74 protein-coding genes and 7 pseudogenes are annotated in these 86,626 nt (G+C 68.6%); 33 read left to right on the top strand and 48 right to left on the bottom strand.

Annotated features, from left to right (window positions below):
* From AB0N81_RS37300 to egtA, 3 genes and pseudogenes are all read right to left on the bottom strand, one after another.
* Positions 1-284 (bottom strand): annotated as a pseudogene (locus AB0N81_RS37300) (class II glutamine amidotransferase); the annotation flags it as partial.
* A complete protein-coding gene (gene egtB / locus AB0N81_RS37295) occupies positions 284-1,627 on the bottom strand; it encodes an ergothioneine biosynthesis protein EgtB (RefSeq protein ID WP_365366495.1) in 1,344 nt (447 codons plus the stop codon). The pseudogene AB0N81_RS37300 and the gene egtB, both read right to left, overlap by 1 nt.
* A complete protein-coding gene (gene egtA / locus AB0N81_RS37290) occupies positions 1,624-2,964 on the bottom strand; it encodes an ergothioneine biosynthesis glutamate--cysteine ligase EgtA (RefSeq protein WP_365366493.1) in 1,341 nt (446 codons plus the stop codon). The genes egtB and egtA overlap by 4 nt, the downstream gene beginning before the upstream one ends.
* 159 nt (positions 2,965-3,123) lie before the next feature.
* On the opposite strand from egtA, the gene AB0N81_RS37285 reads away from it, so the two are divergent.
* Positions 3,124-3,960: a TIGR02452 family protein gene (locus tag AB0N81_RS37285; protein ID WP_365366491.1), complete on the top strand. Its 837-nt coding sequence runs from the start codon at positions 3,124-3,126 to the stop codon at positions 3,958-3,960.
* On the opposite strand, the gene AB0N81_RS37280 is transcribed toward AB0N81_RS37285, so the two are convergent.
* Positions 3,945-4,403, bottom strand: coding sequence for a type II toxin-antitoxin system PemK/MazF family toxin (locus AB0N81_RS37280; RefSeq protein ID WP_365366489.1), 459 nt, complete (start codon positions 4,401-4,403; stop codon positions 3,945-3,947). The two genes, AB0N81_RS37285 and AB0N81_RS37280, sit on opposite strands and share 16 nt — an antisense overlap.
* Positions 4,404-4,460: 57 nt before the next feature.
* Entirely contained in the window at positions 4,461-5,900 is a 1,440-nt protein-coding gene (locus AB0N81_RS37275) for an amidase (protein ID WP_365366487.1), read from the bottom strand.
* Positions 5,901-6,031: 131 nt separating this feature from the next.
* Between AB0N81_RS37275 and AB0N81_RS37270 the strand changes: the two genes are divergently transcribed.
* Complete coding sequence (locus AB0N81_RS37270; RefSeq protein WP_365366485.1) at positions 6,032-7,066, top strand: LacI family DNA-binding transcriptional regulator; 1,035 nt, start codon at positions 6,032-6,034, stop codon at positions 7,064-7,066.
* 33 nt (positions 7,067-7,099) lie between these two features.
* Here AB0N81_RS37270 and trxA read toward each other — a convergent pair whose 3' ends face one another.
* The gene (gene trxA / locus AB0N81_RS37265) at positions 7,100-7,483 is read right to left on the bottom strand and encodes a thioredoxin (RefSeq protein WP_365366484.1); all 384 of its coding nucleotides are present in this window, start codon (positions 7,481-7,483) and stop codon (positions 7,100-7,102) included.
* A gap of 165 nt (positions 7,484-7,648) precedes the next feature.
* On the opposite strand from trxA, the gene AB0N81_RS37260 reads away from it, so the two are divergent.
* Positions 7,649-9,073 carry an NAD(P)/FAD-dependent oxidoreductase gene (locus AB0N81_RS37260; RefSeq protein WP_365366482.1) on the top strand — a complete coding sequence of 475 codons (1,425 nt, stop codon included), beginning with the start codon at positions 7,649-7,651 and terminating at the stop codon, positions 9,071-9,073.
* Positions 9,074-9,114: 41 nt separating this feature from the next.
* Positions 9,115-9,420, top strand: coding sequence for a hypothetical protein (locus AB0N81_RS37255; RefSeq protein WP_365366480.1), 306 nt, complete (start codon positions 9,115-9,117; stop codon positions 9,418-9,420).
* A gap of 42 nt (positions 9,421-9,462) precedes the next feature.
* Here AB0N81_RS37255 and AB0N81_RS37250 read toward each other — a convergent pair whose 3' ends face one another.
* Positions 9,463-12,756: a cytochrome P450 gene (locus AB0N81_RS37250; RefSeq protein ID WP_365366477.1), complete on the bottom strand. Its 3,294-nt coding sequence runs from the start codon at positions 12,754-12,756 to the stop codon at positions 9,463-9,465.
* 206 nt (positions 12,757-12,962) lie between these two features.
* Here AB0N81_RS37250 and AB0N81_RS37245 point away from each other — a divergent pair, with 206 nt between their 5' ends.
* The 4 genes from AB0N81_RS37245 (at position 12,963) to crcB (ending at position 15,897) form a co-directional block, all read left to right on the top strand.
* The gene (locus AB0N81_RS37245; RefSeq protein WP_365366475.1) at positions 12,963-13,694 is read left to right on the top strand and encodes a PAS domain-containing protein; all 732 of its coding nucleotides are present in this window, start codon (positions 12,963-12,965) and stop codon (positions 13,692-13,694) included.
* 45 nt (positions 13,695-13,739) lie between these two features.
* Positions 13,740-14,852, top strand: coding sequence for a M20 family metallopeptidase (locus AB0N81_RS37240; protein WP_365366473.1), 1,113 nt, complete (start codon positions 13,740-13,742; stop codon positions 14,850-14,852).
* Between the two features lie 236 nt (positions 14,853-15,088).
* Entirely contained in the window at positions 15,089-15,526 is a 438-nt protein-coding gene (locus AB0N81_RS37235; RefSeq protein ID WP_365366471.1) for a CrcB family protein, read from the top strand.
* Positions 15,523-15,897 carry a fluoride efflux transporter CrcB gene (gene crcB, locus AB0N81_RS37230; RefSeq protein ID WP_365366469.1) on the top strand — a complete coding sequence of 125 codons (375 nt, stop codon included), beginning with the start codon at positions 15,523-15,525 and terminating at the stop codon, positions 15,895-15,897. Before AB0N81_RS37235 ends, crcB begins: the two co-directional genes overlap by 4 nt.
* A gap of 136 nt (positions 15,898-16,033) precedes the next feature.
* Here crcB and AB0N81_RS37225 read toward each other — a convergent pair whose 3' ends face one another.
* Together AB0N81_RS37225 and AB0N81_RS37220 are read right to left on the bottom strand one after the other, a co-directional pair.
* Entirely contained in the window at positions 16,034-16,597 is a 564-nt protein-coding gene (locus AB0N81_RS37225; RefSeq protein ID WP_365366467.1) for a dihydrofolate reductase family protein, read from the bottom strand.
* Positions 16,598-16,733: 136 nt separating this feature from the next.
* Positions 16,734-17,081 carry a tetratricopeptide repeat protein gene (locus tag AB0N81_RS37220; protein ID WP_365366465.1) on the bottom strand — a complete coding sequence of 116 codons (348 nt, stop codon included), beginning with the start codon at positions 17,079-17,081 and terminating at the stop codon, positions 16,734-16,736.
* A 125-nt stretch (positions 17,082-17,206) separates the two neighbouring features.
* On the opposite strand from AB0N81_RS37220, the gene AB0N81_RS37215 reads away from it, so the two are divergent.
* The 4 genes from AB0N81_RS37215 to AB0N81_RS37200 all read left to right on the top strand — a co-directional run bounded on the left by AB0N81_RS37215 (position 17,207) and on the right by AB0N81_RS37200 (position 23,058).
* The gene (locus tag AB0N81_RS37215) at positions 17,207-18,172 is read left to right on the top strand and encodes a pirin family protein (protein ID WP_365366463.1); all 966 of its coding nucleotides are present in this window, start codon (positions 17,207-17,209) and stop codon (positions 18,170-18,172) included.
* A 1,412-nt stretch (positions 18,173-19,584) separates the two neighbouring features.
* Positions 19,585-20,667 carry a serine hydrolase domain-containing protein gene (locus tag AB0N81_RS37210; protein ID WP_365366461.1) on the top strand — a complete coding sequence of 361 codons (1,083 nt, stop codon included), beginning with the start codon at positions 19,585-19,587 and terminating at the stop codon, positions 20,665-20,667.
* 2 nt (positions 20,668-20,669) lie between these two features.
* The gene (locus tag AB0N81_RS37205) at positions 20,670-22,283 is read left to right on the top strand and encodes an alpha/beta fold hydrolase (RefSeq protein WP_365366507.1); all 1,614 of its coding nucleotides are present in this window, start codon (positions 20,670-20,672) and stop codon (positions 22,281-22,283) included.
* A gap of 298 nt (positions 22,284-22,581) precedes the next feature.
* A complete protein-coding gene (locus tag AB0N81_RS37200; protein WP_365366459.1) occupies positions 22,582-23,058 on the top strand; it encodes a winged helix-turn-helix domain-containing protein in 477 nt (158 codons plus the stop codon).
* Between the two features lie 20 nt (positions 23,059-23,078).
* On the opposite strand, the pseudogene AB0N81_RS37195 reads toward AB0N81_RS37200, so the two are convergent.
* Positions 23,079-23,722: pseudogene (locus AB0N81_RS37195) on the bottom strand (integrase); the annotation flags it as partial.
* Between the two features lie 278 nt (positions 23,723-24,000).
* Positions 24,001-24,145 (bottom strand): annotated as a pseudogene (locus tag AB0N81_RS37190) (IS5/IS1182 family transposase); the annotation flags it as partial.
* 107 nt (positions 24,146-24,252) lie between these two features.
* Here AB0N81_RS37190 and AB0N81_RS37185 point away from each other — a divergent pair.
* Both AB0N81_RS37185 and AB0N81_RS37180 read left to right on the top strand, forming a co-directional pair.
* Positions 24,253-24,870 (top strand): hypothetical protein, encoded by a 618-nt coding sequence (locus AB0N81_RS37185; RefSeq protein WP_365366457.1) that lies wholly within the window; start codon positions 24,253-24,255, stop codon positions 24,868-24,870.
* A gap of 16 nt (positions 24,871-24,886) precedes the next feature.
* Complete coding sequence (locus AB0N81_RS37180) at positions 24,887-26,758, top strand: zinc dependent phospholipase C family protein (protein WP_365366456.1); 1,872 nt, start codon at positions 24,887-24,889, stop codon at positions 26,756-26,758.
* Positions 26,759-27,083: 325 nt separating this feature from the next.
* Here the strand turns inward: AB0N81_RS37180 and AB0N81_RS37175 are convergent, their stop codons facing one another.
* The 3 genes and pseudogenes from AB0N81_RS37175 to AB0N81_RS37165 form a co-directional block, all read right to left on the bottom strand.
* Positions 27,084-27,425: a hypothetical protein gene (locus AB0N81_RS37175; protein ID WP_365366454.1), complete on the bottom strand. Its 342-nt coding sequence runs from the start codon at positions 27,423-27,425 to the stop codon at positions 27,084-27,086.
* A 418-nt stretch (positions 27,426-27,843) separates the two neighbouring features.
* A pseudogene (locus AB0N81_RS37170) lies at positions 27,844-28,941 on the bottom strand (integrase core domain-containing protein).
* A gap of 210 nt (positions 28,942-29,151) precedes the next feature.
* Positions 29,152-29,550, bottom strand: a complete 399-nt coding sequence (locus tag AB0N81_RS37165) for an integrase core domain-containing protein (protein WP_365366452.1) — start codon at positions 29,548-29,550, stop codon at positions 29,152-29,154.
* A 1,000-nt stretch (positions 29,551-30,550) separates the two neighbouring features.
* Between AB0N81_RS37165 and AB0N81_RS37160 the strand changes: the two genes are divergently transcribed.
* From AB0N81_RS37160 to AB0N81_RS37150, 3 genes are all read left to right on the top strand, one after another.
* Positions 30,551-30,799 carry an integrase core domain-containing protein gene (locus AB0N81_RS37160; RefSeq protein WP_365366449.1) on the top strand — a complete coding sequence of 83 codons (249 nt, stop codon included), beginning with the start codon at positions 30,551-30,553 and terminating at the stop codon, positions 30,797-30,799.
* 527 nt (positions 30,800-31,326) lie between these two features.
* Complete coding sequence (locus tag AB0N81_RS37155; RefSeq protein WP_365366505.1) at positions 31,327-32,829, top strand: NF041680 family putative transposase; 1,503 nt, start codon at positions 31,327-31,329, stop codon at positions 32,827-32,829.
* 51 nt (positions 32,830-32,880) lie between these two features.
* Positions 32,881-33,129: a hypothetical protein gene (locus tag AB0N81_RS37150; protein ID WP_365366447.1), complete on the top strand. Its 249-nt coding sequence runs from the start codon at positions 32,881-32,883 to the stop codon at positions 33,127-33,129.
* Between the two features lie 17 nt (positions 33,130-33,146).
* On the opposite strand, the gene AB0N81_RS37145 is transcribed toward AB0N81_RS37150, so the two are convergent.
* The 3 genes from AB0N81_RS37145 to AB0N81_RS37135 form a co-directional block, all read right to left on the bottom strand.
* Positions 33,147-34,121 (bottom strand): pentapeptide repeat-containing protein, encoded by a 975-nt coding sequence (locus AB0N81_RS37145; protein ID WP_365366445.1) that lies wholly within the window; start codon positions 34,119-34,121, stop codon positions 33,147-33,149.
* Positions 34,122-34,200: 79 nt separating this feature from the next.
* The gene (locus AB0N81_RS37140) at positions 34,201-34,470 is read right to left on the bottom strand and encodes a helix-turn-helix domain-containing protein (protein WP_365366443.1); all 270 of its coding nucleotides are present in this window, start codon (positions 34,468-34,470) and stop codon (positions 34,201-34,203) included.
* Entirely contained in the window at positions 34,460-35,554 is a 1,095-nt protein-coding gene (locus tag AB0N81_RS37135; protein WP_365366442.1) for an integrase core domain-containing protein, read from the bottom strand. Before AB0N81_RS37135 ends, AB0N81_RS37140 begins: the two co-directional genes overlap by 11 nt.
* A 116-nt stretch (positions 35,555-35,670) precedes the next feature.
* Here AB0N81_RS37135 and AB0N81_RS37130 point away from each other — a divergent pair, with 116 nt between their 5' ends.
* From AB0N81_RS37130 to AB0N81_RS37105, 6 genes and pseudogenes are all read left to right on the top strand, one after another.
* Positions 35,671-36,240: a DUF6262 family protein gene (locus tag AB0N81_RS37130; RefSeq protein ID WP_365366440.1), complete on the top strand. Its 570-nt coding sequence runs from the start codon at positions 35,671-35,673 to the stop codon at positions 36,238-36,240.
* 771 nt (positions 36,241-37,011) lie between these two features.
* Positions 37,012-37,809: a sigma-70 family RNA polymerase sigma factor gene (locus AB0N81_RS37125; protein WP_365366438.1), complete on the top strand. Its 798-nt coding sequence runs from the start codon at positions 37,012-37,014 to the stop codon at positions 37,807-37,809.
* Positions 37,806-38,138 (top strand): hypothetical protein, encoded by a 333-nt coding sequence (locus AB0N81_RS37120; RefSeq protein ID WP_365366436.1) that lies wholly within the window; start codon positions 37,806-37,808, stop codon positions 38,136-38,138. Before AB0N81_RS37125 ends, AB0N81_RS37120 begins: the two co-directional genes overlap by 4 nt.
* 131 nt (positions 38,139-38,269) lie before the next feature.
* The gene (locus tag AB0N81_RS37115) at positions 38,270-41,356 is read left to right on the top strand and encodes a CHAT domain-containing protein (RefSeq protein ID WP_365366434.1); all 3,087 of its coding nucleotides are present in this window, start codon (positions 38,270-38,272) and stop codon (positions 41,354-41,356) included.
* Positions 41,357-41,799: 443 nt separating this feature from the next.
* Positions 41,800-42,507: pseudogene (locus AB0N81_RS37110) on the top strand (ISL3 family transposase); the annotation flags it as partial.
* A gap of 98 nt (positions 42,508-42,605) precedes the next feature.
* A complete protein-coding gene (locus AB0N81_RS37105; RefSeq protein ID WP_365366432.1) occupies positions 42,606-43,415 on the top strand; it encodes a transposase in 810 nt (269 codons plus the stop codon).
* 122 nt (positions 43,416-43,537) lie between these two features.
* Here AB0N81_RS37105 and AB0N81_RS37100 read toward each other — a convergent pair whose 3' ends face one another.
* The 6 genes from AB0N81_RS37100 to AB0N81_RS37075 all read right to left on the bottom strand — a co-directional run bounded on the left by AB0N81_RS37100 (position 43,538) and on the right by AB0N81_RS37075 (position 52,496).
* Positions 43,538-46,366: a P-loop NTPase fold protein gene (locus AB0N81_RS37100; protein WP_365366430.1), complete on the bottom strand. Its 2,829-nt coding sequence runs from the start codon at positions 46,364-46,366 to the stop codon at positions 43,538-43,540.
* Positions 46,367-46,627: 261 nt separating this feature from the next.
* Positions 46,628-47,062 (bottom strand): TetR/AcrR family transcriptional regulator, encoded by a 435-nt coding sequence (locus AB0N81_RS37095; RefSeq protein WP_365366428.1) that lies wholly within the window; start codon positions 47,060-47,062, stop codon positions 46,628-46,630.
* A gap of 219 nt (positions 47,063-47,281) precedes the next feature.
* Positions 47,282-48,832, bottom strand: coding sequence for an ISL3 family transposase (locus AB0N81_RS37090; RefSeq protein WP_365366503.1), 1,551 nt, complete (start codon positions 48,830-48,832; stop codon positions 47,282-47,284).
* A gap of 180 nt (positions 48,833-49,012) precedes the next feature.
* Positions 49,013-51,097, bottom strand: coding sequence for a tetratricopeptide repeat protein (locus AB0N81_RS37085; protein ID WP_365366426.1), 2,085 nt, complete (start codon positions 51,095-51,097; stop codon positions 49,013-49,015).
* A gap of 71 nt (positions 51,098-51,168) precedes the next feature.
* Complete coding sequence (locus AB0N81_RS37080; RefSeq protein WP_365366424.1) at positions 51,169-51,594, bottom strand: hypothetical protein; 426 nt, start codon at positions 51,592-51,594, stop codon at positions 51,169-51,171.
* A 398-nt stretch (positions 51,595-51,992) separates the two neighbouring features.
* Complete coding sequence (locus tag AB0N81_RS37075) at positions 51,993-52,496, bottom strand: NUDIX domain-containing protein (RefSeq protein WP_365366422.1); 504 nt, start codon at positions 52,494-52,496, stop codon at positions 51,993-51,995.
* Between the two features lie 51 nt (positions 52,497-52,547).
* On the opposite strand from AB0N81_RS37075, the gene AB0N81_RS37070 reads away from it, so the two are divergent.
* Positions 52,548-52,826 carry a hypothetical protein gene (locus AB0N81_RS37070; RefSeq protein ID WP_365366420.1) on the top strand — a complete coding sequence of 93 codons (279 nt, stop codon included), beginning with the start codon at positions 52,548-52,550 and terminating at the stop codon, positions 52,824-52,826.
* Between the two features lie 534 nt (positions 52,827-53,360).
* Here AB0N81_RS37070 and AB0N81_RS37065 read toward each other — a convergent pair.
* Positions 53,361-53,564: a hypothetical protein gene (locus AB0N81_RS37065; protein WP_365366509.1), complete on the bottom strand. Its 204-nt coding sequence runs from the start codon at positions 53,562-53,564 to the stop codon at positions 53,361-53,363.
* Between AB0N81_RS37065 and AB0N81_RS37060 the strand changes: the two are divergent.
* The 3 genes and pseudogenes from AB0N81_RS37060 to AB0N81_RS37050 all read left to right on the top strand — a co-directional run.
* Positions 53,551-53,751 (top strand): annotated as a pseudogene (locus AB0N81_RS37060) (NUDIX hydrolase); the annotation flags it as partial. The gene AB0N81_RS37065 and the pseudogene AB0N81_RS37060 overlap by 14 nt on opposite strands.
* Before the next feature lie 378 nt (positions 53,752-54,129).
* Positions 54,130-54,612 (top strand): winged helix-turn-helix domain-containing protein, encoded by a 483-nt coding sequence (locus AB0N81_RS37055; protein WP_365366418.1) that lies wholly within the window; start codon positions 54,130-54,132, stop codon positions 54,610-54,612.
* Positions 54,613-54,665: 53 nt separating this feature from the next.
* Positions 54,666-55,223, top strand: a complete 558-nt coding sequence (locus AB0N81_RS37050) for a transposase (protein ID WP_365366501.1) — start codon at positions 54,666-54,668, stop codon at positions 55,221-55,223.
* 11 nt (positions 55,224-55,234) lie between these two features.
* On the opposite strand, the pseudogene AB0N81_RS37045 reads toward AB0N81_RS37050, so the two are convergent.
* Positions 55,235-55,699: pseudogene (locus AB0N81_RS37045) on the bottom strand (transposase); the annotation flags it as partial.
* Positions 55,700-55,942: 243 nt separating this feature from the next.
* On the opposite strand from AB0N81_RS37045, the gene AB0N81_RS37040 reads away from it, so the two are divergent.
* Positions 55,943-56,815, top strand: a complete 873-nt coding sequence (locus AB0N81_RS37040; protein WP_365366416.1) for a hypothetical protein — start codon at positions 55,943-55,945, stop codon at positions 56,813-56,815.
* Between the two features lie 181 nt (positions 56,816-56,996).
* Complete coding sequence (locus tag AB0N81_RS37035) at positions 56,997-61,664, top strand: AAA family ATPase (protein ID WP_365366414.1); 4,668 nt, start codon at positions 56,997-56,999, stop codon at positions 61,662-61,664.
* A 103-nt stretch (positions 61,665-61,767) separates the two neighbouring features.
* On the opposite strand, the gene AB0N81_RS37030 is transcribed toward AB0N81_RS37035, so the two are convergent.
* The 9 genes from AB0N81_RS37030 to AB0N81_RS36990 all read right to left on the bottom strand — a co-directional run bounded on the left by AB0N81_RS37030 (position 61,768) and on the right by AB0N81_RS36990 (position 69,136).
* A complete protein-coding gene (locus AB0N81_RS37030; RefSeq protein WP_365366412.1) occupies positions 61,768-63,201 on the bottom strand; it encodes a hypothetical protein in 1,434 nt (477 codons plus the stop codon).
* A gap of 125 nt (positions 63,202-63,326) precedes the next feature.
* Positions 63,327-63,665: a helix-turn-helix transcriptional regulator gene (locus AB0N81_RS37025; protein ID WP_365366410.1), complete on the bottom strand. Its 339-nt coding sequence runs from the start codon at positions 63,663-63,665 to the stop codon at positions 63,327-63,329.
* Positions 63,662-64,720, bottom strand: a complete 1,059-nt coding sequence (locus AB0N81_RS37020) for a site-specific integrase (RefSeq protein ID WP_365366408.1) — start codon at positions 64,718-64,720, stop codon at positions 63,662-63,664. Before AB0N81_RS37020 ends, AB0N81_RS37025 begins: the two co-directional genes overlap by 4 nt.
* A gap of 324 nt (positions 64,721-65,044) precedes the next feature.
* Positions 65,045-65,539 carry a hypothetical protein gene (locus AB0N81_RS37015; RefSeq protein WP_365366406.1) on the bottom strand — a complete coding sequence of 165 codons (495 nt, stop codon included), beginning with the start codon at positions 65,537-65,539 and terminating at the stop codon, positions 65,045-65,047.
* Between the two features lie 112 nt (positions 65,540-65,651).
* Positions 65,652-67,496 carry an AAA family ATPase gene (locus AB0N81_RS37010; RefSeq protein WP_365366405.1) on the bottom strand — a complete coding sequence of 615 codons (1,845 nt, stop codon included), beginning with the start codon at positions 67,494-67,496 and terminating at the stop codon, positions 65,652-65,654.
* A gap of 126 nt (positions 67,497-67,622) precedes the next feature.
* The gene (locus tag AB0N81_RS37005) at positions 67,623-67,952 is read right to left on the bottom strand and encodes a DUF6233 domain-containing protein (RefSeq protein ID WP_365366403.1); all 330 of its coding nucleotides are present in this window, start codon (positions 67,950-67,952) and stop codon (positions 67,623-67,625) included.
* Positions 67,952-68,182 (bottom strand): hypothetical protein, encoded by a 231-nt coding sequence (locus tag AB0N81_RS37000; RefSeq protein ID WP_365366401.1) that lies wholly within the window; start codon positions 68,180-68,182, stop codon positions 67,952-67,954. The genes AB0N81_RS37005 and AB0N81_RS37000 overlap by 1 nt, the downstream gene beginning before the upstream one ends.
* 58 nt (positions 68,183-68,240) lie before the next feature.
* The gene (locus AB0N81_RS36995; RefSeq protein WP_365366399.1) at positions 68,241-68,798 is read right to left on the bottom strand and encodes a hypothetical protein; all 558 of its coding nucleotides are present in this window, start codon (positions 68,796-68,798) and stop codon (positions 68,241-68,243) included.
* Positions 68,798-69,136, bottom strand: a complete 339-nt coding sequence (locus AB0N81_RS36990; protein ID WP_365366499.1) for a sigma-70 family RNA polymerase sigma factor — start codon at positions 69,134-69,136, stop codon at positions 68,798-68,800. Before AB0N81_RS36990 ends, AB0N81_RS36995 begins: the two co-directional genes overlap by 1 nt.
* Positions 69,137-69,174: 38 nt before the next feature.
* Between AB0N81_RS36990 and AB0N81_RS36985 the strand changes: the two genes are divergently transcribed.
* Together AB0N81_RS36985 and AB0N81_RS36980 are read left to right on the top strand one after the other, a co-directional pair.
* Positions 69,175-69,714 carry a winged helix-turn-helix domain-containing protein gene (locus tag AB0N81_RS36985; protein ID WP_365366397.1) on the top strand — a complete coding sequence of 180 codons (540 nt, stop codon included), beginning with the start codon at positions 69,175-69,177 and terminating at the stop codon, positions 69,712-69,714.
* Complete coding sequence (locus AB0N81_RS36980; protein ID WP_365366497.1) at positions 69,711-70,259, top strand: transposase; 549 nt, start codon at positions 69,711-69,713, stop codon at positions 70,257-70,259. Before AB0N81_RS36985 ends, AB0N81_RS36980 begins: the two co-directional genes overlap by 4 nt.
* On the opposite strand, the gene AB0N81_RS36975 is transcribed toward AB0N81_RS36980, so the two are convergent.
* From AB0N81_RS36975 to AB0N81_RS36945, 7 genes are all read right to left on the bottom strand, one after another.
* Positions 70,225-70,461 (bottom strand): hypothetical protein, encoded by a 237-nt coding sequence (locus AB0N81_RS36975; RefSeq protein WP_365366395.1) that lies wholly within the window; start codon positions 70,459-70,461, stop codon positions 70,225-70,227. The two genes, AB0N81_RS36980 and AB0N81_RS36975, sit on opposite strands and share 35 nt — an antisense overlap.
* Entirely contained in the window at positions 70,458-70,862 is a 405-nt protein-coding gene (locus AB0N81_RS36970; RefSeq protein WP_365366393.1) for a hypothetical protein, read from the bottom strand. The genes AB0N81_RS36975 and AB0N81_RS36970 overlap by 4 nt, the downstream gene beginning before the upstream one ends.
* Before the next feature lie 165 nt (positions 70,863-71,027).
* On the bottom strand, positions 71,028-71,447 hold the full coding sequence (locus AB0N81_RS36965; RefSeq protein ID WP_365366391.1) for a hypothetical protein: 420 nt from the start codon (positions 71,445-71,447) through the stop codon (positions 71,028-71,030).
* The gene (locus AB0N81_RS36960) at positions 71,444-73,561 is read right to left on the bottom strand and encodes an integrase (protein WP_365366389.1); all 2,118 of its coding nucleotides are present in this window, start codon (positions 73,559-73,561) and stop codon (positions 71,444-71,446) included. Before AB0N81_RS36960 ends, AB0N81_RS36965 begins: the two co-directional genes overlap by 4 nt.
* Entirely contained in the window at positions 73,558-75,144 is a 1,587-nt protein-coding gene (locus tag AB0N81_RS36955; RefSeq protein WP_365366387.1) for a hypothetical protein, read from the bottom strand. Before AB0N81_RS36955 ends, AB0N81_RS36960 begins: the two co-directional genes overlap by 4 nt.
* Before the next feature lie 158 nt (positions 75,145-75,302).
* Positions 75,303-76,763, bottom strand: a complete 1,461-nt coding sequence (locus AB0N81_RS36950; protein WP_365366385.1) for an integrase — start codon at positions 76,761-76,763, stop codon at positions 75,303-75,305.
* Positions 76,764-76,921: 158 nt separating this feature from the next.
* The gene (locus AB0N81_RS36945; protein WP_365366383.1) at positions 76,922-77,122 is read right to left on the bottom strand and encodes a hypothetical protein; all 201 of its coding nucleotides are present in this window, start codon (positions 77,120-77,122) and stop codon (positions 76,922-76,924) included.
* Positions 77,123-77,526: 404 nt separating this feature from the next.
* On the opposite strand from AB0N81_RS36945, the gene AB0N81_RS36940 reads away from it, so the two are divergent.
* A complete protein-coding gene (locus tag AB0N81_RS36940; protein ID WP_365366381.1) occupies positions 77,527-78,087 on the top strand; it encodes an FRG domain-containing protein in 561 nt (186 codons plus the stop codon).
* Between the two features lie 71 nt (positions 78,088-78,158).
* Positions 78,159-78,440, top strand: coding sequence for a hypothetical protein (locus AB0N81_RS36935; protein WP_365366379.1), 282 nt, complete (start codon positions 78,159-78,161; stop codon positions 78,438-78,440).
* 315 nt (positions 78,441-78,755) lie between these two features.
* On the opposite strand, the gene AB0N81_RS36930 is transcribed toward AB0N81_RS36935, so the two are convergent.
* From AB0N81_RS36930 to AB0N81_RS36900, 7 genes are all read right to left on the bottom strand, one after another.
* Positions 78,756-81,812 carry a tetratricopeptide repeat protein gene (locus tag AB0N81_RS36930; RefSeq protein WP_365366377.1) on the bottom strand — a complete coding sequence of 1,019 codons (3,057 nt, stop codon included), beginning with the start codon at positions 81,810-81,812 and terminating at the stop codon, positions 78,756-78,758.
* Between the two features lie 46 nt (positions 81,813-81,858).
* Positions 81,859-82,155 (bottom strand): trypco2 family protein, encoded by a 297-nt coding sequence (locus AB0N81_RS36925; protein ID WP_101387064.1) that lies wholly within the window; start codon positions 82,153-82,155, stop codon positions 81,859-81,861.
* Positions 82,156-83,303: 1,148 nt separating this feature from the next.
* Positions 83,304-84,428 carry a tetratricopeptide repeat protein gene (locus tag AB0N81_RS36920; RefSeq protein ID WP_365366374.1) on the bottom strand — a complete coding sequence of 375 codons (1,125 nt, stop codon included), beginning with the start codon at positions 84,426-84,428 and terminating at the stop codon, positions 83,304-83,306.
* A gap of 26 nt (positions 84,429-84,454) precedes the next feature.
* Positions 84,455-85,096: an NB-ARC domain-containing protein gene (locus AB0N81_RS36915; protein ID WP_365366372.1), complete on the bottom strand. Its 642-nt coding sequence runs from the start codon at positions 85,094-85,096 to the stop codon at positions 84,455-84,457.
* A gap of 9 nt (positions 85,097-85,105) precedes the next feature.
* Entirely contained in the window at positions 85,106-85,336 is a 231-nt protein-coding gene (locus tag AB0N81_RS36910) for a hypothetical protein (protein WP_365366370.1), read from the bottom strand.
* Positions 85,337-85,341: 5 nt separating this feature from the next.
* Positions 85,342-85,734: a hypothetical protein gene (locus AB0N81_RS36905; protein WP_365366368.1), complete on the bottom strand. Its 393-nt coding sequence runs from the start codon at positions 85,732-85,734 to the stop codon at positions 85,342-85,344.
* Positions 85,735-85,823: 89 nt separating this feature from the next.
* Entirely contained in the window at positions 85,824-86,231 is a 408-nt protein-coding gene (locus AB0N81_RS36900; RefSeq protein WP_365366366.1) for a hypothetical protein, read from the bottom strand.
* Between the last annotated feature and the right edge of the window lie 395 nt (positions 86,232-86,626).

The raw sequence follows: 86,626 nt of genomic DNA, 5'->3' as shown, positions 1-86,626 counted from the left end.
CTCGGCGCGGTGCGCGACGCGACCGTGCCGAGCAGCGCGCCGGAGCGCACGACCCGGGCCAGATCGGCGAACGACGCGTCGCCCCAGATGGGTCCTGCCCGGCGGTAGCGCGCGGGCGCGGGGTCGCCTTCGGCGTACCAGCCCACCCCGAACCCGTCGGCGTTGACGGTGCCGTAGCGCTGCATCCGGGGTGCCCACGACTGGCGGAACAGGCTGTGCGCGGGCGTCACGAGGAGGCTTCCCAGCGGCTGTGGCGGGCCGAGGAAAGCGAGGTGACGGCACATCAGGCGGGCCTCGGGTCGGACGTGTCGGCGGGCCCTGCGTCCCGTGCCGTGCGGAAGCCGGAGAAGATCTGCCGTCGCACCGGATGGTCCCAGTTGCGGAATGTGCCGCGGCAGGCCACCGCGTCGACGGAGAAGGCGCCGCCCCGCAGCACCTTGTAGTCGCCGCCGAAGAAGACGTCCGAGTACTCCCGGTAGGGGAAGGCGGAGAAGCCCGGGTAGGGCAGGAAGCCGCTGGACGTCCACTCCCACACGTCGCCGATCAACTGCCGTACGCCGAGCGGTGATTCACCCGCCGCGTAACTTCCGGCGGGGGCGGGCCGCAGATGCCGTTGCCCCAGGTTGGCCCGCTCGGGCGTGGGGTCCGCGTCGCCCCACGGGTAGCGCATCGACCGGTCGGTCACCGGATCGTGCCGGGCCGCCTTCTCCCACTCCACCTCGCTGGGCAGCCGGCGACCCGCCCAGCGCGCGTAGGCGTCCGCCTCGTACCAACTGACGTGCAGCACCGGCTCGTCGGCGGGCACCGGCTCGACCGTCCCGAAGTGCCGCCGCAGCCACTCGCCTCCCTCGCGCCGCCAGAACAGTGGCGCTCGAAGACCGTTCTGGCGGACCATCGCCCAGCCGGCCGGGTCCCACCAGGCCATCGTCTCGTAGCCGCCGTCCTCGATGAAACGCTGGTAGGCGGCGTTCGTCACCGGAGTCGTGTCGATGTGGAACGGCGGGACCAGTCGGCGGTGCGCCGGGCGTTCGTTGTCCAGGGCCCACGGTTCGGTGGAGGTGCCCATCGTGAACGGGCCGCCGGGCACGAGGACTTCGGCGGGCCCGGTGAAGGGCTCTCCGGCGGGCGGTGGCGGCGCGGTGAGGGCCGTCGGGCCCGACCGCAGCTGATGTGTGATCAGCATCGTCTCGTCGTGCTGCTGCTCGTGCTGCGCGATCATCCCGAACGCGAAGCCCGCGTCGGTGAGCGGGGTGCCGCGAAAAGGCGTCTTCTCCAACACGTCCAGCGCGCGGCCCCGCACCTCGGCCGCGTACCCGCGCGCCTCGGCGGGCGCCAGCAGCGGAAGGCTGCGGCGCTCGGCGCGGGGGTGCTCGAAGGCGTCGTACAGCGGGTCGATCTCGGGCCGCATGGGGTCACGGCCCGCGACCGCGCGCAGCAGCCACTGCTCTTCCTGGTTGCCGATGTGCGCGAGGTCCCAGACGAGAGGCGACATCAACGGCGAGTGCTGCGCGGTGAGCTGGTCGTCCTCCACGCAGCTGGTGAGGAGGTTCGTGCGGTCCCTGGCGGCCAGGAGCGCGGCGAGCGCGCGCTCCCGCAGGGCTTCGGGGTCGGCGGTGGGGCCTGTCATCGGCGGGAGTCCTTCCCGGGTGTGTCATGGGGTCGGCGGCCGTCGCGCAGGCCGTCCAGCAGGTCGTCGGCCGGGCAGCGGCCCCGCGCGACGTACTGCGCGGCGTACGTCGCGACGGCGTCCCGCACGGCCGCGGGCGCGCCGAGGCGGGGCAGTGCGTCGAGGGCGGTGGCGAAGCAGACGACGGCGGCCTCGCGGAGTTCGGGGTCGGCAGGGCCGTGGCGCGCCGCGTCCAGCCAGAGCGGATTGTGCGGGGCGGCGGGCGAGCCCTGCGGCCCGTACCGCTCGGCCAGCGGCTTCACGGCGCGGTAGGCGGTCTCGGCCGCCTCCGGGTCGTCGAAGAGCGCGCTCGTCACGGCGAGCGGCACGATCCAGCCGTCCTCGCCGGGCTGCGCGTCGACCATCCGCAGCTCCAGGTGGCCGCGCGGGCGGACCGGCGGGAACAGCGTGGTCAGGTGGTAGACGAGATCCTCGCGGGTGGGTCTGCGCGGTGCGCCGCTGCGGGCCCAGGCACGGAAGCTCATCCCCTCAGGGACGCTCCAGGGGCCCTCACCCGGCTCTCGCGTCACACACATGACCGGCGCGTCCAGGGCGTGCCGGGTCCAGGCCTCGCGCGGCTCGCCGTCGAGCGGGGGCGCGCCGGATCGGCCGGGCTCGATGCCCGCCCACACGGCCTGCCGCGTCGAACGCCAGCCGGTGGGGCGGCCGTCCTGCAGCGGCGAGTTGGCGAACGCGGCGACCAGGACGGGACCGAGCAGGTGGGCCAGGCGCCAGCGTCGCGCGTAGCCGAGCGGGCCGGGCTCCTCGTAGCCGGCGTCGAGGCAGATCTGCACGGACGCCGTGGAGCACATCATGCGGCGCCCGGCCGGGCCCCCGCGGTCCAGGCAGGACTCCAGCGCGTCGTAGCGGGGTTCGCGCAAAATCCGCGACGGCGGCCGCCACGGGTCGGCGCCGACTCCGCTGAGGGTGAGGCGATGGGGGCGTAACGCGTCGTGTACGACGGCGAGATCGGCCTGCATGGCCGAGATGCACTCCGTCAGCGAGGCGGCGGGCAGCGAGCTGAGCTCAAGCTGGCCGCCGGGTTCGACGGTGACGGACGAGTGCAGGGGCAGGGCCCGCAGTGCGGCGTAGGCCGCTTCGAGGCGGGCGACGGGCACGGGCAGGTGGGGCAGGCCCGGTTCGTGGACGAGCCATTCCAGCTCGACGCCGATGGTGCGAGGTGGGCCGGTCTTGAAGCAGATGCCGCGGACCAGCGCTTCCACCTCGGCTTCCGACACCGTGTCACGCGCCTTCGTGTGGCGCTGTGCGCGGTGCTTCGTACAGTCTCCCTCAAGCATGCGGGATCCTTCCGTCCGAGAGTGCCCGTCCCACCCAAAACCCTCAAGGGCGTTCGCACAAGAGTGCCCCCCAGGCCGTTCCCGCACCGGGATATTTCTGTTGCGCCGTCCGACGCACGCGGCTCACCATGCGTTCATGAACGACACGGGGGCGCGGGCATGAGCGCCCGGCTGCGCGGACAGGCGCAGGAGACCGAACGGATCGTCGCGGCGGGAGCGTACGTCACACCGGGCGGACGCGAGGTGGCCCTCGCCGACGCGGTGGCGGCGGCCCGGGCCGGCACACGCATGTTCGGACCGGAGCCGGTGGACGTGCCGCCCCACGCACCCGGCAGCACCTTCTTCGAGGTCACGGGGGAGAGCAGCCTGGAGGCGGCCCGCAGACTTACCGCCGCTGACGACTCCTCGGTGGCCGTGCTGAACTTCTCCTCGGCACGCAATCCGGGCGGCGGCTATCTGAACGGCGCCCAGGCACAGGAGGAAGCGCTGTGCCGTGCCTCCGCGCTCCACACCTGCCTGCTCGAAGTGCCCGCCTTCTACGCCCACCACCGCGCCGACCGCGACCCCTTCTACAGCGACCGCGTGATCCACTCGCCCGGAGTCCCCGTCTTCCGCGACGACCGCGGACGGCTGCTGGACGAGGCGTACACCGTCGGCTTCCTCACCTCCGCGGCGCCGAACGCCGGGGTGATCCGCCGCCGGGCACCCGAGCGCGCGGCCGGCATCCCGCACGCCCTGTCCGTCCGCGCCGAGCGCGTCCTGGAGACGGCCGCCGCGTGCGGATACCGCCGCCTGGTCCTCGGCGCCTGGGGCTGCGGGGTGTTCATGAACGACCCCGCGCAGGTCGCGGGCGCCTTCCGGGCCCTTCTCGGCGGAGGCGGCCGGTTCGAGGGCCGGTTCACGCACGTGGTGTTCGGCATTCTCGACCGCACGAAGGGCGCGGTGACACGCGGCGCCTTCGAGACGGAGTTCGCGCGGGCTCAGCGCCAGCCGTAACGCTCCTTCAGACGGAGCACGACGAGGTTGAACCGCATGCGGTCGAGCGCACACGCCTCACGGCGCATCCCGCGCTCGTGCACCCGCAACACCCGTTCGATGTCCACCCAGGAGTCACGCCCCTCGCGGTCCCACGGACCGCTGCCGATCGGCACCCTGCCCCGTTCGCCGTCGTGCCGCTTGCTCGACAACTGCACGGCGAGCAGCGTCCCCGAATCCTCGCGGGCGACCACGAGGACCGGCCGGTCCTTGCCGCGCCCGTCGTTCTCCTCGTACGGCACCCACGTCCAGACGATCTCACCCGGGTCGGGATCGCCGTCGCGGTCCGGCGCGTACTCCGTGTGGACCCGGCCCAGGGCGCGCGGATCGGCCTCGGCGGTCGCGGTGGCGCCCGAACGGCCGGGCGAGTCGGACAGGTGCGGGTCATCGGTGAAGGCAGTCACACGGATCACCGTAGAACCTGCCCGGACCAGCGCGCCGAGCGGGCCGCCGCGACACCGTCAGGAGGCGGGCGCCGCATCGGGGACCGGCGCCGGCCACTCCTCGTACCAGCGCCGGTCGGCCTCCAACTGCGCGGCCAGCGAGATCAGGAGCGGCTCGCTGCCCGCGGGCCCGAGCAGTTGCGCGCCGACCGGCAGGCCGCCCGGGGTGCGTCCCGCGGGCACGTTGACGCCCGGCCAGCCCAGCACGTTCCACGGCCATGCGTAGGGGCAGGCGGCGATCATCGCCCGGTCGGTCCGCCAGCCGCTCAGCGTGGCAAGCGTGCCGACGCGCGGCGGGGGAGCGGCCGTCGTCGGGGCGATCACCACGTCGTACGACGAGAAGACGGCGCCCACCCGGCGGTGCAGCGCGGTCTCGGCGCGGCGCGCGAGGCGCAGCGGGGCGCCGCCCAGCAGCCGCCCCATGCGGGCCGCCTCGCGCGTGCGCCGGTCGAGGAGGGCGACGTCCGGCACCTGCCGTGTCCACTCCGCGATGCCCGCCGTGGCACGCGGCACGAACGCGAGACCGATCTGCCCGTACCGGGGGTCGGCCTCCGCCACGTCGTGCCCGAGGGCGGCGAGACGGTCCGCGAGGGCCACCACCCGCTCCCGCACGACCGGATGCAGGTGCTTGGGCGTCGCCGTGAACGGCATGCGCAGCGACAGGGCGATCCGCAGCCGCCCCGGATCACGGGTCGCGGCCTCGGCGGCCCGCACGGCGGGCGGCCGGTGCAGATCGCCCTCGTGGCTGCCGCTCGCCGCGTCGAGGAGCAGCGCGGCGTCCGCGACGGTCCTGGCCAGCGGCCCGTTGACGGTGATGCCCTGGAACGCCTCGGGCCACGGCCACGTCGATATGCGTCCGCGCTGCGGTTTGATGCCGACCAGATGGGTCCAGGCCGCGGGTATCCGCACCGAGCCCGCGCCGTCCGAGCCCAGTGCCGCGGGGACGAGGCCCGCCGCGACCGCGGCCGCCGAGCCGCCCGACGAACCCCCGGGCGTATGAGCGGTGTTCCACGGATTGCGGGTGTCCCCGAAGCCGGGCCCCTCCGTGAAAGGCCACTGCCCGAGCTCACACGTGTTGGTCTTGCCGACGAGCACGGCCCCGGCCGCCCGGAGACGGCGTACGGCCTCCGAGTCCGCCGTCCTCGGTACGAAGTCGCCCCTGCACCCGAACGCGGTCGGCTCGCCCGCGATGTCCATGTCGTCCTTCACGGCCAGCGGCACCCCCAGCAGCGGCCGCCGCGAGGACGCGCCGCCCGCCGCCAGCTCCCGGTCGGCGGCGTCCGCCTCGGCGAGCGCGGCCTCCGCCCGCACCAGCTTGAAGGCGTTGAGCGCGGGCTGCGACGCCTCGATCCGCGCGAGCGTCCGCTCGGTCAGCACGCGCGAGGTCACCTCTCCCTCGGCCAGCGCACGGGCGGTGCGCGCCAGCCCCTCGGCGCGGTCGGCACGGTCGGCAGTCATGTGGGGGCACCTTCGCTCGACGACGGGTGCCCGAACGTTAACCGGCGAGTAGCCCAACACGGAATGAGCGGACGGCTGTTCCGCCGCCCGCCTCAGGCCCCCCGGAGCCCGTCTGCAAGGATGCCGGTGTCATGGTGCAGATACCGAAGCAGCAGCCCACGCAGCGCTCCGTGCCGACGAGCGCCGACGTCGCCCGCCTGGCCGGGGTCTCCCGCGCGACCGTCTCGTACGTCCTCAACAACACCAGTGCCGTCCGCATCAGCGAACCCACGCGCCGCCGCGTCCACGCCGCGGCCAGGGAGCTCGGATACGTCCCGCACGCCGCCGCCCGCAGCCTCCGCGCCGGACACAGCCGCATGGTCCTCATGCCCACGGCGGAGATCCCGATGGGCCCGCTCTTCAGCCGGTTCTTCAACGAACTGCAATGGGCGCTCAGCCGGTTCGACTACACCGTCGTGCAGTACGCGAGCCTCGGCCTGACCGGCGAGGACGCCGCCCGCGCCTGGGCGGAGCTGCGTCCCGTGGCCGTCCTCGCGCCCGATGCCTCCGCGCTCAACCCGCGCGGTGTGACGGTCCTCAAGCGGTCCGGCGCCAAAGCCGTCTTCACGCTCGGACCCCACCGCGTCGAGGGCGCGCACGCCTTGCTCATGGACGGCCGCAGGGTCGGCGAGGCCGCGGCCCTGCACTTCCTCGCCCGCGGGCGGCGCCGCATCGGCGTCGTCGTCCCCGAGGAAGAGGGCCTGGAACACTTCACACAGCCCCGCATCGAAGGGGTCCGCCAGGCGGTGGAGAGCGCGCGCACCACCGACGTGTCGGTCACCGAGCTGCCCCTCGCGTACGACGAGGAGTCCGCGGCCCGACTCGCGGCACGCTGGCGCACGCTGGGGATCGACGCCGTCTTCGCCTACAACGACGAGTACGCGATGCTCCTGATGCGCGCCCTCCAGGACGAAGGCATCACCGTCCCGGACGAGACCGCCGTGCTCGGCTCCGACGACCTGATGCTCGGCAGGCTGCTGCGGCCCCGGCTCAGCACCGTCCGCATCGAGTTGCCCTCGGGCCGCGACCTCGCCGAGTTCGTCGACCGAGTGGTGCGCGACCCGGGCGCGGAACCCGAGGTGCACGACGTGCTCGGGGCAGACGTCGTGCACCGCGAGTCCAGCTGACGGCTACCGCCCGTACCGCCTACTCGTCACAGCTCACTGCCCCTGCTGCTTGCCCTGCTCCTCGGCGACCTGTCGGCGCACCTCGTCCATGTCCAGGTTCCTGGCCTGGCCGATGACGTCCGTCAGGGCGGCCTCGGGCAGCGCGCCGGGCTGGGCGAACACCGCCACCTGGTCGCGGACGATCATCAGCGTCGGAATGGACTGGATGTCGAAGGCCTGGGCCAGCTCGGGCTGGGCCTCCGTGTCGACCTTGGCGAAGACCAGGTCGGGATTGGCCTCGGCGGCCTTCTCGTAGACAGGGGCGAACTGCTTGCACGGCCCGCACCAGTCAGCCCAGAAATCGATCAGAACGAATCCGTTGTCCGTGACCGTCTGGTCGAAGTTGTCCTTGGTGAGCTCCACTGTCGCGCTGCTCATGGTGTTTCCCTACTTCCTGCTGTCGGGCGCAGCCGCTGTGCACAACGGCCGATGGTGCGAACGTATTCCGCCTGCCGCACGCGCGGACGGTGCCGTGCGTGCATGGGCGTGTTCCGCGCGCGTACCCGTGTGGCCACGGCGCACACCTGCCGACAGACTGTCCTCATGACGGATGCCATCACGTACGACGTAGTAGTCATCGGTGCAGGTCCCGTGGGGGAGAACGTGGCGGACCGGGTTCGCGCCGCCGGTCTCGGCGCCGCGATCGTGGAGAGCGAACTGGTCGGGGGCGAATGCTCCTACTGGGCGTGCATGCCCAGCAAGGCCCTGCTGCGCCCCGTGATCGCCCGCGCCGACGCCCGTCGCGTCCCCGGCCTGCGCCAGGCCGCGCAGGGCCCCCTGGACGTACCCGCGGTCCTCGCGCACCGCGACGACTACACCTCGCACTGGAAGGACGACGGCCAGGTCGGCTGGCTGAACGGCATCGGCGTCGACCTCTACCGCGGCCACGGCCGCATCGCGGGTCCCCGCGAGGTCACGGTCACCGGCACGGACGGCACGCAGCACAGGCTCCGGGCCCGTCATGCCGTGGCCGTCTGCACCGGCACCCGCGCGGCCCTGCCGGACCTCGCCGACATCAAGTCGGTCAAACCCTGGACCAGCCGTGAGGCCACCGCCGCCGACCACGTGCCCGGCCGCCTCCTGGTGGTGGGCGGCGGCGTCGTCGCCGTGGAGATGGCCACCGCCTGGCAGGCGCTCGGATCGAAGGTGACGGTGCTGGTGCGGGGCGGCGGGCTGCTGCCCCGCATGGAGCCGTTCGCGGGCGAGCTGGTCCAGGAGGCCCTCACGGAGGCGGGCGCCGAGGTCCGCTCCGGCGTCTCCGTCACCGCGGTGAAGCGCGAGAACGGCACGGTGACGGCGACCCTGGACGACGGCTCGACGCTCCAGGCGGACGAGATCCTCTTCGCCACGGGCCGCGCCCCGCGCACGGACGACATCGGCCTGGAGACCGTCGGTCTGGAGCCCGGGTCGTGGCTGCCGGTCGACGAGAGCCTGCGCGTCGAGGGCAGCGACTGGCTGTACGCGGTCGGCGACGCGAACCACCGCGCGCTCCTCACCCACCAGGGCAAGTACCAGGCCCGTATCGCGGGCGCCGCCATCGCCGCCCGCGCCCAAGGGGTCCCGCTCCTGGAGACCGACCGCTGGGGCGCCCACTCCGCCACCGCCGACCACGCCGCCGTCCCACAGGTCGTCTTCACCGACCCCGAGGCCGCATCGGCGGGCCTGACCCTCGCGGAGGCGGAAGCCGCGGGCCACCGCGTCCGCGCCGTCGACTACGACATGTCCGGCGTCGCGGGCGCCGGCCTCTACGCCGACGGCTACCGCGGCCGCGCCCGCATGATCGTCGACCTCGACCGCGAGGTCCTCCTCGGCGTCACCTTCGTCGGCCCCGGCGTCGGCGAACTCATCCACTCGGCGACGATGGCGGTGGCCGGCGAGATCCCCCTGAACCGCCTGTGGCACGCGGTACCCGCGTACCCGACGATCAGCGAGGTGTGGCTGCGCCTGCTGGAGACGTACCGGGGCTGAGAGCCTGAGCCGGGCGGTTCGCGGCGGCCAGAGGGAGGGTCTTGCTGTGGGCGGCCGCCGTCTGCGGTCCGACAGCACCGGCCGCCAAGCCCGGTATCGGATCGCCCCTGTCCCTGACGGGGATCCGGTTGGAGAACACGGGCAAGGCCCCGTGCAAGGACTCTCCCGGCAACAGTGCGGTGCTGGTCGACACGGATGGCCAGCGCTTCGACGCCGAGCTCGTCGCCGAGACCCGGGCCGGTCCGTCCTTTCCCGGGTCGGTGTCCATCTCGCCCGACGACTCCGCTCTGGGATTCAGCCCCGTCGGCGAGTGGTCCCTGACGGAGTCACCGGACGCGGAGGGCTGAGCGAAGGGGGCCGGGCGGATGCCACCCGGCCCCCTTCACCCCTCAGGCGCTCACATAGACGTCCTCCACATACCGTCCCTCGGCCACCAGCTCCCGCCACCACGCCTCCGCCTCCGAGGCGTCGCCTCCGGCGTGCTTCATCCGCACCTGCTGGAAGGCCTCGCGGACGCCCGGCGCCATGCGGGCCCCGTCGCCGCAGACGTACACCCGCGCCCCGGACCCGAGGAGGTGCCAGATCTCCTCGGCCTCGGCCGCGATCCGGTGCTGGACGAAGAGGAGTTCACCTTCGGGGGCCCGCGAGTACGTCGGACGCATCGACACCGCTCCCGCGCGCTCCGCGGCCTCCAGCTCCGCCCGGTGCAGATAGTCGACGTCGGGGTGGTCGCAGCCGAAGTAGCACAAGGCCGGGGCGAGGTGGGAGCCGCCCCGCAGGAGTTTCAGGCGGTCGGCGATCGCTCCGCGGAACGGGGCGAGGCCCGTGCCCGCGCCGATCATGATGACCGGCGTCGTCGCGTCGGCGGGGACGCGGAAAGCGTCGCGGCAGGGCTGCACGCGTGCGTGGACGACGTCGCCGGGCCGCACACCGTGGAGGTACGCGGAACCGGTGCCGCGGAACGTTCCGCGGCCGGAGCGGTCCGGCGCCGACAGGAGCGAGACCATCAGGTCGGCGTGGCCCGGCGCTGCGGCGGGCGAGGACGAGATCGAGTAGTGGCGGGGGCGCATCGCGGGCAGCAGTTCGAGCAGGACGGGCCAGGGGAGTCGGCCGCGCAGTGCCGGGTGGTCCTCGACCAGGTCGAGGAGGCTTCCCTGCCGCGCGGCCAACAGCGCCGGGTCCACCGCCAGTTGCGCGAGAGCGGCACGCTCGGGCGGGCACGGGTTGTGCTCGGCGAGCAGGGCGGCGTGCGCGGTGGTCGGGGCGTCGCCCAACTCGACGTGACGGCTGAGGAGTTCCCGGGCGCTGACGGGGCGGTCCAGCGGCAGGGTCGAGCGGCCCGGCCGGTGCGCCCGGATGTCGAGGACCGCATCGAGGTCGACGCCGAACAGTGCCGCCGCGCGTTCCACCACCCGGGGGTCGTTGACCGGCAGTACGGACAGGTGGTCGGCGGTGCGGTAGGTGACGCCGTCGGGCAGCGCCACGCGCAGGAACCGCTTGGGGCGGGCGAGCGAGTGTGTGAGGTCGGCGAGGTCGGAGGTGTCCGTCACGGTCATCGGTACGGTGCCGTGCCGGGCGTCCAGCGCGTCCAGCGGCCCGCCGGAGACCTCCACGACGTCGTAGGCCCTGGCCGGAGGCGCCGTGTCGGCGGTGGCCCCGACGCTCTCGGGGTCCCCGTACCGGCGCAGCAGGGTGTGGCGCAGTGCCGAGGTGAAGCGGTGCACGGATCCGGCGAGGTCCCCGGAGGCATCCGCCTCGGCGCGCTCCAGGAGGCGGGTCGCGCCCGAGGCCGCGAGGCCGTCGTCGATGAGGGTGGGCACCTGCTGGTAGGTCGCCGCCCAGTTGCGGTCGCCGACACCGAGGACCGCGTACCGCACGCCGTCGGCGGCGTCCGGCGCGGCACGGGTCAGCCAGGAGACGAACGCGCCCGCGTCATCGGTGGGCCGGCCGTTGTAGGAGGCGGCGACGATCACCACGGGGGAGTCGGCGGGCAGTGCGCCCGCGGCCTCGTCGAGCGGGGCGACGCGCACGTCGAAGCCGAGGTCGGCGGCGAGCTCGCCGAGCTGCTCGGCGTATCCGCGGCAGGTACCGAAGTTGGAGCCGTGCAGCAGTGTCAGGGCGGTGCCCGGCACGGCCCGGGTGGGCAGGCCGTCCTCCGCCCGGTCGGTGGCCCTCTCCACGGCTCCCGAACCGAGACCGAGACCGAGACCGAGACCGGGACCGGGACCGAGATCGGCACCGGCACCGGGACCGGCGCGGCGCTCACGGTCCTCCGGCGTACGCGCGGCCAGCGTCATCGTGAAGCCGTCGGGCTTGAGGGTGAGGGTTTCCTTGACCTTCAGGCGGTAGTCGGCGCGGTCGAGGAACCGGTAGCGGTGCACGAGCATGCCGAGCAGCATCGTCGCCTCGTGCAGCGCGAACTGCCGCCCGATGCAGGCGCGTTCACCCGTCCCGAACGGCTTGTACGCGTGCGGGGAACGGGCCGCCTCGGTCCCGGGGGCGAAGCGGTCGGGGTCGAACTCCTCGACGTTGTCGCCCCAGACCGGGTCCCTGTGCAGCATCGGGGTGAGCACCACCAGATACTGACCCGCCTCGATCGGATGGCGTCCGCCGATGACGGTGTCGACCCGGGCCCGGCGCTGGAACGCGGGCGCGGTGGGCCACAGCCGCAGCGCTTCGTTGAGCACCTGGCGTACGTAGCGCAGCTTGCCCATGTCCTCGTACGTCGGCTCGGGATCAGGCTCGTCGCCCCACAGGGCGTCCACTTCGGCCTGCGCGAGGTGCAGGACCGCGGGGTTCTTCATCAGGTGATGGAGGGCGAACGCGAGCGTGCCCGAGGTCGTCTCGTGGCCGGCGATGAGGAACGTGATGACCTGGTTGCGGATGTTCGCCTCGTCCAGGGTCTCCCCGCTGTCGGGGTGCGGGGAGTTGAGCATCAGTCCGAGCAGGTCGTCGGCGGAGGTGTCGCCCGACGCCTTGCGGGTCTCGATGACCTCGTCCACGACCCGGGCCAGGAAGGCGGCATCGGCCTCGAACGCCGCGTCGTCGGCGGCGTAGTCGCCCGAGGGGTCCCGCGCCAGCTTCGCCTGACTGTGCGCCAGGCCCCGGACGAGCGCCGCCACGAAGGGGTGCGGATCGGTGCGGCCGAACGACTCGAAGTCATAGCCGAAGCCGGACAGGCCGATGGTGTCCAGCGTCATCCTGGTCATGTCCTCCGACACCTCCACCGGCGCGGACTCGGCCGCGCCCGGCGCGAACCGGCCGTCCCAGGAGGCGATGAGGCGCCGGGCCACGCGCAGCATGTGCGGGTGGTACGTCCGCATCGAGTTCATGGCGAAGGCGGGGAGCAGGATGTCGTGGGCCTTGGCCCAGTTGGGTTCCTCGTCGTACGCCGTGAACAGGCCGTCACCGGCGATGCCGCGGACGTTCTGCAGGGCAGGACCGACCCCCTTGGAGAACCGTGTCTCGTCGGACAGTTCCTCGACCAGCTCCAGGGAGCTGACCCAGACGGTCTCGCGGCCGTGGTACCGGCGGACGTAGAGAGGGCCGTGCCGCCGCGCGAGCTCCACGGACTGCTGGACCGGGGTGCTGGTCGCCCCGGCCGCCGTCACATCGACGGTGGGCAGCACGAGGTCCGGGTAGTCCCGGAGACCGCAGACCTCGACGGGGTGTTCTTCGCTCATCGGGCAGTGCCTCTTCCCATGGACGCAGGGGAGTTGAGCGCCCGGAACGCGGGGCGCCGCATCCACCGTGGCCTCCCCCGGGCGGCGGCCCAGCGCGAGAACTACATAATCTTGTAGGGGTCTTTTCCGCGCTGTCGCTTGCGCGGCGCGCGACAAAGTGCGAAGTGGCGGACGTGAGTGATGTGAACAAACCTGGCGATGCGCAGATGAACACGGACAAGAAGCGGGTGGCGGGCAAGGAGGCGGACGCGGCCGTCTGGCGCGGCCGGTTCCTCACCCTGCTCGACCGTTCCCCCGTGCCGACCGCCATCGCCAGCACGGGCGGGCTCGTCTCCGTGGCCAACCCCGCCTTCGCGACGGCCCTGGGCCTCCAGCCGGGCCGGGTGGCGAACCGGCTCCTGCTCGACCTGCTCACCCCGACCAACAGACAGCAGCTCCGCAAGCTCGACGAGGCCATGCGCTCCGGCCGGAGGTCCCGCTACCCGGTCGAGGTGAGCTGGACGGCACGGGGCACGGCCCGCCACGGACAGGTCACCGTCGAACCGGTCACCGACCCGCTGGAGGACACCCCGCCCCTGCTGGTGACGCTGCGCCTCGCCGAGGAGCGGACGGAGGCACCGGAGCCCGGAGCGGCGGCCCGTGACGACAGCGGCGGGGAGGATGATCTCGCCCACCCGGCGCTGAGCGCACAGGAGGCCCGCATCCTGCGCCTGGTCGCGGGCGGCGCCACGACATCGGTGGTGGCACGCGCGGTCGGGATCGGCGTCGACGGCGTCAACTACCACCTGACACGGCTCTGCCGCAGGCTGCGGGTCCCCAACCGGACGGCGCTGGTGGCCCGGGCGTACGTACTCGGACTCCTGGACGCGGAGGCGTGGCCGCCGAAGGTGGCGGGCCCTGCCGGACGCCTCGGCGGCACCGGCGGGGACGGGCCCTGAGCGCCGCCGTGACGGGTTCCTGACAGGCCCGAGTACTCTTGCCGCGTGACGATCCGCGGAGCGGTCGACGTGAGTGTCGACGCGATGATCGAGGACCTCAGGACCCTTGTCGAAGTCGAATCGCCGTCGCGCGACCTCGCCGCCTTGACGGAGTCGGCGAAAACCGTCGCCGCGGTCATCGAGCGCCGGCTCGGCGGGCGGGCCGCCCTCCTCGCGAGTGACGCGGGCCCGCACGTCCACTGGTCGGCCGGCGGCGACCCCCGCGTGCTCATCCTCGGCCACCACGACACGGTCTTCCCGCTCGGCACCCTCGGACGCCGCCCGTTCAAGGTCGAGAACGGACACGCGACCGGCCCCGGGGTCTTCGACATGCTGGGCGGTCTGGTGCAGGCCGTGCACGGACTCGCGGCGCTCGACGACCGGTCCGGCGTCGAGATCCTGGTGACCGCCGACGAAGAGGTCGGCTCCGGCTCCTCCCGCGCCCTCATCGAGGAACGAGCCCGCGCCTGCGGAGCGGTCCTCGTGTTCGAGGGCGCAGCCGACGGCGGCGCGCTGAAGACGGGCCGCAAGGGCTGCGGCCCGTTCGAAGTCTCCGTCACGGGCCGCGCGTCGCACGCGGGCCTCGAACCCGAGGCCGGGATCAACGCACTGGTCGAAGCGGCACACCAGGTCCTGGACATCGCGGCGCTCGGCCGCCCCGGCATCGGCACGACCGTCACCCCGACCGTCGCGTCCGCGGGCACCCTCGACAACGTCGTGCCCGCGCAGGCCACCGTCGTCGTCGACGTCCGGGTCGAGTCGCCGGAGGAGAAGGAACGCGTCGAATCCGCGTTCGCCGCCCTGACGCCGCATCTCGAAGGCGCCGAGATCACGGTCCGGGGTTCCGTGGGCCGTCCTCCCATGCCCGAGTCGGCGGCGGCCGGGCTCTTCGCGATGGCGCAGCGCCTGCTCCCCGGCGTCGAGGCCAAGGCGGTCGGCGGCGGGAGCGACGGCAACTTCACGGCCGCGATCGGCGTGCCGACGCTCGACGGCCTCGGCGCGGTCGGGGGCGGCGCACACGCCGACCACGAGTACGTGGTGGTCGACGCGATGCCCGAGCGGGCGCACCTCGTCACCGGCTTGGTGCGCGCCATCCGCGACGCCGCCGCGCAGCGCTGATTCGGGCCCCTCTCTCACGCCTTCCGCGCCGCCGGGCCGGGGGCTCCCCGGAACCGGTGGCGCGGCGGCCGGGCGCGCCGGTTAGTCTGGGAAGAGCGGTGATCTTCCCCGGCCCGGTCCGGGGACGCCGCGCGGCGGTGGGGCTCGCCGTACCCGAACCGCGGCGACAGCACGCCGCCAACGGTCCCTACTTGCGAACGAGTGCGCCCGCGCATGGGCGACGGCGAGTAGGAGGAATGGTGACGCGTCACGAGTGGAAGGTCGTCGCCGTGGTGGCCGCCGGTGGCGGCATCGGCGCGGTGGCCCGGTACGCGGCGTCCCTGTGGTGGCCGACCGCCCCTGACGGATTTCCCTGGACAACCCTCCTGGTGAACGCCGCGGGGTGCGCGGCGATCGGCGTCCTCATGGTGCTGGTCACGGAGGCGTGGACCGTTCAGCCCCTGGTGCGGCCCTTCCTCGGCACGGGCGTCCTCGGCGGCTTCACCACGTTCTCCACGTACGCGGTCGACATCGAGCGCCTGATGAGCGTCGGCCACGCCCGCATGGGCCTCGCCTGTCTCGCCCTGACCCTGGTCGTGGCGCTCGCGGCCGTGGGGAGCGCGACGTGGGCGACGCGCCGCGCGGTGGCACGTCGCGTGGCGGCACGTCGTGCGGTGCGGGGGAGGCGGGCATGACCTGGCTGCTCGTCCTCGTCGGCGGGATGGTCGGTGCCCCCCTGCGCTATCTGACCGACCGCGCCGTGCAGGCCAGGCACGGCACCGCCTTCCCGTGGGGCACCTTCACCGTCAACGTAGCGGGCTGCCTGATCCTCGGGCTTCTCACCGGCGCGGTCACGGCGGGCGCCGCGTCGTCACACGCCCAGCTCCTCCTCGGCACCGGCCTGTGCGGGGCACTGACGACGTACTCGACCTTCTCGTACGAGACACTGCGGCTCGCCGAGGGCGGAGCGCGGTTCCAGGCGGCGGCCAACGCGCTGGGGAGCGTCGTCGCGGGCCTCGGCGCGGCCTTCGTGGGAGTGGCCGGCGCCGAGGCCCTGTGGGGGTGAGCCTCCGCCTGGCGTGGTGGATGGGCGGGGCGGCTCGCGGGGCGACCTCAGCGCTTGAGCGCCGACTCAACCTCGGCCGCCCACTTCCAGGGCGCCGCCGCGCCGCCGGGCACGGAGTCGACGTACTCCCAGCCGGCTAGTTCGTGAGCTCGTAGCGGAGCAGTACGACGCCGTTGCCGAACGTGCGCGTCATGGTGAGCCGGAGGTCGGCCGTGACGTCCGACGCCTGGAACATGGCTTTGCCCCGGCCGATCACGACCGGGTGGACGTAGACGTGGATCTCGTCGATCAGCCCCAGGCGCAGGAAGGAGGCGGCGAGATCGGCCCCGCCGACGGCGAGGTCCCCGCCCGCCGTCTCCTTGAGCGCCCGGATCTCCGCCGGCACCACGTCGCGCAGGATCGTGGTGTTCCAGCCGGCCCGCTCCAGCGTCCGTGAGAACACGTACTTGGTCATGTCGCGCCAGATGCGGGCGAACTCCCGCACCGGCTCGGTGGCAGCCGGGTCCGCGTCGGCGGCAGGCCAGTACTCGGCCATGAGCTCCCAGCTGACCCGGCCGTCCAGGAACGCGCCCATGGCCGCCGCCTGTTCATTGAAGTGACGGTGCAGCTCGTCGTCGACCAGATGCCAGTCGAGCTCGCGACGGGGCCCCTCCATGAAGCCGTCCAGGGACATCGACATCGCCCAGATGATCTTTCGCATCGCGGTCCTCGCCGTCGTCGTGATCGCTGCCGTGCCCGGCCTCGCCCGCGACGATACGGCGGCCCTGCCCGGAGCCGGGCGGGGCGCGTCGACGGCGCGGGGGATGGGCCGGCCCCACAGCCGCGTGAAGCCGGCCTCACATCTGCGCGAAGTCCCCGTTCAGCGCGGCGGCCATGCGCAGATGGGGCGCCGCGTCGTCCGGGCGGTTCTGCCGCTCCAGTGTGCGGCCCAGCATGAGCCGGGCGTAGCTCTCGACCGGGTCGAGTTCGAGAACCTTGCGCAACTCTGCCTCCGCACGCACCAGTTGCGCCGAGTGGTAGTAGGCGCGGGCGAGCAGCAGACGCGGGGCGACCTGCTCGGGCACCTCGTCGGCCAGGGCGTCGAGGACGCGCGCGGCCGTCGCGTACTCCTTGGCGTCAAAGAACAGCCGCGCACGCTCCCAGCGCTCCGCCGCCGTCCCGTGGTCGTAATAGGTCATGTCCACTGTCTGCCTCCTTCGGGGGCTGCAACGGCACGAGGTAGTTGAATATTCCACGACCCTGACCGTGCCCGAAGGCGGGTGCCACCCTGATGCGCCCTGCTCCACGGCACAGGCCCTAGGTTGGCGGCATGAGCAATCTTGATCGCGAGCCAGTCCCGTCCCCGTGCGGCGGCCGCGGGTTCGTCGTCGCGGAACCGGTACGGGAACTTCTCAGCCCTCGCCGGGTCAGGCTCGGCGAGTCCACCGAGGTCCGTCGTCTGCTGCCCAACCTCGGACGCCGCATGGTCGGCGCCTGGTGCTTCGTCGATCACTACGGCCCCGACGACATCGCCGACGAACCCGGCATGCAGGTACCGCCCCACCCGCACATGGGCCTGCAGACGGTCAGCTGGCTGCACGACGGGGAGGTGCTGCACCGCGACTCCACCGGCAGCCTCCAGGCGATCCGCCCCCGCGAGCTGGGCCTGATGACCTCGGGCCGGGCCATCTCCCACTCCGAGGAGAGCCCGAAGTCACACGCCCGCTTCCTGCACGGCGCGCAGCTGTGGGTGGCCCTGCCCGACAGCGACCGGCACACGGCCCCGCGCTTCGAGCACCACGCGGATCTGCCGCGGATCACCGCGCCGGGCCTGGACGCGACGCTCCTCCTGGGCACCCTGGACGGCGCGACCTCCCCCGGCACGACGTACACGCCGCTGGTCGGCGCGGACCTCACGCTCTCCCGCGGCGCGGACGCACGCCTCCCCCTGGAACCGGACTTCGAGTACGCCGTCCTCTCCATGTCCGGCGAGACTCACGTCGACGGAGTGCCCGTACTCCCCGGCTCGATGCTCTACCTGGGCTGCGGCCGCACTGAACTCCCGCTGCGCGCGGAGTCCGACGCGTCCCTGATGCTCCTGGGCGGAGAGCCGTTCGAGGAGGAGTTGGTCATGTGGTGGAACTTCGTGGGCCGCACGCACGAGGACATCGCGCGGGCCCGCGAGGACTGGATGGCCGGCGACCGCTTCGGCGTCGTGAAGGGATACGCGGGGGACCCACTCCCCGCCCCCGAACTGCCGAACGTGCCGCTGAAGCCGCGGGGTCGGGTGCGCTGAACTGGGGTTTTGCGTCTGGCGCAGGCGGGCGGGAGGTCTCTCGGGAGAGGTCGTGATCGCTCGCGGCGGGTGTGCCGGAAGGCCCTTGACTGTGTGCTGGTGTTGGCGGACAGGTACCGCCCATGCTTCGAGCGGTGGTAGCGGCATCGCTTCGCTTGCTGGCCGTCTGGTGCTGACTGGTAGAGGGGGGCTTGTCCACGACCCATGACGGCGCCGCGGGCTGGGCCCCGTTCATGCCCGACGAAGGGTGGTCTGCGGCCTTACGCGAGAAGGCTCGCTTATGGGTCACACCCAGACGGGCCGCAGCGTGCCTCCCGGGGGTGACGGAGGCACCAATGAATGCATATTCGTCCGGCCGACGGCCATTCTCGCGGCGAGCGGCGTGGACTTACGCTCGATGCCGTGGTTTTGGGGAATTGGGGCACTGAACAGCGTGGTGATCCGCGCGTACGGAGTACCAGCAGATTCTTCGTCTGCTGGTGGTACACGCCCACCATTGCCTCTGACCTGCGGCCAAGGCGGGAATCGTCTGCTGCTGGGCCGAGTTGGTCCGCGCCTGGTCCGGGTCTTGGGGCGTGGTTTGTGGCGCTGAGGTGCGACTCCTGCGGTACGACATAGCACAGGTAGGCGGAGCCGTCTTCTGACGTCCACGTGGTCCGAAACGATGTCGTTTGCGTAGGCGGATTCTTGTGGCCCCGGAGCGTTCGCGGGGTTGGAGTCACGCCGGTGACACCTGAGGTGCTTCTGGCGGCTTGGTCGGCAGGGCAGCGGGCGAATGTGGGGGCGGCGAGGGTGGCCTGTCGCTCCAAGCGTGATCGGACCATCCCGGCGCCGCCCTGGCCAGGTCAGTCCATCGCGTCGGGCGTCGTGAACCTGGACTTTGAACGCGCCGCTTGTTTGCGCGCGCTGTTGCGGTCGTCCTGTCACTCGGCCGCGTTGCGGTCAAGGCATGGAGATCTCCGAGCAGGTCGTCATCCCCGCCGATTCCGATCGCACCTGCCGCTTGGTCATCGACCGCAGCATGTCCGGCAGTGGCCTGACGCTCACCGAGGACGACACGCCACCGGCGCCACTGGGCGCCACCTACGCGGGCGAGGACCAGTTCATGAGGCCGACGGCTCCGTCCCGTTGGGGGGATCACCCCACCCCGTGGGTATGGGTGGCTCCTTGGGGGATCGGGGTGCGGGCTGTAGTGAGTAGAGGCGGCTCGGACTCTAGCGTCTGACGGTGTGACACATACACGCCTCAGAGCAGAGAAATCCCTCATCAGAACAGCCCGGCCGAACCGGTACGCGGTGGCTTTGGCCGCGGCATCGGCTGTGTTGGCGGTCGCCGTTCCCAGCGCGAACGCCTCGAACGTTTCTATCGCCCCGGCTGCGGTGCCCGGGCCCAGCGCGCCCGCCGGGTGCGACGTGGCGGCACGTGGAGCGCTCACGGCATCCCTGGACACCCTCGTCACCCGGCACGGGATCGCGGGTGCGGCAGCCGAGGTGGCCGACCCCGAGTGCGGCCGCTGGAAGGCCGCGCGGGGCGTCGCCGACCGGGACACCGGGCGCCCGATGAACGCCGACGACCGACTGCGCATCGGCAGTGTCACCAAGACGTTCACCGTGACGGTGGTGGTGCAACTGGCCGCCGAGGGCCGGATCGAGCTGGACGCTCCGGTCGAGCGGTATCTGCCGGGGCTGATCCGGGGCAACGGCTACGACGGGCGGAAGATCACCGTTCGGCAGCTGCTCCAGCACACCAGTGGCCTTCCCGACTACGTCGAGGCCATCGCCGACAGACCCGTGAACGATTGGCGCTACCGCCACTTCGAGCCGCGTGAGCTGATCGCGACCGCGCTCACGATGGAGCGCCCGGCCAAGAAGTGGCACTACGCGACCACCAACACCCTCGTCGCCGGGCTCATCGTCGAGAAGGTGAGCGGGCGCGGCATCGAGGCGGAGGTCTCGCGGCGGATCCTGGGGCCGCTTGGCCTGCGCGACACGTACTGGCCGGGCGATGCCACTCGCGTCCGGGGCGCGCACTCGCGCAGTTACTTCCCCGATCCGGGCGGCTCGGGCCGGCAGGTCGACGGTACCGAGTGGAACGTGACCTTCGGCGGTGCGGGCGGTGCCCTGGTCTCCAGCCCGGCCGATGTGAACCGGTTCTACCAGGGGCTGTTCGGCGGGAAGCTGGTGCCCGCCCGCTGGCTCGCCGAGATGAAGCGCACCGTGCCCGCCGACCCCGACCGGCTGTGGCTCGGCGCCCGCTACGGTCTTGGCCTGGTCTCGTCGCCACTGAAGTGCGGCGGCACGTGGTGGGGACACGGTGGGACCGTGCCCGGCGGACACCGCGCGCTCGGTGCGAGCGGGCCCGGCGGCCGCAGCATCGCCATCGCCCTCAACCAGGTCCCCGGCACCGACAAGGCCGAGGCCGACTTCCGCGCCGTCGTGGACGGCGCCTTCTGCCCCACCGACCGCACCCACCCGTTCCAGGAGAAGACCGCGTGACCATGCTCACCACCACCACCGTACGCCGCGCTTCGGCCGCGTGCCTCGCCCTCACCGCCGCCCTCACCGCGACTCCCGCCCTGGCCACGGCCACGAGCACGGCCGTGAGTACCAGCACGGCCACGACCACGACCACGGCCACGGCCACGGCCAAGAGCAGCACCGGGACCGGCCTCGACCGCTACTACAACCAGCGTCCGGGCTGGGGCAGTTGCGCCAAGGGCCCCGACGACGCGATGGGCCGCGACCTGGACAAGGCCGGTGTGCAGTGCGCCGACATACTCGTACCGCTGGACTACGCCGACCCCCGGGGCCGTACGATCACCGTCGCGATATCCCGGCTCAAGGCCACCGACACCCGCCACCGCATCGGCTCGATCCTGCTCAACAACGGCGGCCCTGGCGGTCCCGCCGTCCAGTCCCCGCCGGACGTGCGCGAAATGATGAAGAAGACCGGACCGCGCTACGACATCATCGGCTTCGACCCGCGCTTCGTGGGCCGCAGCACCCCACTGGACTGCCGCTGGCCCGTCGACACCGACATCCGCTCGGCCGGTCTCAGCCGGGCGAGTTTCGAGCGCCAGGTCGCCTTCAAGAAGGGCCTGGCCGACAAGTGCCGCGCCACCAGCGGCTCCGTCCTGCCGCACGTCAGCACCCGCAACACGGCCCGCGACATGGACGTCATCAGGGGCGCGCTCGGAGAACGCAAGATCTCCTACCTGGGCTACTCGTACGGCAGTTACCTCGGCACCGTCTACACCCAGATGTTTCCCGGCAAGTACGACCGCTTCGTCCTCGACGGGGCGATCGCCCCGGCCGACTACGGCCCCCGGCTGCTGAAGGGCTCCGAGCGCGAGAACGAGCGTGCTCTCTCCGACTGGGCCGCCTGGGCCGCGAAGCGCCACGCCACCTACGGCCTCGGCAGCACCCGCGCCTCAGTGCTCGCCACCCTCGACCGCATCGTCGCGGCGTCCGCGCGCGGCCCGCTGTCCGTCGGTACGGGCGCCAGTACCTTTCAACTCGACGACACCCAGGTGCCGTTCCTCTTCATCGCGGGGAACTCGGACGACACCCCCGAAGCGCGGGCCTCGTTCGCCGAGCAGGTCTCCGTACTTGCCAAGGCGGCGAAGGGACAGCCCACCGAACTGTCGCCCGAGTTCGCCGCCGCGCTGAAGTCCGCCCTGACCGGCGGGTCGCCGAACTCCGGCGTGCAGGCCACGATCATCTGCGGCGACAAGCCGGCCCCTCGCGACCCTGAAACGTACTGGAAGGACATCCAGCGCAGCCGTGCCGAGCACCCGATCATGGGCCCGGTGGCCAACAACATCAGCACCTGCGCCTTTCTGGATGCGCCCCGTGAGCAGCCCACCCAGGTGCGCCGCGACGCCAAGATGCTGATCGTCGCCGCCACCGGCGACCCCCGCACCACCTACCGCAGCAGCCTCGACCTGCACAAGCAGCTGCCGAGCTCCAGGCTGCTCACCCTCAGGGGCGCCAACCGACACGCCCTCTACGGGCTCTACGGCAACGACTGCGTGGACAACAAGGTCAACACCTACCTGGCCACGGGCAAGCTGCCGAAGAAGGACGAGACCTGCGTCAAGCAGGCCGACTAGCCAACCGGGCAGGCCAGAAGAAGGGCGCGGCTGGGCATCCTCCCCCGGCCGCGGCCCCTCGTCTGCGTCCTACCGGAACCCGCAGGCCGACACACTGGAGCGATGGAGCGTGGCCGTCCTCCACCGACGGCGCGTGCACGACGGAGACCAGGAGACGGCGGCCACGAGCATCTGCGTCACGGCGGATTGCCCCGCGTGCACGCTTCTCCGAACTACTGACCTTTCTCCGAACTACTGACCTTCAACTCGCGGTGTCGTAGCTACTGACAGGGCTTGATCCTCGCGGTACGCCGTTGTCATGAGGTATGCGCAGGGCGGCGGGCTGACGGATGAACGGCGAGAGTTCCGCGAGGGCCTGCGGCTGGTGGCAGCCGAGCAGTTCGCCGCTGGCGAGCCGAGCTCGGTGATCGCGAAGGATTTACGGGTCAGCGTCCGGTCGGTGCAACGCTGGCGTCGGGCCTGGTGCAAGGCCGGTGCGCGAGCCCTGCGCTCGGCCGGCTCGGCTTCGCCGCCGCGACTGAGCGAGGCACAGTTCGCCGTGTTGGAGGCCGAGTTGACCCGGGGGCCGATGGCGCATGGATGGCCGGATCAGCGGTGGACCCTGGCCCGGGTGAAGACCGTGATCGGCCGTCGGTTCCACAAGAGCTACACCGTCCAGGGCGTGCGGAAACTACTGATCCGCCATGGCTTCTCGTGCCAGGTTCCCGCCAGACGAGCCGTCGAGCGCGACGATGAGGCGATCACCGGCTGGGTGGAGGTCAGCAGGGATAGCTGAGTTTCGGGCACCCACAGGGTTGTGGTGCCGAGGATCCGGATGCGCCGGGTGGCGTGTTCGATGACGGCGAGGATGTACTGACGCTGGCCGGTCAAAGTCACCGTCTCGATGAAGTCGCAGGCCATCGGGGCGTTGGCCTGCGAGCGTAGGAAATCGGCCCAGGTGGTGGCGGCCCGGTCGGGCGCCGGATCTATGCCCTCGGAGGTGAGGATCTCCCAGACGGTGGAGGCGGCGACCTTGATGCCGAGCGTGGTGAGTTCGCCGTGCACCCTGCGATAGCCCTACGAGGGATTCTCATGGACCAGACGCAGGAGCAGTCTGCGGATCGAATGGACCGTGGGCAGTCGTCCGGGCTTCTTCGGTCGGCACGTGCGGGCGTGGTGCCATTTGATCAGGTCGCGGTGCCAGCGCAGCACGGTGTCGGGCCGGACCAGTAACCGGAGCCGTCGCAGAACCTGACGGGGGAGTGGTGCCAGCAGAGCGGCAGGGAACGCCCGGTCTTCCGCAGTGAGCTTGATCCGGTCTGCCCCGAGCTGCCGTTCCAGGGCGGTGAGTTGATGGACAGGGCGAGGATCTCGGCATGCTTGCAGCGGTCGCTTATTGGTAGCAGCCGCAGCGCGGCGAACATGTTGGTGACGGTCAGGTAGGCGAGACGAAGCAGCACGAGTGCTCATCCTGCCACACCACCCCGACCAGGCTCCTGAGCTGCATGGATGACATTCTCGGCAGGCGCACTGCTCTTGGCGCCGGGTAACAGACGCTCTCGCAACTCGGCTCTGGCAGCGATCACGGGGAGCCGTCACCCTCCGTGAAGGAATCGTTCGATTTCCGGATGTGAGCCGGGGTACGCCCGTCACAGGTTTTCCGGGTGATGGTCTTCTCAGCCGCGTCGGCGGTGACCTCGACGCGTTCGATGGTCTCGATCCGCTGAGGTGCCCGCCCGGCCAGCGGCAGCGACGTGGCCGGCCCCGCAAGGTGCCGTTGCCGCCCCGCTCCCGCACCACCTTCAACAGGCGTGCAACTGCGTCATCCTCAGCCCGGTAAACGTCTCCACCCACACGCGTTCAGCCCTCAACACGCCAGCCATGCAACGGAGATGCCCTGCCCGCAGCCTCGTGTAACACGCTATAGCAGGCTCCTTGTCTGTCGGAGTCTCTGAGGTCTAGCCTGCTGAGACCGAGGTTGGGAGTTCCCATGCCCGAGGAGACGCGAATCGCGGCGCGCGCTCGAGGGAAGCGCGGTGATCTCGTCGCGGCTCTGAGCCTCACGTTGCCGGGGGCCTTCGAGGATGTCACCCAGGCCGTGTCCGCGGGCGGTCCGCTGCGGGCGACCGTGACCAACAACGGACTGTCGACGGCACTCTCCGGGTTCGTCGCTGCTGAGATCGTGGTCTTTCCGCTCCGGAGCGGCGCCGTCTATGTCTGGGACAGTGGTGTCTTCGGGTTCTTCTGGCGACGGGGACGGCGCGGCGAGCTGCTGGGTCCCGGCACCGTGGTGCGATCGCAGCTCTCGGGTCCCTCACGGTTTCCGGAGTCCCTCATCGACACCTCCGCCGTCGGTGCCCCCAGCCGGTCGGTCGGCCGCTCGTACACCCCTCTGCCGCCGGTGGCCCTGCGTCGGTCCGTGGACATCGACGTCACCACCCCTGCCGTTCCGGCCAGTTCGGGTTCCCAGAGCGGGATTTGGTCCTGGTGTTTCGTCCTGCGCAGCTTCGACGTCATGCACGACCCGCGCGCGGACATCACGCTGCCGACACCGCAACAGCCCCCGCACCACGTCAAACTCGTCTGCCTGCACGACTGCGCGGGCTGAGTGCTCGGAGCTGCCCATGCCAGGAATCCCTAGCCATCTCCTCATCGCCGACCTGGCGACCGAATCGCTGGCCGATGCCGGTCAACAGCAGTTGCGCCGGATCATCGTCGACCACCCCGAGGTCTACCATCTCGGCGCGATCGGCCCCGACCTGTGCTTCTTCGCCCCTGACTTCGGGGATGCGTCCCTGGAGCTGGTCCGCATCGTGGCTACCCTCTACGACGAGATCGTCGGACCGATCGTCGATCTGTACGAGAAGTACGTCCGGCCGATCGTCGACCTGGTGGAGAGCATCGAAGAAGGTGTGGAGCAGGTTCTGGACGAGGCCACATGTGGCCTCGTCGGGCAACTCGATGCCGAGAGAGAGCAGGTCAGCGCTCGGGTCAAAGCCATCGCGCAGCAGGGACTGGGAGCGATGCTCGTCAAGGCGGTCAATGTCTTCGACCTCATGACTCCGCCCATTCAAGAGGGCGACCGGGTCGAGAACTGGTTCTGGTTCGACACGCTTCACAACCGCCGCACCGCAGCGATGCTGCAGGAGATGTGGTCGCGGGCCGAGTCCGATGCGCAGCGCGCCTACGTACTCGGCTACGCCTCTCACTACGCTGGCGACTTCTTCGGCCACCAGTTCGTCAACACGGTCGTGGGCAGCCCGGCTCGCGCACGTCTCCAGCGTCACCATTTCGCCGAAAACATGATCGACACTCACCTGTACGACCAGCTCCTGGGCGAGGAAGTTTCCGGTGCCAAGGTCCATCTGCGCCTCCCTCACGGGCAGGACGTCGAGGACGAACCGTCGCTGCTCGCCCTCATCGACCGGGTAAACGACATTCCGGACGACATGCGCGAGATCTTCGAGCTGATCGCCGACTCTAAGCGTGCAGCCTTCGCCGCGCCGATCCCGCACCCCCGGCGGATAAGCAGCGAGTTCTTGGCTGAGCAGGAGCTCAACACCGCCTTCTGGCTGTTGCTGGCTTCCATGCGCGCCTCCACGTCGACGTTCATCCCTCCGCCCGAGCCGCCGTCGGCGACGGAGTCGTTTGAGGAGGCCTTGGACGCGATCCAGGAGTTCTTGGACACACTCTCGAACCCACCACAGCCGCCGGGAGGCGTCCCAGACGTCTGCATCGCCTTGTTTGACGACAACTGCGACTTCTCCCTCGACGCACTGGAGGACTGGGCGGAGGCGATGGCCGACGCATTGGGGTACGGCCTTGACCTCCTCGAGTGGGGCACCAAGCTGATAGCCGATGCCTGGGAGGCGGCTGCGTGCACGCTGACCGCTCCGATCAAGACCGGCGTCCGCGCCGGCTACTACTTGGTCCACCTGGCGCTGCACGACATCCTCGAGCGGGCCCGCGAGATCATGGTCCAGGCCGCCATCAGCTACCCGACCCGTCAGTGGGTGGCCTCGAGCCCCCTCGCCGCGTCGTTCCTCACCGTCGCCCCCCACCACGTCGAAGAATCCAGGGCCGGACGCTATCCGCGCCGGGCGGCGAGCAGCAACGCGGGGTTCCAGTCGTATCCAGCGACCGAGGTTGAGCTGCCGGCGACGTGGTCCTCGTCGTACGGCTTCGGCACCCCCGTCGACGCCATGGTGAGCGGCACCCCGCTCAACGAGGCGCTTCTGCAGGAGTTCGGGGCGCTGGAGCGCCCCGAGCAGAGCATCGACCTCGCGGCCCAGTCGCACGCCGAGCCGTTGGGGTCTGCAGTGCCGTTCACGACATGGGTCCAGCTTCGCCTCTTCGACGGCACGACGGGGCTACCCGACCTTGGCCTGGACGCCGACCGCGGCTACGGGCATCGGAACTGGGAGATGGAGGAGGGTCACGAGACATCGGTCATGCACAACTCGGACGACCCGGTCGTTTACCGGTGGTCCGAGTAACCGCTGGACGCGCTGACTGACAGGCCAGCGCCCTGCCGCGCGCACGAGCCGCTACTTCGCGCTGGCATCTGGGCTAGCTCAACCGCCCGCCCTACGACCTGGTCCGGCTCGTGCTGGCGTGTCCCTCCGCGTTGATAGCCCGGTGACGGGCGAGGCAGGAGGCGAGGATGATGACGCCTCGGACGACCTGCCAGATATCGAGCCGAGGAGAATTCGTGATGGGGAATGACGCTCAAACCGCCCAACCTGGGGAAAACTTGATCGTCGACACCCGTCGGTTTCCCGTTGTGACACCTGGAAGGAGGAGGCCACGTCACGCAGAGCATTAGCGCTCCTCGCCAGGCACGATATGGCGATAGAAGTGGGACTCCTGGAGCGACATCCGCATGATGTGAGACATCTCCGCCCCCTGCTGCGTCAAGTTCCTCGCGAGCCTATCGAGATCTTGCTCCTCAGCGGATCCGTCTGCAATCGCCGTCAAAGACATGTAGATCTGGTTCACCGCCTCACCAACGGCAGCCACAGCCTGGCCGACCTGGTGCGGACTCACGAGCAGGAGGTCGTGAATCGACTCGATCATCTCGGTGCAGGCGTCGAGGGCGGTGACATGCGCATCTGTAATTCCGTCGCCGTCCGCGGCATCGTCCCCCTCCACGCTGAGAACCATGAACTCGACAGTGCACACAGACACCTTCCGCAGCTGGCGTATCGCCTCTCCGTACGCCTGTCGACGCTCTTGCCGCAGCCACTGCTCTTGTCCATGCTTTGCCTGTTGCCGTGCTTGTTCCATCGCTGCTGCCGCCGTGCGCTCAGCACCTTCGCGAGCACCTCTGATTGCTGCGCGACCGCCAGCAACCGCCCCGCCGAGAGCACCCACCAGGCCAACGGCCGCCGCTACAACCCCCGCCAACCCCTGATCCACAGCCCCCCTTGTGCGCCTCTTTCGAGTAGGTCCCCTCTGAGGCTCAGCGTCCGCATTCTCCTGACACTGACGCCCCTTCAGTGTCTGCAGTTCCGAGACACTGAGCCCGTCTCAGTGTCCGCACAGCCGAGACTGCGCCTGCCGAAAACTCCATCCGTGCAGTTCAGGCGGCATGTTGGTACTCGTGGAGGACTCCACCGAGGCACCGAGGCGGTCTCTCCGGCGCACTTTCAGTTGGGTGATGTGTGCGTGGGTGAGTGGTTCGGGTAATACGCGCAGGGGTGCTGCCTGGTCTTTCGCTTGGTGGGGCCGGTGGGTGTTGTAGTGCAGTTCGAATTGGTGGAGCGTGTGGCGTAGATGGCGCTCGTTCCAGATGAGGGTGCGGTCCAGGAGTTCGTGGCGGCAGGTCTGGACCCAGCGTTCCATGATGGCGTTCATGCGCGGTATCCGGACGCCGGTGCGCACGACTTGGATGCCAGCGTTGCACAGGGTTTCATCGAAGAGGGCGGGGTACTTCGCGTTCCGGTCCCGGACCAAGTACGCGTGGGTGGCTTGGGCGTCAGTGAGGTCCATGGCCAGATTGCGGGCGGCTTGACTGATCCAGGTCGCGGTGGGGTGGGTTGTGGTGCCGAGGATCCGGATGCGACGGGTGGCGTGTTCGATGACGGCGAGGATGTACTGACGCTGACCGGTCAAAGTCACCGTCTCGATGAAGTCGCAGGCCAGGAGAGCGTCGGCCTGCGAGCGTAGGAAATCGGCCCAGGTGGTGGCGGCCCGGTCGGGCGCCGGATCTATGCCCTCGGGGGCGAGGATCTCCCAGACGGTGGAGGCGGCGACCTTGATGCTCAGGGCTGCGAGTTCACCGTGGATCCGGCGATACCCCCACGAGCTGTTCTCCCGGGCCAGGGGCAGGATCAGGGCGCGGATCGAGCGGACGGTGGGGTGGGCGGCCGCGTCGCTTCGGTGCGCAAGTTGCGGCATGGCGTTGCTTGAGCAGGTCACGGTGCCAGCGCAGGATCGTCTCTGGTTGTACCAATAACAGGCGGTGCCACACCTTCTTCACCGGCAGGTGGTGGAGAAGGCCGGCGAGGATGCTGCGGTCGATGTCGGTAAATGTGGGCTTGCCGACCTGGCCTTGCAGGACCAGTAGCTGGTGCCGCAGCGTCAGTATCTCCACGTCCTTCTCTCGGTTGCCCATCGGCAACAGACTTAGCAGGGCAAGGGCGTTGGACATGGCGAGATAAGTCAGGCGCAGCAGCACGACAGGTCATGATGCCGTCACCGGGCAAGGTGAAGGGACAGGGGGGGGAGCGACGGGCACGGCCGACAGCAATGATGAGGTCGTGACCTGGCCGGACGAATTATCGGCACCTGCACAGTCCGGCCGACTCCGTGCCTTCCTCAGAGGGGCTCCGGAAGCGGGCCGAGGAGTCTCATGACGCAGCGTGTGGGTGCCCGAAACTGGGCCGCCCTATGCGACCTGGTCGTATTCGTGGATCACGCCGCCGAGTAGATCTCGACGGATGACCTTGCCGTCCGGGTCGACCAGGTCGACCGGGTCGGGCAGCGGCCGCAGCGGTGCTGCTCCGCAGAGGGCGCGGTGTGGGCGGCGGGCGTTGAAGTGCGTTTCGTATGCGGCCAGTACGTTGCGCAGGTGCCGTTCGTTGACGATCAGTGTGCGGTCGAGGAGTTCGCGGCGGCATCCGCCGATCCAGCGTTCGATGTATGCGTTTGCCCGCGGGGCTCGCACGGGAGTGAGCAGTACCTGGATGGTCTCGGATGCGAAGACAGCGTCGAAGGCGTCAGCGAACTTCGCGTCTCTGTCCCGGATCAAAAACCTCACTCGGTCAAGGCGATCGTCCAGTGCCATGGCAAGCTCGCGCGCCTGCTGGACTGCCCAACTGCCGGTCGGATGGGCGGTGACGCTGTCCCGCTCGAAAATACGATTCGCTGCTGGGCCTGCACGTTTGCTGATCCTGGTGAAGCGGGATCGACTGCTCTAGGACGATCTGCGGATGTCGATGTCGGTTGTCACCGCGCTGGTCCGGAATCTGATCACGGTGCCTGCTGCGGTGCTGCGGTGCTGCGCAGCCGCATGGTCAAGGACGCGGAAGTGCTGGCACTGCGCCACGAGAACGCGGTGCTGCGCCGTCAGATCGTCCGGGTCCGCTACGAGCCCGCCGACCGGATCTGGCGGGCGGTCCTGTCCGGGCTGGTCCCGCGGGAGCGCTGGCGCCAGGTCTTCGCGGTCACCCCGACCACGTTGCTGTCCTGGCACCGCCAACTCGTCGCCCGGAAGTGGACGTTCACCTCTCGTCGCCGTCCCGGCCGACCCCGCACGGCGCCCACCATCAGGCAATTGACCTGGCGGTTGGCCCGAAAGAACAGCTGCTGGGGCCACCGCCGGATCCAGGGGGGCGGCCTCGCGCGCCTGGGCTACCCGATCGCCCCGTCCACGCTCTGGCATCTTCTGCAGGACGCCGGCATTGACCCGGCCCCGCAGCGCTCCGGCCCGACCTGGTGCCAGTTCCTGAAGGCCCAGGCCCACGGCATCCTCGCCGCTGACTTCCTGCACCTCGACACCGTCTCGCTCCAGCGCCTGTACGCCTTGGTCTTCATCGAGCACGGCACCCGCCGCGTCCACCTCGCCGGCGTCACCGCCCACCCCACCGCCCAGTGGACCGCCCAGCAGGCCAGGAACCGCACCATGACGCTGGGGTGCCGCATGGACTCGCTGCGCTTCCTGCTTCGGGATCGGGATCGGGATACGAAGTACACACGCACCTTCGACGCCGTCTTCAAGGCCGACGACGTGGAGATCCTGCTCGGTCCGCCCCGGGCACCGAGGGCCAACGCGATCTGCGAGAGTCGTGGGTACCCTCCGCCGCGAGGTACTCGACCGGATCCTGATCTACAACGAGGCCCATGCCGTGGCAGTAATGACCCAGTACATCCGGCACTACAACCGGCACCGCCCCCACCAATCCCGGCAGCAACTGCCCCTGGACAGGCCCGAATCACCCGCCCCGGCCACCGTGACCGGCCTCCAGGCCCACGGGATCCGGCGACGGTCCGTGCTGGGGGGGGGCTTGATCAACGAGTACCACCACTCCGCCTGATGGAACGGCATCGCCGCAGCGTGCACCATTGAACCGCACTTTCGAGCGGCACAGGCACCACCGAACCCCGCTTCGGCGTCCCCCGGGACACATCCGGGCCGGTCACTGCCTCCTGCGATCCCTGATCCTCCGGCCGGGACAGCACCTGGCTCACCATCTCCCGCGCACACAGCAGCCGTCCCACCTTCAACTCGGCATCCTCGAGCTGGGAGCGCAGGCGTTCGGCCCGTTCCCGCGCTGACGCTTCCTTGGCCTCCAACAACCCCAGCACCGACACCACCGGCCCCCCCGAACGAGAAGAACCACGGACGAGGCATGTCTTCCTGACCCGGCGGAAAGCCACTCCCACCAGTAGAAACTCAGCGGTCAAGTTCGGAACGACAACAGGCACTAAGCTTGTCGTTTATGGTCCGGCGTCGAACGCGGCTCGAACTTGGTCGGCGTTTTCGCAGTTCAACGGACGTGAAGTCGGCCTCCGTCTGATCCTGTGCTCCGTCACAGAGTGGATCAGCGCGAAGGCCGTGGTCGTGAGTTTGGTGCATCAGGGCGTCCTGCGGGATGCGTTCGCGGAAGTGTCGCACTTCCGGTCGGAGCTGTACGCGTGCATGACCGCGCGGGGCGACGCGTTGTTCGAGTTGTGCGACGCGCTGCTGTGCACGGACGGGCCGGTGCGGACGCTGGTTGATCTCGCCCTCGCGCCGGAACACCGCCGTGGGCACGGGGCTCTGTACGGCGGGCTCAATGAGGGCCGGATCGACGTCGCTCGGCTGCGTCGGGCGCTGGTCGCGGTGCCGTTGCCGAGGGCGGCGAATGGTCGGCTCGTGTTGGCGGTGGATGTCTCGCCGTGGCTGCGACCGGACGCCAACACGTGTGCTGACCGGGCCTTTTGCCACAGGTGCGGCCGGGGTGAGGGCAAGCATCAGATGGTGCCGGGCTGGCCGTACTCGGTGGTGGCCGCGCTGGAGACCGGCCGCACGTCCTGGACGGCAGTGTTGGATGCTCTCCGTCTGGAACCCGGCGCCGACGTCGCCGCGGTGACCACGGTGCAGATCCGCGAGGTCGTCGAACGGCTGGTCGCCGCCGGCCAGTGGCGGCCGGGTGACCCCGAGGTCCTGGTCGTGCTGGACGCCGGATACGACGCCCCGCGCATCGCCTATCTGCTGGATGACCTGCCCGTGGAAATCCTCGGCCGACTCCGCTCAGACCGGGTGATGCGTCGTCCTACACCCTCCCGCAAGGAGTTCAGCCTGGCCAACCCCAAAGGCGGCCGACCACCCAAGCACGGCGGCGAGTTCGTCTTCGGCGACCCCGCAACCTGGGGCACCGAGCAGGCCCTGACGGCCACGGACACCCGCCTCTACGGGAAGGCGACCGCGCGGGCGTGGGACCGGCTGCACCCACGGCTGACCCGCCGGGCTGCATGGCTCGACCACGACGGGCCGCTGCCCATCATCGAGGGCACCGTCATCTGCCTGGTGGTGGAAAAGCTGCCCAGCGGCGGGGTCAACAAGCCGGTCTGGCTGTGGTGGTCGCGCACCGGAGTCACCGAAGCGGACGTCGACCGCTGCTGGCAGTCCTTCCTGCGCCGCTTCGACATCGAGCACACCTTTCGCCTGTTCAAGCAGACCCTTGGGTGGACCAAGCCCCGGCTTCGCAGCTCCGAGGCGGCCGACAGGTGGACGTGGCTGGTGATCGCCGCCTATGCCCAGCTCCGGCTCGCCCGCCCCCTGGCCACCGACCTCCGCAGGCCCTGGGAGAAGCCGACCGAGCCGAACAAACTGACACCCGCCCGCGTCCGCAGAGGGTTCAGGCACCTGTGCACGAAGGCCGGCTCACCGGCCGGTGCACCGAAACCATCCCGTCCCGGGCCCGGCCGGCCACCGGGTTCGAAGAACCGACACTCCGCCACCCGTCACGACGTGGGCAGAGTCCTCGCCACCGGCGAGGCATACAGCCGCCCCGCCCACCACAAGGCCGGCACCAAACCCCGTCGTGGGAGCGCCACTGACACCATTGACCGAGCCCCGTAGCCTGCTCTGGCGCAGAGCGGCGTGCTCTTCGGCGGGAGACTGGAGACCCTGATGACAGGTGGCGGCAGGTCGAGTACGGATATCGGTGGCGGCCACATCGGGCTGGTCGTCACGAACATTGCCCTGGTCGTCATTGCCAGTTTCTCGGGCCCGCGCTGGACTTTGATCGTCGCGGGGTGCTTTGCCGCCTGGTTCGTCCTCGCGCTGACCATCATCCGCATCAGGGGTGGACGGGGCGGAGAAGCCGTTCGACGGGCTTACGTCGCCACTTTCGGCTGGGGCGACTACGTCACCCCCTGATGGGGTTAAACGACAAGCTAAGCGTCGGGCCAGATCGTTGTGTCGTCAGTGCGGGCATCGGTCAAAACGGCTTCGTCCAGGCGAGCATCCGACATATTGGCTCCCCGCAGGTCAGCGCCTCGCAAGTTCGCCCTCTGCAGGTCGGCGCCCTGGAGATGAGCGCGGCGCAGATCAGCATGCGCCATCCGTGCTTCCTGAAGGTTTGCCCGCCGCAGATCCGCGTTCAGCAACTGGCTGCATTCCAGGCTGATCCCGGGCATCCATGCCCGCGCCAGATTCGAATGCCGCAAGTTGGCTCCATCCAGCCGCATTTCGGCCAGCGCTGCGCTGCGCAAATCCACGTGTGCCAGGAAAAGCGGTCGCTCCTGTGGGTACACGGGGCGTCGGCCCAGTACACGCAAGGCGGCCCACACATCAGGTGCGCGATTGTCCAACCAGGGCATCCGGTCATCCACGGTAGGTGTTGGGTGGGGCGGCCCGTCCGGGGTACCGCCATTCCAGGGCGCATGCCCGCGGACGAAGGCGCAAAGAAGGAAGGTGAGTGTCTGCCGGTCGGACGGGGAATTCTTCGCCACACGCTCCAAGGCGTATATGCCTCCCAGCCGGACATCAAGCGTATCGCTGCCCAAGTGATCGATCGCCCGTGTGAACCGATCCGTCATCTGACCGTCGCGGGCGAGGCGGAGCTGCTGCCAGCCGGCGGCGGCGCCTGCTACCACTACCAGCCCAGCCAGACCTTGCAGCAGTTGGCTGCGGAACTCGTTCTGCACGCGGGACTGGGCCTGCTGCAGCTCGATCTGCTTCTCCCGACCCATCGCGTTCTCAAGATCGCGAGACGGGAGCGGTGGATAGACCAGGTAGGGGAGCCACACGACCGCAGCGAGCATCAGCAGCATGGCCGCCCCACCCGCCATCCCGGACAAAATGAGCCGCAACCGCATCAACCCGATGTTTCCCCCTGCCGACACGGCAGAACGTGCCGCCTGTCTCATGCTCACAGGCTGCGGAGTTCGGCACACTAGAAGCAGCGAAAATATACGCCGCCATCTGCTGAACCAGCGACTTTTCCGACTAGAGAAGCTTCGCCGGACTCGCCGACTCCAGACCCGCCGTTCCGCCCTCGCGCCAGGCCCGGCGCCAGCGCTCCACCGACCTCTCACTCACCAGCAGAACCCTGGCGATCACCGATGCCTTCTCACCCTGGCCGAACCGCTCCCCGGCCTCCAGCCGAATCCCCTCACCGACAGCCAGCCGCTCAGGCGTCAGACCCCCGCCTTGCGCATACCCCTGCTTACGGCATTGCGCTTGCCGGAAACTCCATCCGTGCAGTTCAAGCGGCATGTTGGTACTCGTGGAGGACTCCGCCGAGGCGGTCTCTCCGGCGCGCTTTCAGTTGGGTGATCTGTGTGTGGGGGAGTGGTTCGGGGACGGCGCGCAGGGGTGCTGTCTGGTTAGTCGCTTGGTGGGGCTGGTGGGGGTTGTAGTGCAGTTCGAACTGGTGGAGCGCGTGGTGTAGATGGCGCTCGTTCCAGATGAGGGTGCGGTCCAGTAGTTCGTGGCGGCAGGTCTGGACCCAGCGTTCCATGATGGCGTTCATGCGCGGTATTCGTATGCCGGTGCGTACGACTTGGATTCCGGCGTTGGTCAGGATGTCGTCGAAGAGGGCGGGGTATTTCGCGTCCCGGTCCCGGATCAGGTACACGAAGGTGGTGTTGGCGTCCGTGAGATCCATGGCCAGGTTGCGGGCGGCTTGACTGACCCAGGCCGCGGTGGGGTGGGCTGTGGTGCCGAGGATCCGGATGCGGCGGGTGGCGTGCTCGATGGCCGCGAGGATGTACTGACGCTGGCCGGTCAAAGTCACTGTCTCGATGAAGTCGCAGGCCAGGAGAGCGTCTGCCTGCGAGCGCAGGAAATCGGCCCAAGTGGTGGCGGCCCGGTCGGGCGCGGGGTCGATGCCCTGGGAGGTGAGGATCTCCCAGACGGTGGAGGCGGCGACCTTGATGCCGAGGGTGGCGAGTTCGCCGTGCACCCTGCGGTAACCCCACGTCGGGTTCTCACGGACCAGGCGCAGGACCAGTCTGCGGATCGAGGGGACCGTGGGTGGTCGACCGGGCTTCTTGGGCCGGCAGGTGTGGGCGTGACGCCGCTTGATCAGGTCGCGGTGCCAGCGCAGCACCGTGTCAGGCCGGACCAGTAACCGGAGTCGGCGCAGGGTCTGGCGGGGCAGGGGGATCAGCAGAGCGGCGAGGATCGCCCGGTCTGCGGGAGTGAACTTGATGCGGTTCGTGCCGAGTTGTCGCTCCAGGGCGGTGATCTGGTGGCGTAGGGCGAGGATCTCCGCGTCCTTGTCCCGATCGCTCATCGGTAGCAATCGCAGTGCGGAGAACAGGTTGGTGACGGTCAGGTAGGCGAGGCGAAGCAACACGAAATTATCTTGCCGCACCGTCGATGAGGCCCCTGATCTGCATGGATGACGTTTTCGGCAGGCGCAATGCCCCGCGTGCGCCCGCCCCTGCCTGAACTACGACCGGAGCGCCCCCGATGACCCCCACCGGCTCCGTGCGGACCGCCGCCATGACCGCTGGCCGCCAGGCCGACTCCGAGCGCCGGCGCCAGCGCGTACTGGAAGCCCTCCAACAAGCCCGGCAGCGTGGCGAAGAGATCACCGCCTCGGCTCTCGCCCGTCAGGCGCGGGTTGACCGGACCTTCCTCTACCGTCACCGCGACCTCCTGGAAGCCGTCCACGCCGCACAACAGGCACCGGCCACGACCTCCGGAACCGGCCCCAGGGTCTCTCCGGCCTCCTTGCGCGCCGACCTCATCAACGCCCAGGACCGGGCAGCCCGGCTGAACAGACGCGTGAATCAACTGGAGAAGAAGCTCTCCGAGGCACTCGGCCAGCAGGTCTGGCGCGCCGCCGACGAGGAGGCCCACGACGACGTTGGCACGCTCCAGCGGCACGTCGCCGCTCTTCAGCAAGAGTGTGCCGACATCCACCTCCGCCTGGACGAGCGAGATGAGGAACTCCAGGTCGCCCGCACCACCAACCGCGAGCTCATGGCGCAGTTGAACAGGGCCTCGGGCTCGTCAACACCGCCGAGCGCTGGCTAGGACGGCTTCTTTTGGGCACCGTCGTAGCCACGGTGCCCCGAAGCCCGGTGGCGGTGGCAACACCCCCAGGTCATCACCTCGACAGGGGGCACACAGCCATTCCAGGCCCGGGGGCCAGGCGCCCCGTTGCGGGGCCACAAGAAAGGTAACTCGGGGGCGGATCATGAACAGAAGAGCCCCGCGCCGATCCCCGAGCCGTCGCGGGGCCTGCACGGTGACCCGGGCGGCACGGCCGCCCTCGCCCGGCGCGGCGCCCCCGGCCGGTGCCGGGGCCGGGGCTTCTCCAGGGCACCACCTCGTCGAAGAACTTGGCGTCGACGGGCAGTGGGCCGTAGGTACCGGGTGCGTCGAGCAGGATCCAGGGGGACGGGTCAGGGCCGGGCCGGTCGAGGGTGCGGGGGTTTTGCCGGATGAGCGGAGCGGCAACCGGCCTGCACCGTACGGATGTTGGGTCGAGACCGTCACGGCAATGTCGTCGTCTCAGTCAGATGAGTGGGGAAGTGCCAGCGCGACCTCCTACCGTCCGCAGCGTGACACCCGATCAAGTCGCCGGTTCTGGCGAGTCAAGGGCGCTCGTTGTCTCAACGATCCCGCCTGCGCCCCTGACATGGGCCGTCCACCGCAGCCTGAAAAAGACAGCGGGCTTGGGGAACGCTCGTCGCCGTCCGCCCCTTGTAGAGGTGTGACGCATCAACCCGTCGGCCAGACACAGTCTGGGCCCGGGACACGCCGCCGAGGCATCTGTCGGCTGCTGGGGGGAAGGACCGTTCTGTGAGTGAAGCGGACGAACAGGAGACGCCCGCGGGCGAGTCCCGGAGCCAAGACCAGGACTACGGCCGCGAGCATGACGATCAGGTGCCAGGCGACGTCTACCGCGATATGGCTGTGCTCAGCATGCCGTTCCGGTCGGCCCGTATCCCGCCAGGCGTGCCCACCGGCCCGCTCGACGAGGACGGGATCATCGACCGGCCGCGCAGCGTTCCCGAGTGGTCCACGGCCGTTCCGACGTCGTCGGCCCCGGCCGCCACTCCGGCCACCGACTTCGACACATTCGTTCGGGAGAACTTTGAACGGATCAAACGGGCGGTCGGGGTGCTGTGCCGGGACGATCCCAGCCAGGCCGAGGACATCACCCAAGGCGCCATGATCGCGGCCTGCAAGCACTGGCCGCGGATCTCCACAATGGAGAGCCCCCTGGCCTACGTCACCAAGATCGCCTGGCGTCTCGGGCTGGCCTGGCTAAGGGCAAAGGAACGAGAACGGCAAGCGTGCACTGCTCTGGCCGCCGTAGCGCAGCCCCACCACGGGTCTGCAGAGTCGGTGATCGCTCGGGTCGACCTTGAACGGGCGTTCCTGCGGCTAAGCCGAGAGCGTCAGGAACTGCTGGGACTGTCAATGTCAGGTCTGAGTCCGAACGAGATTGCTGCGAACCTCGGCATCCCGGCGGGCACTGTCCGCACCCGCTTACTTCGTGCGCGAAGGGCGCTGACAACACTACTGGAAGAGACGGAACACGCAGAAGAAACGAAAGAGCCAATATCAGAGGAACCCAGGGAGGGCCAGGCATGAAGCACACTGAAGAACCCACGGCCCTGCCCGCTGCGCCGACCGATGACCCGACTGCGCGTCTGGCGCGGATCAAGGCGGAGGCCGCTCGACGGCGAACGCCCTCGGACCCGTCCCAGGCTGCAGAGGAGGACATGCTCAAGGAAGCCGCGCTCGGGGTGGCGGCCCGCCGGGCCGACCGGCACGACTTCGTCGGCGCCCTGACATGGGAGGCTATCGCCGATGAGTTGGGACGGCCTGAGGACACCGCCCTGCGGCGGGACGCTGTCCAGAAGGAGGACTTCACCGGCGAGACCGGGATTCCCACATCGGAGCGGACGGGCCGCGATTGATGGGGTTGCCCAGAAGGCACATCGGCCGCACGACACCGCCAACGGGCTCATCGCGTGTGGCGCTTGGACTGCCGTGACCACCAATTCCCTGGGACCATCCCGATCGTGCCCGTCACCGTCGGAGGTGGCAGGTGAGTGATGACCTCCTCGACGCCTTGCAGGCCCGGCTCGACGCACTGGGACAGCGAGCCGACCCCGGCCCTGTGCTGGAGCAGCGAGCGGTGGAGGAAGTGCGCGCGCTGCTGGACCAGTACCCGCCAGCTGATGACGGCGGAGACCGACCGGAGGCGCTGCCCGCACTCCTGACTGCCGCACTCGTGCACTGGGCGCGGCACTGCCTGGGCAGCGCCGTCGAGGACGATCTGACGGCGGCGGCCGGGCTGCTCTCCCGCGTGCACCGGCAAGATCCCACAGCGGTGCCGGAGCCGCTGCTGCTGCTGGTCGACACCGCGGACGAGGAGGATGAGGACACCGGGCCGATGTGGCCCACCATGGCAGACACCTTCCTCACTCGGTACATGGACACAGGCGACATCGCTGCCCTACGGACCGCCGTGCAGCTGCTGTCGGCGGGACTGGACGCCGCCTTCGCCTCAGACGAACGGGCGTGGGTGTTCTCCCGGTTCACCGCCGCGCTTTTCCAGCTCTACGAACACACTGGCGATCAAGACGTCCTGGACACGCTGATCACCACGGCTCGCGCGGAGACCACTACCGCGACCCCTAGACACGCCGGACTCGCCTGGTCAGTCCTGTCGATCGCAGTCATGGCCCGCGCCACGCGGACAGGAAGCGCGGATGATCTGATACAGGCTGCGCAGGACGGGCGGAAGGCGGTGGAGCTGACAGCAGATGACGCCCCCCATTACGACCGACTCCTGGTCAACCTCGCTGCCGTCCTGACAGAACAGGCTTACTACACCAACGACCCAGACGCCCTCTACGAAGCCCGGTCCCTTCTGCGCACGGCCGTCGACCGCAGTGGCTCGGACGATGCCGAGCGTCCGGTACGGCTCCACAACCTGGCAATCGTCCTGCGCGGCATCGGCGAGCGCACCGGAGATCCAACGGCGCTGGACGAAGCGGTGAAAGCCGCCAGGCAGGCCACGGCGCTCGCCAACAACAACCAGACCCTGCGCACCGACACGCGCCGTACCCTCGTCGCCACCCTGCTGCTGCGGTTTCGTATCACCGGTGAACTGGAAACGCTGACGGGGGCAATCGGACAGTCGCGCGAGGCACTGTCCGATCTCCGAGCTGACCACCCTGCCCTTCCAGCCATGGCAGCCCAACTGGGCGAGGCTCTCTATCTGTTCTACCAGCACACCGGTGATTCGCTGGCGCTGGCGGAAGCGGTGAACGTCCTCCGCACGGCGATCGAGCGTACGCCCGCAGACCATTCGGACCGGTCCCGCTATCTGAGCAACCTGGCCGCAGTCCTGAAGGTGCGTTACGAACACAGCGGTGACCAGGCGGACCTGGATGCTGCCATCGACCTGCTCCGGAGCGCGACGGCCGAGCTCCCTCCGGATCGCCCTGAACGCGCGACCTACCTGAGCAACCTCGGCAACGCCCTCCGCGCCCGCCACACCGGCGATCGGGAGGAGAATCAGCGAGCCGGCCGACAGGCCCTGCAAGAGGCATCTACGATTGCCAACGCCTCGCTCTTGACACGGACACGCTCCGCCTGGGCCTACGGGGATGCCGCCCTCAGAGACGGGGATGCCAGCTCGGCGCTCGACGCCTTCACCGACGCCGTCCAGATGCTGTCACGCATCGCACCCCGTTCGCTGGCCCGCGCCGACCGCGAGCACCGACTCGGCCGGTTCGTCGGGCTCGGATCCGACGCCGCCGCAACCGCCCTCACTGCCGGACAGCCCGAACTCGCGGTGGTGCTGTTGGAGCAATCCCGGGGTGTGCTGCTCGGGGAAGCCCTGGCTGCGAATACCGAGGCAGACGACCTCAGAAGGCATCATCCCGCTCTGCACGCAAAGTTCAACCAACTGCGCGAGGCGCTGTCAGACCCCGAGGTCGGTCCCGAAGAACGGCGGTGGGCTGCGACGGCGTTCGACGAGACTATTACCCGTATCCGCGCGCTGCCCGGCTTCGCATGCTTTCTGCATCCCGACACCATCGACGACCTGCGTCCGCCAGACGGCGCGGCGCCGATCGTTGTGGTCAACGTCAGCGTTCATCGCAGCGACGCCCTGATCATCACCAGCGCAGCCGACCACCCCGTGCAGGCCGTCCCGCTGCCGCAGCTGACCCCACCAATACTAGCGGCCCAGGTGGACCGACTCTTGAAGGCGCTTCCAGGCCATCCAGTCGGAGAGGAAGCGATGTCGGCGACGCTCGCCTGGCTGTGGGACGCCGTAGTGGAGCCCGTGCTGACCGCCCTGGGCATCGACGCCCCCCCGCCCACAGGGCAGCCGTGGCCGCAGCTGTCCTGGTGCCCGGTCGGCCTGCTGGCGTGCCTGCCGCTCCACGCCGCCGGACGCTATGGCAAAGGCACTGCTCTTGGCGCCTCTGCCCTCGACAGGGTCGTATCCTCCTACACCCCGACGGTCCGCGCCGTGGCCTACGCCCGACGGCGGTCTGCCTCGCACTCCCCACAAGCCGTAGGACACCCGCACAGCGCGCTGGTCGTCGCCGCGCCACACACACCAGCGGCCCCTCCCCTGCCATATGCCCAGACGGAGGCGGAGTTCGTCGGCAGAGTGCTGCCGGGGGCCACGACACTGATCGATGCCTCACGCAACGTCGTACTCGCTGCCCTCGGCCAGTTCTCCGTCCTGCACTTCGCATGCCACGGAGTGACCGATTGGCACGACGCCTCAGCCAGCCGCCTCCTCCTGCGGGACGGCGAACTGTCAGTGCGTGACCTGCAGACGCACCACCTCGACAACGCCAACCTCGTTGTGCTGTCCGCATGCAGCACTAGCGTGTCCCACGCAGCCCCGACCGACGAGGTCGTCCACCTGACCTCAGCCTTCCTCGCAGCCGGAGCCCAGCACGTGGTCGGGACACTGTGGGCAGTTCTCGACAACGTCGCCGCGAAGGCGACGACGCACCTGTACACGCTGCTGACCGAGGACGGGACGCGTCCACCGCGTATCGACCTCACCGCGTCCTCACTGCATCAGACCGCCCGGTGGCTACGGGAGGAGCACCCCGGCAGTCCCAGCATCTGGGCCACCTTCGTACACGTCGGCACGTGAGACATCAGCTGGGTACGCAACCCGCGGCAGCGCCGGGACCCGTACCTCCAGGATGCTCCCATCCGCCCGCCGGTCGATGATCGTGGTGCCCAGCGGCACCGTCTGCGGAACTGTGCGCAGCGTCGCTCGGCGCTCACGCTCGAACAGCCGCGCCTGCCGCCCTTCCACCCAGCCGCGCATGACCTGACACATCCCGTGCCACGGCCCGGCCAGTGCCCTCCACAGCATCGGCGTGCTCCTTCCCCAGAAACCCATGCGGTCCCCGCTCTCGGTCGTCGCCTTGTTAAGGGGCAGGAGGGCCTTGGCGTTCGCCTGAAAGATATTCCTTCCGCGGGAGAGTCAAACGATGATGGGGCTCGTTGAAATTGGTTCTGGCCGCAGTTCCGTGAATGCCCAGGTCAGGGGCGGCATGAAGGAACGTTCCCCTGCGGGACATCCTGTGCATGGGGGTCGAATCGCTCGCTGATGTTCTGTTCTCCGGTTTCGATGTGCGGTTGACGCGCGTCACCGAGGACGCCGAGGGGCTGGTCGTCGAGGCGGTCGCGTGCGGGCCGCCACCACGTTGTCCGGGGTGTAACTCGCAGGCATCGAAGGTGCATTCGTCGTACGAGCGGGGCCTGGCCGGGCTGCCGGTGAACGGGCTGAGCCTGACCCTGCGGTTACGGGTCCGGCGGTTCTTCTGCGACCGCGATCGATGTACGCGGCGGACGTTCGTCGAGCAGGTCGCCCAGCTCAGCGAGCGGTACCGCCGCTCCAGCCTCGGACCGAAGCAGTGGCAGCACGCGGTCGCGGTCGAGCTCGGTGGTCGTCCCGGTCAACGGCTGTGCCGGCGGCTGTGGTTGAAGGCGGGCCGGACCCGGTTGCTGAGCCTGCTTACGGAGCCAGCCGTCCCAGAACGGGCGCCGCGCGTCCTCGGTGTCGACGACTTCGCGTTCCAGAAGGGAAAGCGGTACGGCACGCTGCTGGTCGACGTCGAATCCGGCCGCATCGTCGACGTCCTGCCCGACCGCGAGTGCGACACCTTCGCCGCCTGGCTCACTACGCATCCCGGCGCCGAGATCATTTGCAGGGACCGTGCCACCGCTTACGGCAAGGCCATCAAGGAGGCCGCACCGGACGCCTTGGAAGTCGCCGATCGCTGGCACCTGCTGCAGAACCTTGGCGCGGCCGTGGAGAAGACCTGCCACCAACACCGCTCCTGCCTCAACACCGCTCCTGCCTGCGGAAACATGCCGAGGAGGAGACCGACGTGCCCCTGGCTGCGACCGTCACGATCACCGAGTTGCCGCCCGCCGAACTGCCCCGCACCCAGATCATCGAGCGGACCCGGCAGCGTCACGCCGACGTCCACCGGCTCGTGGAAGCCGGCTGGACCATCAGTGCCATCGCCCGCCGCCTCCACCTGGACCGCAAGACCGTGCGCCGCTTCCGCGACACCAACCTCGACATCCTCCTCGCCTCCGCCCGCGACCGACGCCCCACCGGCGTCCTCGCCCCGTTCAAGGCATACGCCACCGCCCGCTTCACCGACACCGGCGGCAGCATCACCGCACCCCAGGTCCTCGCCGAGATCCGAGCCCAGGGCTACCGCGGCAGCGTCCAGGCCATCCGCAAACATTTCGCCGCGCTCCGCGACGGCACTGCCGAGCCCGTCCGCGCCGACATCCCCAGCCCCCGGAAGATCACCTCGTGGATCATGTGCCGCCGCGAGGACCTCAGCACGAAGGACGACGTACGGCTCCTCCAAGTCCGGCTCGCTTGCCCGGACATTACCCGCGCCTGCGACATCGCCCGCACCTTCCACGACCGGGTCACCCACCGCCGCGGACAGCTACTGATGGACTGGATCCGCCAGGCCGAACAGGACGCCCCCGCACCCGTTCGCGGCTTCGCCGGCTTCCTCCGCCAGGACCTCGACGCCGTCACCGCCGGCCTCACCCTGGAATGGAGCTCCGGCGTTGTCGAGGGCAACGTGAACAGAGTGAAAACGATCAAGAGGAGCATGTACAACCGGGCATCCTTCCGGCTCCTCCGGATCCGTATCCTCACCCGACCATGAGCTTGACGGAACTGCGGCCAGAACCAAATTCAAAGAGCCTCATCAGCCACAGCAGAACCGCTTCGGCATCGATGCCGAGGTCCGGTAGAGCACTAAATCTACCTTTTTACGCATAGGTTCGGCTATAGATAACCCGCCGCTGCGGTGCCGATGGACGGAGCCGTGGCGAGCAATCGGCACAGGTCCTCCGAAGCCAGCAGATTGGATCGCAGCGTTTCCGGGATCGTGGCCTCCGCAAGTACGGCTTGCAGTGCCTCCCTCCGCTCGGGCCAACTGGCGTCCTCCTGCAGTTCCGCGATGGGAGCCTCCAGCAGGGCAAGGACCGTATCGCGTTCAGTCGGGCCGATCTGCCGCCCCAGAGCTGCACGTAGGTGCGGCCACCGCACCGCGAGGACCGCGAGTTTCGCGATCGCAGCCAGGGTGTCGGGAGCAGGTAGGCCGGCTGCCACCCGCTCCTGCCGAATGACGGCGTAGAAGCGAAACACGTTGACGAAGCGCTTGATCTCGCGAGGGTTGGAGGTCAGGTGACCAACGACGGTTGCCACGACCAGTTGCACCTCGGGGTTGTCGGGGCGCAACTGCCGGCGCAGTTCGCCGCGCATGGCCTCCTGCGCGGCCGGACTGAATCTCCCTGTCGCCGGGAGGGCGCCTTCTACCTGTTGTTGAGCTGAAGCCACCGCACTGGGGATTTCTTCCAAGGAGGGGGCACGCTGTCGGATGGCTGCTTCAAGTCGGTCGACGGTTCCGGCGTTTGCTTGCGGGGCGGGCCTGGCAGGAGGTGGGTGTCCGGTGGCGCCCACCAGGGCCGTGCCGAGAAAGCGACTTGCCTGATCGGATCGTAGCGACGGCAGGCTGACGGGCAGTTGGACGATCTTATCGAGGAACCGCCAGCCGAGCCTGCCTGCCTCGTCCCAGTAGTCGACATCGGTCAGTGACTGGACCAGCGGCTCATAAGCCACCTCGATGTGTGCGGCGACCATCTCGGGTTCCATCGCCACGACGAAAACGCAGTTGGGGAACTGGCCCGCCAGAAACAGATTGATCGCTTCGACGACCTGCACGACCGTGCTGGATGAGCACCGGTCGAGGTCGTCGACGAACACGACAACAGGGCGGTCCTCGGTTGCCACCAGGTCCAGGACGCGTCGCATGTCTGTCTGGATCAGATGGAGTGGACCGAGCTGGCTTTCATAGCCGGGGTTGCGGATCAGCCCGACGCTGAGTTGCTTCCAGGTTTGCGCGTAGTCCGGCTGGCGGACGACTTGGGTGAGCGAACCCGTGACGCGCTCCTGGCCGAATCCGAAGGCGCGTACGACGCCGGTCACCGTGGCGCCGACGACTCCTCCGCCGAGTACCACCGTGCCGAGCACTCCGAACAGCCCTGAGACGGCGGGCGCCAGCATCCGGAGCAGATACAAAACTGCGCCGACAAGGCCTGCACCCACCAACGCGATGGCCGGCGGCAGCAACCGATCCAGCAACGCGCGGTGAATACGGCGCCGCAGCAGGTCGGCGTCGAGTCGGCGCAGGTTGAGCGAGAGCCAGAATGCCTCCCGGTCCGCTGGACGCATGCGTTCAGTGAGCTGCGAGATGATCTCGTGCGCGAGGCCGGCCCAGATCTGCTCACTTGTCTGGTGCATCCACGGGTTGAACCACACCGTCGGCCGCCAGTGGGAACTCAACTCCGAGTCGTCGATCCGCAGCCCGTCGTCCGTCGCGTCCGGCGCAGGCGATGCCGCATTGCGCAGCACGCGCAGGATGCTGCGATGCGTGACCACCGCATCCTCCGTCGTGGTACAGCGCCGGCCTTGTCGCCAGCTGCCGAGCGCTCCCCGGGAGCGGGCACTGAGCCGCAGCCATCGGCGCCGTCCGCCGTTGGCCGGGGCACCACCCTCGACGAGGGGATCCAGGCTGTCCTGAGCCATCCGCATCAGTGAGGTCTTTCCAGCTCCCCACGGGCCCTTGACTCCGATCGTCAGCGGCGGCGCGGTGTCTTCGTGCCGGATGAACTCGGAGATGGCAATCGCGTACGGCTGGTAGCCAAGCTCATCGACCGTCGTCCAGTAGTCGTTGCTCGCCGTTGGTTCCGGCGTGTAGGCGTCGTCCGGTTGCTCGGGCCCGGTGGTTGGGGCCGGGGTGGGCTCGGCGCTGTGCCCGGGCGGCGCGGCCGTCTGGGGCATAGCCTGTTCGGCTCGGGCGCCGGCGACGTCGGCCGGCAGGGGCCCGATGTGTCTGGGGTTCTGGGCGATGATGATTCTGTCCGACACACTCGCCTGCATGGTCAGCCGCTGCTGAGGTTGGGCGGTCTCCACCACGGTGCGGATGTACTCGAACAATTCATCCACCGCAATCAAACCGTCTTGATCGAGGTCAGCCGCACCGCTTCGCAGACCATCGACGAAAGCGGCGGCAAAGACAGAGACCGAGCCTGCGTGATCGCCATTCGTCGAGGAGCTCTCAAAGGCATACTCATACGCGCTGGTGGAGCTAATGATCACCCATCCGCTGCCGGTGCCAAAAGCATCCGGCACGCCACGGCTGAAGGCGCCGCTGTAGTCGCAGTTCAGGACGATCACGATTGACCGCGACCGGCATCCGTACATGAGTTCGGCGACGAACCGTGCCGAGACGGCGGTGACGGCCAGATTGTCCCGCTCGGTATCAGAGGCCGCGAAATAGAGGTGCCCCGCGTCATCCTTCAGACCGTGACTCGAGAGATAAAGCAGCAACAGGTCGTCCCGCCCTCGGTCGGCGAAGAAGCGTCCTAGCTCGCGGCGTACCGATGCCTCCGGTTGATCCAATACGGAGCGGACCTCGAAGCCGCCGATGAGAGGGTCAGTGAGTACGTCGGACACCGCGGCTGCATCTGTGGGCGCGGGCTGCACGCTTCGGAGACCGGGATCTTGGAAATCGTTTGTAGCGAGGACAAGCGCGCTCCGGACCCGGTCCATCCATCCCCCTGTCGGCTGTCACCTGAGCGAGCCGATTGTCGCACCTACCTGGGTCAGGCGTCCTTGGCTCGCAGACCGTGCTCGCTGTGCTCGAACAGGGCAAGAACCCGCGGGTAGGTGGAGGGCAGCGGTTCGGGTTTCGAATGGTCATTTTCCTCCAAAGAGATGGGGCGGGCCCCAGCGCCGGAAGAAGGGGCCTGACCAGGCCATAAGTCCAGGCCAAAACCGGTGGGGCACCTCACGCCTGGCCGCGAGTGATGCTCAGCTGCGTGGTCCTGCGCCATGCAGGAGTGGGTCGATGACGAGAGTGGCCAGCATGTCCGGATCCTCGTCGGCGCCGGGCCTGTTGAGGGCTTCGCCGAGGAGGGCGTAATACACCTGCCGCGTCCAGTCGAGATCCGCGTCCGGGGCGAGCAGTCCCTCGCGCTGTGCCCGCTTCAGGAGTTCACGGGTATGGGCGTCGATCTCGGCCCAGAGGGCGGCCGAGGCTTCGGTGTGGACGGTGGTGTGGCTGAGCGTGAAACGCCAGGTGTTCTTTACCCGCAGGACGTTCGCGGTCACCCGGTACAACGCGACGAGCGCGGGAGCGGCGTCGGGACGGGCCTCCTCAATAGCGTCGACGACCAGCCCCTCGGCGGCCTTGGTGACGCGCGTCAACCGCACATCGAACCCGGCGAACAGAACATCAGCGAGCAATTCAACCCCCATGTACAGGATGTCCCACAGGGATACGTTCCTGCATGCCGCATATAACCTGGGCTTTCACGGAACTGCGGCCAGAACCGTTTTCACAGATTGCCATCAACGATCGGTGCAACTGGGGTTGTTGGGGTTACTGGCGGGCTGCGGTGTCCGTGGCCAGCTGAAAGTGGCTCTCGCAAGATTTTCGTGACGAGGTGACCGTGAGTGAAGTGGTCACGCGAGCAGAACGCGGTGGCGGAGCAGGCGGTGTCCGGCTCGGCCGAACATCTGTCGCTTCAGCATCTTGATCCGGTTGACGTGACCTTCAACAACGCCGGAACTCCAAGGCATGGTCAGACCGGTGCGGACCGCGTCGATGTCGCGGGCCAGGCTGTCGGCGAAGCCGTGCAGTTCCGGGATTCCGCTGGTCTTGGCGGAGTTGAGCCAGCCGTCGAGTATCTGATCGCCCTGGCGGTTCACGAGCATCGCGGCGAACTCCTCGACCAGCGTGCGGATCGTGGCGAGGTCGGGGCAGCGGGCGCTGAACTCCTTGAGCAGGGCCTGGTCCGGTTCGGGCAGCGCGTCGGGGTGGGTGAGGATCAGCGAGCTGACCTCTCGCGCCTTCGGCGCCAGCGACCGAGGCGTGGGCGCGCCGTGTTCGCGCATCCGGTGGACGAAGCGGCGGACGGTGCGCTTGCTGACGTGGACGCCCTGGGCAGCGAGTTCAGCGTGCAGGATGTGGGCGCCACTGCAGCCCTCGTCCCAGCGCCGGGCGAGGTAGTCGGCGTGTGCGTCGAGTACCCCGGTGCGGCCCGACGGTCCGTGGGTGAGGATCTCCTCGACGGTGGCCGCGCGCATGAACCTGCGGACGGTCTTGGGGTCCAGCCCCAGCTCTCGCATGATCCCGGTCAGGCCCACCCCTCGTTCCATCAGGGCATGCACGACGGCATGACGTTCCCGGTTGCGGCGGGTGAGTGGGCCCTCGTCCTTGCCGGGGAGGACCTCAGCGGTGGCGGAAGGCTCACGCTCCGGCGGCAGCCAACTGGAACGGAGGCGGCCGGCAGCCCGCTCGACCGCGGTGCCCAGGTTCTGCCACAAGTGGAAGCGATCAGCACATTGTTGAGCGTGCGGGGCACCCCGTCGGGCCCCGTCGCTGAAGGAGTTGGCCCGGTCCCGGCAGATCACCTCGGCCCCCGGGTGAGCCGTGAGCCAGGCCGCGAACGCGTCGCCCGAATAGTCAGCAAGGACATCGATGACCCGGTGGGTCTCGACATCGACCAGCACCGTGCCGTAGCGGCGGGACCGCTTGAGGGCGAACTCGTCGACGCCCAGGATCCGAGGACACTCCACCACCGGCTCCGGCAGCGCGAGCACGACGGACAGCAGCGTCACCCGGCTGATCACCACGTTCAGCACTGTCAGCAGACGAGCCCCGGCACTTCCGGCCAGCGCCAGGCCCACGGCCCGCAGTATCTCCAGCAGCAGCGGGGTGTACCGGCCGTAGCGGATGGTCAGCCCCTCCACCTGCTCGACGAACGTGCGCCGCAGGCACCCATCGGCGTCGCAGAACAACCGCCGCACGCTCAACTCAATCATCACCGGTCTGCCACCGACGGCAGCGTCCGCCAAGCGCCGCTGGTACCGGCTGTGCACCCGACGCGAAGCCGTCCCGCACTCCGGACAAGGCAATACGATCTCATCGCGGGTACGCGCCGTGATGCGCAACACCCCGCTCTCCACAACCACTTGCTCCACCAGCACCTTCTCAAGGTGCGGGAACACCATCCCCAGCACGTCCGCACACAGTACGGACGATGACACCACCGTGACGGGCTGTCACCTCGTCACGAAAATCTTGCGAGAGCCCTGAAAGTCCCCGTCGGCGGCCAGTTGGCAGAGACTTATCTGGCCGCGAAAGTCACAGGGTGTGATCTATCCGGCGGCTCCGGGGTGCTCACTCATGAATCAGTCGTCCTCAACACTTGATGCGCCACGAGCCTCTTCGGAGTCAAGCATGGTCAGATATTCGGCGGTCGGCTGAGCATCGGCCGCGCCGATGCGCTCGTAAATAGCGACGGCTTCGCGTAGTTCTGCCAGAGCGGTCTTGCGGTCACCGGTACGGGCGAGGCATCGGGCGGCCCCTTCGAGCGCCCGTGCCTCGTCCAGCGGGCTGTGAATTTGACGTGCCAGCTCCAGTGCCTTCCGGTACACGGTAAGGGCCGCTTGTGGCCCGGTGGACTCAGCCAGAAGCGCGCCCATGTTGTTCAGCGACTCGGCCTCCCCTTGCGGATCGCCAACCTCCTGGAACAGGGTCAGGGCCTGTTCCAAGAGTCGGGTTGCCTCCGCGAACTCACCTCTCACCTGGCGCGCGCGGCCCAGATCGTTGAGGGCGCCAGCCTGCCCGAGCCGGTCACCGAGGCTCTCGTACAGGGCCAGGGCCTGTTCTAAGAGTCGGGCCGCCTCCGCTAACTCACCGCTTAGCAGCCGCACGCGGCCCAGCTCCCAGAGGGCGCCAGCCTGCCCGAGCCGGTCACCGAGGCTCTCGTACAGGGCCAGAGCCTGCTCCTGGAGTCGGGCTGCCTCCGCGAACTCACCGGTCAGCAGCCGCACGCGGCCCAGATCGTTAAGGGCGTTGGCTTCGCCGGAAGAGTTGGCTGCGTGGCGGGCGGTGGTGGCGGCGCGTTGGTGGAGTGCGGCCGCTTGGGGCCAGGGGCCTTCCTGGAGTAGGAAGGCGGTCATGGCAGCCGTCAAGTGGATCACGCGGGGTGCCTGGTTCGTGGTGAGGGTGTCGAGGCAGGCGAGGAGGTTGGCGCGTTCGGTGCGCATCCAGTCCAGGGCGCTGGCCCGGTCGGGCACGTCTGGGGCAGCTGCGGGTGGGGGGGTGATCGGGGCGGGACGGGGAGCGCGGGCGAGATACCGGTCTGCTCTCTGGGCGGTGGACTGGTAGTAGTCCAGGAGCCACTCGGTGGCCTGGGCGCGCTCGTCCGGCGGGTCATGGTCCGTGGTGAGAGTGCGGGCGTAGGCGCGCAGTAGGTCATGGGGCTGGTAGCGCCCAGGGGCGATCTCGTCGAGGAGGTGGTCAATGTAGAGGGCCTCCAAGCGGCGCCGGGTGGCGGTGAGTGGGGCGTCGTCGAGGGCGGCCGCGGCGTAGGCGTCGAGGTCAGGGCCGGGATGTAGGCCGATGCGGCGGAACAGGCGCTGGAGGTCGGCGGGCAGGGCCTGGTAAGAGAGAAGGAAGGCGCTGTATACGGCCCGGTTTCCGCCGTCGTCGAGTTCGTCCAGGCGGTCCTGGGCGCCGGCGAACTCGGCGGCGAACCGAGCGATGGACCACGTGTTCTTGTCCTTGTGGCGCAAACGGCCGGCTAGCAGGACGATTGCCAGCGGCAGATACCCGCACAGCCGTACCGCTTCGGTAACCGCGTTCTGCTCGCTGCTGTCCGTGGGGATGCGGTGGCCGCGGGTCGTAAACAATTCGGCTGCCTCGCCGGGGGTGAGCGGGGCGAGGGCCAACGGGTCGGCGCCGTCCAGGGCGATCAGGCGGCGGCTGGTGACCAGGGTCAGACACCCGGGAGTGCTCGGCAGGAGCGGCTCGATCTGGGCGTGGCTGGCGGCATCATCCAGCACCAGCAGCGCGCTCTTGCCCGTGAGCCGGTCGCGCCACAGGTGGGAGCGGCCTTCCAGGGTCGGGGGCAGGTTCTGCGGGTCGATGCCCAGATCGGTCAGCAGCACCGCCAGCACATCGACGGGTTTCGCGGAGGGCAGGTCGGGGGTGTGGGCGTGCAGGTCGTAGAAGAACTGCCCGTCAGGGAACCGCTCGGCCAGCAAGTGAGCGGCGCGGGTGACCAGGGCGGTCTTGCCCACCCCCGGCATCCCGTCGACGGTATACACGTTCACCACCCGACCCCGGGCCGCCGTTGCCAGCAGATACTCCAGCTCGCGCTCGCGCCCGGTGAAGCCCGCAATGTCCTGGGGCAGACCGTGCCTGACCACCGGCCGGGCCCCCGCCGGCGCCTCGTGCACCGTCGTCCGGTACATGTCGCGGGCTGGCATGTTGAGTTCCCCCGAACCGGGGACCGTGCCGTGCTGCTCGACGCGCGAGGTCGACGGCTGGTCCGACGGGGTCAGGCTTTTGGGGCCGGCGGCTCCGGGCGGATGTCTCGCCCGGCGACATAACTCGTGCCGCCATACACGGCGGTGTTCTGGATGACGGAGTACACCCGCTCCCGCTCGCCCGGGTTCAGGGTCGGGGCGAGCTGGTTGTCCAGCAGCCTGCGGAGCTCACCGGCTACCTGCGGGTCCCGCTGCAGTAGCGTCTGCAGATGCAGGCGCCACATGCCCTCCAGAGCCTGCTCGGTATCCGGGTCCTGTGCCCGGCGGGCTTGCAGCACCTGCGTCCGCAGTGTCTCCAGTTCGCCGCCGACCTGCTCGGCTCGCTCCGGGTGGACCCGCCGCCACAAGGCGACCACACCGTCCCGGGCCTGCTTCCAGGCGTCCGTGGCCATCGCCGCCACAAGCGCCGAACCCGCCGCCATCGTCACCGGATCCATCACACCCCCATCATCGTCGCACCAGGCTGCCGTCAGCGTGCCCCACGCCCTCATGCCACGGCCATAAGCCGAAGAGCATCGAACACGGAACAGCCCCGCACGGCCGCTGAATAGCAAGCAAAGGCCCACTGAGACCGCCAACCACACGAGCAGCAGATACTCACCCACGGTCACAACCACAACTGGCCGTACGTGGGGAATCTTCGGTGGCCGCTGTCACTGCGGAGAGGCGGCCGTCGAAGGTGATATCGAAGGCGTTCAGTACGGTCTTCCAGCGGCTGGTCCAGCGGGCCCAGCAAGGGACTCGCGGTCTGAACGGCCAGTGGTCTCTGCCCCGTCGGAAAAGGCGCTGCATGACCTGCGCCGGCGGATCGGCGCGCCCCGTTGAAGGCTGCCGATCATGTTATGGCGTGCGGAACCCCCAGTAACGCCTCAAGAACGGCGCCGAGCGTGCTCCAGTCGACCCTGCTGCACGCCATCATGTCGGTGAGGCGGACGACCTCCACATAGGTGTGCTCAGAATCCGCCGCCTTGCCATGAGCGGCGGCGTCAGACCTCAGCCTCTCGGCCTCCGGATCGGTGAGCTCAAGGGAGAAAAGATGCGCCCGGTGCGTGGAGACCGTGGCGGCAACCTGCCGAGCATGATGCTGTCGCAGACGCTCTGGATCGACCGCGAGCCCGGTCTCCTCCCTCAACTCGTTGACCGCGACACTCCGGGGGTCTGTCATGCCGGCAAAGCTCGACCCGCTCGGCAGCTCGCGCACAAACCCGTCGTCAACCGACCCCGGCGTACGGAACTCACGCACCAGGACGATCTCCGTATCGTCCAGTGGCCCGTTGCGGCGGTAGGCGACCACGCTGGCGATGTCCGGCCGGCTCAGAACCACCTCGTTGCTCTTCAAACGGTCCTCTGAGGCAACGAAGACAACCGCCCGCAACACGGAGAAAAACACGTGCTCGCGGCGCGGACCGACTCGGTGGACCCATTCCTGCCGCGCCTCACGCAGTTCGTTACCTGCGCCTTCGAGCGCGGTCAGCCAGGACTGGAACGCCTCGGTGCGCCAGATCTGCAGCGGGACATGCCGTTGCCCGCCGACGCGGCGGGCACCAGATTCGAGCGTCCCGAGCGCATGGCTGACCGTCTCGGCAAGCGTGTTGGCGAGAGGGACGTGGACCTCACGGGCGTAGTCACGCTGGTATCGGACTCGATCTGCCCATTACCTTCCGAGTAGAGCCCGAACTGGGCTCGTGGCCTCCGGGGCCGGTATGGCTCCTTGCCCCTGTCGTTGATGATCCGGGGGGTGCTGCCGCCGGTCCTGGCGGCACCGGATGGTCGCTGATAGAAGCGTGTCCGCCCGTCGGAGTCCCTAGTACCGTCCGCCCGGAGTCCTTCCAACGCCCCCATTCATCGTTCGTCGTCAGCCCCGGCAAGCCCGGCCCGCGGGGGATCCAGAAGACCACTGCGTCTACCCGATCGCCCCAATACAGTTCCCAGCGCCGCTCGCCGTCGTAGTCGGGCCATCGGCCGCCGTCGCGGGGCTCGGGAACGAAGACGACGAGGCCATCACGTTCACCCCACTGGTCTTCGACTTCGGCCAACGCCTCCGACCGCCAACTGGCGACGTCATCCGAACGCGGCGTTGGCCCGGCGAGAAAAAGACTCGCTCTCCATTGCTCAGGCGGAGTCTCACCCGCGTAGACGACGGTAATCCGGTCCTCCAAAACGACAACCTCCTTGCGAACAATGCGGGCTGTCGACACCGCGATCAGCCTGCCGCGCGCATCCTTGCACCACACCTGTTGTGCTCGGTAGCCTCTGGCTCACCGCTGCCGAACTGCGCGAACGTGGAGCTCCTGCCCACGGCGAGAGAGGCACCCCCAAGAGAAGGCCGGACGGCGTAGCCGGAGAGTACGAGCACGTCGTTGTTGAGGACGGCGTGCGTGTGATCGCCCTGAATGACGACGGCCATGTCGTGCTGGTCGAGGACGCGACTTCTATCTCCAAGAACGTCGTGTCCTGCACCTCCCCGGGGGCGGCATCGGGGGGGGCAGGAGCCACAGGCAGCAGCCGTCCGGGAACTGGAAGAGGAGACCGGCCTGGTTGCGGACGAGACACGTCTGCTCGGCGTCATCGATCCGCTTCCTGCGACCACGGGTGCACGAACCCATCTCTTCCTGGCCACGGGCCTTCGGCCGGGTCGTACACATCGCGACGAGACCGAGATCGGCATGACGGTGCAGCGGTGGAAGCTGGGCGACGCCGTCGAAGCTGTGCGAGTCGGCCGGATCACCGAGGCCGGGAGCGTGGCCGCGCTCCTCCTGGCCGGACCATCCCGCTGACCGGCTCGTACAGCTCATGCCGCTGCTCATTGCTCTTGCCGCGATCGCCGGATCGTCTCCGCCCCTACAGGTGCCGCCTACCGCGTAGGTGCCCGTGGACGGGCCGATGTTCCTAGCGTTTCGGTGGGTTACTGATCTGTTCGGGATGTTGTCGGGAGGAGTGACGGCTGGTGAGCCCCGCGGTAGGCCGGTGGTATGCGGTACGCACAGGGCGGCGGGCTGACCGCCGAGGGACGGAGCTTCAGGGAACAGGTCCGGTTCGAGGCCGGCAAACGGTTCGCGCGGGGTGAGAGGAACGCGGCGATCGCGAAGGAACTGCGGGTGAGTGAGCGGTCGGTGGAGCGCTGGCGGCGGGCCTGGCGCCAGGGCGGCACGGCCGCTCTGGCCTCCGCGGGGCCGCCGAAACTACCCAAACTGACCGATGAGCGGTTCGCCGAACTGGAACAGGACCTGGCCCGGGGGCCGGCAGTGCACGGCTGGGAAGACCAGCGCTGGACCCTGGCCCGCATCCGGTCACTGATCCTCTGGAAGTTCGCTCTGGACGTCTCGCCGGCGGCGGTATGGCGACTGCTGCACCGGCACGGCTGGTCCTGGCAGTCGCCCGCCCGCCGGGCCGTAGAACGCGACGAGCACGCAGTGGAGCTGTGGAAGAGGAATGTGTGGCCGCAGGCGGAATGACTGCGGCGGCGCTGGGAGCCTTCATCGTCTTCGAGGACGAGGCGGGCTTTGGCATGACTGCGTCGCGGGCCCGCACCTGGGGTCGGCGCGGGCAGACGCCGGTGGTGCGGGTGCGCGGCCGGTCCTGGCGCCGCTACTCGATCGCCGCCCTGTGCTGCTACCGGCCGGGCGAGCCCTCCCGGCTGATCTACCGGCCCCGCCGACACCACAAACACCGCGGCACGGGCCGTAACAGTTTTGCCTGGACCGACTACCGCGACCTGATCGTGCGCGCCCACATCCAGCTCAAGGCCCCCATCGTCCTCATCTGGGACAACCTCAACACCCACCGAACCACCGGAATGCGCCAGTACGCAGACGAGCATGACTGGCTCACCATCGTGCAGTTGCCCTCCTACGCACCGGACCTCAACCCGGTGGAAGGCGTCTGGTCACTCCTGCGGCGCAGCCCGCTGGCGAACATCGCCTTCACCGACGACACCCACCTAGAACAAACCCTCCGCCGCGGCCTGCGACACGTCCAACACCGCCCCGACCTGATCGACGGCTGCCTCGCCGGCACCGGACTCCAACTGACCCACCATCCGACAACACCCCGAAAGGATCAGTAGGCGCCGCCATAGGGCCGGTTGCGGAACGCAGCGACCTGTTCGTCCAGGTGCTTGACCATTGCACTGACCTGGGACTTCGACAGCTGCGTGACGCCGAGGGAGGCGGCGAGCTTCTCGACTCGGCGTGTGCTGACGCCGAGCAGGTAGGCGGTGGCGACCACGCTGATGAGGGCCTGTTCGGCCCGACGGTGCCGTTCCAGGAGCCAGCGCGGGAAGTAACTGCCCTGGCGCAGCTTGGGGATCGCCAGCTCAATCGTGCCTGCCCTCGTGTCCCACTCGCGCGGGCGATAGCCGTTGCAGTGGTTGACGCGTTCGTCGCTGACCTGCCCGTACTCGGCGTTGCAGAGGACGTCGGCCTCCGCGCACATGAGTGCGTCGGCGAACGTCTTACCCATCGCGCGCAGCAGATCGGGACTCGCAGCGGCGAGGTCGTCCTCCGTGACGGCGTGCAGGGGCAGACTGTCAGGTGCGGTCATCGTGTTGATCGCCTTCGAGGCTTCGACACCTCGAAGATCAGCCGGTAGCCGTTCATCTATGCGGGCACCATCCCGACGCCGGAGCAAACCCCTGGATCAGGTCGAACCCCTACACCATCTCCATGGACGCAACTCCATGGTGCAATGGGAGAGCTGGCGGCATGCCGCGCGGCGTTGATCATGGTGTGGCGGCGACACGGGCTGGATGTGTGTGAGCCATGATCCGGGGGAGGGGGGTAGGTGATGGCGCCGATCGTATTAGTGCACGGGATCTTCAACCACGTCCGGGGGGTGACACCCGAGACAGCGGGACTGCGCCAGGCGGCGAACTGCCTCCCGGGACTGGCCGAGAGCCTTGGGAAGCTGCAGGTCCAGGTGCCGGAGCTGGTCATGGCCTACTACGCGGATCTGCTGCGGCAGGAGTTTCCGGCGCAGGCGCAGTCGGCCCGCAACGAAGGGGACTTCGAATCCCTCAGCGGACGGCACCGGGTGCAGGCAGCGGAGTGGCTGGTCACCGCGGGCGTACCGATACCAGAGGATCCGCAGAACGTGGGGCTGGCACCGCTGCGGCAGATGCTCGGCTGGCTGATCGACGAACGTAGCAGGAACCGCTTGGGCGCGGCAGTGCGAGAACAGCTGATCCGTCGCCTTGAACGCGTCATCGTCACGAATCTGCGGGAGGTGGAAGCCTACACCTCCTGGCCGGAGCGGCGGCGTCTGGTGCGGGACCGCGTGGCCGCAGTGATCAGGCGGGAAGGGCCTGCGGTGGTGATCGCGCACTCGCTGGGGTCGTACATCACCTACGAGACCCTGCACGCCCGCCCGGAGCTGGAAGTGCAGCTGCTGGTGACAGTGGGCTCGCCGCTGCGGATCCCCTCGCTGGCACGCCGACTGGACCCGGGGCTTCGCGCGGGGCGCGGGGCACGGCCCGCGGGAGTGGAGCGGTGGGTGAACATCGCCGATGTCGGTGATGTGGTGGCGGTGCCGCCCAGGCTGAGCGAGATGTTCCCGGTCGACCAGGACGAGACCTGCGACAACGGCCTGGGCTTCCACGGATTCAGCAGCTATCTGGCGAACGGGCTTCTCGCGGCCGCCATTGCTCCGTACATTTCCTGATAAGCCTTCAGCTGCGGAGCCGTAGGCCACGCGGAGGCATTGCCGGGGCCTTGCCCGGCCGGCGCGGCTGCGTGGATGGCCGTACGTGCGCGGATGGAGGCCGCCGCAGGCAGGCGGGCGAGAGGGAAATCCGATGGTACGGGCACTAGTGGCGGGCGTGGGAGACTTCCCCGATCCATATGTGAGTGAAGACGCCCAGGCCGATGGCATCACCGCGTTCGGGCCGCTCCCGGCCGTCAGGGAAGCAGTCCGGGAGCTTACTTCCGCCCTGGAACGAACCGGCGCCCTAACGGGCGGAGACCCGCTGCTGGAGGGCGACAAGGGGGAGTTCCTGCGACGGTGGGAGGACTTGTGCGAGCAGGCCGGCGATGGGGAGCCTCTCGTCGTGCACTTCGCCGGTCACGGCGTCCAGGCCAGCCGTACCGGCAACCTATACCTGGCCACGGCCGGCGGCGAGGCCCGCGGGCGCCGGCTGGTCGACACCTGCGTCAGCTTCGCGCAGCTCCTAGATGAGGCCGAGAACGACGACCGGCCGGTGTTGTTCCTGCTGGATGTGTGCGAGGCCGGTCAGGCCATCCTCTGGCAGCAACTCACCGACCTCGCCGCCCACCGCCAGCAGGACACACCTAGGAACGTGTGGATCATCGGGGCCTGCGCCAGCAGCGCCATCACCTACGGCGCCCGCTTCACGACCGCCACCGCCGAGATCCTGCACCAACTCGCCGACGGCGACCTCGACATCACCCCAACCCTGGAATACCTGTCCGTGCAGGACCTCGCCGCCGCCGTCGACCGCCAGCTCGCCCGTAGTGACCTCGCCTCCGGACGCCCCCGCCAGGCTCTGATGCGCACTCCGCACGTCACGGCCGACCCTGGGCCCCAGCCGTTCTTCCCCAACCCCGCCTACACCACCGACCCGCAGGCCAGTTTGCTGTCCGGCGTGGACCCAAGGCTGCGCGAGTTTGCCCTTGGCTGTGCACCCGGCCTGGACCCGCTCCACTTCGCCACCCGTGCCGCCGGCACCCCCACGGCAAGCGACATCCTCTTCTGCGGCCGCCGCTCCCCACTGGACCGCATCCAGGCATGGTCCAACACCACCGGCCCCGGCCGGGACCGGCTCCTGGTGGTCACCGGTAGCGAGGGCAGCGGCAAATCGGCACTGCTCGGCATCACCGTCTGCCTGCTCCACCCCGACCTCGAATCGCTCGGCGACCGCATCGCACGAACGGTTGAACACTTCACCCCCCGACAGCCCCAGACTGTCCTGGCTGTCCATGCCCGCCAGCTCACCCTCCAGCAGATCACCGACTCCCTGCGCCGCCAACTGAACGACCAGCAGCACACCACCGGCCCGCACCGAGCCACGACTAGCGCGTCATCAGCAAAACCAGTCAGCCCAGATGCCTCAGAACAGGCAGACGCAGCAGAGCTCCTGCGGGAGCTACGGACATCCGGCGACGTGCTGATGGTCCTGGACGCCCTGGACGAGGCCGGTGACCCGGCCGCCGTGCTCGAAAAGCTTCTCTTGCCCCTGGTCGCCACAGACGCCAGCACAGACGGCTCCGGCTGCCACGTCATGATCGGCACCCGAAAATGGTGGGACACCCTGCCCGCCTTGCGCCATCACCTCAACCAGCACCCCGGCGCAGAAATCGACCTCGACCCCGCCACCGACCACGATCGCCAGGTTCTCAGCGACGACCTCGACGCCTACCTGCGCAAGCTCCTGCCCCGCCGCCGCTACCCGCGCGACACGGTCCGCCACATCGCCGACCGAATCGCCCGGTACACCGACCACGGCGCTTTCCTCGTCGCATCCCTCTACGCCCACCATCTCCTCACCACACCCGAACAAGCGCCCACCAGCCCACCCCGCACCATCACCGAGGTCTTCGACCTCCATATCGAGTCCCTCACAGCGAACGACCCGTGGCTCCGGACCGTCCTGGACGTCCTCGGCCAGGCCCGAGGCCAGGGCATGCCCCTCGACCTCATCCACACGGCAGCCCTCGACTTCCATCGCCATGGCTCTCACCAGACCGCACCCTCGCTCACTTCCACCCGCCGCGCCCTCACCAAAGCCGCCTTCTACCTCCGCACCACTCCCGACACCGACCACCGCACCCTCTACCGCTACTTCCACCAGGCCCTCACCGACCACACCGCCTCTCGCACCGATTCCAGCGCTGTCCACCGTGCGCTTCTTGGCACCATTCCCACCACCGAGAACGGTGCCCCTGACTGGGCCCGCGCCCACCCCTACCTGCAACGCCACGCGGCCGACCACGCTGTCGCGTCTGGTGACGGGGCTCTCGACCAGCTCCTCACCGACCCGCGCTACCTACTCCACGCCGACCCCGACACCCTGGCCCCCCACCTCCTGCGCGCCCGCACGGACGAGGGCCTGCTCCGCGCCGACATCTATCGCACCACCGTCACCTACGACCCGCGCCGCCACCGAGCCCAGGTACGCCGCGACCTACTCGCTCTTGATGCCGCGGCCTGGCAGCAAACCAGCCTCGCCCGCACCATCACCCACACACCACTCGCCGGACAGCCCATTCCCCCGACCCCGGTGTGGGCGACCCGCCGAACCCACCACGCCCGTCGGCACACCCTCACCGGCCACACCGGAGAAGTGCATGCGATCGCCGTGATAGCCGACCAGAAAGGTGTCCCTCTCGCGGTCACCGGTGACGATGACGGCACCGTGCTGGTCTGGGATCTGGCAGCCGGAGTCCGCCGGAGCACCCTTACCGGCCATATCGGCAGAGTGCGTGCGATCGCCGTGATAGCCGGCCCGACCGGCGTCCCCCTCGCGGTCACCGGCGGTGAAGACGGCACCGTGCTGGTCTGGGATCTGGCAGCCGGAGTCCGCCGACACACCCTCACCCGCCACACCAGTTCGCTCCTATCGGTCGCCACGGTGACTGGCCCGGATGGCATCCCTCTCGCGGTCACCGGCGGCGGCGACGCTGTAGTCGTTTGGGACGTATCGGCCGGAGTCCGTCGGCACACCCTCACCGGCCCCGGCGACAGAGGACTAGGAGTGGCTGATCTGCACGGCGCCCCGCTCGGCTTGAGCGACAGTTGTTATGTATCGGCCACCAGCGGACGCAACGACACACTACTGAGGGTTGCCACGGTGGCCGGTCCGGACCACACGCCGCTCGCCATCACCAGCAGCTTTGACGGCACCGTGATCGTCTGGGACCTGGCAACCGGAGTCCGCCGACACACCCTCACCAACCACACCGGCAACGTATCTGCGCTTGCCGTGGTAACCGATCCGGACGGCACCCCACTCGCTATCACCGCTGGGTACAACGAGGCGATTGTCTGGGATGCGGCGGCTGGGGTCCGTCGGCACACCCTCACCGGCCACACCGGCGAAGTGCACGAGGTTGCCACGGTGACTGGTCCCGACAGCGCCCCCCTCACGGTCACCGCCGACGACGACCCTGTAGAGGTGTGGGAGTTGGGGTCGGCCCGAATCCGCTGGCATACCTCCACCGAGCGCACCGGTACATTGCACGCGATTGCCGCGGCGGCCGGGCCGGACAGCACTCCGCTCGCCATCACCAGCGACCATGACGGCAATTTGATCATCTGGGATGTGGCTGCCGGAACCCGTCGACACACCCTCACCTGCCCCGGCGAAGTCCATGCGGTTGCTGTGATAACCGACCCGTACCACATCCCCCTCGCGGTCACCGGCGGCAACGACGGCACCGTGACCGTCTGGGACCTGAAAACCGAAGCCCACCGGCACACCCTTACTGGCCACGCCAACAGAGTGCTAGCGGTTGCTGTGGTGGCCGACCCGAAAGGTGTCCCTCTCGCGGTCACCGGCGGCATGGACCGCTCCGTGATGGTCTGGGATGTGGCGGCCGGCGTCCGTCGGCACACCCTCACCGGCCCCACTGACAGCGTGCGTGCGGTTGCCGCGGTGACCGACCCGGACGGGGTCCCTCTCGCCATCACCGGCGGCAACCGCGGCTCCGTGATGGTCTGGGATCTGGCGGCCGGAGTCCGCCGGCACACCCTCACCGGCCACACCAACAGAGTGAGTGCGGTTGCCGCGGTGACCGACCCGGACGGGGTCCCCCTCGCCATCACCGCCGACTACAACGGCACGGTAATCGTCTGGGATCTGGCGGCCGGAGCCCGCCGGCACACCCTCACCGGCCACACCGGTTCGCTACACGCGGTTGCCCCGGTGGCCGGTCAGAACGGCGCCCTGCTTGCCATCACCAGCGGCAATGACCACGACGTGCTGGTCTGGGATGTGGCGGCCGGAGTCCGCCGATACACCCTCACCGGCCACACCCGCAGAGTGCTAACGGTTGCCGCGATGGCCGACGCCGACGGCGTCCCCCTCGCGGTCACCGGCGGCACCGACCGCTTCGCGCTGGTCTGGGACCTGACAACCGGCCTCCGTCGGCACACGCTCACCGGCCACGCCGGTCCGCTACATGCGGTCACCTTGGTGGCCGGTCCGGACGGCGCCCCACTCGCCATCACCGGCGACTACCACGGATCCGTGCTGGTCTGGGATGTGAAGGCCGGAGTCCACCGGCACACCCTCACCGGCCACACCGACAGAATCCTAACGGTCGCCGCAGTGGCCGGTCCGGACGGCGCCCCGCTCGCTGTCACCGCCGACTACAGCGGCACCGTAATCGTCTGGGACCCGGACAAGGGCAAGGAGGTGCACCGCTGCCATCTGCCCTACGGCGTATGGCGAGTAGCCGCCGCCGGGGCAGGCTTCATCGTTGCCTACGGAGCGGAAGTCGCGTACTTCGAGCTGCCACGAAGCCGCAGCGCAGGCGATGTCGGAAGGGTGTAGTTCCTCCACACCCAAGGGAGAAAGCAAGGGGTCTGGGTTCACACGGCGATTGCGCTGGCACGTGGACACAACTCGCAGGAGGGGAGAGGTCCTTGCTTCTCACCTACCTTCTGATGTTCGCCCCTTCTGCAGGGTGTGCCGTGGTCACGTAGTTCATCGCGGTCGTGGAGGACAGCCCGAACAGCCTCATGATCTGCACGGGGTCGCCGCTCTCGTGGGCTTCGTCCAGGATGCGGTCGACGCGGAGTTGGGTGGCGTGTATGCCACCCAACTGCTGTAGAAGGCGGTGTAGGTGGGCTTCGGTGATCGGAGGTTTGCGGTAGTCAGCCGCGGTCCGCTGGCTGAGCAGAAGGTGGGGGTTCTGGGTCCGTGGCCACCGTTCGTGCCGCTCTCTCAGCCAGTCGCTGAGCACGCGGTGGGTCAGCTCGTCCATGAAGAGGTATCGGCGGGTGGCACTGCGCACGTCGATACGAGCGTTGGCCATGTCGACCTGAGCCAGTTGAAGCTGCCGGACGGTGGTCGGCGTCATCGCGTGGACGGCGATCAGCACGATGATCACGCGGGTGAGGTGGTTCTCGGCATGCTCAAAGATCCGGGACAGCAGACCGGTGGGGAGTGAGGCCGGCGGGCGCTGGTGCCCGGGAATGCTGATGCCGCGCGTCGGGTCACGGAAGATGAGCCGTTCTTGGAGCAGTGCGCCGAACAGGCTGCGCAGGGCGACGTGCCGGTCCTGTGCCGTGGTGCCGGTCACGTCCTTCAAGGCAGTTGTGATGGCGGCCTTCGTCACCTCGCGCAGGCTCGTGTACTCGCCTGTCCACCGGGTCAGTACGGGGGTGAGGTAGCCGACGTACTTGCGGATCGTGGACCAGTCCAAGGCCCGGTGCTCCAGTCGTCCTTCACCTCTGAGGACGGCCACCCAGCGATCGACGTCGCCGCGGAAGTCGTCCGGAGCCTCGGTGACCAGGCGTCGGACGGCGGTCTCGTGCTGACCAACGGCAGGGGCAGGAAGCGGAACGAGCAGGCCGCACGAGTCGAGGAAGGCGGCGGTGCGTGGGCCGCAGGAACATGACGTGTCTCGGGTGAGAGCGCCGACGTCACGCTCGTCGATCGGGGCTGCGGCTCCGAGCCAGGACACCAACGCCCTTAACGTTCGGCCGACTTGCTTCTTGGTCGACTCGTTCCACGAGTGCCTTCTGGCGTACTGCGTCAGCTGTTCCAGGACGCTGGCGGCCTGCGGTGTCAGCGAGGGCAGTTCGTGCCCGTCGATCGAGATGCGGCTCCAGTCACGCTCGACGTCGAACAGCGGGAGCTGACCGGGGAAGGCGAGGTGCTCGGAGACCGGCTGGGGTTTCGGGCGGGCGGCCTGCTGGGCCCGCCTTCGGCCCGGCCGTCCCTGCGGGGTGTAACCGAGTGCGCGGGATGCGCCGCCGACGCCCAGGGCGAGGACGCCGCCGAACCACAGCTGGATCGGTGCGTCGGGTCCGTGGTGATGAATGTGGACCCGGCAGCCCCGGCAAAGGCCCTGTTGAACAGGCACGACGCGGCGGCACTTCGTGCACAGACCGAGGGGGTACTTGGCCTCCCATCGGATGCATGCCGGACAGACGGTGTTGCGCCACCATGTACCGCATCCACGGCAGCTCTTCGGCTCGCCCACGGCCATCAGTTGGGTGGAAGCAGCCGACCGGAGGAGCGTGTGGACCGGGGCTTGGGCCGCGGCGCTTCTGCATCCGGCGCATCGTCACCGACCGCGCGAAGGGCTTGCTGCTCGGGCACGGCGGCGGCGATCGGCTCCGGCTGGAGGAGTTCGTCCACGGTGCAGTTCAGCGCGGCGCAGATCTTGTCGAGATCATCGAGCCGGACACTGACCGGGGTGCCTCCCCACAGCGCGGCGACCTCACTCAGCGAGGGCGTGAAGCCGACCTCGGCGAAGGCCCGCTGGAGCTGGACCGGCCGCCAGATGTCCCGTTGAGCCGCAACCCACCGCAGGTTCCATTTCATCGAAGACTCCCCGTGCTGGTGATCAAACGCTGGGCGGCCCGGGTGGCGGCCGCGGTGTAGATCCGCTCCGGGCCCGCGAGTTCGGGATCGGAATGCGCAGTGCCGATGTACCGGACCGTGGTGCTGCTCCACTCGTGTCCGAGCAATCGCTGAACCTCCCACAACGTCATGCCGCGCTCGTAGTTGTGCGTGGCGCTCGCGTGCCGTACGAGGTGGGGGAACAGGTGCGTGACCGGGCCTTGGAGGTAGAGCCCGCTCGCAGTCTTCAGCACCGCCCGGAACGTGGATGGCGTGACCGGGTTGCACGGAGCATCCACGCCCAGCTTCACCGAGGCCACGGGGAGCCGCTCCGATGGCCACAACGGGGCCTGCGGATGTTCCGGGTCATCGGGGAACAGGCCCCGGATCTCCTCGACGTACCACCACAGCAACTCGCGGCCCTCGGCGAAGAGGTACGCCCCCCGGTCCCGGGAGCCCGAGCCGCGGGCGCCCTTTCCGTGGATGAGGAATCGGCCCCACTGGCCGTGGTGCCAGAAGACCTCGTTGAGCCAGACCAGGCTCAGTTCGGACGCCCGCGCCCCAGACAGGTAAGCAATCTTGCTCATCACGTAGTCGCGGGCGGCGACCGCGTACTTCCGGGCCTCGGGCAACGACGTCCGCCACCGCCGGAAGAAGTCCGTCATGGCCTGTGCCGAGGGCGGGATGCGCAGCCCGAAGTCGCCACGGTGCCTAGGGCGATTGAACGGATCGACCGGCGACTCCACCATCGCCCCGAAGGCGCGAGCGATCTCGCCCGCGTACCGCTGCTCCAGGAAGGCGAAGTACGCGTCGATGCGCGTGATCTTCTGCCGTGTGGTGCCCCGGGCTCGCTCCCCAGGGCCGGCGAAGTAGTTGTCCAAGTGGCGCGGAGTGATCCGCCACGGCGCCAACGAGTAGTAGTCGCACAGCTCGATGACCGGCTTGATCAGCTGGTCGAGGGTGCTCGGGGCCAGCCCTGCCGCGTCCCGCGCCCACCGGTACTCGGCGAGCGTGTCGAGGAAGAATCCCCCCCTCATCCTCCAGGCGCGCCTCGGCCTGGCGCCGGCGCTGCAGCGTCACCACGTCCGCGAGACCCAGCTCGCGGACGGCGGGCACGGGGACTGGGCGGAGCGTGGGAGTCCGGGAATCGGCCACGAACGAGCAAGTTACGCGACTAACTCCTGGATTCCAGGAGTTAGCGACAGAATCCCCCACGAGCGGGTGACGCGGGGCGCAAAGCCCCGACCAGCTCAGACAGTTGTGGTAAGCGCAGGATCCCCATCAGGAACCCACGCGTACTCCAGTAAGGAACATACAGAGGCCGCGGCCCGTGAATTCCTCGGGCGCCTCGACATACCTCATCAGGCGGCCCCCCGCCCAGCCGTGACGTCGCTGCCGCAGAATTCGGCCAGCTCCGACTGGAGCTCGCGCAGTGCCTCCGTGGCCGGCCCGAGAGCGTTTTGGGCAGCCGCGAACTGCGGCCAGGCACGTACTGCGTCGCCGCTCACGTACTGCCGGGACATCTCGCTGTCGGCGTCCGTGGCAGCAGGGTTGAGGCCAGAACGTTGGTTGCAGTAGTCGATCCAGGACGGTCGCAATTCATCAAGCCTCGTGACCGCGGCCACGGCCTCACTCAGCATTAGGGCTAGCGGCTGATTGGGGTTGATGCTGTTGGCCAACTCCCGCAACGCCGCGCTCACCGCCCCGCTGTCGTACACCGCCTCGGCCACATGGGAGTCCGGATCGACTCTGGTGGCGCTGCCAAGGAATGGCGTACGGGTCGCCACGGCTACCTGCGCGCGCCACGCCATCTGCCGTTCCCGCCGCAACGCCTCGTGGTTGAACCAGTCGGGCATAGGTCCCCCTCGCCGGTGCACGCCTTGGTGCCTGTCTACCGGAACGTCGGTGCCGGCCACAACACGGTCTGCCCGATCACTGGCCCCGGGCACTCGACGGGACGGCGTGTCTTCATGCCTGATCGCTCCAGGGTGGTGTGGGGGCGCCGTCGGGGTCCAGCCCGTGCGGCCACCGCGCTGAGGGGTTGACCAGCCAAGCAAGACCAGCGTCAGCGGTCTGGCGGTATAGGACCTCGGCGCCACCTCGGTCTCCTACGGCTTCGCGCAACCGGGCTAGTGCGGCCAAAGCGGAGGCGTTTCCGGCATCCGCGGCCCGGAGATAGAGCGACTCCGCTCCTTCCCAGTCTCCGGACTCTTCCCCTCCCCGAGCTGAGCTGAGCAGTGGAAGGACGTCATCGATGTCCGCCGAGAGGGCGAGGCGTTCGGCTTCGTCACGATCACCTGCCGCAAGCCGCGTCTCGACGAGGCGGAGCAGGGAACGGGTGTCGCCGAGCTCGGCGGCCTGACGGTAGAGCGATTCGGCACTGGCGAAGCCGCTCGTGGTCTCCCGCATGCGGGCCAGTTCCCGCAAAGCGAAGGTGTCACCAGCCGCAGCCGCATCCTGCGCAAGCTGCACAGCGTTTGCGAAGTCGCCAAGATCCTCCAACGTCCAGGCGAGTTCGGCCAGGGCGAGTCCATCGCCGTGGCGTGCTGCCTCCCGTGCGAGGACCTGGGCGCTGTCGAGCTCGCCTGCTTCCTGTCGCATGCGGACCAGCTCCCGGAGCGCGGATGTGTAGCCGGCGTCAGCGGCTGAGTAGGCGAGGTGCTCTGCCTCCTCCCTGTTACCGGTCTCTTCCCTGAGCCGGGTAAGGCGGACCAGTCCTTGATCATCGCTTACTTCGACAGCCCGCCGGCGCAGATGACGGGTCCATTGCAAGCGATACCGGTCGTCGGCCGCGTCAGCGAGGCATTCGAGATCTTCCGCAATTGTGAGGTGGTTGTAGCTGGCGAGCCAAAAGGAATTGGGAGGGCACACGAACTGACGAGCCCTGCTGCCGGTCAACACGAGATAGTCCGTAAGTCGGTAGGTGGGGCCGACCGGCTGGACCGGTGCAATAGGTCGAGCTGGGCGGCTGGGAGCACGCATTTGTGGGCGCTGCCGAATACGTCGCAGGGGCGCCGCTTCTGGGACGAGGGAGCGGGTCAGTTCGGCGATCGTCTGCTCCGCCCAGTCTTCGGTGAGCATGCCGTGTGCCGTGTGGCTGAGGTAGTCGACCGCCGCTTCGATGAGGAAGGACTGAGGCAACGGGCTGGCGACGCCGAGGCGGCAGGCATCCATCGCGGCCTCCAGTACCGCTCTGGCGGCTGGCGTCGCCGTTCTGTAGTACTCCAGCAGTCGCGGGCCAACCGCAAGGTACTGGGTGAGCTGGCCCTCTGCACCGGCGTGCGCGACGGCTTCGGCCAACTGCGGATCATCGAGGGCGCCTTGAATGGCGGCCGGGCTCAACGCGAACGGGTCGAATCGGCCGGGTACCAACATGGTTCGGCCGGACAGCAGCCGTCGGGCCATCTCGTGCAGATCGGGCGCGTCAGACGGTGGCGGGGCGGTCAAGTTGTCCAGGTGCGTGGGCCAGATCGTGCCCAATACCAAGACTGGCCCGCGGTCGAGCTGGACGAGCAGGTGCTGCAGGGCGTATGCGACCCGCTCCCCGAGCTCGGGTGAAAGCAGGTAGTGCTGAAGTTCGTCGAGCCACACCACCGTGCGCGGCTCCACGCGGTCAATTCCACCCAGGACCGCCTCGGCTGGCGTGGGATTGAAAGGGTGCCACAGTCGCCACCCTTGTTCCGTGAGCGGCTGGATGGCCTCCCAGCACGCCCGCGACTTACCGGTGGAGGAGTGACCAGTCACGACCAGCATCTGGCTACGTCCTGCAGCGGCGTCTCGTACCGCGTCGGCGAGCGAGTTGTCGTGTTGCACCTGGGCGCGGTGTGATCAGCATGCGCCGATCCTGTCAGCGCGGCCCCAGGTGCGCCTCGGGTTTCCATGAGGGGTGACGCAACACCTTCGGCGCCGGCGCCAAACCGTCCGGATGAGCAGCGTGTGCTACTCCAGTACGCCCAGCTCGGTGTCGGGCTGGCAGTGCGGGCAGGCAACGACTCCCTCGGCCAGCGCGCGGCGCGCCTGGTCCCGGTCCGCGCCTCGTGACCGCTTGCCCGCCATATGGCAATCGCCCCGGTGCACATACACCGGGGCGCGCCCGCTCAGGCCCAGTTCGATGAGCCAGTCCGGGTTCGGCGGCCGGGCCTGCTCGCCGCGGATCCGCTCGATCTCTCGCCGTTCCTCGTCCGCGATCCACGTGCGGGTGCGTGCCAGGTCGCGTTCCTGCACGCGTTCCAGGAAGCGGAGCACGTCGATGCGCCGGATCTCTGTCATCAGCTGAGCCGGTAGTCCCGCCAGCCGGTGCCGCTGGCTCGTACGACGGCCCCGGCCTGTTCAAGGCGGCGCAGCTGGTACAGCACGGAGGAGGGGCTGGACAGCCCGACGGCGCGACCGATCTCCCGGACGCTCGGAGCCTCACCCTGATCGAGGATGTGGGCGCGGATGCAGGACAGGACTGCTTGCTGCCGGTCGGTTTCTCTGTCAAGTTCAGCATGTTGAAGCATGATGCAACGTGCGAGGGCCGACAGCTGGTGTGCTGACGGCCCTCAAGAGACGCAGAGATCAGTGGCGCTCCAGCTCTTGCGGTGTCTCCCGCAGAGGCATCATGAGCCTTCTGACAGGTCGCTTGGTGTCAGACGTCAACAAAACGTGCAGCCCTGCTGTTACTGCCGCGACGATGTTCACGACAATCATGAGCAGAGTCGACCCTGCTTGCATCGCGAAGAGGGCGATCGTCGTCAGCAGCACCAAGGAAGCCGTGGTGGCCAGTGCACGGGTCCTGGCGATCTGCACCGTTGGAACGGGCCGGGAGCGCTCGCTCACGGGATCTGGCATCTGCGGAGACACAGGTTCAGGGGCGGGGTGGGAACCGGAAGTAGCGTCGTGCTGGGCGCCTGAGATCTCGACAGTGTTGTGTTCGCCGCCGTTGACGTTCACGACGACATGCTGGGGCTGATTGCGGTCAGGTGCCTGCTGCGCGACGATTTCCGCGTCCTCGATCACCGAGTCGATGCGCGCGGCCTCGGCCGGGCTTTCGTGCATCCTTTGCAGAGCCTGCATGAACGACGCAACGCGCTCCTCCTCGGAGCGGATCGCTTCCTTGTCATTGTCCTTGTTCACTACTCCTCCTCCCCGCTGATCTGTCCGTCGGCCGTATCCCGAAGCTTCCGCAGGCCGTCACGCGTGTAGCCCTTGACCGCCCCCTCCGACACCCCCATGTCGTTGGCGGCCTCCTTGACGCTCTTTTGCCTGATGAAGCGCAGATGGACCGCTTCACGTTCCCGAGGTGACAGCGCCTGGAGGGCTTGACCGAGATAGATCCGGTTGACGATCTCCTGGTATTCGTCACGGTCATCTGGGACGTCGTAGTCGCCGTGGTGGCGGCGTTGCTCGTTCGCTCCCTCCTGTCGCCACCACTTTGTGCACTCGTTACTGACCTTATTGGCGTGATGTCGCAGGGGCTGACAGGTCTTGGTTTTCGCAGTAGGCCGGTCATATGAGGTATCCGCAAGGGGGTGGGCTGACCGCGGAGCGACGGGTGTTTCGCGAGCACATCCGGATGCAGGCGGCCGAGTTATTCGCCCTCGGACACGACAATGCCGCCGTTGCTGGGCAGTTACGTGTCAGCGTGCGATCGGTACAGCGGTGGCATCAGGCATGGGAGCACGGCGGAACACCGGCTCTGGAGTCGAAGGGGCCGGCGTCCAGGCCCAGGCTGAGTGAGGCACTGTTCGAGGTGCTTGACCAGGAGCTGGCCAAGGGGCCGGTCGCGCACGGCTGGCCGGATCAGACCTGGACGCTGGCGCGGATCAAGACGCTGATCGGGCGCCGGTTCCACAAGAGCATGACGCTGTCGGCCATCGCGCAGATGCTGCACCGGCACGGCTTCAGCCACCAGGTCCCCGCCCGCCGCGCGATCGAGCGCGATGAACAAGCCGTCACCGGCTGGGTGAAGGAGACCTGGCCCCAGGTGGGAACGCCGTGGCGGCGCTCGGGTCCTGGCTCTGCTTCGAAGACGAAGCAGGCTTCTCGATGACGCCGCCCACCGCCCGCACCTGGGCCAGACGTGGCCACACACCTACCCTTCGGGTGCGGGGACGCTCCCAGCGCCGCATCTCCATTGCCGCTCTGGCCTGCTACAAGCAGGGCGAACGCTCACGCCTGATCTACCGGACCAAGCGGCACGGCGACCACAAACGGGGCGGCAGACGCAGCTTCACCTGGACCGACTATCGCGACCTACTGACCGCCGCCCACCAGCAGCTCGGCAGACCGATTGTGCTCATCTGGGACAACTTGAACGTGCACAAAGACCGTCGGCTGCGGGAGTTCATCGACACCCAAGACTGGATCACCTGCTACTTCCTGCCGGCCTACGCACCCGACCTCAACCCCGTCGAAGGCATCTGGTCACTACTTCGACGCAGCAGCCAGGCCAACACCGCGTTCACCGACCCCGACCACCTCATGAGCACGCTTCGACACGGTCTCCGCCAGATCCAGTACCGCAGCAACCTCATCGACGGATGCCTCGCCGAAACCGACCTCACCTTGACGACATCCCGCCAACAAGGTCAGTAGTCGCAATCCGGTAGGCATAGCTCATGCGGTTGCCGTCTCTGAGCCGGTGCCAATGAAGGCGGAGCCCGGCGAAGACGTCATTGACGATTTCCTCAGCGATCTGCCGCGGGATCCCGCGGCGAATGAGGAAGCCCTCCATCACGCCGCCATGTTCGCGGAACAGATCAATTACTTCGTTGTCGTACTGTTCCTTCTCGTTCACTGGGTCTGTTCACCCACCGCGTGGTCGTCCCGGCCCTGGTTGCTCGGCAGGGTAACGGGGCCGGTGCTGGCGCCTGAGCCGAGAGCTAGCGGAGACACCGGTGAGCTCGTGCGGTCACTGTGTTGTGACAGCGAAGTGCCGGTCGTCGTCGAATCGCTGGGGGAGTCGACGCCTTGCGGGACCGGGGCATAGCGGATAGCCCGGGTGCGGCCGCCCTCTTCGGTCTCCATGAAGTCGATGCCGGGCTTCAACATGGGGATGACGTTCGTGGTGGCCGCGTTGCGCTCGCGTTCGAGCTCGATGGCCGTGCGGCTCTTGGTCCGCTCGGTCATGTATCCCCAGAAGCCTCCGCCGCGGCGGAAGAAGCTTGTGGCGATGTCCAACAATCCCATCTGGATCACTCGCTCTCGTGGCCGACGTTTTACCAGTCATAAGTCGAGTGCGAGCAGATCGGTGGGGGGCAGCCTTCAAGATTTTTTGGACCACACACCCAGGAACTGCGCTCCGGCAGCTGTCACGTGACGAGCAGGTGCTGACAGTGCCGCACGGATTGTCTCCGAGCGCGCTCAGCGCGCCGGTGGCCGCGGCTGGGTCGGCAGGGCACGGAGGTTGTCCGCCCGCTCGACCAGCTGGAGTCGGATCTGTCGATTCTCCATCTGTGCTTGGTGAAGCGCCCGGACAAGGATCTCGTTGGCCGTCTTGAGTTCCTTGATCTGTTTGACGTCCCCGGCATGCTGTTCCCTGAGTTTCACCACTCGGGCGCGGAGCCGTTTTTCGCTGTCGGGAATCTCTCCGCGGGTGCGGACGTGTTCGTAGAACTCGTTCTTCAGGTTCTGGTGTCGTTGGGTCAGGGCGTTGCGGGGAACACTGGCTTCGGTCGCCAGGGCGACGATGGTGAGGCCTCCGTTGGAATGGACGGGCGATCCGCTGAGGATGCGGTCCATAGCCGCGCGGATGCGGTCGCGTTCGTCGATGGCGGGGGTCATGCGGATGCCTCCGGCTGGGTAATGTGGTCGCGGTGGTGCTTCTCGGCGAGGTCTCGGAGCCGTTGGGCGTGGACCTGCAATCGGTGAGCCAGCGGGACGGGGACGAGATCAACGGGCTGCTTCTCCAGGACCTCGGCCTGGGCGATGAGCTGGTCGGCGTGGTGGTCGGTCCGGCTGACGTTCGCGCAGGTGGGCTGGCAACGGTCCAGGGTGGGTGCGTCACGACGGTCGGCGAGCCGGTGACAGAGGGCCTTCTCCCGGTTGTAGACACACATCAGGTAGGCGCGTGGGTTGTCGTGGACGGCCAGGGAGGTGTCCTCCAGAACGGCGCGGGCGGCCCGGAGGGTGAAGATGGTGCCGGCGAAGGCGGGGGCCTGGTTGGCGGCGTGGATCGCGCGCCGTGCGGCGGGGCCGGAGATGCCGACGCCGTCGGCGAGGTCTTCGTGGAGGGTACTGAGGGTGTCCGCGGTGGCGCGGGCGGTCTCGACGTCGAGGAGCTGGTGGATGCCGTCCCGGCTGCGGGAGGCGTATCCGGAACTGATGGAAGTGCGCAGGTGGCCGTACTGAATCGCGAGGGCGACCAGCCCGCCGGGACGGCGGGCGATGTGCCAGGCGAGCGTCCTTCTGAATCGATCCGTTCCGATCGCTCCGTTTCGGTCTGCGGGCACGGCCTCGTGCGGTCGATCGAGGGATTTGGCGAGATCAGAGGCCCAGACGGCGAAGTTCTCGACCCGATCGCGCCAGGAGCCGACGGTCACCGAACCCACGAAAGTGCGCTTGGTGTTGAAGTCGTGGGCGGCGCCGTCGAAGAGCAACGCACCTTCGGGGACGATGCGTTCCAGGACACGGATGGTGCTGACCACCGGGGCGATGGCAACCCAGGGGACATCGCGAAGCTCGCCTTCGGAGCGGTGGTTCCCGTTCTCGTCGATGGCCGTCTTGTAGACGTGTCCGTGAATGAGGTGCCGACCGGATTCGGGGTCCGGGCAGCACCCTGTCGTCAGCCCGAGAACCTCCCCGGGCCGCATTCCTGTCAGATACGACAGGACGATGAAAGCGGCTGTGCCCAGGTGCCGCATCATGGCCGCGGCCTCGGTGAAGTCCAGCGACTGCTTCCACGGCTTCCCCTCGATCAGGCCGGTGACGGGTGTGTCCAGCGGGCATCCGCCGGGGTTGCTCAGCATGTACTGCTCCAGCCCCATCCCTCCGCTTCGGCTACTGACGACACTGTTGGTCTGGCCGTGAGAGGCGCCAATGGTGCCGGCGATGTAGGTGAGGGCGAAGCGCCGACCGCCCGGATGGTCATGGGTGGGGATGGGCTGGCCCCGGTCGACCAGATCGTTGAAGTAGGTCCTGAGCAAGGCCCGTGAAGCGGGTGTCGGCTTCACCTCAGCGACTCGCGCGGTCAGCCGCCGCTTCTCGGCCCAGGCCGCGAGGATGTCGTCGGCGAAGTCCTCGACCACCCGCAGAGCCCAGATGAGCAGGGGCCCCATGGTGGCGGGAGAAAGCGGCTCCGTGCTGTTCTCTCCGCCGGACGACGTCGCCGCAGGAAGGTAGTCGTCGCGGCCTTCACGGTTCCAGGGAGGTTCGGCGATTCCTCGCGGGAGCACGCTGCCTTCGTCGAATGCCCAGAGCCGGGTCAGCGCGGTCAGGCGCTGGCCCACGGTCGAGCGGCTGATGCCCGGCTGGCGGCTCAGGTGCAGTCCGTAGTCGTGGAAGATCTCCTCGGTGCAGGCGTCCAAGCTGGTGATGCCGCGCTTGTCGAGCCAGTGGGCGAAGTTCCGCCAGGCCAGGACAGTCCCATAGGTCGAGGGCCCGCTCTGCCGGGTCCGCCAGGAGGAGACCTTGCCGACCAGGAACGTGTCGGGCAGCGCGCGGTTGACCAGGTGCCAGGCGATGAGCCGGAACTCCTCCCGGGTGGCGTCCGGGAACTTCATCCAGTGGATCGTCTCGCGGGGTGCGCTGGGGTTGCCGATCAGCGGCGCCATCGGCCAGGTGGGGGCGTCGTAGCGGTTGACGGTGCCCTGGTAGCCCGCCACAACCAGCAAGGGCTCGATCGAGGGTCTGTCCGGGCTGGGAACGACCAGGGGCAGTTCGGTGTACGAAGTCGTCACAGGTCGTAATGTCCGTTCAAGAGATGGTCGACGATCTCGCGGTCCTCGGCAGTGGCCTCGGCGAGCCTCGCCTTCCAAAGGGCCGTGCCCAGACGGCCCTTGAGATCTTCCAGCCGGGCGTGGGCATCGGACCAGTCCGCTTCCCAGAGCCCGGGGTCCAAAGCCGTGCGAAGGCTCTCCAGCGCGCGGTGCAGGTAGGCGAGCCGGGCGTGATGGCCGGGGTGGACCCGTGCGTTCGGGCAGGCGGTGCAGAGCAGGAAAGACGCCCCGCAGCTCGACCCCGGCGCGGTGAAGTGGCTGTTCTCGTAGTCCGTGCAGCCCGTCGTCACAGTCTGCTGTTCGCCGGCCTCGGGGGTGTCGGTGAGCTGGGCCCGGAACACCGTCCGGCGGGCAGCCTCCAGTGCCGCAGTCACGCCGTCCGCGATCACCGGGACGGCCACGTCCTGGGCCTGCGGCTCGTTCATGACATAGACGCGGTCGTGGGTGTCCTGAGTGTTCTGCCCCGGCTCGCGCCGGTGCAGAACGTTGACGGTCTTGCGCGTGCGCCGCAGCGGCGACCCCGAAAGTCCCACCTCGATGGCCCAGTGGGTGCCGGCGGACCTCGCCAGACCGAAGGCGAACGGCCCCAGCCTGGGCGTTTCCGGGTCGACGCGTCCGTTGCTGGTGTATCTCTCGTGCCAGACCAGCAGGCGGTCCGGGCCGGATCCGGCGGCGGTGACGAACGCGCGGGCGTGAGCGGTGGCCTCCAGCGCCTCGGTGATCAGGCGGCCCGGGGAGTCGGCTCCGAAGTCGGTGAGATTGCGTGTCTCGAAGTGCCGGCCGCCGCCGCGGCGCCGTTTCTCCAACTCCAACCGATAGACCGGAAACCCGCCGCCCTCCCCGGAGTCCGGGGTCGCCCGGGGCACCGGCAGTTCGGCCACAGTGGTGGCGTTCAGCCCCTGCTCGGTCACCAGCAGCACCGCCAGCGAGGTGACTTCCATCCGGCTCAAGTAGAGCCGCTGCCACGTGAATTCCGGCTTTGCGCCGCCCAGCGCCACCCGGTAGCGGTTGACCACCACCATTCTGCCGCTGGCCTGCGCGTAGCGGGGAACGTGCCCGGTCCGGGCGAGGCTGTCCAGTGCCTCACCGACCAGCCAGTCCCGACTGCCGGGCTCGAAGGCCCCGGCCCGCCAGGACTCCAGATGCGCGGTGTTCTCCCGGATCCGCAGCAGCGCGGCCCGGAACATCCGCCTGGCCGTGACACGGATTTCGGTGAACTCCTGCGGCTGGTAAGCCTTCTCCTGGGCCTTCCACTTCTGCATTCGTTTGGCCATCGCGTCGCGGACAGGCTGTGAGAGCCGTTCGTTGCGCAGCAGGAAGTTCGCCAGCATCTTGACCTGCCGGTATCCGGTGTTTGTAGTCGGCCTGCTGAGTCGCCAGGACGACCACAAGGCCGCGGTGATCTCGTCGATGTCACCCGGCGGGTTCTCCTGCTCGGACAGGAACTTCACGAAGGCCCTCACCAGGACCCAGATGTTGAATCCAGTGTCGGCGGAATCCCAGCCGCCGCCGGGGGCGCATCGCGCGGCGAAGGTGGCGGCCAAAGACCGCTGCAATGCCGGGGCCACCGGCAGGGTCCCGAAGTCGTAGTTCCGGACGACGCCCCGTTTGTCGCGGTGGCAGACCCGCAGGCCGTCCTCGGCCAGGACGACGGGCCGGTGGTGGGGTCCGGTCGGCAAGGACGCCTTGCGTCCGCGCCGACTCACGCTCGCACCACCAGCTTCTCGTCCAGATCCTGGATGCCTTCGCTCTCCTGGGCGAGGCGGGACAGCAGCGAGCTCACCCGGTGCTGCGTGACCGCGACGCTCTCCTCTTCGTCCAGCGGGTTCGGATCAGCCAGCAGGGACCGAAGTTGCAGGTCAGACACGGGCGCGAGGTAAATCGCCCGGGTGGTCTCAAGCTCCGAGTGGCCCAATAGGTCCTGCACCATCCTCCATGGATCTCCGTAGAGGAGACGGAAATCCCGGCGTTCCTCCGGCGTCAGCCCCATCCGCAGGTCGACGACGTGGTGAAGCACGACAAGCATGTAGAGAGCCATGGAATGTCTGCACATATGGGGCGTGCAGAACGGCGGCTCCGCCACCACCCCGGCCAGGACCTCTTGACACCGCTGCGACGCGGTCCGGAAGACGTTCTCCCAGGACGCCGGCTGAAACGGCAGCCCCGACTCGTTCAACCACAGCCACAACGGCTCCGGCCCTGCCGGACCCTCGGTGAACAGCGTCATCCGTTCCACGACCGTGGCGTCGTTCAGCGCGGTCTCGCCGATGACGCCGTCCTGGTCGACCCAGTGCAGCACCCGCTTGCGCAGCCCGGTTATCCGGGTCACGAGCTTCCGCTCGGGCAGGCTGTCGTACCGGCCCTTGGCCTGCGCGCGCCGCACCGCCGCCGCCCGCGTCGACTCCTCATAGCCCTCGACCAGGCCCACTACCGGCGCCGCGGCGTAGTACGTCCTGGCCTTCTTCGACTTCGTGACCTCCCTCGCCAACCGGCCCGAGTAGTAGCGGCGGGCCTGCAAGGCCGAGCGCGGCATCTCGATCGTCAGCAGCGAGCCGCCCTCGGTCAGCCGCATCCCGGAGGTGAACAGCAGCTCGGCGAAGGCCACGTTGCGGTCCTCCATCCGCCCCGCCCAGCCCGGCGCGGGCAGACCCTCGGCGGTGTAGCCCCGCAAGCCCGCCTCCGTCCAGAGCCGGAAAGCCCGCGGGGTCAGCCAGTGCACGTTGCTGGACCGGGAGTTTTTCGAGCGGGCCTCCGGCACCTCGATCCGCTGCCCATGGCGGTCGACCACTGTGCGCATCACGATCGGATTGACCGCCATCAACTCCTTGCGGGCCGCCCACGCGTACAGCCGTGTGAAGGCCGCGAGTCCGCGGTCCCACCGCGATCCTCCGATCTTCCGGGGATTGCGCGGTGACCGTGTCCGCCAGTCCTCGAAGTCCCACAGATCATCTGCGGTCGCTTCGTTCCAGATCTTCCCGCGTGCCCACAGGAAATCGAAGAGAAGGCAGTAGTCGTCCGTGTAGTTCCGCTTGGTCTCCGGCGCCAGCCGTACGAATGACGAACGGCACAGGTACAGGCTCAGCCATTCATCAATCCGGTAGTCCGGCGACAGCAGGATGGGATCTCCAACGTGGATCCCGACCCGCTCCTCCCGCTCAGACAAGTCCCCGTATCCCGTCAGTACCGGCACTCGATCCGGTACCGCGACCGGATGTCTCGGCACCCAGTAAACCTGCCAACTCGCCACTGACCATCCCCTGTTCGATCCGCTTCAACACGCCGATCAAACAGGGAAGTCGGTGATGTCCCACGAGCGCCGGGTCATGACCGCTCCTCGGTGCGGCGGCGCAGGTCGGCTAGCTGGGCGCGCGGCACCTCTTGGATAAGGCGGCGCGAGAGGCCGATGAGCCGTCGGCGCAGGGCGGTGTTGCTGGTGGCAGGAGCTTGAGCGAGAGCGTTGTAGGTGCGGGTCCAGTCGCGCTGGGTCTGCACGATGTCGGGGGTGTGTTCTGTCTGCACCATGCCCCCAGTAGAGCATGTGTTCGATTTCGAGTGCGAGTCGCGGGTTCCTGCGGGTGGCGACCAAATGTGACTGAGCGCCCCACTTCGCTCAGTCACACCAAGATGTCTGTGACACCGAACCTTGACGGACGGTGCTACGGCCTTGACCCACCGTCTGCCCTCGGGGCTTGACAGACGGCACACCACCGCTGTGACCTGCCGATCTCTGATCTGCCTCACACCATGCTTCTGTCTCAGGAGCGTGGCCATTTCCTATGGCGGTTCTGACCTGGGAGCAATGGCGGGCGCCGGGTGCGTCTTGAGGGAATCGTGGGGCGTGCCGTCGTGGTGGCCGTGGTGACGGAACGCTTCGGCCACATCGAGTGAGGGAACGAAGCCCCGGCGGACCGTGCCGCACCACCGCCATGCAGTGCCCCATCCGGCCGCACCGCTACATCCCGACCGCACTTTGGTCAGTCGACTCGCGGCCCAGCTGCCGGCGGCGATCCTCACGGAGCTCCTGGGCATCAGCCCCGAGATCGCCACAGCCTGGCCAGCCTGATGATGGCTATGCACTCGTCTCTAGGCTCTACCGGGAGATCTGGGCAAACGACAGCGCCGTTACCGAGGGTAAATTGCAGAGCGCCGAACAGCACCTTCTGAGGGTGCTGAAGCACGGCGAGGGACTCGGGCGGCTGATGACAGACGGCGAACTGCTCGCTGTCCTCCAGCACCACGGAATCCCCACCCGGCTCATTGACGTGTCCGCCGGACCCTTCGAAGCCCTCTTCTCTGCCGTCGACCGTGCAGAGGACACCGACGGCCGCCTTTTCATCATCGAACTTCCCGCCGTGAAGAACGGCCGGCCCGACATCATCGACCTCACCGCCCAGGACGCACTGGAGTGGGAGGGCATCGCGCTCGGCCCCCACTACGCGAAGTCAACCTGGACGAACCGTGTTGCGGTGATCCACCCAATAACGTAGACCCCCGCAAGCGCGCCCAGCGGGGCCGCTTCCTCGTCGGCGGCCTGACCGCCAGCTATCCCGACCGGACCATGACGTTCAAGGGGAAGCGACTCACCGCGCAACAATTGGACGCCACTTCCAATCTCAGCATCTTCTTCCCGAAGAATGCATCCTCTGGTGCCAAGTGGCCGGCCAAGGCTTGGACTGTGCGAATCAAGAAGCAATGGAAACGCGGGCTGCGTGACCGCCTGAAGGCTCTGGACAAGCCGATCACCATGGACAGCATGTACCCGCCGATTGGTGAAGTGCGCAGATTGGCGCTACGGGAGATCGGCAGATTAGCCCGGACGTATTCGGTCCCGTCACGCTGAACGCTACCGGGCGCGGCGGACGGGACAGTTCCGACCAGCGAGTCTCACGAAGACGGCACAAGTGCCACCGATGTGCCATCGAGGCTGAGATTGGGCCGCGAATTTTGAGACCCTACAACTGTTGTAGGGTCTCACCGCTCGTGTCACAGGCCGAGGTCGCTGACCAGCACTTCTTCCGCTGTCTTAGATGGGTGACACAGCGGTTCAGTCTCAGGAACGTGGCCTTTTCCCAGCTCGGTAGTGGGGCCTACGTTGGCTGCTGGGTCCTGTGGAAACAGGCCCTTCCCCAGCCTCACGCAGAGTTCTCACAGGTGGTCAACTGTGAGAATCAGGTGGTAGCGGATTCTCCCTGAACCAGCGGCGGACTTCTTCTATCTCCTCTTCCCGCCTGAGTGCCTCAAGCAGCTTCGTCTGCAGGTTCAGCACAGGATGGAGCGGTGGGAGCGCAGACGGCATCGTGGCTATGTGACTGTGGTATAGCTCCACAGCTTCCTCCGTTGCGCCGAGAGCCCCGGAAGGATCACCCTCCACGGCCAGAAGCGGCGCAAGGAATTGCAGCAAGCGGGCGAGGTCGGGTCCGTACGCGGCTGGGTTGTCGGCCGCGAGCTGGCGGTAGATTTCCGTCGCCTCTTTGGCAACCGTAAGGGCTTCGCCCCTGTGCCCCGCCCTCGACAGTCGGTTGCCGAGGTTGGACAGTGAGGCGGCGAGGTCGGGTTTGTGCGCGGCTGGGTTGGTGGCTGCGAGTTGGCGGTAGATCTTCACTGCTTCTTCGGTGGCGGCGCGGGCTTCGGTCCTGTGCCCGGCCTCCGTCAGATCTGCGCCAAGGTTGGACAGGGAGCGGGCGAGTTCGGGTTCGTACGCGGCTGGGTTGGCGGCTGCGAGTTGGCGGTAGATCTTCACTGCCTCTTCGGTGGCGGTGAGGGCTTCGTCTCTGCGTCCTGCCTCCGACAGTCGGTTGCCGAGGTTGGACAGGGAGCGGGCGAGTTCGGGTTCGTGCGCGGCTGGGTTGTCGGCCGTGAGCCGACGCCGGATCTCCACCGCCTCTTCGACGACCGTGAGGGCTTCGCTCCTGCGACCCGCCTGCGACAGATCGACGCTGAGGTTGGACAGTGAGGAGGCGAGTTCGGGTTCGTACGCGGCTGGGCTGCTGTCCGCGAGCCGACGATAGATCTTCACTGCCTCTTCGGTGGCGGTGAGGGCTTCGTCTCTGCATCCCGCTTCCGACAGTCGGTTGCCGAGGTTGGACAGTGAGCGGGCGAGTTCGGGTTGGCGCGCGGCTGGGTTGGCGGCCGCGAGTTCCTGGTTGGTGTGGGCGAGGGTGGTGGTGAGGCGAATGGCGAGGGGGCAGATGACACGGGAGGGGTAGGGGAGTGCGGCTGCTGTGGTCTGGATGGCTTGGTAGGCGAGGGGGGCGGTGTCGAGGGCCGTGTCCATGGTGCTGAGGACTTGTTCGCTGTCGTTAGTGCGGCCGGCGTTGTAGTGGGCGATGGCGGCGCGGGCCAGGATGGTGATGAGCTGGGCCTGTTGTCCGGGTGCCGCTGTGGCGAGAAGGGCGGGCAGCAAGATGCTGCCGTGGGTGAGAGTGCGGGAGGCGTGGTATTCGGCGATGCGGTCGGGTTGGAGGGAGCCCCAGTAACGGTCGGGTTCGGCCGGGTACAGCCTGGCCAGCCAGGCCGCGGTGCGTACGGCCTTGTCGGCGGGTAGGTCGGGGATGGTGCTGATGACGTGGGCGGCCTCGTCTTTGCTGGCAGCTCCGGTCAGGGCCGCGGCGGCGACGGCTGCGGCCAGGGTGGTGGTGGGCAAGTTCAGTTTGAAGGCGGGGGCTCTGGCGCTGTCCTCCCAGAAGCGTCCTTCATGCTGTAAGAGGATCTCTTCGGCCGGGGTGCCGGGGGGTATGTCGGTGGGTTTGGGGCCGTGCTGCAGCAGGGTGACCAGGGCGGTCAGTTGCAGGGTGAGGGCGTTGTCGTAGCGGGAATCGCTCAGGTCGTCGGGGGGATGGAGGGCGGCGGCCAGGGCAGTCCAGTCGTGCGCGGGCACGGTGGAGATCCGGGGCAGCAGGCAGGCGAGGCCGTGGGCGGCGCTGGCGAATGCGATACGGCGGTCCTGGGTGGGCCGGCTGCGAGGGATGAGCGGCGCGAGTGCGGTGACTGGGGCGGCGGCGAGCAGGCTGCGCACGGCGGAGGCGGCGTTGAGCGGGTCGGTGCGCCATTCCCCATCGGAGCGGGCGAGCAGCAGCAGCCGCACCCGGTGGCGGGAGTAATGCAGGTGGCTGATGAGGCGGCGTAGCAGGCGGGGGCGAGTCTCGGCGTAGTCGACGACGACGAGCAAGGGCAGGGCGGTGGTCAGGGGGGTGAAGTCAGGTGGGGTGTCGTAGTCGGTGAGGTCGGGGCGCAGGTGTCCGGCTACCCAGCCGTGGTGGCTGAGGAGGTTGGTGAGGTGGCGGGCCAGGCGGGTCTTGCCCTGCCCACCGGGCCCGGTAAGCACCCGCACCGCGAGCGTGGGCGGACCCTCTTGGCACCAGGTGCGCAGGTCGGTGAGTTCGCTGTCGCGGCCGTGGAATGCGACGGCTTCGGCATCAGCGCGCAGCAGCGCAGCCGGTGAGTTCAGGTCGCGTCCGGCTGCCGCCGGTGTGAGGAGCCCAGCGGCTTCCACCGGTTCCAGGACGGGTTCCCAGCCGGTGTGCTGGGCGACGGCGGCACGGAAAGTGTCGTCGGCGAGGAGGCGGGCTGCGGTGGTGGCGGTCAGGCGGGTGCCGCTGTCGGCTTGGCGGTCGCGGCCCACGACGCCGCACAGCATGTCCCCGCCAGGGACGTCGTCGCCTAGGAGGGCGGCTCCCGAGATTCCCGACCAGCGGCTGCCCTCCGAGCCAGGGGGAGGAGCGGCAGGTAAGGTGGGGTCGCTGCTGGAAATCTCGTAGCGGCCGGCCAAGGAGCCGCTGCCCGGGACGATGTGGCCGGTGAGCTGTTCGTCCAGGCGCCGGCCGTCGTCGGGGTCTTTCTGCATGCGAGGGAAGCCGGTCAGGGTAATCGGGTGCGGGCGGGCACCGATGATGAGTCCGAAGCGCTGCGGCGGACGGGTGAGTAGATCGCTCAGGGACTCCGGTGTCTGCCAGCCGTGCCCGCCGGAGATCTCGATCAGCGCTGCATCCACCGTCTCGTCTGCGGGGTGCCAGTACACGATGGCGGGAAACTCCTGTCCGCCAGCGTCAGGCTGGGACACGGTCAGCGGGTTGCCGCCCGCATCGTTCATCCCGTCCAGGACGTGGGCGGCCGTCAGCACCAGCCGCGGCGCGATCAGGTAGCCCGACCCGAAGCTCCGCTTGCCCGTGCCCGGTTTGCGTACCCGGATCTGCACCCGGCGGTCGAACTCCACGGCATCCCCCGTTCCCTGCTCCCCAACCTGCGCAGGCCCGGCCCGGCTATTCCTCGTCGCTGACGTCGATGTCGCCGCCGCCGGGCAGGTGAGGCTGCAGCGTCACGGTCACCGTGTGGGTGGCCTTCCTGCCGCTCTCCTTCCTGCCACCCAGGCTGATCACGCTCCACCGCAGCCCGCCGTTAACACCCTTGGTACCGGTCAACTCCAGGCCGAGTTCCAGCGAGATCTCTCCCAGCGTGAACAGCACCCCCCGGTGGCCACCGCCCGCAGGGGCGGCGATGCGCTCCTGTGCTTCGGCGATCTGGTCCCGCAGCAGTGCGATCGCGTCCGCGAGGTCCATCCACTCCTGATCTGAACCGCTTGTGTTGCCCACTACGATCCCCCTCCTGTTTGCCCAAGCCCTGTTGTACCTACTGCGAGAGGGCGCACCTGGCTACTCCTCCCGGCGTAAACGCATCAACGACTCGGGCCCGGCGAGCTCCGGTTCCAGGCCCGAGCTGATGTTCCTGCACATCGTCCTCCGTCTGAATGGACGGCGTCATGAGGCAGCCAGCCGGTTCATCCCGAAAGAGCGGAACCCAACCACGCTACCGTCGGTACGCGTCCACAGACCTGGTGCATTCTGCGTATGTGACGGCTGCGAAGGCTGGATTCTCATGGGGGCGCCTGGACGCTCCGAACCGCTTTCGCCGCCGGGACGAATCAGGTGCCTCGCTATATCACGAAGATGACTGCCGCTTGAGCGGCGGGTCTCGACAGCCATCGCCCGAAACGGTGTACGGACGGATCGAAGTCAGCAAACAGAAGCCCCGCCAACTCCAGCCGCGACTCATAGATCACGTGGTCACGCATCGTCGCCGACCAGTAGGCCCCGGAGTGGGGCTTCTGCCCGCGATACCAACGGAATGTGCGCCACGGAGTCGCCGATCCCAACAGGTCGATAGGCACAGTCATCCACGACAGACCCTCGACACACTTGCTGTCGCGCGAGCGAGCACTGACCACTGCGGTAGGACCATCCATGGTGTACCCCCCGCCGGGTGAGGCCCTATACACCCACGATGCCCACCCTCCGCGAGGAGGGCAGGCAGAAACTGTCCCTGCCACCCGAATGAGTGAGTGTGCTGAGCTGCAATTCTCAGCACAACGCCATATATGGCCCTGACGTGCAGTCAACTCTGAGAATATGGCGCCATTTTCGAGAACCTACACATGTGTGGGATCTCAGAACGCTCGTCACATGCCGATGCTGTGGCCTGCCACTCTCTGTTCCTTCTCACGCCGATGGCCGTGGTTCCGTCTCAGGAGGGTGGCCATTTCCTGTGCTGGCTGACGATCATCCATGTCGGGCACAACAGACTGGTGGCCTCGACCAACTCTCTGGGTTGCTCCCGCGGCTGACCCACCCTCTCCCGGGCTCACGCCGAGCCCACAAGGGTTCCGCTCTCGATCCGAGGGCAGTGCCGGGCCTTGCGCGGAGAGGTCCTGCTACAGCCTGCTCTCGTTATGCGCAACTGCCCAGGCCCACAGTGCTCTGCCTTCGGCGTGGCGGTCGCCGAGGTCGCGGAAGATGGCGGTGGCGCGGGTGTAGGCGTCGATTGATTCTTCGAACTGTCGCATCTCCCGCAGAGCAAGGCCGAGGTTGTTCAGCGCCATGCCCTCGTCGTGGCGGTCGCCGAGGTCGCGGTGGATGGCGGTGGCGCGGGTGTGGGTGTCGATGGATTCTTCGAACCGCCGCACCTCGCGCAGAGCAAGGCCGAGGCTGCCCAACGCCAAGCCTTCGTCGTGGCGGTCGCCGAGGTCGCGGTGGATGGCGGTGGCGCGGGTGTAGGCGTCGATTGCCTCCTCGAGCCGCCGCATCTCCCGCAGAGCGTGGCCGACGTTGTTCAACGCTCCGCCTTCGCCGTGGCGGTCGCCGAGGTCGCGGAAGATGGCGGCAGCCCGGGTGTGGGCGTCGATTGCCTCCTCGAACCGCCGCACCCCCATCAGGGCGCTGCCAAGATTGTTCAACACCATGCCCTCGCGGAGGAGGTCGCCAAGGCCACGGCAGGTGGCCAGGGCGGTGGTGGTGACGGAGATCCAGTCGTCGAAGAAGCGGCGGTAGCTGAGGAATCGACCGAGGGCGAAGACGAGGCCGGTGCTGGTACGGGTGTGGCCGTGCGGTGGGGGCGCGGTGGCGGTGGCGATGAGGTTGGGGCGCTCGTCATCCAGCCAAGCCAGGGCATGCCGGCGGTCGGGGAACTGGGGTGAGGTGGTTCCGGGCAGTGTTTGCAGGTGGGTGGCGGCCGCCTCGGTGGTGCTCTGGTAGTGGTCGAGCAGGCGGGTGTACGCGGTGTCGCGTTGGTCGGTGTCGGCGTGAGTGCGTCCCTGCTGGTCGGCGTAGAGGCGGATCAGGTCGTGGAGTCGCCAGCGGCCCCAGGTCCGTCCGGGTTCGATCAGGTGGGCGCGGGCCAGGTCCTGCAGGAGATCCTCGGTTCCGTCTGGGTCGGTGTCGGCCAGGCGGGCAGCGGATTCGGTGGATACGTCGGGGCCGGCGTTGAGTGGCAGCAGGCGGAAGAGGCGGCTGTGGTCGGGGCTGAGGCGCTGGTAGGACAGATCGAAGGCGGACTGCACGGCGCGGTCTTCGCGGCGGAGGTGGCTCAGCCGGGTGTGCGCCGCGTCCAGTTTCTGGGCGAGGGAGGCCAGGGGGCGGGTGGGGGTGTCGGCGAGCAGGCGGCGGCGATTCGCAGGGCCAGGGGCAGGCCCGCGCACAGCCGGGCGATCGTGGTGGCGTCCTCGGGTGCGTCCTGGACGCGGGTGTCAGTGGTGCCGCGGGCCTGCAGGAGGACCTGGTGGAGGAGTTCCACCGAGGCGTGCGGGTCCAGGGTGTTCATGTCGTGGAGGCGGGCGTCGATGTCGAGGGTGTGGCGGGAGGTGAGCAGGGTTGCGGTGGTGCCGTCGGTAGGCAGCAGCGGGCGGGCCTGCTCGGCGGTGGAGGCGTTGTCGATGACAACCAGGATGCGCTGGCCCTGTTCGGCGAAGGCGGCGAGCACGCTGCGGTACAACCGGGAGCGGTCCTGCAGGCCGGCGGGGATGTGCTCGCGGGGCATGCCCAGAGCGCGCAGCAGGCCGTCCAGGGCGCGCTCGGGAGACAGGTGGCGTTCGGGGTCGTAGCCGAACATGTCGACGAACAGCACTCCGCCGGGGAACCAGCCCGGCTTCTTCAGCGCCCGGACGGCGCTTTGTACGACGAGTTCGGTCTTGCCGACCCCGGCCAGGCCCGCCACCGCCGCGACCAGCACGGCGCGTTGCTACGGGTCGCTGGGGGCCAGAGTCTGCAGCAGGTAGTCCATCGGCTGCTCGGGGCCGGTGAAGGTGGGAGACGCCGGGGGCAGCCCGGACAGGGCCGGGGTGATCTGCGGGGGCAAGTGCACGGTGATGTCCCGGCCCTGGATCACCGCGTGGAAGAACACACCGCCGCTGATCGTGTTTGACCCGGGTCCGCCCGTACCGCTCCTGTCCAGCGCCCCCTGACCGGTCATCTCCGTCAGCCTCCCGGCCGCGTGCCGGAGCCGGGCTCCGCCGGTGGAGAAGATGGAGGCTGGGGTTGAGTGGTGAAACTGGTGTTGGAGAAGTCCCTGCCCTGTAGAGCCGGACCGTGGAAATTGCCGCCACTGATCGTGTTCGCCACATCCCCGTCACCGGCCTGGCGCACCACCGAATCCGCGCTCGCCCCCGGCGCTGCCGGACTCTGTGGGCCGGGGTGCTGCAGCGCGTACACCGACACGGCCAGTGCGGCCAGGCCCACGATCGTGCCCGCGATGCCCGCTACCTGACCCGCGGTGTCCAGGTCCGCCGCCACCACCAGCACGATCAACCCGGCAGCCAGGAGCCCGCCGACCACCAACCCGGCCCAGGCCCATACCCGCTGTCGCCTCATACCAGCAAGCATCCTCCCCACCCCGCGACTGAGACCCGCCCAGGACACAACCAACCGCCAGCGAACGGGCCCCTCTTGGGTCCGTGGTGCTACGGGTGGGCCAGGACCCAGAGAGTTCCGGTCCCAGGCCGGTAGAGAAGCAGGTGGTCCTGCTTGGCCGAACCGTCATAGTCGAAGGTGATGGCACTGTCTGCCGCGTCACGCAGGTCGTAGCCGCCGATCCCGTTGCCGGGAGATCCCTGCGCATACACCGGGACGAACTTCCCGCTCTGGTTCCGCAGGATCCACATTGTGCCGGTGCCGGGGCGGTACAGCGCCAGGTGGTCCTGCCTGCCGGAGCCGTTGTAGTCGAACGCGAAGGCGCGGTCTGCCGCGTCACGCAGGTCGTAGCCGCCGATGCCGTTGCCGGGAGAACCCTCGCTGTACACGGGGCTGAAGTGCCCGCCCTGGTTCTTCAGGATCCACATCGTGCCGGTGCCGGGGCGGTACAGCGCCAAGTGGTCCTGCCTGCCGGAGGAGTCGTAGTCGAACGCGAAAGCCTGGTCTGCTGGCTCGAGCAGGTCGTAGCCGCCGATGCCCTTTCCGGGTGCGCCTTCGCTGTAGTGCCCGGCTCTCCTGGTCCAATCTGGATGAACAGGTCAGAGCAGAGGTGAAGTCTGTCCTCCGGGCGGCCCTGCCGACGGAACCAGAAGATGTTCACACGACTATCGCTCAGTACCTCGATGAGGCGAGCGAATGGGTGGCGCTGCTCCATGAGATTGAGGCGGAGCTACCGAGGTCGAGCGCGACCCGTTGAACCAGGGTCTTTGCGTGAAGTGATTTTGTCCGGTTTCATCCGGTGAGGCCGAGGAGGGTTAGGGGCCGACGGTAGTCGCGGGCCGCTCGCCTGAGG

This window comes from Streptomyces sp. NPDC093510, from assembly GCF_040683555.1.
Classification (GTDB): Bacteria; Actinomycetota; Actinomycetes; order Streptomycetales; family Streptomycetaceae; genus Streptomyces.
Note: the sequence above shows the minus strand (reverse complement) of the source record. Positions and strands in the feature narration are given on the sequence as shown.

Excerpts from the sequence above, each read along its gene's own strand:
- egtB (WP_365366495.1), bottom strand. The coding sequence starts at position 1,627 with ATGACAGGCCCCACCGCCGACCCCGAAGCCCTGCGGGAGCGCGCGCTC.
- egtA (WP_365366493.1), bottom strand. The coding sequence starts at position 2,964 with ATGCTTGAGGGAGACTGTACGAAGCACCGCGCACAGCGCCACACGAAG.
- AB0N81_RS37285 (WP_365366491.1), top strand. The coding sequence starts at position 3,124 with ATGAGCGCCCGGCTGCGCGGACAGGCGCAGGAGACCGAACGGATCGTC.
- AB0N81_RS37275 (WP_365366487.1), bottom strand. The coding sequence starts at position 5,900 with ATGACTGCCGACCGTGCCGACCGCGCCGAGGGGCTGGCGCGCACCGCC.
- AB0N81_RS37270 (WP_365366485.1), top strand. The coding sequence starts at position 6,032 with ATGGTGCAGATACCGAAGCAGCAGCCCACGCAGCGCTCCGTGCCGACG.
- trxA (WP_365366484.1), bottom strand. The coding sequence starts at position 7,483 with ATGAGCAGCGCGACAGTGGAGCTCACCAAGGACAACTTCGACCAGACG.
- AB0N81_RS37260 (WP_365366482.1), top strand. The coding sequence starts at position 7,649 with ATGACGGATGCCATCACGTACGACGTAGTAGTCATCGGTGCAGGTCCC.
- AB0N81_RS37250 (WP_365366477.1), bottom strand. The coding sequence starts at position 12,756 with ATGAGCGAAGAACACCCCGTCGAGGTCTGCGGTCTCCGGGACTACCCG.
- AB0N81_RS37245 (WP_365366475.1), top strand. The coding sequence starts at position 12,963 with ATGAACACGGACAAGAAGCGGGTGGCGGGCAAGGAGGCGGACGCGGCC.
- AB0N81_RS37235 (WP_365366471.1), top strand. The coding sequence starts at position 15,089 with ATGGTGACGCGTCACGAGTGGAAGGTCGTCGCCGTGGTGGCCGCCGGT.
- crcB (WP_365366469.1), top strand. The coding sequence starts at position 15,523 with ATGACCTGGCTGCTCGTCCTCGTCGGCGGGATGGTCGGTGCCCCCCTG.
- AB0N81_RS37225 (WP_365366467.1), bottom strand. The coding sequence starts at position 16,597 with ATGCGAAAGATCATCTGGGCGATGTCGATGTCCCTGGACGGCTTCATG.
- AB0N81_RS37215 (WP_365366463.1), top strand. The coding sequence starts at position 17,207 with ATGAGCAATCTTGATCGCGAGCCAGTCCCGTCCCCGTGCGGCGGCCGC.
- AB0N81_RS37205 (WP_365366507.1), top strand. The coding sequence starts at position 20,670 with ATGCTCACCACCACCACCGTACGCCGCGCTTCGGCCGCGTGCCTCGCC.
- AB0N81_RS37200 (WP_365366459.1), top strand. The coding sequence starts at position 22,582 with ATGAGGTATGCGCAGGGCGGCGGGCTGACGGATGAACGGCGAGAGTTC.
- AB0N81_RS37185 (WP_365366457.1), top strand. The coding sequence starts at position 24,253 with ATGCCCGAGGAGACGCGAATCGCGGCGCGCGCTCGAGGGAAGCGCGGT.
- AB0N81_RS37180 (WP_365366456.1), top strand. The coding sequence starts at position 24,887 with ATGCCAGGAATCCCTAGCCATCTCCTCATCGCCGACCTGGCGACCGAA.
- AB0N81_RS37175 (WP_365366454.1), bottom strand. The coding sequence starts at position 27,425 with ATGGTTCTCAGCGTGGAGGGGGACGATGCCGCGGACGGCGACGGAATT.
- AB0N81_RS37165 (WP_365366452.1), bottom strand. The coding sequence starts at position 29,550 with ATGGCACTGGACGATCGCCTTGACCGAGTGAGGTTTTTGATCCGGGAC.
- AB0N81_RS37150 (WP_365366447.1), top strand. The coding sequence starts at position 32,881 with ATGACAGGTGGCGGCAGGTCGAGTACGGATATCGGTGGCGGCCACATC.
- AB0N81_RS37145 (WP_365366445.1), bottom strand. The coding sequence starts at position 34,121 with ATGAGACAGGCGGCACGTTCTGCCGTGTCGGCAGGGGGAAACATCGGG.
- AB0N81_RS37140 (WP_365366443.1), bottom strand. The coding sequence starts at position 34,470 with ATGCCGCTTGAACTGCACGGATGGAGTTTCCGGCAAGCGCAATGCCGT.
- AB0N81_RS37130 (WP_365366440.1), top strand. The coding sequence starts at position 35,671 with ATGACCCCCACCGGCTCCGTGCGGACCGCCGCCATGACCGCTGGCCGC.
- AB0N81_RS37120 (WP_365366436.1), top strand. The coding sequence starts at position 37,806 with ATGAAGCACACTGAAGAACCCACGGCCCTGCCCGCTGCGCCGACCGAT.
- AB0N81_RS37100 (WP_365366430.1), bottom strand. The coding sequence starts at position 46,366 with ATGGACCGGGTCCGGAGCGCGCTTGTCCTCGCTACAAACGATTTCCAA.
- AB0N81_RS37090 (WP_365366503.1), bottom strand. The coding sequence starts at position 48,832 with ATGGTGTTCCCGCACCTTGAGAAGGTGCTGGTGGAGCAAGTGGTTGTG.
- AB0N81_RS37085 (WP_365366426.1), bottom strand. The coding sequence starts at position 51,097 with ATGCCAGCCCGCGACATGTACCGGACGACGGTGCACGAGGCGCCGGCG.
- AB0N81_RS37080 (WP_365366424.1), bottom strand. The coding sequence starts at position 51,594 with ATGGATCCGGTGACGATGGCGGCGGGTTCGGCGCTTGTGGCGGCGATG.
- AB0N81_RS37065 (WP_365366509.1), bottom strand. The coding sequence starts at position 53,564 with ATGGCCGTCGTCATTCAGGGCGATCACACGCACGCCGTCCTCAACAAC.
- AB0N81_RS37055 (WP_365366418.1), top strand. The coding sequence starts at position 54,130 with ATGCGGTACGCACAGGGCGGCGGGCTGACCGCCGAGGGACGGAGCTTC.
- AB0N81_RS37050 (WP_365366501.1), top strand. The coding sequence starts at position 54,666 with ATGACTGCGTCGCGGGCCCGCACCTGGGGTCGGCGCGGGCAGACGCCG.
- AB0N81_RS37040 (WP_365366416.1), top strand. The coding sequence starts at position 55,943 with ATGGCGCCGATCGTATTAGTGCACGGGATCTTCAACCACGTCCGGGGG.
- AB0N81_RS37025 (WP_365366410.1), bottom strand. The coding sequence starts at position 63,665 with ATGAAATGGAACCTGCGGTGGGTTGCGGCTCAACGGGACATCTGGCGG.
- AB0N81_RS37020 (WP_365366408.1), bottom strand. The coding sequence starts at position 64,720 with ATGAGGGGGGGATTCTTCCTCGACACGCTCGCCGAGTACCGGTGGGCG.
- AB0N81_RS37015 (WP_365366406.1), bottom strand. The coding sequence starts at position 65,539 with ATGCCCGACTGGTTCAACCACGAGGCGTTGCGGCGGGAACGGCAGATG.
- AB0N81_RS37005 (WP_365366403.1), bottom strand. The coding sequence starts at position 67,952 with ATGACAGAGATCCGGCGCATCGACGTGCTCCGCTTCCTGGAACGCGTG.
- AB0N81_RS37000 (WP_365366401.1), bottom strand. The coding sequence starts at position 68,182 with ATGCTTCAACATGCTGAACTTGACAGAGAAACCGACCGGCAGCAAGCA.
- AB0N81_RS36985 (WP_365366397.1), top strand. The coding sequence starts at position 69,175 with ATGAGGTATCCGCAAGGGGGTGGGCTGACCGCGGAGCGACGGGTGTTT.
- AB0N81_RS36980 (WP_365366497.1), top strand. The coding sequence starts at position 69,711 with ATGACGCCGCCCACCGCCCGCACCTGGGCCAGACGTGGCCACACACCT.
- AB0N81_RS36965 (WP_365366391.1), bottom strand. The coding sequence starts at position 71,447 with ATGACCCCCGCCATCGACGAACGCGACCGCATCCGCGCGGCTATGGAC.
- AB0N81_RS36945 (WP_365366383.1), bottom strand. The coding sequence starts at position 77,122 with ATGGTGCAGACAGAACACACCCCCGACATCGTGCAGACCCAGCGCGAC.
- AB0N81_RS36940 (WP_365366381.1), top strand. The coding sequence starts at position 77,527 with ATGCAGTGCCCCATCCGGCCGCACCGCTACATCCCGACCGCACTTTGG.
- AB0N81_RS36935 (WP_365366379.1), top strand. The coding sequence starts at position 78,159 with ATGACGTTCAAGGGGAAGCGACTCACCGCGCAACAATTGGACGCCACT.
- AB0N81_RS36925 (WP_101387064.1), bottom strand. The coding sequence starts at position 82,155 with ATGGACCTCGCGGACGCGATCGCACTGCTGCGGGACCAGATCGCCGAA.
- AB0N81_RS36910 (WP_365366370.1), bottom strand. The coding sequence starts at position 85,336 with ATGACCGGTCAGGGGGCGCTGGACAGGAGCGGTACGGGCGGACCCGGG.
- AB0N81_RS36905 (WP_365366368.1), bottom strand. The coding sequence starts at position 85,734 with ATGAGGCGACAGCGGGTATGGGCCTGGGCCGGGTTGGTGGTCGGCGGG.